Below are 114,593 nucleotides of genomic sequence, written 5' to 3'. Positions count from 1 at the left end.
TATTGTAGGGATCGGCCTTGTACTTGACGTCGTCGAAGACGAAGAATTCAGCTTCCGGGCCGACGAAGATCGTGTCGCCGATGCCGGAGGCCTTCAGATAGGCTTCGGCCTTCTTGGCGGTGCCGCGCGGATCGCGGTTATAGGCTTCGCCGGAAACCGGGTCGAGGATGTCGCAGACGATGACCATTGTCGACTGGGCAAAGAACGGATCCATATGCACCGTTTCGGTGTCTGGCATCAGCACCATGTCGGACTCGTTGATGGCCTTCCAGCCGCCGATCGAGGAACCGTCGAACATGACGCCATCGGCGAACATGTCTTCATCGACGCAGACGACGTCCATCGTTACGTGCTGCAGCTTGCCCTTGGGGTCGGTAAAGCGCAGGTCGACGAACTTTACGTCGTTTTCCTTGATCTGCTTCAGGATTTCGCTAGCGGTCGCCATTAGATGCTTCCTCTGTTTTGTGATGACGTTACGTTATGTGCGATGAGGATGGGTGAGCTTCGTCGAAAGGCAAAGCTGATCAGATGGCATCGATACCGGTTTCACCGGTACGGATGCGGATGACCTCTTCGACGTTGGAAACGAAAATCTTTCCGTCGCCGATGCGCCCCGTCTGCGCGGCCTTGCGGATCGCGTCGATGACGGCTTCCGCGTTTTCATCTGCGAGCACGACCTCAACCTTCACCTTCGGCAGGAAATCGACGACATATTCGGCGCCGCGGTAGAGTTCGGTATGGCCCTTCTGGCGACCGAAGCCCTTCGCTTCCGTGACGGTGATACCCTGCAGTCCGACTTCCTGAAGGGCTTCCTTCACTTCGTCCAACTTGAAAGGCTTAATGATCGCTTCGATCTTTTTCATGAGAAAATGTCTCTCCGCTTCTCCCGTTAAAGCAGGAACTGTCCCGCTCGCGGGATATGATGCAGATATCGTGCCAGTTTGAAATCCGTCTTGCTCAAAAAATCGCGGAATTTTATGCGTGCAGCCCTGTTTGCCTGAGTTTCCGTGTCGTTTTAATGAAAAACCAAGTGAACAAGACCGCATTTATGATAAAAATCCCGCGAAATTCAAAAAAATCCTGCTGTCCTCGATTTTGTAAGGTGCAATTCGAGTCGATGAAAAAACAGGCAAATGCTCAAAATTCGTTCTTTTGTTTTGGCAATGATGCGGTTGTTTTTTAGGCGCTTTTTCAATTGAATGGGGGCATGAGCAAACATCTTTCCGATCTCCTCCTGGCGCCTGTCGAAATGGCTGCAGCCGATAAGGCCGCCGCCGAATCCGGAATCGATTCCTATGGCCTGATGGAGAAGGCGGGGGCCGCGGTCGCGGCTGCGGCTTTGCGCCTTTATCCGGGCGCCTCGCGCTTTGCCGTCCTCTGCGGTCCCGGCAACAATGGTGGCGACGGCTATGTCGTCGCCCGGCTCATGCTGGAGAGCGGTGCGCGGACGGAGATCTTCCATCTCGGCGATCCGGCCAGGCTGAAGGGTAACGCAGCTCGGGCGAGGGCTGCCTGTACGCGGAAGGGACTGGATATCGGCGACTATGATCCGCAACTAGGCGATATTGTTATCGATGGTCTCTTCGGGGCCGGCCTCGCGCGCGATGTTCCGGCCGATGTGGCTCATCTGATTGGCAAGATCGACGCTGCCAAAATTCCCGTCATCGCCATTGACCTGCCATCCGGTCTCGACGGGCGCACCGGCAGCGTGCTCGGCGCTGCCTTCCGCGCGGCACATACCGTGACTTTCATGACTCGCAAACCCGGCCATCTGCTGATGCCGGGCAGGGAGCTCTGCGGAGAGCTGGAAGTCTTCGATATCGGTATTCCAGGACGTATCATCAGGGCGCAGACGAGCGGCCTCGTAGCCGAGAACACGCCCGCTGCCTGGCGCGCCGCCATGCCTGCCGAACGGCTGGAGACACACAAATACAAGCGCGGCCATCTCGTCGTGTTTTCAGGAGAGGCGAGCAAGACAGGGGCAGCCCGCATGTCGGCCATGGCGGGCCTGAAGGCTGGGGCAGGGCTGGTGACCATAGCGGCGCCGACTGAAGCTCTTGCCGCCAACGGCGCTCACCTGACTGCCATCATGCTGCACGCCATCGACGATGCGGCTGCATTGGAGGATTGGCTCGGGGATGCGCGCCTCCAGACCTTCGTTCTCGGCCCCGGTTTCGGTATCGGAAAGAAGGCCCGCGATTTTGTGTCCCTGTTGTGCGACCGCCATCTCATTCTCGATGCCGACGGCATCAGTTCCTTCAAGGATGATCCGAAGGTGCTTTTCGAGCTGTTCGCAGGAGAACCGCGCCTTGTACTGACGCCGCATGACGGCGAGTTCGCCCGCCTCTTTCCCGATATCGCCGCCGACAAGAAGGCAGGCAAGGTGGACAAGGCGCTTGCCGCTGCTCGTCGCGCCAACGCAGCAGTCATCTACAAGGGCGCCGATACCGTCATCGCCTCGCCGGACGGCCGGGCGCTGATCAATACCAATGCACCGGCCTGGCTCGCGACCGCCGGCTCGGGCGATGTACTTGCGGGCATCATCGGCGGCCTGCTCGCCCAGGGCCTGCCGGCCTTCGAGGCAGCAGCTGCCGGCGTCTGGCTGCACGGAGAGGCGGGGCAGCGCGCCGGCAAGGGGCTGACGGCCGAAGATCTCGCCGCGCACGCGCTGCCYTTTTGAGCGATCAGCCGTCAGCGTGTTTCTGCAGGGCGATTGCCCCATGCGGCGCATTGACCTTGCCCTCATGGATCATGAAGGCAAAGACGTCGCGCGGTTCGACCTTGACCTTCCTGTCCTTGTCGATCAGCGGCAGATCGTCGGGAACCTTGCCTTCGGCCCATATCTGAAGCCGCTTGGTCCAGTCCTCCAGCTCTTTTTCCGGATAGCAGGTCGGAATATCGTCCGATCCCTTCTGCAGCCGGGTATAGACGAAATCCGCCGTCACGTCGGCAATCATCGGATAGTCGAAATGCTCGGCGCAGACGGGCGCCACGCCGTATTTCTCAAGAAGTGCCACGAATTCCGGCACCTTGAAGGAGTCGTGGCGGACCTCCACGACATGGCGCAGCTTCAGCCCGTCCTGCTTTTCCGGCAGCAGCTTCAGGAAGGCTTCGAAATCATCGGGCTCGAATTTCTTCGTCGGTGCGAACTGCCAGAGCAGAGGGCCGAGATGATCGCCGAGTTCGCTGATACCCGACGACAGGAATTTCTCCATCGACTCCCAGGCTTCGGCAAGCACCCTCCGGTTTGTGGTGTAACGCGTTGCCTTCAGCGAAAAGATGAAACCGTCAGGCACGTCGGCGGCCCATTTAGCGAAGACTGCCGGCTTCTGCGTGCTGTAATAGGTGCCGTTGACCTCGATAACCTTAAGCTGGCGGCTGGCATAGTTCAGCTCGTCCTTCTGCTTGAGGTCGGCCGGAAAGAAATGGCCGCGCCACGGTTCGAAAGTCCAGCCGCCGATACCCACGCGGATCGTGCCCGATTTGCTCATCTGTTCCTCCTCGCTTTTGATCCCCTAGATCACGCCAACCTTCTTTGACCCGTCGACCGTCTTTGCCATGTCGACGATGGTCCATCCTGGCCGATAGGGATTGGGCCGGCGACCCGTTTCCTGAAAACCGAAGGCGCAATAGAGCGCAATGTTCCGCTCCATGCGCGCATTTGTATAAAGCCGGATCTCCGTCACGGCCCATTCCCGCGACTTGTCTTCCAGCCAGCGCAGCATGGCCACGCCATGTCCCGCCTTCTGAGCGTCAGGCGATACCGCGATACTGAAAAGCATCACGTGGTCGGCGTGGCGCTCGATGACGGAAAGTCCCACCACCGCGCGGTCCGCCTCCCGCAGCCAGACCTCGCCTCGCTCGATGCGCGGCACATAATCTTCCGTCACCGGGATCGGCGGATAGCCGAAAAGATCGGTGTAGGGCTGATAGGCAGCCGATGTCAGCGCCACGACCGCAGGCAGTTCCGCAATCGTGGCGAGCCGCATCGTCATTCCGCTGCTGCGACCGTCTTCTTGACCGGCCGCCGCTCCAGCAACTCCTTGAGGAAATGGCCGGTATAGGAGCGCTTCTCCTTGACGATCGTCTCGGGTGTGCCGACGGCCACGATCTCGCCACCACCGTCGCCGCCCTCAGGACCGAAATCGAKGATCCAGTCGGCCGTCTTGATGACCTCGAGATTGTGCTCGATGACCACGACAGAATTGCCTTGATTGACCAATTCGTGCAGCATCTCCAGAAGCTTGGCGACGTCATGGAAGTGCAGGCCGGTGGTCGGCTCGTCGAGAATATAAAGTGTGCGGCCCGTCGAACGCTTCGACAATTCCTTGGCGAGCTTGACGCGCTGCGCCTCGCCGCCCGACAGCGTATTGGCCTGCTGGCCGACCTTGATGTAACCGAGGCCGACATCGAAAAGTGACTGCAGCTTGTCACGTACCGCCGGGACCGCGGTGAAGAATTCGACGCCTTCTTCCACCGTCATATCCAGCACGTCGGAAATCGACTTGCCCTTGAAGGTGACGTCGAGCGTTTCGCGGTTGTAACGCTTGCCGTGGCAGACGTCGCAGGTGACGTAGACATCAGGCAGGAAATGCATCTCGATCTTGATGACGCCGTCGCCCTGGCATGCCTCGCAGCGGCCGCCCTTGACGTTGAAGGAGAAGCGGCCCGGCTGATAACCGCGCGCTTTCGCCTCCGGCAGACCGGCAAACCAGTCGCGGATCGGTGTGAAGGCGMCGGTATAGGTCGCCGGGTTCGAACGCGGCGTGCGACCGATCGGCGACTGATCGATGTCGATCACCTTGTCGATATGCTCAAAGCCATCGATGCGATCGTGATCGGCAGGGATTTCACGCGCACCCATGACGCGACGCGCCGCCGACTTGTAAAGCGTCTCGATCAGGAAGGTGGACTTGCCGCCGCCCGAAACACCCGTCACCGCCGTAAAGACGCCGAGCGGAATTGCCGCCGTGACATTCTTCAGATTGTTGCCGCGGGCGCCGACGACCTTGATCTCCTTGCCCTTCTTCGGCTTGCGGCGTTCGTCGGGCAGGGTCACGCCAAGTTCGCCGGAGAGATATTTCCCGGTCAGCGACTTCGGATTGGCCATGATTTCTTGCGGCGTGCCATGCGCCACTACCTGGCCGCCATGCACGCCGGCTGCCGGGCCGATATCGACCACATCGTCGGCCGTCAGGATCGCGTCCTCGTCATGCTCTACGACGATGACCGTGTTGCCGATGTCGCGCAGGTGCTTCAGCGTGTCGAGAAGCCGTGCATTGTCGCGCTGGTGCAGGCCGATCGACGGCTCGTCGAGTACATAGAGAACGCCGGTCAAGCCGGAGCCGATCTGCGAGGCAAGCCGGATACGCTGGCTTTCACCGCCTGACAGCGTACCGGAATTGCGTGACAGGCTGAGATATTCGAGGCCTACATCGTTCAGGAACCGCAAGCGGTCGCGGATTTCCTTGAGAATCCGCACGGCAATCTCATTCTGCTTGGCGTTGAAGGTCGCCGGCAGCGTCTCGAACCAGTCGCGAGCGATGCGGATCGACATCTGGGTGACTTCGCCGATATGCAGCTTGTTGATTTTCACGGCGAGCGCCTCAGGCTTCAGGCGATAGCCGTTGCAGGACGGGCAGGGGGCTGCCGACATGAAGCGCTCAATATCCTCGCGCGCCCAGGCGGAATCMGTTTCCTTCCAGCGCCGTTCGAGATTGGGCACGATGCCCTCGAAATTCTTCGAGGTCGTGTAAGTGCGTGCGCCGTCGGCATAATGGAATTCGATCTTCTCCTCGGTGCCGTTCAGGATGACATCCCTGGCCTTTTCGGGGAGATCGTTCCAGCGGCTGCCGAGCTTGAAGCCGAAATGCTTGCCGAGCGCTTCGAGCGTCTGGTTGTAGTAGGGCGAGGTCGACTTGGCCCAGGGCGCGATGGCGCCGTCGCGCAGCGTGCGCTCAGGCTCAGGCACGATCAGATCAGGGTCGATCTTCTGCTGTGAGCCGAGACCGTCGCAGGTCGGGCAGGCGCCGAAGGGATTGTTGAACGAAAAGAGCCGTGGCTCGATCTCCGGAATGGTGAAGCCGGAAACCGGGCAGGCAAACTTTTCCGAAAACAGCACACGCTCATGCGTCTCGTTGAGCGACTTGTTGGCCGAGCCGCCGGCCGAGGTTTCTTCGGGCGGAAGCGGCTTGTCGGCGAATTCGGCAACGGCAAGGCCGTCGGCGAGCTTCAGCGCCGTCTCGAAACTGTCGGCAAGGCGCGATGCCATATCCGGCCGTACGACAATACGGTCGATGACAATGTCGATATCGTGCTTGTACTTCTTGTCGAGAACAGGCGCATCGGCGATCTCGTAGAACTGGCCGTCCACCTTGACGCGCTGGAAGCCCTTTTTCATGAGCTCCGCCAGCTCTTTCTTGTACTCGCCCTTACGTCCGCGGATCATCGGCGCCAATATATAAAGACGCGTGCCTTCCTCGAAAGCCAGCACCCGATCGACCATCTGGCTGACCGTCTGGCTTTCGATCGGCAGGCCCGTCGCAGGCGAGTAGGGAACGCCGACGCGCGCAAACAAGAGGCGCATATAGTCGTAGATTTCCGTAACCGTGCCGACCGTCGAGCGTGGATTGCGCGAGGTCGTCTTCTGCTCGATCGAGATCGCCGGCGACAGCCCGTCGATCTGGTCGACATCGGGCTTCTGCATCATTTCCAGGAACTGGCGCGCATAGGCCGAAAGGCTTTCGACATAGCGGCGCTGTCCCTCGGCATAGATCGTGTCGAAGGCAAGCGAGGACTTGCCGGATCCGGAGAGGCCGGTCATGACGATGAGCTTGTTGCGCGGCAGATCGAGGTCGATGCCCTTCAGATTATGCTCACGCGCGCCACGGATGGAGATCGTCTTCAGTTCGCTCATCGTCTCTGCTTCAAGTCGTTTGGGGGAATAACAGCCCTTATGTAGTGATGCCGGTGGGCGAGTCGAGGCTGAATGTCCGGAACAACAAAGGTTTTCGATTCTGTTGACAGGATCATAGCGAATAAATAGAACAAATAAAGAACAAAATTCCTTGTGGATTAAGCGGGGCTGGATGCGCACCGCTTGTCCTCTATGGTTTAGAGTATGTCGATGGTTTTGAACGCCGCCGGTCAGGGCGGCAGTAAGGTGAAATGATATGGCTGGCAGTGTGAACAAGGTAATTCTGATCGGAAACGTGGGCGCCGACCCCGAAATCCGCCGCACGCAGGATGGCCGGCCGATCGCCAACCTCCGCATCGCGACGTCTGAAACATGGCGCGACCGCAATTCCGGCGAGCGCCGCGAAAAGACAGAATGGCACACCGTAGTGGTCTTCAACGAAGGCCTCTGCAAGGTCGTCGAGCAATATGTGAAGAAGGGCGCCAAGCTATATATCGAAGGCGCGCTGCAGACCCGCAAGTGGCAGGACCAGACTGGCGCCGACCGCTACTCGACGGAAGTCGTGCTGCAGGGCTTCAATTCGACGCTGACGATGCTCGACGGGCGCGGAGGTGAGGGCGGCGGTGCTGGCTCCGGCTTCGGCGGCGGCCGTGGCGGCGACGATTTCGGTGGCGGCGGTTATGGCGACGATTACGGTGCGCCGGCGCAGTCATCCGGCGGTGGCCGTAGCGGTAGCGGTGGTGGACGTAGTGGCGGAAGCAGCGGCGGCGGTAGTAGTGCCGGCGGCGGCAACTTCTCGCGTGATCTCGACGACGACATTCCGTTTTGATCGGTCTTGTTCAGTAGTCTTGCAAACGGCGCCCAAGGGCGCCGTTTTCATGTCGGTGTGGCGCTGATCAGGTTGAGCGCCGATTTTGCCCCATCGATAACGAACTGGGCGGCAAGCGCTGCCAGGATGACTCCGAGAAGGCGGGTCAGGATTGCCCGGCCCGTGACGCCGAGGAAGCGGTCTAGCCGGTCGGCGAGGAAAAGCACCACCAACGTGATCAGCAAGCAGGCCGCGATAACGCCGATCAGTTGCGCCCGCTCGACGGTGGAGGGAAGGGTGCCTCCCAGCAGGATCGTCGCGGAAATGGCGCCCGGCCCGGCAATCAGCGGCAGTGCCAGCGGGAAGACGGCAATATTCTCGATATGATCCTTGGTAATCGCCACTTCCGTGGTCTTTTCCTTACGGTCCTGGCGCTTCTCGAACACCATTTCGAAAGCGATCCAGAACAGCAGCAGGCCGCCCGCCAGCCGGAAGGCACCGATGGAAATGCCGAGCACGCCGAGCACGCTGGAGCCGAACAGTGCGAAGACGGCTAGGATGATGAAGGCGATGGTCGAGCCGCGCAACGCCACCTGCTTGCGCTCCTGGCGGGTCATGCCGACAGTGAGACCGAGAAAGAGCGGGGCGAGCCCCGGCKGATCGATGGTGACGAGCAGCGTCGTAAACGCGTTGATCAGTTGGTCGGCGCTTGCCATCGCTTCTCCAAAACCCCATATAGATGCTTGTTTTTGATGATTGTGATGTGCGGCTTCCGATTTGGCAAATGCATGGTCGCTGATTGTCTCCTACCCACGGGCAAATGGCGCGATTTGCCCTCTTTCGACCGCAAAAGCCTGTTCAAAACCCCTGGCTAAATTGGCGCGGGAACAGGCTTTCCGCTATAAATCTTCAAGTGATTCTAGAAGAGAACGTGAACCGTTTTGACTGAGCAAACACCCCCCGGCGGCGGGAAGCTCCCGCCAGGCATCGAGCCCATCTCCATTATAGAGGAAATGCAGAGGTCGTACCTCGATTACGCGATGAGCGTAATCGTGTCCCGCGCGCTTCCCGACGTGCGTGACGGCCTCAAGCCCGTGCACCGGCGCATTCTCTACGGCATGTCCGAACTCGGCATCGACTGGAACAAGAAATACGTCAAGTGCGCCCGCGTCACCGGTGACGTGATGGGTAAATACCATCCGCACGGCAACGCTGCGATCTATGACGCGCTCGCCCGCATGGCGCAGCATTGGTCGCTGCGCCTGCCGCTGATCGATGGCCAGGGCAATTTCGGCTCCGTCGACGGTGACCCGCCGGCGGCCGAACGTTACACCGAATGCCGCCTGCAGAAGGCCGCCCATTCGTTGCTCGACGACCTCGACAAGGAAACGGTCGATTTCCGCGACAACTATGACGGCACGCTCTCCGAGCCGATGGTCGTGCCCGCGAAGTTCCCGAACTTGCTGGTCAACGGCGCTGGCGGCATCGCCGTCGGCATGGCGACCAATATTCCGCCGCATAACCTGTCTGAGGTCATCGACGGCTGCATTGCGCTGATCAACGATCCGGCGATCGAGCTGCCGGACCTGATGCAGATCATTCCAGGTCCGGATTTCCCGACCGGCGCCAAGATCCTCGGCCGCGCCGGCATCCGTTCGGCCTATGAAACCGGCCGCGGTTCCGTCATCATGCGCGGCGTTGCCGCCATCGAGCCGATGCGCGGCGATCGCGAACAGATCATCATCACCGAAATTCCCTATCAGGTGAACAAGGCGACGATGATCGAGAAGATGGCCGAGCTGGTGCGCGAGAAGCGCATCGAAGGCATTTCCGATCTGCGCGACGAGTCCGACCGTCAGGGCTACCGCGTTGTCGTCGAGCTGAAGCGCGATGCCAATGCCGACGTCATCCTGAATCAGCTTTACCGCTACACGCCGCTGCAGACCTCCTTCGGCTGCAACATGGTGGCGCTGAACGGCGGCAAGCCGGAACAGCTGACGTTGCTCGACATGCTCCGCGCCTTCGTCTCCTTCCGCGAGGAAGTCGTTAGCCGGAGAACCAAATTCCTGCTTCGCAAGGCGCGTGAACGCGCGCACGTCTTGGTCGGTCTGGCAATTGCCGTCGCCAATATCGATKAGGTCATCCGCGTCATCCGTCAGGCGCCCGACCCGCAGTCGGCCCGCGAAGAACTGATGACCCGCCGCTGGCCGGCGGAAGATGTCGAAAGTCTGATCCGCCTGATCGATGACCCGCGTCATCGCATCAACGAGGACCTGACCTACAATCTCTCCGAAGAGCAGGCCCGCGCGATCCTCGAGCTCCGCCTTGCCCGCCTGACGGCCCTCGGCCGCGACGAAATCGGTGATGAACTCAATAAGATAGGCGAGGAAATCAAAGACTATCTCGATATCCTGTCGTCGCGCGTCCGCATCCAGACGATCGTCAAGGACGAGCTGACCGCGGTCCGCGACGAGTTCGGCACGCCGCGTCGCACCGAGATCATCGATGGTGGTCTCGAGATGGATGATGAGGACCTCATCGCCCGCGAAGACATGGTCGTGACCGTCTCGCACCTCGGTTACATCAAGCGCGTGCCGCTCGCGACCTACCGCGCACAGCGCCGCGGCGGCAAGGGCCGCTCGGGCATGACCACCCGTGACGAGGATTTCGTTAGCCGGCTATTCGTGGTCAATACCCATACGCCGGTTCTGTTCTTCTCCTCGCGTGGCATCGTCTATAAGGAGAAGGTCTGGCGTCTGCCGATCGGCACGCCGACTTCTCGCGGCAAGGCGTTGATCAACATGCTGCCGCTGGCGTCAGGCGAACGCATCACCACCATCCTGCCGCTGCCTGAGGACGAAGACAGCTGGGACAACCTCGACGTCATGTTCTCGACGACGCGTGGTACGGTCCGCCGCAACAAGCTGTCGGACTTCGTCCAGGTGAACCGCAACGGCAAGATCGCCATGAAGCTGGACGAGGAGGGGGATGAAATCCTCTCCGTCGAGACCTGCACCGATCAGGACGACGTCCTGCTGACGACCGCGCTCGGCCAGTGCATCCGCTTCTCCGTCGATGATGTCCGCGTCTTTGCCGGCCGCAACTCCATCGGTGTGCGCGGTATCAATCTCGGGGATGGCGACCGCATCATCTCGATGACGATCGTCGGCCATGTCGACGCCGAGCCGTGGGAGCGCGCTGCCTATCTGAAGCGCTCTGCCGTCGAACGTCGTGCAACGGGTGTGGATGAAGAAGATATTGCTTTGGTCGGTGAAGAAGTCACCGAAGAGGGACAGCTTTCCGACGAGCGTTATGAAGAGCTGAAGGCACGCGAGCAGTTCGTGCTGACGGTTTCGGAAAAGGGCTTCGGCAAGCGGTCGTCTTCTTATGACTTCCGTATCTCCGGCCGCGGCGGCAAGGGCATTCGCGCTACCGATACGTCGAAGACAGGTGAAATCGGCGAACTCGTCGCCGCATTCCCGATCGACGACGGCGATCAGATAATGCTCGTCTCCGATGGCGGCCAGTTGATCCGCGTGCCTGTTGGCGGCATCCGCATCGCCAGCCGCGCGACCAAGGGCGTCACGATCTTCTCGACCGCCAAGGATGAGAAGGTCGTTTCCGTCGAGCGTATCAGCGAGCCGGAAGAGGAAGAGACGGCGGAAAACGGTGACGAAGCTGCCGCTTCCGAAGGCGAAGCTCCTGCTGCGGGCGAAGCAGACGAAACCCCATCGGCTGAATAATTCAGCACTTTCTCATTGCAGACCGGGCGGCCCCTGCCGCCCGGTTTTTTATTGCGCTATGAAGGACTTGCCGATTCGTCCGGAGGGGGAATGTTATGGGCAAGTGGACAAGGCGCGGGGTGCTCGCCGGTATTTCGGCCGCAGCCGGTGTTGCGGCGGGGCGTTTCCTGCTTCAGCCGCAAAGCGATCCGGGACCGGCCTTTCCAGCGGAACCTCCCCTCGAAGACCCAACGACCATTCTTAATGATGCGGGAGAGCTGACGCCGACGCGGGTCGCCGCACATCTGACGGTGAAGGAGCCGCCGCAGGAGGCGATGATCGGCCAATTGCGCGCGGCACTTGCCGAGGCGGTCAAGGCCAACAGGCCCTTCATCGCCAGCGCCGCACGCCATTCGATGGGCGGCCAGAGCCTCGCCGAAAACGGTACGGCTCTGACGCTGGATCAGGATTGGCTGGAGGCGGATACGGCCGCCAAGACTTATCGTGTCGCCGCCGGCACGCGCTGGTCGACGATCATCTCCAAGCTCGATGCGATAGGCTTTTCGCCCGCCGTCATGCAGTCCAACAATGACTTCGGCGTTGCCAGCACCTTTTCGGTCAACGCCCATGGCTGGCCGGTTCCCTTCAGCGCGTGCGGCAGCACAGTCCGCTCCATCAGTATGATGACGGCGGACGGCAATCTGCTGACCTGCTCGCGGAGTGAGAATGCCGAACTCTTCAATCACGCCATGGGCGGGTATGGCCTTTTCGGAGTCATTACCGAACTCGAGCTCGATATGGTGCCAAACGTGCTGTTGCAGCCGACCTTTGAACATCTGGCAGGAGAGGATCTCGGACGGCGTTTTGCCGAGCTGTTGGCGAGCGACGGCTCGATCAATATGGCTTACGGCCGTATGGATATTTCGCTCGACCGCTTTTTTGAAGATGCGCTGCTGATCACCTATCGCGCCGCTGCTGACCAGGCGAATATTCCTCCGGCCTCCGGCTCCGGTTTCATCAGCCACGTTTCGCGTGAAATCTTCCGAGCACAGCTCGGTTGGGATACGGCCAAACATCTTCGCTGGTGGACCGAGGCTGTCGTCAATCCGTCGATATCAGCGCAGTCGACACGCAACAGCTTGATGAACGAACCCGTCATCACGCTCGATGATCGCACTCCCTTCCGCACCGACATCCTGCACGAATATTTCGTTTCGCCATCGCGCTTTGCCGATTTCGTTGCGGCCTGCCGGGATGTCATTCCGGCGTCCTATCAGCAACTCCTCAACATCACGCTGCGCTACGTGAATACAGACCGCGACAGCGTACTGGCTTACGCTACGGAGCCTCGCATTGCCGCCGTCATGCTCTTCTCTCAGGAAAAGACCGTCAGAGGCGAGGCCGATATGCAGAGGATGACCGAAGCGCTGATCGAGCGCGTGCTTGATATTGGCGGCAGTTACTATCTGCCGTACCGGCCGCATGCCCGGCAGGATCAGTTTATCCGTGCTTATCCGCGCGCCCCGGAGTTTGCAGTGGCCAAGCGCCGGCTGGATCCCGGTCTAATTTTCCGCAATCATTTCTGGAATCGTTATCTCGGAAGCCTCTAGGAGGATTTGCATGTCCAGGCTTCGGCTTATTGCTGTGCTTTACACCGTGGCTCTGCTCTTTGCGGCGGCGTTGAATTACATCCCGGGACTGACGGATGCGGAAGGTCGAGCCTTCGGTATCTTCGCGCTGGATATCTACGACGACAGCCTGCACCTTGCCTCTGCCGCCTGGGCGGGCACAGCGGCGTTCCTGTCGGCCCGTGCGTCCCGAAACTTCCTTTTCTATTTCGGCCTGCTCTATTTCGGCGATGGTCTGCTTGGGCTGATCACCGGGTCGGGCTACCTCGACCTCGGTATCGTCAACTACGGCATTCAGAACCTACCCATCACGTTCAAGATTCTCGCCAACCTGCCGCATCTCTTTCTCGGCGGTGTCGCGATCGCGTCCAGCTATATCTTCCGCCGCGAGGCGCCATGATGCGGCGGTTTCTGAAAATCATCGGCTGGATGCTCGCGGTTCTCGTTGTCGCCATCCTTCTGCTGMTGAGCCCCGCTGCCTATGTCGAAACCTTCTGCCATGCCGATCCTGAAGCGGATAATTACCTGCCGCTGATATCGGATCCCGAATTCCGGCGGCAGGAGGCGAATACCTATCTAACCTATCCGGAATGGCATATCGTCTACGCTTATGACGGCCTGGCCGAGACCCTGAAGACGGGTGATGAACATGGCTTCGGCCATCTTTCCAGCGTGAAGGATTTCTGGGTGGCCGACTGTGCGCTGACGCGGATAGCCGACCGCCACGGTGGTGCCGACACAGAAACCCGGATGATGATCGCCACCATCGGCGTCAGCTTCACGCTCGAAATGGGCATGAAGGCCGCCTACGAGGAAACGATCGGTCACATTTTCGCGCTCTGGCGCGGCAGCGAAAAGACGCCGCAGGATCTTATCGCCCGCGATATGGCGATCGACTACGCTGCCTTTCTGCGCCAGACCCCGTGGTACAAATATCCTTTCCAACCCTGGATCGACCGGCTTTGGGCCGCACCCGTGGAAGCGCCGCTGCGAGGCTGGGAACGCCGGTTGGCGATTGGCGGCGAATGGCATGCCAAAATCGCTTATGCCGGGATGATCGCCGATGCTGTGGCCGCGACCGGTCAGGCTAAGCTGACGATCCGCTCCGTCGTATCGGGGCTGCCGACATCAGCGTTTGCTGCAATACCGGACGTATCGATCGTTTCGGAAAGCGCAGATGGTGTCGTGATCGAGACGCCCCGATATGACCGCTTCACTCATATCCTTTCGAATATCGCCAGGGCGGGCGGTTCAATCCGCGAGATTGCCGGCAATGACGACATCATGGTGTCTCTGACGGTACCCTCAGGTTCGCAACAGAACAATCTGCCCGGTGAGGTGATCACGCGCCTACCACGCACCGGTTTTGATAGTGACCGCCTGCTTCTGTCGGTCAAAATGGCAGATCTCGCGCCTCTGCTGCGGGAACGGCAGATTGCTGATCCCGGCCTTGAGCATATATTTGACTTCTGAGGCATGGGGCAGGCGATGGTATGATGGCACGTTTGGCACGCAGGACAGGCGTTGCGATAGCGGTCGTTGCCGCAGCCTTCGCGCTGTTTGCGCTCGTCTTTGCGGCAACGGGCGAGGCGCCGGCCGCCATGGTCTTCAGTGCCCGCGCTATAAAGCCCGGCGCGTTGCCGGAAGGTGTCTCCATCCTTCGATGGGGCAGGGGTTACGTCGTGGTGACGAGCCAGCGCTCCGACTACGTGCGCGCGCTCTACGGCAGAGGCGCCATTCTTGTGTTGCCGCTACGGAAGAGCGGCTGTCTGGCACTTCGCCCTACAGCTTCGACTTGACGAAAAAGCCGGACGCAGAACATCCGGCTTTGTATTCGCTGTTATTGCTCCGGGAGGAGAGCCTAGAAAGTGCTGTGCTTCTCGTTCAGCGACTTCACTTCCTCGCTCTCACGGCGCAGCGCGGAAATCGTCGAAGTCACGGACACTATGAACATGATGCTGATGAGTGCAGTAAGAACTGTCAGGATCGTGAACATGGTGGCGTTCCTTTCTGTGGGGAGTTGCGTTCACGCCCCTCAGTACTGGCCGAGAACGCTTGCGGCGCGAGCCGAAGCGAACGGACCATATACCTTGGAGGCATCGACCTTTTGATTGTCATAGAGAGCGATTGTGGCAGTCAGCATGCCCGTAATCATTACCATCCAGAGCATGTTAATCATGGTGATCTTGCCAGGCATCTTAATCCCCTTCCTGCCGCGCTTCCGCATCTCATATGTGTCGATCATTGAACGCATCCGTCTTAAATTGGTTCCCGCCGGATGTTGGCGGGGTGTTTAACAACCGTGATCTGAAGCGACCTTGAATACCGTGTTCATCTGCCGTTCAGAATTCAAACCGGTTGGCGCATATGGCCAAGCTGACGCATGATGGCCGCATGTTCGTTGACTTCCGGGCGCACCCAGCCGAGCTGATGCCGATCTGCGAGATAACCGTAGAAAAGCTCCGTAAGCAGCGAAAAAATAACGGCTATTGCAATAAGGACGATCAGCATGATCTCAGTCTTTCCGGGAGGACCGCCACCGGGACCGGCAGCGGCTGTGTTGATGGCCCGAGTAAAGCAGATCGTATCTGAAACGGTCTTGAACGTGCCGTTCATTCATCGTTCAGCAGCGCTGGCAGCTAGGCTAAATAACTTGCGGGAAGACGGCTTCCATGACAAAAGGCGTCAAACGAACGGCCGGGCCATATGACGACAGCTTTCTATCCGGGGTCCTTCGACCCGATCACCAATGGACACGTCGACGTGCTGGTGCAGGCGCTGAACGTCGCCGAGAAAGTGATCGTCGCGATCGGCATCCACCCCGGCAAGGCGCCGCTCTTCTCTTTTGAGGAAAAGGCAGAGCTGATCCGCGCCTCGCTGGCCGAAGTACTGCCGGAAAAGAGCGGGCATATTGACGTCGTCTCTTTTGATAACCTTGTGGTCGACGCCGCGCGCGAGCATGGCGCAAGCCTTCTGATCCGCGGCCTGCGCGATGGCACTGATCTCGACTACGAAATGCAGATGGCCGGCATGAATCGGCAGATGGCGCCCGATATCCAGACCATCTTTCTGCCGGCAGGCACGGCCTCGCGGCCTATTACCGCCACATTGGTGCGACAGATCGCAGCCATGGGTGGAGATGTCAGTGCCTTCGTGCCGGCCGCCGTCTTGCAAGCCCTGAAATCCAAGCGCAAAGCCTAAGGCGGCATCGCCTCAACGGAGCTCACATGAAACTCTTTTATCTTGCATTTGCCGGCGTGCTCTATCTCGCCTCCTTCGCGGGCGACGCTCTTGCGCAGGCTGCCGATCACTACGTCACCATCCAGCTGAAGAGTGGCCCGGTCGTTATTCAACTGATGCCTGATGTCGCGCCGAAACACGTGGCGCAGATCGAGGCGCTGGTGAAGAAGGGCGAGTACGACAATGTCGCCTTCCACCGCGTTATCCCCGGCTTCATGGCCCAGACCGGCGACGTGAAATACGGCAACATGGAAAAGAACTTTGATGCGAGCCAGGCCGGCACCGGCGGTTCCGATCTGCCCGACCTCCCGGCTGAATTTTCCAAGACGCCCTTCGTCCGCGGTACGGTCGGCATGGCGCGCTCGCAGGATCCGAATTCCGCCAACTCGCAGTTCTTCATCATGTTTGCAGACGGTTCCTTCCTGAACGGTCAGTACACGGTCGTCGGCAAGGTTGTCTCCGGTATGGAAAACGTCGACAAGATCAAGAAGGGCGAAGGCCAGAACGGCGAAGTCAGCAATCCTGACCGCATGATCAAGGTCACGATGGGCAAGAAGTAAGTTCAAGACGAGAAGGAGAACGACAATGGCCGAGATCAAGGATCCGGAAAACACCATCATTCTGGAAACCACCAAGGGCAAGGTTGTCATCCAGCTTCTGCCGCAGGTCGCGCCCGAGCATGTCAAGCGCATCAAGGAACTCGCGCGCGAGAAGGCCTATGACGGCGTGGTCTTCCACCGCGTCATCGCCGACTTCATGGCGCAGACGGGTGATGTGGAGTTCGGAAAGAAGGGCGGCGAGAATTTCAACCCGGGCCGCGCCGGTATGGGTGGTTCTTCGAAGGACGATCTCAAGGCTGAATTCTCCGCAACGCCGCATGTTCGCGGCACCTGCTCGATGGCCCGTTCGCAGAGCCCGAACTCGGCAAATTCCCAGTTCTTCATCTGCTTTACCGACGCTCCGTGGCTGAACAAGCAGTATTCCGTCTGGGGTCAGGTCATCGAAGGCATGGACAACATCGACAAGATCAAGAAGGGCGAACCCGTTTCCGATCCGGATTCGATCGTCTCCTTGCGGGTTGCCGCCGACGTCTGATTGTGATTTCTGCTGAAACCCGCCCAGGCGCGAGAGCGCGGGGCGGGTTTCGCTTTGCCTGAAAGTGCCTGGATGCGCGTAGACCTCTTCGATTTCGACCTGCCGGATGAACGCATTGCGCTGCGGCCCGCCGAGCCGCGCGATAGCGCGCGCCTGCTCGTCGTCGATCCGAATGCGCAGATAGTGTTTTCCGATCACCAGGTCTCCGATCTGCCGTCCTTCCTGCGGGCAGGCGATGCGCTGGTCTTCAACGATACCAAAGTCATTCCAGCCCAGCTTGAAGGCATTCGCCATCGCGAGGGCGCCGGCGGCCAGCAGGTTTCTGCCACACTCCACATGCGTATCGGCGCCAACAAATGGAAGGCCTTCGCCAAGCCCGGAAAACGCATCAAGGAAGGCGACCGTATCGCCTTCGGCCATGGCGGCGAAAGCTGCATGCTCGGCTCGCTCGATGCTACCGTCGAGGAAAAGGGCGAAGCGGGTGAGGTGACGCTCTCCTTCGATCTCTCCGGCCCGACGCTCGATGAGGCGATTGCCAGCGTCGGCCATATTCCGCTGCCACCCTATATCGCCGCCAAGCGTCCGGAGGACGAACGCGACCGCGCCGACTACCAGACCATTTATGCGCGGGAGGAGGGCGCTGTCGCTGCACCCACCGCCGGCCTGCATTTCACGCCTGATCTGTTCGAGGCACTCGACGAGGCCGGTATCGAACGGCATTTCGTGACGCTGCATGTCGGTGCCGGCACCTTTCTGCCGGTCAAGGCCGACGATACCGACGATCACAAGATGCATCTCGAAAGCGGCTATGTCAGCGCCGAGATCGCTGCGAGGCTGAATGCCGTACGGGAGAGGGGCGGACGCATCATCTGCGTCGGCACGACATCGCTGCGGCTGATCGAGAGCGCTGCCGAAGAGGGTGGTGAGATCAAGCCTTGGGCTGGCGCGACCGGCATCTTCATCACGCCCGGCTACCGCTTCAAGGCGGTCGATATCCTCATGACGAACTTCCACCTGCCGCGCTCGACGCTCTTCATGCTGGTCTCGGCCTTCGCCGGTTTCGACACCATGCACGCGGCCTATGAACATGCCATTTCGACAGGCTACCGCTTCTATTCCTACGGCGACGCCAGCCTTCTTTTCCGGAAAGACAAATGACCGAGAACTTCCAGTTCACCCTCAAGAAGACCGATGGCGGTGCGCGCCTCGGTGAAGTTTCCATGCCGCGCGGTACGATCCGCACGCCGGCCTTCATGCCGGTCGGCACTGTTGGCACGGTCAAGGCAATGTATCTCGATCAGGTCCGCGAGACGGGTGCCGACATCATCCTCGGCAATACCTATCACCTGATGCTGCGCCCGACGGCCGAACGCGTCGCCCGCCTCGGCGGCCTGCACAAGCTCATCCGCTGGGAACACCCGATCCTGACGGATTCCGGCGGTTTCCAGGTCATGTCTTTGTCAGGCCTGCGCAAGCTCGACGAGCAGGGCGTGACCTTCAAGTCGCATGTCGACGGCAGCCTGCATCACATGTCGCCGGAACGCTCCATAGAAATCMAGGGCTTGCTCGGCTCCGATATCCAGATGCAGCTCGATGAGTGCGTCGCGCTGCCGGCTGAACCGAAGGAAATCGAGCGCGCCATGGAAATGTCGCTGCGCTGGGCCGAGCGCTGCAAGGTCGCTTTCGGCAACCAGCCGGGCAAGGCGATGTTCGGCATCGTGCAAGGCGGCGATATACCGGCCCTGCGTGTCCGCTCGGCTGAAAAGCTCGCCGAGCTCGACCTGAAGGGCTATGCCGTCGGTGGTCTTGCCGTCGGTGAGCCGCAGGATGTCATGTTGAGAATGCTGGAAACGACACTTCCCGTCCTGCCAAGTGAAAAGCCGCGTTACCTGATGGGCGTCGGTACGCCTGACGATATGCTGAAATCAGTGGCACGCGGTATCGACATGTTCGATTGCGTAATGCCGACCCGTTCGGGCCGCCACGGGCTCGCCTTCACCCGCCGCGGCAAGGTCAATATCCGCAATGCCCGGCATGCGGAAGACATGCGCCCGCTCGACGATCAGTCGAACTGCCCGGCAACGCGTGATTATTCCCGCGCCTATCTCCACCATCTGGTTCGTGCCAACGAGGCGCTGGGCGGCATGCTGCTCTCCTGGCACAATCTGAACTATTACCAGGAACTGATGCAGGGCATCCGGAAGGCGATCGCCGAAGGCCGCTTCGCCGATTTCATGGCCGAGACAACAGAGGAATGGGCGAGGGGCGATCTCGAACCCGTCTGATCAGATGCCCTTGCTGTCGGCATTTGGGACGATCTGCACGCCGTTGATCTTGTAGCTTCCATCCGGCTGGCGGGCGACCTGATAGATTGCCGTCCAATCCTTGCCATCGCGGCCTGAGATCAACACTTCCTGATAGACCATCGCGCCGTCGTCGATCGATCTGTTGCGGCCGAAGGCATAGTTGCCGGGATGATAGACCGGTTCGTAGCTCTTCTTCACCATGGCGAAGAAGACGTTCTTGTCCGGATACATTGCCTTGATGCCAGGTGCCGCGAAGGAATAGGCCGTGTCGGCGTCATCCTTCAGGAACGCCCTGATCTGTTCCTCGATCATCGACTGCGTCGTCTGCACCGGATCTTCGGCATGGGCAGCCATGCCTGACATCGCGGATACGGCACACAGAACGAGCACTGCAAGGAAAGCGCGCATGGGACATCTCCGGCTATGTCAGCCGAAGTGTAGGCTATTTTGCGCGCAAGGAAAGAGGCCGATAAAACCCAGGGGCTCAGGACCAGCGGCGGAAGAGGGCACTGGCATTGACGCCTCCGAAACCGAAGCCGTTGGTGATCGCATATTCCATCGCCACCTTACGGGCCACCTTGCCGACGAGATCGATGCCTTCGGCAGCCGGGTCTGCCGTATCCAGATTGCGCGTCGGCGGGGCGATCTGGTTGCGCAGCGCAAGGATGGTGAAGATCGCCTCGAGACCGCCGGCTGCACCCAGAAGATGACCGGTCGCCGATTTGGTGGCACTGACAGCAATGCCGCCATCGCGGCCGAAAATMGTGCCGATCGCGGCAATCTCGCCTCTGTCGCCGACCGGTGTCGAGGTCGCATGGGCGTTGAGATGTTTGACCTCGGAAGCCGGAATTCTCGCTTGCCGCAATGCTGCCTCCATCGCCCGGCGGGCGCCATCGCCATCCTCCGGTCCGGCTGTCATATGATAGGCATCGGCAGCTGTGCCGTAGCCGACGAGCTCGGCAAGCGGTGTCGCGCCACGTGCCAGCGCATGCTCCAGAGTTTCGATGACCAGAATGCCGGCGCCTTCGCCCATCACGAAACCATCCCGCGCCGTATCGAACGGACGGGAGGCCAGTTCAGGCCTGTCGTTGAAACCGCTCGAGAGTGCGCGTGCCGCGGCAAAGCCGCCAAGGCTCACCTTGTCGATGCAGGCTTCCGAGCCACCGCAGATCGCGACGTCAGCTTCGCCGGATCGGATCAGGCGAGCTGCATCGCCGATGGCCTGAACGCTTGCCGCGCAAGCCGTCACCGGTGCGCCGAGCGGCCCTTTGAAGCCGTAGCGGATGCTGACCTGACCGGCCGCGAGATTGACGAGGAAGGAAGGCACGGTGAAGGGCGAGAGTCGCCGCACACCGCGCGTTTCAGCTGTGCGCACGGCATCCGCGATGGCCGGAAAGCCGCCGACGCCGGAGCCGATGATCGTTGCCGTCCGCTCGCGCTCATCCACGCCCTCGGGCATCCAGCCGGCCTGGCGCACCGCTTCGTCTGTCGCCATCATCGCGAACTGGATGAAGCGGTCCATCTTCTTCTGGTCCTTGGGCGGAACGGCGCGGTCGGGATCAAAACCGGCTTCGGTGTCCTCCTCGATGGAGGGCACGACCCCACCGACCTTGGCAGCGAGATCGCCGACCACGTCTTCAGGCAGTACGCGCAGGCCGGAACCACCAGCGACGAGCCGATTCCAAGCCGTCTCGACGCCAACGCCGAGCGGCGAAACAAGTCCCATACCGGTGACAACAATGCGTTCCATGGATTTGTCCTTTCTGAAGCAATTCTAGCAAAAATGCGCAGTAGTTTTGCGTTCGGAATTGCGTAAAAACAAAGAGATAGGGCATTCCCGTTGCTCKAAGAAAAACGGAAATGCCCTAGGCGTCGAGGCCGAGGTAGTAAGCGCGCATGCGGGCGATCCGTTCGCGGTCGCCATCGTTAGCGGCCGGTCCCGGCAGCAGGCAGGTGTTTTCGGGTTTCAGTTCTTCGCCGCTCTTTGCATCCACCAGGATGGGCCGGCGTTCCTCGCCGGAGGCGGCATTACCGAGCAGGAAGGCGAGATCGTCTTCGGGTGCATGTCGGCGCCCCCAGGAAAACAGGGCCATCAGAACGGGAAAGAAATCGCGTCCCTTGTCGGTCAGCACATATTCATAGCGAGCAGGGCGCTCACTATAGAGGCGCTTCTCGAACAGTCCTTCATCGATCAGATGCGCGAGCCGTCGTGTCAGGATGTTCGGCGCAATGCCGAGGCTCTTTTGGAATTCGTCGAAACGCATCAGCCCATGAAAGGCGTCGCGAAGGATCATCATGCTCCACCAGTCGCCGACACTGTCAAGCGCGCGAGCTGCCGGGCATTTGAAGTTGGCGAAGCTTGTTCGTTGCATCATGCAAGTCACTACAGAAGTCACTTGCATGATGCAAGTAACTTGTCGGGGGTTGTCTCGTTTGAAGATCCGCGTCAGCAGAAACACCGGATGTAAGAACGCCCGCTGCAACAAAGATCGTATCGCCGGGCGTGCCGCTATAAAGCAGCCCGATATTGGCTAAGAGCACGGGAGGGCGACGAGCAAATTGAACCGGCCCGGACGACATTGGTCGCCGGCGAACAGAGCTTCGCTCGCTGTAGCCAGACGAAAATATCCTGATGAACGGGAGCCGCTGACGCCCTGACGAAATGCGCACGCCGTTGGTCAGGAAGGCGGCCGCGATGATAGACGGTCCAGGGCAGTGGTCTCTCCGCCTGGCCGGTGGGGCGCATCGACAATGTGTCCATGCCCGGTATGCGACAAGCAGAAAAAGGGGCTCCGGAAAGGAGCCCCATGCAGGTCCGCCGCTTGAGGTAGTTTGACTTTAGAGGAACAGGAAATCGTCGTGATGAAGCGTCGCCAGATTGGAGAGCGTTGCGACCTGCACGGCAGCGCCGCGCCCGCTTCCGTCCGCGTCGTAGAAAAGCTTTCCGGCCGTTTGGTCATAGATCAGTCGATCATTCGTGTCCAAAGCCTTGGTGCCGAGCACGAAGTTTCCGGCGGAAAAATTCGCCGTATCGATCGCCGTGAAGATGTTGTGGTCAAGCACGATCTTGTCGCCGGCGCTTTCCGAAAAGTCCTCGATCCTGTCAATGTTACCGTAGGCGTTGGGCTTGACATTAAAAACGAAGTGGTCGGCTCCAGCTCCGCCATTCAGGATATCGTTGCCGTTGCCGCCGATGAGTTGGTCGCTTCCGGCGCCGCCTGAAAGCACGTTATCTCCGGTATTTCCAGTCAGAATGTTGTTTCCGGCATTGCCTGTGGCATTGATTGMCGACGAGCCCGTGAGCTTCAGATTTTCGACCGTGCCGAGCGTATTTGCCAGATTGAAGGATATGGACGCGTTGACGGTGTCAGTGCCGTTGCCACCTGTTTCGTCGACGATGTCGCCTGTCGAATCCACTTTGTAGGTGTCGTTGCCAAGACCACCGAGCATCCGGTMGTCACCCTTGCCGCCGTCGATGTCGTTGTTCCCGGCATTGCCGGTGAGGATATTGTTCGAAGCGTTGCCGGTCGCATCGACATTCGCCGACCCGATCAAGGTCAGGTTCTCGACGGTTCCGGTCACATCGTCCTTGTTCGCGAGGTTGAGGGAAACGTAGGATTTGATGATATCCTTGCCGGACCCGCCAGCTTCGATCACYACATCATAGGCGTTGTCGACGATATAGGTGTCGTCGCCAGCCCCGCCTTGCATGCGGTCCGCGCCTGCGCCGCCATCCAGCACGTTGGCTGCAGAATTGCCGACGAGAATATTGTCGAGCTCATTGCCCGTGGCGTTGATACTGKAATTTCCGGTCAGCGTCAGGTTCTCGATGGCCCCGATCGCATGCGCCTTGTCCGCCAGGCTGAAGGTGATCGACGACATGACGGTATCGGTCCCGCCGCCGCGGCTTTCGTCGGCAATATCGGTCGGGGCGGTGATAGTGAAGACGTCGTCTCCTGTGCCGCCATAGATGTGGCCGGKCTCCTGCGGCGCACCGGATCCCGCTGCTATGTTGATAATGATCGGATGGTCGACCACATCCACATTCAGGGAGGATATGTTGCTGAAGCTCTTGATCGGTGTGTTGCCCGTCAGCGGATCGTAGACCTGTACCGCCCCGAAAGCCCCGCCGAGGTTGACGTTGACGCTGTTCGTCGCCGCCTGGATTGCGGTGTCGGTCGTTTGGTTCCAGATATCGGGCTCGTTCCAGATGATGATCTGGTAGCTGCCATCAGATTTTTCCGTCAGGTAGCTGCGCGCCGTCGATGGCAGCCCGCTGATTGAATAATTGAGCGCCCCCGGATTGAAGCTTGCCTGGGTTGCGCCGTTATCATCAAGAATTTCCGTTAGATTGTGGATCGCGATTGCGGCCGGTTTGGGGGAGTAATCCAGGCGAAACAGCCCGAAATGTTTTTCCTGGTCGGAGCCCTGCGGATCTGAATAGGCGTCGAGAAGCTGGTAGATGAAGGTCCCCTTCGATCCGAGAAAGGCGCCGTCCATCAGCGTGTTGAGAAGCAGCTTTGCCTGCGTCGCCTCGTCGACGCCTTCCCATCCGCCATTGGTATCGGCCGAAAGCGACGTGTGATAGCCGATCTCGGTGACGGTGAGCGGTTTGCCGGAATCGGCTTGCATCTGGTCGCCCGATTCGCGCTGGAGCCAGGAGAAGGGCTGGTCGCCCTCCTTCGCATAGGTGTGGATCGTCGTGTAATCGTTGGATGAGGCCACCGTGTAACCGGTAAAGCCGAGCACCGGAATGTCCTTCAACAGCGGATCGGCGTTCACAGCGTTGAACAGGTCCTTTTGATAGGCAAGCGCCGCTGCCTCTCCCGACAATCCCTTATAGGAGACCGGCCAGTTATTGACCTCGTTCGGGCCTTCGATGCCGACGATCGAACCGGGATGCGCCTCCACGAAGGCATGCAGCCGCTGGACGACGGTGGCGGGAGTGTCATCGCGCCCCGAGACGAAAACGAATTTCACGCCGGCGTCCGCCGCATCCCCGAGATGGCCTTGACCATAGGGATCGGAGGCGGGGGTGGGAGCATGATCGCGAACCGTGTCGAGGCCGAGGTACCCCAAGGCTTTAACAACTTCTGCGATATTAGAGTATTTCCCATCCGTATAATCGATGTGTGTATCAATTCCGAAAGAGTCGATAACATCATTAATTCTAATAGCTTGGGCCATTATTGTAATCCTCGCCTGAAAGTAGAATTTATTGCTTTGATGGTATAGTGATTCCCTTCAAAAGCAATTTGACTTTATACAGTGGAATCCGCCAAAGTTATGATGTATTAACCATTCATTAACCATATTGTATTGCTCACAATATGTTTGTGAAGCCATGGCTGATTTGCCTGTACAATCAGTCCAAGCGTTCCACGGAGATCTGATATTGAACGGACTTAGCATCTCGCCAGCTCAGAAAGGCGGGAAGGACCTCGCTGCAGAAGCGATGCGACGCAGCCGCGGCGGCTTGATCGCCGTCGGCGTCGCAAGCGCACTGGTCAATCTGCTCTATCTCACCAGCTCTTTCTTCATGCTGCAGGTCTATGACCGCGTCATACCGAGCCGCAGCATCCCGTCGCTGATTGCGCTCGCCCTTCTGGCGCTGCTGCTGTATGCCTTTCACGGTGCCTTCGATCTCGTGCGCGGACGCATTCTCGTCCGGATATCGGGTGTCTTCGATGAGGTGATGAGCCGCCGTGTTTTCAAGACGACGCTCAAAGCGCCGCTCAAGGGCAGGGTGGCCGGTGACGGCCTTTCCCCGCTGCGCGACTTCGATCAGGTTCGCAGCTTCCTGTCCAGTTCAGGCCCGGCAGCCTTTTTCGATTTGCCCTGGGTGCCGCTCTATGTCGGCATCTGTTTCCTGTTCCATCCGATTATCGGCATCATCGCCATCTGCGGTGCGCTGGTTCTGTTGGTACTGACCTATCTGACGAACCGCAGCTCGCAGGCTTCAGCCAAGAAAGTCTATGAACTCGCGACCGAGAGGAATGCGCTCGCAAGTGCTGCGCAGCGCAATGCAGAAGTGGTCCAGGCCATGGGCATGGCCGACGAGCTCGCCGATAGTTGGTCGGCGCGCAATGATGCTTACCGCGATGTTCAATGCAGCAATTCCGATACGGTCAACGGCTACGCGATCGTCTCGAAGATCTTCCGCATGACGCTGCAGTCGGCGGTGCTTGCCGCCGGCGCCGTGCTCGTCATCGAAAACATGGCCTCGGGCGGCATCATCATCGCCGCTTCGATCCTGACATCGCGGGCGTTGGCACCCGTCGAGCAGGCGATTGCCAACTGGAAGGGCTTTGTTGCGGCCCAGCAGTCCTGGGACCGGCTGCGCCAGATGCTGGCACTGCTGCCCGAGACGGTTTCGCCGCTTGCCCTGCCGACGCCTTCCAGTGAGGTTGCCGTCGAGGCAGTTTCGAGCGGCCCGCCCGGCAAGCAAGAACTCGTCGTCCAGGGTGTCAGTTTCACGCTGCGGGCAGGGAGCGCACTCGGCATCATTGGCCCGAGCGCTTCGGGCAAATCTTCGCTGGTGCGCGCACTCGTGGGCCTCTGGCCCGTGCATCGCGGGTCGGTGCGCCTCGATGGCGCAGCACTCGACCAGTGGGATGACGCCTCGCTCGGACGTCATGTCGGCTACCTGCCGCAGGATGTGGAACTCTTTGCCGGCACCATCGCTCAGAACATTGCGCGCTTTCGCAAGGATGCACAGGCGCAGGAGATTATCGCAGCAGCGCGCAACGCCGGCGTTCACGAACTGATCCTGCGGCTGTCGAAGGGCTACGAAACGGAAATAGGGCCGGGCGGCTCCATGCTCTCGGCTGGCCAGCGTCAGCGCATTGCGCTCGCCCGTGCACTCTACCGCGATCCTTTCCTCGTCGTGCTCGACGAACCGAATTCCAATCTGGACATTGACGGCGAGATAGCACTGGCCGGCGCGATATCAGGCGTTCGCCGGCGCGGCGGCATCGTCATCGTCGTCGCCCACCGGCCGAGCACGCTCTCGAGCGTCGATCTGGTTCTGGCCATGCGCGACGGCCAGGCGCTGGCCTTCGGGCCGAAGGATCTGGTGCTCGCCAAGGTGATCAGCACCGAAAATCAGACCGAGCAGCCAAGACAGGCGTCTCTGAAGGTCGTTGGAGACAGTCCGGAGCGAAGCCGATGAGGATGAAATCGCAACACTCACTGAACCGCCATATCCTGTCCGTGTGGGCCTTGTCCGTCGCCCTTGTCGGTGGCATGGGCGGCTGGGCTGCATCGACGGCGCTTTCGAATGCCGTGGTCGGGCAGGGCACTGTCATTATCGACCAGAACGTGAAGAAGGTTCAGCATCTGACCGGCGGCATCGTCTCGGAGCTGATGGCTAAGGAAGGGGCTCATGTCGAGGCTGGGGATGTTCTCCTGCGTCTCGACAGCGCCTCGGTGAAGGCCAATCTTGCTATCATCGACAGCAATCTTGCCCAGCTCTATGTCCGCCGCGCCCGCTTGCAGGCTGAAGGCGTCGGCGCAACGGAATTCTCCGCGGATGATATTGTCGCAAAGGACATCKATATCGCGGCCAACAGGAACCTCGTAGACGGCGAAGTCCAGCTCTTCAATGCCCGCCGGTCGTCGCTCGTCGGCATGCGCAAGCAGCTGGAAGAGCGCAAGGCGCAGCTCGCCGAGGAGATAAAGGGTGATACGGTGCAGCTCGCGTCGATCGACGAGGCCACCCGGCTCATCGACCAGGAATATGATGCCGCCGCCAAGCTCTACGATCAGAAGATCGTCACCATGCAGAAGATCAACGGCCTCAAGCGCCAGCGTGTCGAACTCGACGGCAATCGCGGCGAGCGCCTGTCGTCGCGGGCGCAGGCCGAAGGCAAGATCGCCGAGATCAATCTGCAGATCCTGCAGCTCGACGAGGATCGCCGGACGGAGAATTCCAAGGACCTGACGGATGTCGAGGGCAAGATTTCAGAAACGCAGGAGCGTCGCATCGCCGCCGTCGATCAGTTGAACCGGCTGGAACTGCGCGCGCCGATGAATGGCCGCATCTATCAGCTCACGGTTCATACCGTCGGCGGYGTCATCAATCCCGGTGAAGTGCTGATGTTGCTGGCACCCGATCAGCGTGATCTGACCATTGAGGCGAAGATCGCCACGCGCGATATCGATCAGCTCACGCTCGGCCAGAAAGTCGATATCCGCTTCAGCGCCTTCGACCAGCGGACGACGCCGGAAGTGAAGGGCGATGTCATATCGATTTCTCCCGATGTCGTTACCGAGCAGCGCAGCGGCGCCGACTATTATCCCGTGCGCATCAAGCCGGAGCCAGCGAGCCTCGGGAAGCTCACCAACATGAAGCTCTATCCCGGCATGCCGGCGGAAGTCTTCATCAAGGTCGCGGATCGCTCCGTCATCTCATACATGACGAAGCCGCTGATGGATCAGATCAGCCATACATTCCGCGAGCAGTGACCTTCCTGCAAGGGTGCAGGGAAGGCACATCGGTTTTCGTGGGTGGAAGACAAGAAGAATATGCCGGGACACTACCGTCCCGGCATATCATTTCAGTCAGGCCGCCTTGGCGATGGCACCATGCGGGTCGAGAACGAATTTCGTGGCTGCTCCCTGGTCAAAGCTTTCATAGCCCTGGGCAGCATCTTCAAGTGAAATCACCTTCGCATTGACGATATCGGCGATCGGCAGGCGGTCGTGCAGGATGGCCTGCATGAGCTGGCGGTTGTATTTGATAACCGGCGTCTGGCCGGTGTGGAACGACTGCGCCTTTGCCCAGCCAAGGCCGAAGCGCAGCGACAGGCTTCCCTGCTTGGCCGCATTGTCCACCGCGCCCGGATCTTCCGTGACATAGAGGCCGGGAATGCCGATGGAACCGGCAGCGCGGGTGATTTCCATCATCTGGTTCAGCACGATCGCCGGCTGCTCGCCGCCTGAATGTCCACGCGCTTCGAAGCCGACGGCATCGATGGCGCTATCCACTTCATTGGTGCCGACCACCTGCGCGATCATGTCTCCGAGACGGTCGCTCTTCGAGAGATCAATGGCCTCGAATCCGACCCGGCTGGCATGGGCGAGGCGGTCCTTGTTGAAGTCGCCGATCATGACGACAGCCGCACCAAGGATGCGAGCCGATGCAGCAGCGGCAAGACCAACCGGGCCGGCGCCTGCGACATAGACCGTCGATCCGACGCCGACCCCGGCTCTGACAGCGCCGTGGAAGCCGGTCGGAAGGATGTCGGAGAGCATGGTGAGATCACGGATCTTGGCCATCGCCTTGTCGCGATCAGGGAGTTTCAAGAGGTTGAAATCGGCGTAGGGGATCGTGACATAACGCGCCTGGCCGCCGATCCAGCCGCCCATGTCGACATAACCATAAGCGCCGCCGGYCCGCGACGGATTGACTGTCAGGCAGACCCCGGTGTCCTGCGACTTGCAGCAGCGGCAGCGTCCGCAGGCAACATTAAAGGGCACGGACACGATGTCGCCGACATCGAGCATTTCCACGTCGATGCCCTTTTCGATGATCTCGCCGGTGATCTCGTGCCCGAGCACGAGGCCCGGCATCGCTGTGGTGCGGCCACGGACCATGTGCTGGTCCGAACCGCATATATTGGTGGAGATGACTTTCAGGATGACGCCATGTTCGATACGGCGGCCATCCGGCGCTTCGAGTTTCGGATCGTCGATGTCGCGGACTTCCACTTTTCCGGGCCGCAAATAGACGACGCCACGGTTCTTGCTCATTTCCGTCTCCTCCGTTGAAATCAGGGCAGCGCGCCAGCAGCTCCTCCCGCAGCCGTTGCCTATGACAGAGTAGACCAGAAAGATCCGAGTGCCGTCCCGAAAGCGACGCCTCGCGGGCGAAAATCGCAAAACCGAGCCAAAGGGTAGGGCGCATCGATGCGGTCCGGCCACCCGCCTTGGCGGACCCGGAGGCAGGTGGCCTTTCCCCGGCAGGTGGGGTGTCTCCTGCCGAGGCGCCGCGTTAGCATCGCCCCGACGTATACGATATCAAAACAGCCTCTCCCTTTTGACGCGGCTTCCGCTATAGTTGCAGGAACAGAGCCTGGGGGCGATCATGATGCAACGCGGCCGTGCCTTCGCAGACATCGTCTACACGATCCTCATTGTGGAGAGAGCCTACCCGGTGGATGTTGTCGCCGCCGCGCTGGGGATGAACTACGCGGCCTTTCACTCGCGCTTGATCAGCCGAACCTGTTTTTCCGCTGACGAAATCCAGAATTTGCTGGAAGTCGTGCCCGATCCACGCCTCGCATCCTATCTCCTCGAGGGAAGCATCTTTGTTGCCGCGGAGCGCTCTTCCGGTGTGGAACACGCAGAGCCTGTCGCGTCGTTGCAGAGAGGTGCGACGCGCGTGGTCGTCGAAGCGACTGATGTGCTCGAACTGGTGGATGCCGCACTCGCTGGTGGCGGAATGGATCATCGCAAGCAGCGCCTGGTGCTCAAGGAGATCGAGGAGGCGGAGAGGGCGCTCGCATCCCTTCGCCTCGGCCTGAAGGGAACCTACGCCGAGCCGTCCTTGCGCATCAGCAAGAGATAGCCGTCGCCCTCTTCCTCAAGCGCAAGCATCGCTTCGATGATCGACAGGCGCGTCTCCTCCAGATAGGATTTCCAGGCGCCGCCGGCCGTGGCAAGCTGCCGGTCGACCGAAAGAAGACGAAGCTTCAAAAGATTTTTCTCGCGCACGACGCGCGCATATTCCTGGATGGGATGAGAATGATCGGATGCCATGCGAAGACCGGTAAAATTCGTTTGGGCATCTAGCCAGCTGAGCGCAGCTTCGCCATCAAAACGATCTCGACGTTTTTACACAGACAATCCCGCTCGTCATTGTCAGGCATCAACCGGTATGATGAAGCAAATTGGAAAGGATCCCGAAGCGCGTGTCCGAGATCCTGCTCTGAAGCACGCTGTGCCTATMGTACCGCTGCCGGCAGCACCTCGAATTTCCAGAATTTATCCGGCTGGAAATAGGTCGCGGCAAATTGGCGGATACTCTCGGCAGTCACGTTGTCGTAGCCGCTGAGATTGTCTCGTATTCGCTCCAGACGCCGAGGGTCCGTTTGAGCGCCGTTCAGATATTGCACCCAATATTCGTTACTCTGCTGCTGGTGCTTCAATGTCTCGATAATCGGCGCTCGGGCGCGGACAAGTTCGTCTGGCGAGACATCTTTTGATCGCAGATCGGCAGCGATCTTGTCCACGAGCGCATAGAAATTTTCGACCTTGGCCGGCGTCGTCTCGACATAGAGATAGGCGTAGCCATAGCCGGGAATGTCCCATGACAGGTCCATGGCGCCTCGCGGACTGTAGGTCGCGCCTTCGGCAATACGAAACTGGTCGATCAGCCTGTTCTCGAAGATCTGGCCAGCGACGTTGGCCACAAAACCCCGCTGCATATCCGAAAGCATGTCGCCGACAGGAGCAGCGACGATGGCCGCGGCATTATCGGCTCTGCCGCTATGGGTCCGCATGACCGGTTTTCCAGTGGGCGCGGGGAAATTCACCTCGTTTGCCGCATTGCCCAGTGTCGTGTCTGCGCGGGCCGGCAGGGTGCCGAAGGTTTCTGCGGTCCGACGGATTGCCTCGTCCGCCGTTATATCGCCGACGATGGTGATATCGATCGGTCCAGTGGAGATATGGGGCCGAAACAGCGCTTCGAAATCTTCCAGCTTCGTGGCCKACAATTGCGCCCGATCAGGAAAACTCCAGCGCGGATCGCCGGAATGCACGAGGCCGGCAAAATCGCGACTGATGACGGCGCCAGGCGTTGCCTCATACTGATCGAGGTTGTTCAAATAGGCTTGCTGGACGCGCTTGAAAACTTCCGGCCGGTAAGCCGGGTCGGACGTGTAGGCGGTCATGATCTGCAATTGCGTCGCAAGATCCTCCGTCTGCGTCTGACCGGTGAACTGGAAGGTGYTGTCGCCCACGGAAAAGTCGATACCCGCGATCTTCGCTGCCAGTGCTTTCTGCAGATCCGGATAATCCATGGCCTTGGTGCCAGAGAGCACGACGGCCGGCGATGTCCAGATGGGCAGGGGATGGTCTTTCGGCAGGTCCAGCCGGCCGTGGCCGATATCCTCGCGGACAAGCACTTCGTTGGCGCGCAGCTTGGTCGGTTTGACGGTGAGCCGCACGCCGTTGGCAAAGCGCACCATAGTCAGACCGAGATCTTCGACGACGCGTCGTTCGACGACCGTGCCGGGATCGCCAAAATGCGCGTAGGGCCAGACGACGGCTGCCGCACTTGACGGCGCCGTAACCGGAACGGCGAGGGAGGTGTCATAGACCCGCTTGATGTCGCCGGCACCACCCTGCGGCGCTTGCGCCGTCTGCAGCACGAGCTGCGGACCGTTGCCGGAGAAGACATGCGCGAGGGTCTGGTTGACCTCGGCCGCTGTGAGGTCTTTCGTCATGGTTTCGAACATCGACAGATCTTCCGCGGGTGAGGTGAAGACCTGCTTGTCATCGACGCTACTCGCCAGCATGGAAGCGATGTCGGGACTCGTGCGTGTCGCAGCACCGGCCGCAGCGGCCTGCAGAAGCGAGCGGTATTCGATGATTTCGCGATCGAGCTCTGACTGCTCGGCGCCGAATTGCTGGAAACGGCGCTGCTCCTGGTCGATGGCCGCAAGTGCCGGCTGCCATTTGTCCGTCTCGGAATTCGCCATGATGACGACGATGCGGGCGGAGTCGAAAAGATCCTGGGAACCGACGGCGGCGCTGATGAAGGGCGCGTTGGCCCTGTTGGCCATGGCGCTCAGCCGGCGTTTGAGCACGAGAAGACCGAGATCCTCGACCAATTCTGCCCGGCGTTTGGCGAACGTGTCGGGTGAGGCGTCATAGGGACGCGTCCAGGCGATTTGCACATTCGTTGTGCCGCCGGGGACCGGAATGACCTCGGCGCTTTCGCCTTTCGCTTTCAGCATGCCGAGATCGGGCTTCTGCGGGGCCGGAGCGGCGACCTTCCAGTCGCCAAAACGCTGCCTGATCTGGGTCTCGATTGCGGCTGGGTCGACATCGCCGACCACGATCAGCGTTGCGCGCTCTGGCCGGTAGTTGGTGTGGTAGTAATCGCGAAGCAGATCGACGGGCGCATTGCTGATGATGTCGACTTTGCCGATCGGTGAGCGCATCGTAACGCGCTGGCCGGCGAGCAGGGAGTTCGTGACGCCGATTGCGGCACGATATTGCGGCGTGTCGCGCAGCCGCTCTTCCGACAGGATGACACCGCGCTCCCGGTCGAAGGCGCCGGCATCCAGCGTCAGCTCGCTCGCCGTCTCGCGCATCAGCATCAGGCCGGTTGAAAGCGTGTCTGCGTCGACTTCTGGAAGATCGAGCGCATAGACGGTCTCGTCATAGGAGGTGTTGGCATTGGTATCTGGCCCGAAGGCCAGGCCCTTACGCTGCAGGATCCGGATCATCTCGTCCTGGGCGACATGCGTCGAGCCCTTGAAGGCCATATGTTCGAGGAAATGCGCCAGACCTTGTTGATCTTCGTTCTCGTCCAGCGAGCCGGATCCTATACGGAAGCGGATCGCGGCCTGTCCAGGCGGCGTGGCGTTGCGCATGATCGCAAACCGCATGCCGTTTTCGAGCGTGCCGAATCGGATGCCGGATTCCGCCGGCAGGTCGCTCAGCGTCTGTGGCCAGGGTGCGGACGGGTTTTCCGCATAGGCTGGCTGCCCTGACGTGAAGATTGCGGCGAGCGCTATCGCTGCCAGGAACCGCGAAAAAATAGGGGATCTCATATGTTTAAAGCATTCCGCTCAGATGATGGCATGGAGAGGTGTGTGATGTTGATCAAACTATCAGACAAGTTGCATCTCACATCAATGTCTATTTTCCGTGATTGACGCTTCGCCATAAATCATCGCCATGCCGTGCGTCGATCACTTTCAGCGCTCGATCCGCTGTAGGTCGCACTCACTCATCGCCATCAATTCCATCCACGATCGCTTAGCCGTTCAAACATGGGAGTGGGGAGATTTTAAAAGTTCAGAGCAAGCCGTTGATATCATTGGCATGTCGCGCTTAAAAATAGAATGTGCCCGTGGCTGCACGAAAATCGCATAAGATAGATTATGGAACTAAACCTGTGCCGGATAGCTATTCGGCCGCTTGCATCTCCGGCTGCGGCCAGCGCTGCAGCGCTTCCCGTCCGGCGTTCGTCAAGCCATAGATGCCTCTGTCGAGCCGTTCGAACCAGCCGTAGACATTGGACTGCAGTATCTTGCCTGCCTCCGGCACACTGGCCCTGATGTCGCGCACGCGAAGCGGTCCTGACGCCAGCGCTGCCGCACAGCCGAGCGCCTGCTGGCGATATGCCGTCATGAGCGGCGTGCGCGTACTGCCGCCGAGCGCCGGGTCGCCGCGCCGTTTCTGATGCTCGCGCATGAGCCTCGAGCGTCGCTTCGGATTGGTCCGTGGCATTGGCGATACGGAGCCGACGATGATGCTGACGTCACCCGCATCCGAAATGCCGAGCATGCCGATGCCGAGCCTGCGGCAGAGGTCGCGGTAGCGCTTGTCGGCCTCCCGCCCTTTGCCTTTGGCGGAAATCCGCGCCGCGATCCAGACTTCGTCGGAGACGGCAGCGCGATCGACCGCCTGAAGGATGAGCTCGAGATTGAAGCTGAGCTTCAGCTCGCAAACCACCACCACAGGCGGATCGTCATCGCTCAAGCCGACGAGATCACAGCCGCCGACTTCACCCTTGACGACGTAACCTGCCTTTTCGAGGAAGCCTTTGACGGGGAGATAAAGCAAAGTTTCCATGGGCCTGCGGATCGAAGAAAAGAATCGTTCCATAATCTACATCGATCCGTTCGCGCGGGACACCACATCGAGCGCAACCGACCGAATTACACGGCTCAGATTGCAATGGGCATATCCGTGGACGCGGCCGACAACGCATCCCTTCGCCGGTTGACGGAAAACCCTCAAGACGCTAGCACGCTCGAAGCATATCCTGGGGGTACTTCAATATGGATATTTTCACAGCGGCCGGTTTGACGGCTCTGCTGCAGGTCATTGCTATCGACCTCGTTCTCGCCGGCGACAACGCCGTCGTCATCGGCCTTGCTGCTGCCGGCCTGGAAGCTACGCAGCGCCGCAAGGCGATCATTGTCGGCATTCTGGCGGCAACGGTGCTCCGCATCCTGTTTGCTTCCGTCGCCGTCTATCTTCTGGCAATCGTCGGATTGCTGCTCGCTGGCGGCCTGCTGCTTCTCTGGGTCTGCTGGAAGATGTGGCGTGAGCTGCGCGCCGGTCATGGTGAGGAACATGCGGCTGAAGCCGGCGCAGCTGCGCCGAGGAAGACATTTCTCCAGGCTGCGACGCAGATCGTCATCGCCGATGTTTCCATGTCGCTCGACAACGTGCTGGCGGTTGCGGGTGCCGCTCGCGAGCACCCGAGCGTGCTCGTCCTCGGTCTCTGCCTTTCGATCGCGCTGATGGGCATTGCAGCGAACCTCATCGCCCGCCTGCTCAACAAACATCGCTGGATCGCCTACGTCGGCCTGCTGATCATCCTCTATGTCTCGCTGGACATGATCCATCGCGGATACCTCGAGGTTGCGCCTTACATCGGCAGCTAAATCTCGACMTCGAAGCTCATCTGGTCGAACGCCGGTACCACATGGTCCGGCGTTTGCGCCATGACCACATCATAGTCGAGCGGCGTATGCATGTGCGTGAGGATCGCCCGCTTCGGTCCTAGCCGCTCTATCCAGTCGAGCGACTGTTCCAGCGAGAGATGGCTGGGATGATAGGCATATTGCAGAGCGTCGATGATGAGAATGTCGAGGTTCTGCAGCTTCTCTACCGTTTGCGGCGGAAAATCGCTGACATCGCTGCAATAGGCAACATTCCCGATCCGGAAGCCGAGCGAATGGATGTCGCCGTGCTGCTGCAGATGCGGCATGAAGGCGATCGTTCCGCCTGGCCCATGGATCTCAACGGGCTTTTCCATGTCCTCGATCACGTTCGGCAGCGCGATCGGCGGATAATTGCTGCCCGGCGGCGTCTCCAGGCAGTAGCCGAAGKCCTCCTGCAGCCTGCCCATGGTGAACGGTTCGGCAAAGATCGGTACGCGCCGGCGGGTATTGTGGAAATAACCACGCAGATCGTCGATGCCGTGAATATGGTCGGCATGCGGATGGGTGTAGAGAACCGCATCCACGTGGTCGACCCCTGCCCTGATCATCTGTTCGCGAAAATCCGGGCCGGTATCGACCACGACGGTCGTCGCAGCCCCATCTGCCGAAAACTGCTGCACCATAAAGGCCGCGCGCGTTCTTTTGTTCTTTGGATTGTCCGGATTGCAGGCGCCCCAGTCACCGGTGATGCGCGGCACGCCCGGTGACGACGAACAGCCGAGAATGGTGAACCGCTGCCGCCGTGACACGCCGCTAGATCCTCGGCATCTTCGAAAACAGGCGGAAGGCGTTATCGGTGGTGATCCGCGCGACCTCCTCGTAAGGAAGGCCGATCGTATCGGCCAGCACCTCGGCCGTGTTCACCACATAGGACGGCTCATTGCGCTTGCCGCGCCAGCGCTTCGGCGCCAGATACGGGGCATCCGTTTCGACGAGCAGCCGGTCGTGCGGGATCGACTTGGCGATCTCGCGCAGTTCCTCCGATTTCGGAAAGGTCAGGATGCCGGAAAAGGAGATATAGCCGCCGAGCTCGACACCGGTCTTCGCCAGCTCCGGACCGGCAGAAAAGCAATGCAAAATGAAGGGGAAGGCCCCCTTCCCTGTCTCTTCGGTCAGGATTGCAGCCATGTCGGCATCTGCGCTGCGGCTGTGGATGACGAGCGGAAGCTGCGTTTCGCGCGCTGCAGCGATATGGCGACGAAAGCCGGTCTGCTGGTCCTCGGGCTTCTGCGTGTCGTAGAAATAGTCGAGACCCGCTTCGCCGATCGCGACAACCTTCTGATGAGCATTGGCGAGCCGCACCAGATCTTCCGTCTGGATATCCAGTTMGTCACCCGCATTGTTGGGATGCGTTCCGACCGAACAGAAGACGGAGGGATATTTCTCGGTGATGGCAAGCAGCCCGTCGAGCTTGCGCACGCGGGTGCAGATCGTCACCATCTGCGCAACTCCGACCTGATGGGCGCGTGCAACGATCTCGTCGCGCTCCGCCTCGAACTCGGCGAAGTCCAGATGGCAATGCGTATCGACCAGCACGGCCTTAAGCCTCCGGAGCTACATAGCGCGGGAAGACCGGCGTCGGTGCTTCGAGCGGCGTTCCCGGCACCAGGCGGCCCGCTTCGCCAAGCGCTGCGAAATCGCGCTTGTCTGCAGGGGCGGCCACGCGGTCGAGCAGCTTGTCGGCGGAGTCCGGTACGAACGGCTGCAGCAGGATGGCGATCTGACGGACGACCTCTGCTGTCACATAAAGCACCGTGCCCATGCGCGCCGGATCGGTCTTCTTCAGCGCCCACGGCTGCTGGCCGGCGAAATAGCGGTCGGTCTCGGAGACGACGGCGATGATGGAGGCGAGCGCGCGGTGGATCAGCTGCTTGCCCATGTCCTCGCGTGTCGAGGCGTACAGAGCATCGGCCTGCGCCAGCAGGGCCTTGTCCTCGTCGGTCAGCGGGCCGCATTCCGGAATCTGGCCATCGCAATTCTTCACGATCATCGACAGCGAACGGCTGGCAAGGTTGCCGATGCCGTTGGCGAGGTCGGAATTGATGCGCGTGCCGATCGCCTCTTCGCTATAGCTGCCGTCCTGTCCGAAGGAGACTTCGCGCAGGAAGAAATAGCGTACCTGGTCGAGGCCGAAATGGTTCACCAGATTGACCGGATCGACGACGTTGCCGAGCGATTTCGACATCTTCTCGCCCTTGTTGAGCAGGAAGCCGTGGGCAAAGACGCGCTTCGGCAGCGGCAGCTTGGCCGACATCAGGAAGGCCGGCCAGTAGACGGCGTGGAAGCGGATGATGTCCTTGCCGATGATGTGCACATCAGCCGGCCAATATTTCGCCCGCGGTCCGTTGCGGTCTTCGATATAGCCGGTCGCCGTGATGTAGTTCGTCAGCGCATCGACCCACACATACATGACATGCGAGGGATCGTTCGGCACCTGGATGCCCCAGTCGAAGGTCGTGCGCGAGATCGACAAATCCTTCAGGCCCGACTTGACGAAGGAGATCACCTCGTTGCGGCGTTCGGCCGGACCGATGAAATCGGGGTTCTCCTCGTAATGCTTCAGCAGCCGGTCCTGGTATTCGGAGAGCTTGAAGAAGTAGCTTGCCTCTTCCACCCATTCGACAGGGGTGCCCTGCGGCCCATAGCGCACGCCGTCGGCGCGCAGCTCCGTCTCATTTTCCTGGTAATAGGCTTCGTCTCGCACCGAGTACCAGCCGGCATAGGAATCCTTGTAGATATCGCCGTTGTCGGCCATCAGGTTCCAGATGTTCCGCGAGGTCTCGTGGTGACGCTCCTGTGTGGTGCGGATGAAGTCGTCGTTCGAAGCATTGAGCAGCTTCGCCATTGCCTGGAATTCGCCGGAGTTGCGGTCAGCAAGCGCCTGCGCCGTGATGCCCTCCGCCCGCGCCGTCTGCTGCATCTTCTGGCCGTGTTCGTCGGTCCCCGTCAGAAAGAAKACATCCTTGCCGTCGAGGCGCTGGTAGCGCGCCATCGCGTCGGTCGCAATCAGCTCGTAGGCATGGCCGATATGGGGCTTGCCGTTGGGGTAGGAAATCGCGGTCGTGATGTAGAACGGGGTCTTGTCTGTCATGGCGGCCAATTCCGGCTTACTCTATAAAAATCGTCAGCCGCTATTAGCGCATGTCTCGCACGAGCGAAACATCAAGTTTGGCAGCCGCCTACGATTTCGGAGACGCGCGGCGGTGAACTTGACTCACGTTCTGGCGCAATCTACCCCTTCTCTCACAAGAGGGCGGGACGGAAGCGAAGTGCTATTTTTCATCGATCGGAATGGTCATGGCCGCACGCCGTCGGAGGCGCGTATTTGACGTTCGAGCCTCTCTATTCCCTGTCCGGTCTCGTAGTGGGAGCGCTTGTCGGCATTACCGGCGTGGGCGGCGGTTCGCTGATGACGCCCCTGCTCGTTCTCCTCTTCGGCGTCCATCCGGCGACGGCAGTCGGGACCGATCTTCTCTATGCGGCGATCACCAAGACGGCCGGGACCGCCGTTCACGGCATGCATGGGCGCGTCAACTGGAAGATCGTCGGCAGTCTTGCAGCCGGCAGCGTTCCGGCCGCGCTGCTAATGCTCTGGCTGATGGCCGGCGTCGACCGCAAGAGCATCGGCGTGACCAACACCATCACCACGGCGCTCGGCTGGCTTCTGGCCATGACCGCGATCATGCTCGTTTTCCGCAGCCAGATCCTCGAATTTGCCCGCCGCGCCATCGGTGATCGGATGCCGCCGCAGCCGGCGACCATCGCGGTCTTCACGGTCGTTCTCGGTTTTGTGCTTGGCGTGCTCGTCACCCTGACATCGGTCGGCGCCGGCGCTCTCGGCGTCACGATCCTGCTCGTCCTCTACCCACGGCTCGATGTGCGTGAGATCGTCGGCTCCGACATCGTCCATGCGGTGCCCCTGACGCTGATCGGCGGCACGGGTTACTGGCTCATTGGAGAGATCGATTGGTCGATGCTGCTTGCCCTGCTCGTCGGCTCCATTCCCGGCATCATCGTCGGCAGCCTTCTCGCACCGAAACTGCACGAGCGGACAATCCGTATCGTGCTGGCCGTTACGCTTGCCATCGTCGCCTGGAAATTGCTGGCCGGCTGACCAGAACAATTCCAGCAAAAGTGTGCAGCGGTTTTGCGTCCGGGACCGAATAAAAATAAAGAGGTAGAGTATCCTTGGTGCGTCGGAATGAACGCAGGACGTTCTAAGCACCCGGCTGTTTGATGTCGGAAAGCACTTCCATGATCGTCTGCTTGCGGTCGAGATTATAGGCGTCGGAAATGGTCAGCTTCTCGGTGATCGCGGAATAGAGCCGCGCCAGGCGCTCCGCCGTCGCAATCTGCCCCTCGCCTGCCGCGTTGCGCGCGCGGTTCATCACATCATCACCCACATGACTAACGAAGAAATCGAAGATCGTGTCGCTTTCCTTGCCCGAAAGCGCATCGGCAAGCCGGTGCATGGCCTTGCGCGCCGCAGGCCCTTCTGAGGACAGAACCGCGTTATAGGCTTCGATAATATCCCCGCCGCCATAGTTCAGCAATTTCAGCGCCTCGCCCACGCTGCCCTTGGCGGTGGAAAGCAGGGCCTGTCCCTCTCCCTGAATACCGAGATGAGTTAGTGCCGCAACCAGCGCTTGATCGTCGAGCGGCGCAAGCTTCAACGGCAGGCAGCGCGACCGGATCGTCGGCAGCAGCTTTCCCGGCGCATGCGATAGGACGAGGAACATCGCCCGCTTCGGCGGCTCTTCGAGGATCTTCAGGATGGCGTTTGCAGCGTTCCGATTCATGTCGTCCGCAGGATCGATGATGACGATCCGCCAATTGCCGGTGCCCGAGGTCTGCGAGAAGAATTTGCCGGCCCGGCGCACCTCGTCGACGGTGATCGCCGATTTCACTTTCCCGGTCTTTTCATCTACAGGCCGCGCAAGATGCAGCAGATTGTGCGAGGCACCAGAGACGATCTGGCGGCTGACCGCGGAGTTGAGGTCCGGATCGCCAATTCGTTCGGGTGCGCCAGTCGGGTCGGGATGCGACAGCACATGATTGGCGAAGCGGAAGGCAAGCGTCGCCTTGCCGACGCCTTCGGGGCCTTCGATCAGGATCGCATGATGGCCCTTGCCTGAGCGGTAGAACTGCGCCAGGAAATCCTCAGCCTCTTCATGACCGAAGAGCTTCGTATTCTCGGCCGGCCAGATGGCGCCGTCGAGCAGTCCGGGCCTGTCCTCACTCATGATGCGCCGCTTCCGGCATCCGCTCTTCGACTGATGGTTTCAGCAACTGCCTGATGATGGTGAGGATCTCTGCGGCGATCGCCTCTTCGGGCTGCGTGGCATTGACGACGTGGCAGCGCTCCGGCTCGCGCGCGGCGATATCMAGATAGGCTTCGCGACGTTTCTCGTGGGTTTCGAGCGTTTCCTTCTCGAAACGGTCAGGGCCGCCGGCGTTTCGCTGGCTGACGCGCTGCAGTCCCAGCTTGGCAGGAATATCAAGGATCAGTGTGCAATCAGGCATCACACCGTTGATGGCGATGCGCTGCAGCGTCTCGATGAACTCCGCTTCCAGATTGCCGGTGACACCCTGATAGACGCGCGAGGAATCCATGAAGCGGTCGCAGAGCACGATCTTGCCCTTGGCGAGTGCTGGCCGGATGACCTCTTCAACGTGATCGTTGCGGGCGGCGGCAAAGAGGATCGCCTCCATGCGGGTGCCGTAAGCTTCTGCCGCACCGGAAAGCAGCACATGGCGCACCGCTTCGGCTCCCGGCGAGCCTCCCGGCTCCCGGGTCAACAACACGTCATGGCCGTCGACCTTCAGGGCCTCGGCAAGGCGGCGGATCTGCGTGGACTTCCCAGCGCCCTCTCCGCCTTCAAACGTAACGAACAATCCTGTACCGGACGACAATGATACTTTCCCGCATTCTGAGCGCCGCGCTCTTCCTCTATCTATCCGAAGATAGTGCGGAACGAAACCTTTTGCCGCGGCGACATATTCACCTTCCCCGGCTAATCGCCGGAAAATTCGCTCGCAAAAACGGTCTCAGCTCTGCTCGGACGTGTCCCACAGCCAGGAGAAGAACAGCGATTCGCCAAGCTCCAGCAGCGCATCGACCGCCCGGCTGGTGAGCGACCCCACCTCGACGGATTGCACCGTATAGAGCGGCACTTCGCGCAGCATCCTGTTGCCGGAAACGATGCGCAATGTACCGACCTCCGTATCAGCCTTCACGGGCGCCGTCAGCGGCCAGCGATAGACGATGCGGGCTGCGAGCCGGTCGGGATTATTGATCGGAACATAGACGCTGACCGGCGCCTTGGCGACGAGATCGACGGTTCGCGCCGTGCCGCCATAGACGCTTGCAGCGCCGATGACTTCCGTGTCTGCAAAGACCTGATGGCTTTCGAAGGCCGTCAGCCCCCATTCCAGTACGCGTTTGGCTTCTTCCGTACGCTCCTTGTCGGAGGCAATGCCGGCAAGTGCCACGAAGAGCCGCCGTCCGTCGCGCTGCACCGAGGCGACGATCGAATAGCCCTCGCCTTCCGTAAAGCCCGTCGCCAGCCCGTCGGCGCCAAGATCCATGCCGAGCAGCGKATTGCGGTTACGCTGGAAGATCTTGTTCCACTCGAAATCCGCTTGGGCAAAATAGGGATAGAGATTGGGGTAAGAAGCCTGCAGATCGACGGCGAGCGTCACCAATTCCTTTGCCGTCACCTTGCTCTTGCCATCGGGAATCCCGGTTGAATTGCCGAAGACAGCCTTTTCCATACCGAGCTCGCGAGCACGCCGGGTCATCGATGCCGCAAACTGGTCCTCGCTGCCGGCCATGCCCTCGGCAAGGATGATGCAGCCGTCATTAGCGCCCTGGATCGCAACGCCCTTGATCAGATCCTCGACGCGGACCTTCGATTTCAGTGCTGCAAACATCGTGGCCGCACGCGAAGGCGCGCCGCCGGTGCGCCAGGCATATTCGGAGACGGGATATTCCGTATCGAGCGAAATCTGACCCTTGCTGACGGCACTGAAAACGAGATCCATCGTCATCAGCTTGGCAAGCGAAGCAGGGGCAAAGACCTGATTTTCGTTCTTGGAGAGAAGCACCGTTCCCGTCGAAGCTTCAATCATATAGGMTTGCGTGGCCTTGGTGACAAAGCCGGCATCGGTGCCTTCTGCGGCAAGGGCTGCAGAAGCAGGTAAAAGCAGACATGCAAAGAGGCGAAGCAGCGGCTTCAACATCGCTAATCCCATTGATCGTGCGGGCTGATTCAAGAGGGTAAAGCGAGCCGGAAGCCGATGCAATTACACTTTATCGTGGGTTTTTATCGCGCCTGTGCAGCGCCGCCATTCTGCCGCTTGAAGGAAGCGAGGATCGAGTCCTGCGTCAGCCCGTCATTATGCACCATCACGGCGTCGAAGGCGATCGGAACGTTGACGACGACTGCTTCCTGGTAGTTCATGGCAAGCGACGTGCCCTTCGACCAGCCATTCGGGCGCTCATAGGGAATGGGACCGATTTCCGGCAGAACCACCATCTGCTCCATCGCCTGTCCGCCATTGGCGAAGGCGGGCGGCGGGGCCAGGAAATGACCGCCTGCCGGCGCCTGCATCGGCACGGGTGCCATCTGTGCAGCCGGAGCCGCAGTATACCTGGCGCTCTGCGTAGAGCCCTGATACTTGGCGCCGGGATACTTGGCATTCGGCGTCGAGCCCGCATAGGCTGTCGAGGAGAATGGTACCGGTACGTTGGCAGGCGAAGGACTGGAATAGTCGTCAAGGCTCTGCAGTTGGTCGCCGGTGATCTTCTTGCTGTTGGAGGCAACCATCACGCCGGTCGCGATCTGGCCCCCGCCCGGATAGGCGCCCGGAATACGGCTGCCCTTCGGAACATAGGATGCCATCAGATACGGCATGTCGTGGCCGTCAAGCGGCGCCTTCCCGACATATTGAACGCGAACATTGCCCGTGCCGCTGTGCTGCAGGTCGAGCATGGAGGCCGTCTTGTTGGAAAGGTCGATGATGCGGCCTTCATGGTACGGCCCACGGTCGTTGACCCGCACGATCACAKACGAACCGTTCTCCGTATTGGTTACGCGCGCATAGCTCGGCAGCGGAAAGGTCGGATGCGCAGCGGAAAGGTGCATCTGGTCGTAGACTTCGCCATTTGCCGTCAACCGGCCATGGAAGGCGGAACCGTACCAGGAAGCGATGCCTACCTTGTTATAGGAGTAATCTTCCCGAGGGTAATACATCTTGCCCTTCACCACATAGGGATCGCCGACGATGTAGCGGCCGCCGCCCTTCGGGATGTTGTTGCCGTTGGCAACGCGCGGGCTGGCTTTGACGCCGTATTCGCTCTCGGAGAAATATTCCTTGCCGTGGGATTTCTTCTTGGGAACGGCTTGTGTCGTGCCGCAGGCCGCCACTGTTACGCACATGGCCGACAATGCCAGCCATCGAGCTGTCGTTGCGAAAGACGCCGCCCCGTAATTCAGTTTCATATGCCCCACGCCACTCAAGACCGTTATGGTTAAGAAACTCACTCGTGAATGAGTTGGAGTTGCCTTATTACCTGCCTGCCTAACGAGACTTTAATCTTGTGAATATCGTGGCAAATTTGCGAACGATTTCCCGACGATAGCTCGAATTCTAATGACTATGGTTAATGTCTGGTTGATTTTAACCTGTCCGGGAATGGAATAGGGGCATTATCCCCGCATCGGACGGTTTCGCTTCGTGACAGGACTATTCGGTTGGAAGCCGTCGCGATGCCCCACAATGGGGCATTTCTTCCCGATGTTATAAACAGTTGAGTAGATTGGGTAACGCCTGGGGGAGCCGGACGATCGAAGCAGTTTATCTGCGCAATTGCCGCTCGATATGTGAGAGAGCAAGTTGACGCTGAAGTCCGAACCGCTATAAAGCCTGCCAAACCGCGATTTGGTTGTCGACGGAAGCAGTCTTCGTCAAAAACGAATTCTTCCGGCAAAGATCAGCCAGATCAACTGGATGGAAGAGTGTCCGAGTGGTTTAAGGAACCGGTCTTGAAAACCGGCGTGCGGGAAACCGTACCGTGGGTTCGAATCCCACCTCTTCCGCCATAAATATCTGAAAAAACGGTATTTTCGCCTTGTCGGGCTAGCATCGTTCCCTCTCTGGGGTGACGGCTCAGATCTCGCCCGCGGAATCGTATTTCCCCATCGTCATGATTTTGGGATAGGTTCGACAGATGATACTTGGCGCTGAATTGCGTTGTCAGGGGCTCCCAAAATTCGACCGGAGAGGCCCCTCCCCGCAGTTGGAGGATGGAGCTGCATGACGGAGGTACTGGACCTCGACTGCGTCGTCGTGGGTGGAGGGGTCGTGGGGTTGGCGGTAGCGCGCGAACTTGCCATGTCCGGCCGCGAGGTGGTGCTTCTCGAAGCGGAGCCAATGACCGGCAGCATTACGTCTGCCCGCAACAGCGAGGTCATCCACGCCGGGCTCTACTATGCAACTGGCAGTTTGAAGGCAGAGCTCTGCGTTGCGGGAAAACACAAGCTCTACGAATATTGCCGTGAGCGGAGCGTCCCTCACAAGGCTTGCGGCAAGCTCGTCGTTGCGTCGAGCGAGGAGGAACTCGGTTACCTCGAAAAGCTGTCCAGGCAGGCTGAAGCAAATGGAGTGGAGGACTGCTACCTGATCGACGCAGCGGAGCTTACCCGCAGACAACCCCGGATCAGGGGCTTCGCGGCGCTTGTCTCCCCGTCAACAGGCATCATCGACAGTCACAGTCTCATGCAGGCATATATCACGGATATCGAGGCAAACGGGGGAGCGATCGTCTGCAATTCTCCTGTCATCGAAGGCGAGTTGGCTGCGAACAAGATTCATCTATCAGTCGGCGGCCGCGATCCGGTCAAAATTGAAGCAGGCCTCGTGGTGAATGCTGCAGGCTTGAATGCCTGGGCGCTGTCCGAAAAACTGTTGGGCCTGGACGTCAGCACGATCCCGCCACGTCACTATGCCAAGGGATGCTACTTCGCACTGACCGGCCGCGCGCCGGCGACGCAGCTGATCTACCCGGTCCCCGAACCCGGTGGTCTCGGTGTGCACCTGACGCTCGACCTTGCAGGCCAGGCGCGCTTCGGTCCTGATGTCGAGTGGGTTGAGACGATCGACTATGATGTCGACCCGCGTCGCGCGGATAAATTTTATTCCGCAATCCGCCGCTATTGGCCCGATCTGGAGAATGGTGCCCTGCAGCCCGCCTATTCAGGCATACGTCCAAAAATCGCTGGTCCGGTTTCGGGCGGTGGTGGCGACTTCGTGCTTCAAGGGCCGGAGAAAACGGGACACCCCGCCTATATAGCGCTGTATGGGATCGAAAGCCCCGGCCTGACTGCCTCACTGGCTATCGGGCAGAGCGTGGCGCGGCTTGCCGGCAAGGCGTTCGTTGGAAATCCTCACTGACGTCAGCCATTCCGATACGTTTCTCTCAGCAAGCCGCGCGCTTCTTCCGGCCGGGCTCGCCATGGCGCTCCCAGGCAATCAATACCAGGCTCGAGGCGACGATGATGAGCGCGCCTACGAAGACGTTTACCGCCGGGATTTCCGCCCAGATGAGATAGCCGTAAACGAAGGCCCACAAGAGCCCGCTATATTCGACGGGCGCGAGCGCCGAGGCCGGCGCGTATCGGAACCCTTCATAGAGAAGGAATTGCCCGAGTGTGGCGACGAGGCCGAGACCCAGCATCAAAGCCCAGCCTGTGGCATMGGGCGTTTTCCAGATCCAGGGGAACGACAGGGCGCAGGCAATCGCGAACAGCAAGCTTGTCGCGAACATCTGAGTGAGTGTCGTCTCGCTGCGGCTGACGAGCCGGATGAGGATCGTGCTCCAGGCCCAGCAGAAACCCGCGGTGAGGCACATGGCGGCCGGCAGCAGGTTCGGCGAATGCGTGGGGTTTGCGGCGATGGTGACGCCGATGAAGCCGCCGACGCAGGCGATCCAGCGCCCCGGTCCGATTGTTTCCTTGAGAACCAGGATCGACAGGAACATGACGATGATCGGCGCCGAGAAATAGAGCGTCGTCAGCTCGGCAAGTCCCAGATACCGGGCGGCATTGTAAAACAGCAGCCAGGCGATCAGCATCAGCGCCGAGCGAAGCACGACCGTGCCTCTATAGGGGCTCTTGAAGATCGAAGGATGGCGGCGATAGCGCACGAGAACGCCGGTGATGATCACGATGACCATGCTGCGCATGAACAGGATTTCCGGAACCTCGTAGTCGGCCACGAGCCATTTGACCAAGGCATCCTGCAGGGCAAAGCAAGCGTAACCGGCGCAAGCAAGCGCGATGCCTGCCAGCGGCCGTACTTCTACTGTTTCGGACTTCATGCAAACCTCGCCGCACCCGACTTTGCGATAGGAGTCTCCGTCGCGAGGCTCGCCGCAGAATGTCTCTTATCCGCTGGYAGGCAGCAAAGCTACTGCCATCGATGCGAGGTCGTGACGCACCCCGATGAGGCATTTCGGCGTCCATTGCGGGGCATCTTACTGGAAGAGCTGGAGCACGTTTTGCGGTGCGCTGTTGGCGATCCAGAGAGATTGCAGGGCGAGTTGCTGCTGGCTCTGCAGGGCCGTCAGCCGTGAGGATTCTTCCTCCATATTGGCATCGATGAGCCGCCCGATGCCGCTTGCGACGGAATCCTGCAACGTATTGACGAAATTGTCCTGCATATTGAGCCGCTTGCTGACATCGCCCAGATAGCTTGCAGCCTGAATAACTTTCTGCTCCATCATGTTGATACCGCCGATATAGTTTTGCAGGTCATTGGCGGGATTCGTGATGTCGATATCGGTAATATCGAAATTGGGCGCATAGCCGATATTGTCGGTAACGCCGAAAAGCCGGATGGTTGATCGCGTCGCGCCCGCTTGCGGATGCATGGCCGAATCCGCCTGAAGCAATATATTCGAGCCTGCCGCAGTGGCCTGCATTCCGCTTCCGGCCAGCACGGCACCAAGGATGCGCGCATAATCGCCGGCAGTATTGATCTTTCCGTCATTCGTGCCGAGAACGCTGTCGACAAGGCTGCGGTTGATGGTCACGGTTTTCGTGGCGCCATTGTTGACATTCACGCTGAAAGAAAACGCGACATCACGCTGCACGGCGAATGGACCTGCAAATCCGAACTGATAGCTCGCGACGGTGCCGTCCTGCCGTTGTAATGCAGGTACATTGAGCGCAAAAGCATAACCGCCGGCAAGCGTCGAGGTCACGTTTGAAATGACCATGCTCGATGCACTGCTACCCGGAATTTCGCCGCTGGTAAAATAAAGCAGGCCTCCCGGGGATGTGACGCTGCCAGGTGACCAGCCCATGTTGGACATTGCCAGGCGTATAACGGTGGCAAAATCATTGGCGTTGGCGATATAACCATTGGTCGTTCCCAATGCAGCGTCGATCGTATTCCTGTCGATCGTCACCGTGCGCGTTTCCGCGCCGTCGACGGTGAGGTCGAAGGTCATCTTGTCCGTTGCGGTGAAGACGCCGGTGCTTGGATTGGGAAGAGTGGCGGGGCCGAAGAACCAGTAGACACTGTAACCCCTTTGCCCGACGCCGGTAAAATCKGCATTCCGCAATCCGCCGATCAGCCCAAGCGATTTTTCMTCCGCTTGCAGCAGCCCTCCGCCGCTCGAATTGAAAAGCGCCAACCGTGTGAGATCGACATCGGTCGTGTCGACGCTGACACTGCCGTCGCCTCCGCGAATGAAGGCCGAAACGATACTCTTGTTATATTGCGTCATAAGGTCGAGGCCGGGAATGTCGGTATTTAGCCAGTTCTCGCCGGAAAAGGAGGCAGAACTGGCGGTCGCCACCAGTCTGCCGTTCAGCGCATCGAGCTCATCCTGGATTTTTGCCTTGTCGACACTCTTCTCGGTCGCCGCTATCAGCTTGGCTTTCATGTCGCCGATGATATCGACGATCGAGGCAAGCGCGGAAGAACTGGTATCCGTCATCGCTTCGCCGAGGCCCAAGGCATCGGAAACCGCTGAAAGCGCCCTGTTGTCCGTGCGCATCGTCGTTGCAACGGACCAGTAGGCTGCATTGTCGGATGCCTTCTCGACCCGCAGGCCGGTCGAAACTCTATTCTGCGTCGCATAGAGATCTGCCGTCACAGACCGGAGGGTTTGTAACGCCGCCATGCTGGAATAATTTGTATTAATAGAAGACATACGCGGCCTGAAATACGAGAAACAGCAGGGTCGATGAATCGATCTTCTTGAGATTCTGTTAGCTATGAATTGACGTCAGGTTGGGTTAATCCTGCGTAAAAGGAAGCGTGAAATCTCGAATTGTTTTTACTCTTGCTGTACCTTTATTGGGTCTTTCTCGGGCCGGCTTACTTCAATTGAGATACAATCTTGCCGTGCTGCCTAAAGGACAGTATTCCGCGCGATTTTGGCCATCCGGCGCCAGTCTCGCGGGCTGTTCCTCATTCTCGATGAAAAGGGAGGGACGCATATCGATCTCCTCCAGGTGGCGTTGAACGACTGCTTACTCATGAAAATTGAGAAGCGCCTGTTCCAGATAATGTAATATCCTGATAATTTAATATTAGTCGTAGCGCATGTAATGTCGTGACGATTTTACTTAAATTTCATGCTTAACTACTTATTAATAAGCGGCTTGCGCAGTTGAGGCGATGAACTATGCTTGCTCCCGATAAAGGGGGATTTGATGTTCACCAAGAGTTTGCTGATGCCGGCCGGCTTTGCCGCACTGGCGTTTTCAGGCCTGATGTTTCAGATTGCGGTTCACGCGCTTTCTGCGCCGGTGACGTTGCTTCATCCCTGACAGTGCTAAGCCGCTGCCCCAGCGGAACTTTTTTCGATTGTGCGCGTTGTATCTCACGTTTTGCCAGGAGGGAGATTGCCATGGAAAACGAAAGTGTAGGTTGGATTGCAGCTATCATTATCGGCGGCTTCGCCGGATGGCTGGCGGAAAAGTTCATGAACAGCAATATGGGCGTGTTCATGAACATATTGCTTGGCATCATAGGCGCGATTGTCGCCAATTGGATTCTCGGTATCCTTCACATCCAGCCACTCAGCGGCTGGCTAGGCTACCTGGTCACTGGCTTTGTCGGCGCATGCATACTGATCGCGATCGGACGCCTCATCCGCCGCTGAGCTGACAGGAAAAAGATCGCCAGAAAGATTAAAGGCCGGACGTCATGCGTCCGGCTTTTTTTATTTAGCGACGGCTGAGGAGACCGAAGAGATAGGCAACACCGGCCGTAATGGCGATTGCTGTCAGTGGCTCTTCACGCACCTTGTCGCGGACGCGCTCGGTCATGACGGAGGCTTCGTCGGCCACTGCGGTCCTCGCGCCCTGCCCCAGCGCGATCACACTGTCCGAAAGGCGACTCAGATCCTCACGCAACGCAGCAACCTGCGCGGACAGATCTTCGGCGGCAACTTCGGCCTTGACGCGCGCAGCGGTGGATTCGACGGAAGCGGTTTTCAATTCGGCCATGGTCTGCTCCTGTTTAGTGGAATGCCGCTTCAACGAAATGAAGACTGGAAAGGTTCCGCAACCAGGCATCTTTTGTCGCTCAAGGCACCTCAAGAAGCGTGCATGCATTCGGATGCATAAGGGATGCTCTAACGCTTTTGAATCTGCGCATCAGGCTTTCCGAAAATCGATTCCGATTTTCGGGCGGGTGCCGTGGCGAGAGCGTGTGCACGCCCCGCAAGCTTTTCGTGTGACAAGCCTTCATTTCCTCGCAGCTTTGTTTTATGGAACGACGAATGTCTGCCCTTTTGGGCCAATGATAATGCGAGGTTTGCGTTTCCATGTTCCATATTCTGAGAAGAGCTGCTCAGACCTGGGTTGCCAAGCTGCTCCTGCTCCTGCTCGTCGCCTCCTTCGGCATCTGGGGCGTGTCGCGTGAGCTGATAAGCGGCGGCAACAGCACGACGGTGGTCACTGTCGGCGACCAGCATGTGGACGTCAATGAATTCCGTCTCGCCTATCAGCGTCAGGTCGCAGCGCTCGGTCAGCAATACGGTGTGCGCCTGACGCCGGAGCAGGCCCGTGCTTTCGGCGTCGAGCAGCAGGTGCTTGCCCAGCTTCTGGCCGGTGCCTCGCTGGACCAGCTTGCCGATGACATGGGCCTCGGCCTTTCCGAAGACCGGCTCGCCCAGTTGATCGGCGAGGATCCGGCCTTCAAGGCGGTCAACGGCCAGTTCGACCGCTCGCTCTTCACCTCTCGTCTGCGCAATGCCGGCATCCGGGAAGACGACTATATCAAGGATCGCAGCAAGCAGGCTGTGCGCAGCCAGATCATCGAAGCCGTCTCCAACGGCTTCCAGGCGCCTGCGACCCTCGTCAACGCGCTGAAACTCTATGGCAATGAGAGCCGCAGCGTCGATTACCTGCTGCTCACCAACGCCAATATCGAGCCGATCAAGGCGCCCGCCGATGATGTTCTGTCCAAGTGGTTCGAAGACGCCAAGCAGCGCTACCGTGCGCCGGAGTACCGCAAGATCGGCTATCTGAAGCTTCAGCCTGGCGATATCGCCGATCCCACGACGGTCACCGACGACCAGATCAAGGAAGCCTTCGACAAGGCCAAGGCGGCCTACACGACGCCGGAAAGCCGCACGCTGGAGCAGCTGACCTTCGCCAGCAAGGATCTCGCCAACGCGGCTGAAACCGCGCTGAAGAGCGGCACGAGCTTCGATCAGCTCGTCACCGATCAGGGCAAGACCGCAAGCGATGTGCTGCTCGGCGAATTCACCAAGGACAAGGTTCCGGACCAGGCCGTTGCCGAAGCTGCCTTTGGGGTGAAGACGGATGGTGGAACCACGGCTGTCGTCGACGGCAGCTTCGGTCCGGTGATCCTGCGCGTGACCAATATCAAGCCGGAGACCACCAAGAGCTTCGACGAGGTCAAGGAAGAGATCCGCAAGCAGCTTTCGGTCGCCAATGCCTCGCAGGAAGTCATCAACGTTCACGACCGCATCGAGGAAATGCGCGCCGGCGGCACGTCCCTCGAAGAGATCGCCAATCAGCTGAAGCTGAAGGCCGTCACCATCGACGCCATCGACATGACGGGTGCGGACAAGGACGGAAATCCGGTCAAGGATATTCCGGCCCAGCAGCAGTTGCTGCCGGAAGCCTTCAAGACCGATGTCGGCGCCGATGCCTCCGCCATTGCCGTCGGCAATGACGGTTATGTCTGGTTCGACGTGCGCGACGTCATGCCTGATCGCGATCGTCCGCTTGCTGAAGTGCGTGACAGGGCGGTTCAGGACTGGACCGCCGAGCAGCAGAAGGCCGAGCTCGCCAAAAAGGCCGATGAGCTGAAGGCCGAGGCGCAGAAGGGCACCTCGCTGGCCGACATCGCCACGCCGCTCGGCATCGCCGTCGAAAGCAAGAGCGGCTTTACCCGCTCGACCGACGATCCGGTTCTCGGCCGTGTCGGCATCAACGCCGCCTTCTCCGGTCCTGCGGATACCGTGGCAACGGCTGTCGGCGCCGATCCGAGCACGCAGATCCTGCTCAAGGTGACCGAGGTCAACGACGAGCCGACGACCGATGCGCTTGATAACCGCGATCAGCAGATCGCCGCCATCGCAAATGGCGCCGGTGACGACATTCTCGATCAGATGGTCAATCTGCTGCAGACCCAGTACGGTGCACAGGTCAACCAGAACCTCGCCGAACAGGCGACCGTCCGCTAAGGGGAAGCGCCGCATGTCCGATCTGAAGCCGCTTCTGGCCAAGGCAGCAAGCCGTGAGCCCCTGACCCGCGACGAGGCCCGCCAGGCCTTCGATATCCTGATGTCCGGCCAGGCAACGCCTTCGCAGATCGGCGGCTTCCTGATGGCGCTCCGTGTTCGCGGCGAGACGGTCGATGAGATCGTCGGCGCCGTTACCACGATGCGCTCCAAGATGCTGCGGGTGGAAGCGCCGGCCGACGCGATCGATATTGTCGGCACCGGCGGCGATGCCAGCGGCACCTATAACATCTCGACGTTGGCGGCGCTGATCGTTGCCGGCGCCGGCGTTCCGGTCGCCAAGCACGGCAATCGCGCGCTGAGCTCGAAATCAGGCGCTGCCGATAGCCTTGCTGCGCTCGGCGTTAATCTCGAGGTCACCCCCGAAATGATCTCGCGCTGCATTGCCGAGGCCGGTGTCGGCTTCATGTTCGCGCAACAGCATCACTCGGCCATGCGCCACGTTGGCGCTTCCYGCGTCGAACTCGGTACGCGCACCATCTTCAACCTGCTCGGCCCGCTTTCCAATCCGGCCGGCGTCAAGCGCCAGCTTCTCGGCGTCTTCGCGCCGCAATGGGTCGTGCCGCTTGCCGAAGTCATGCGCGATCTCGGCTCCGAAAGCGTCTGGGTCGTCCATGGCGATGGCCTCGATGAAATCACCACGACCGGCAAGACCAGCGTTGCCGCGCTCGAAAACGGTCAGATCCGAACCTTTGAGCTTTCGCCTGATGATTTCGGCATAGCGCCCTGCGTGCTCGCCGACATCAAGGGCGGGGACGGCGCCGTCAATGCTGCAGCCCTGCGTGATGTGCTTGCGGGCGCAAAGAACGCCTATCGCGATATCGCGCTCGCCAATGCCGCCGCCTCGCTCGTCATCGCAGGCAAGGTCGGGACGATCCGCGACGGTATGAAGCTCGCAACGGAATCGCTCGATAGCGGCGCCACGGCGTCTGCGCTCGACAAACTGATCGCCGTGTCCAACGATATCGACTAGGATTGCCGCATGACCGATATCCTGAAGAAGATCGAAGCCTACAAGCGTGAGGAAATCGCTGCCGCCAAGGCGAAGACCTCGCTTGCTGATCTGAAGGCCATGCAGGCCGGCCAGTCCGCGCCGCGCGGCTTCCACAAGGCGCTGGTCGCCAAGCGTGATGCGGGAGAGATCGGCCTGATTGCCGAGATCAAGAAGGCAAGCCCGTCCAAAGGCCTGATCCGTCCGGATTTTGATCCGCCTGCACTTGCCAAGGCGTACGAAGCCGGTGGCGCCGCCTGCCTTTCGGTATTGACGGATACGCCGAGCTTCCAGGGCGCGCCGGAATTCCTGACGGCAGCACGTGCCGCCTGCGCCCTGCCCGCGCTGCGCAAGGATTTCATGTTTGAGACCTATCAGGTCCATGAAGCCCGCGCCTGGGGTGGCGACTGCATCCTGCTCATCATGGCTTCGCTGACGGATGACGATGCCGAGCGTCTGCAGGACGAAGCCTTCTCGCTTGGCATGGATGTGCTGGTCGAAGTTCATGATATCGAGGAAATGGAGCGAGCGCTGAAGCTTTCCTCGCCGCTCGTCGGCATCAACAACCGCAACCTGCGCACCTTCGAAGTCAGCCTCACCGTCAGCGAGACGCTGGCAACAATGGTTCCTGATGACAGGCTCCTCGTCGGCGAGAGCGGCATCTTCACCAATGCAGATTGCAAGCGCCTTCAGGCCGTCGACATCAACACCTTCCTCGTCGGCGAAAGCCTGATGCGCAAAGACGACGTGACGGCCGCCACGCGCGCACTGCTGTTTGGTGAAGCCGCCATCGCGGCTGAATGATATGAGCGGCGGAAAGCCCAGCCTCACTCATATCGGCGCCTCCGGCGAGGCGCATATGGTCGATGTTTCCGACAAGGCCGAGACCGTGCGCATCGCCACCGCCGAGGGCCATGTGAAGATGGCGCCGGAAACGCTTGCTCTTATCCGCGAAGGCAATGCAAGGAAGGGCGATGTCATCGGCACCGCGCGCCTTGCCGGTATCATGGCCGCCAAGCGGACTGCCGATCTCATCCCGCTCTGCCATCCGCTGATGCTGACGAAGGTCACGGTCGAAATCGAGGAAGATGCTTCCCTGCCCGGCTTGCGCGTCACGGCGAGTGCCAAACTCACCGGCAAGACCGGTGTGGAGATGGAGGCGCTGACCGCCGTTTCGGTCGCCTGCCTGACGATCTACGACATGGCCAAGGCCGCCGACAAGGCCATGGAAATCGGTGGCGTCAGGCTGCTGGAAAAATCCGGCGGCAAATCCGGCGATTTCCGTCATCCGGAGGCGAGATGAACCTTCTACCGGTCGCTGAAGCCCTGAGCCGCCTGCTCTCCAGCGCAAATCCCGTCACTACGTCCGAAACGCTGCCGCTTGCCGAGGCCGAAGGCCGCGTCCTTGCCGTTGATCTGACGGCTGGCCTGACACAGCCGCCCTTCAATTCCTCCGCCATGGATGGTTATGCGCTGCGCCGTGAAGATGCGCCGGAGCCCGGTGCCGTTCTGACGGTCGTCGGCACGTCTGCGGCTGGCCACGGCTTCGAGGGAAGCGTCGGTCGGGGAGAGGCTATCAGGATCTTCACCGGTGCGCCGGTGCCGTCTTGGGCCGATAGCGTCCTGCTGCAGGAGGATGCGGAGAAGATCGAAAGCGGCATCAGAACCAAATTCCCGGTAAGGCAGGGTCAGCATGTGCGCCCGCGAGGCCAGGATTTTGCCGAGGGCGAAGTGGTGTTGGCCGCCGGCACTGTGCTCGATTTCTCTCGGTTGACGGCTGCTGCCGGCATGAACCGGCCATCAGTCGAGGTCCTGCGCCGTCCGCTGATCGCGATCCTTGCAACCGGCGACGAGCTTCTGCCCCCCGGAAGCACGCCCGGTCCTTCGCAGATCATCGCATCCAACACCTTTGGCGTAGCAGCCCTTGCCCGCAGGGCCGGCGCTGATGTGCTCGATCTTGGCATCGTGCCCGATGACAGGGCTGAGATCACTGCGGCGATCGACAAGGCGCGCAATGCCAAGGTCGATGTCATCGTCACGCTTGGGGGTGCCTCGGTCGGCGACCACGATCTGGTGCAGGCTACGCTGATTGAGGCCGGCATGCAGCTCGATTTCTGGCGCATCGCCATGCGCCCCGGGAAGCCGCTGATGGTCGGCAGTTTTGGCGAGACGCATGTGCTCGGCCTGCCAGGCAATCCGGTCTCTAGCCTCGTCTGTTCTCTGCTTTTCCTTGAGCCGCTGATCCGCAAGCTCGCCTCGCTGCCGTCGGTCCGGCGCGAGACAACGGTTGAAGCAGCCGTCACGCTGCGGGCCAATGATCACCGACAGGATTATATGCGCGCGAAGCTTTCGAAATCGGCCGACGGCAACTGGCTGGTCGAACCCTTCGACAAGCAGGATTCGTCTATGATGAAGACCTTTGCCCATTCGGACTGCCTGATCATCCGCCCGCCGCATGCGCCGGAACTGCCGGCCGGTGCCACCTGCCCGGTCATGCTTCTGCGGCCAGATCTTCTCGCCTGACATTTCCCGAAGCGACAGCAACCCAGAAGCAGAGCTGCGCCAGCACGCTGGCGCCGAGAATGACGGTCGCCGCTGCAAGCCCCGGATCGCCACCGATGCCGGAAAGAGCGCTGCAGACGGCCCCGACTGCCATCTGTGTCGAGCCGTAGAGACCGGAGGCAGAACCGGTGACCTTTGGGTTGACGCTGACTGCGAGCGTCAGCGCATTGGGCGAGGCCACGCCGGCGCCGATCGTATAGACCATGATGGAGGCCATCATGGGCAAGAGCGTCAGATGGTCGGTCACCGCAAAGCTGAAGAAGACGATCGCGGCTGCGATGCTGACGAGGTTGGACATCACCATCAGTCGCTTCATCGCAAACCGGCCGATCAGCCGCGTGGCGATCATGCTGCCGATCCAGTAGCCGAAGATCAGCAGCGCCAGGCAGATGCCGACTTCTGTTGCCGGACGGCCGAGTTCGTTGATGACGATGAAGGGCGCGGATGCGGTGAAAGCATACATGGAGGTCGTCGCACAGCCGCCGCCGATGGCATAACCGACAAAGGAGCGCGAGGAAAGCAGGCCGAGATAGTCGCGGCCAAGCGCCTTCATCGAAGTCTCGACATTGCGGGTGCCTGTTTCCGGCACCTTGCGCCAGGTCAGCAGCAGGTTGACGATGCCAAGCCCGCAGAGTGCCACGAAGATCGAGCGCCAGCCCAGCGTGGCTGCAAGCGCACCCCCGACAACAGGTGCGAGCCCCGGTCCTACCGTCACCATGAGGTTCATGATGGCGAGCCGCTTGGCTGTTTCATCGGGGCTGGACGTATCGCGGACGATGGCGCGGGCAATGACGAGGCCGGCACAACCGCCGAAAGCCTGAAAGAGCCTTGCTGCGATCAGTGCATGCACGCCGGGTGAGACCAGCGCTGCCACGCCGGCGATCGTATAGAGCACAAGCCCGCTCATCAGCACCGGCCGGCGGCCATAGCGGTCCGAAAGCGGCCCATAGATGAGCTGGCCGACGGCAAGACCGAAGATGTAGAGGCTGACGGTCAGTTGCATCTCGCCGATCGACGCGCCGAGATCGCTCGCCGCCGCCGGCAGGGCCGGCACGAAAATATGCATGGCAAGCGTACCGCTGAAGGTGATGAGCCCGAGCAGCCAGACTGGTATGTGAAGCTTTACACCAAGCGGTCTGGCTTCGGTCATCGGGCCGGGATGCGAATTCACTGTTCGGGCTCCTCGAGCTGTCGGGCAAGTACGTCGCTGATGTGGTCKAGCACACGCCATGTGGTTTCGATGTCCTCACGCGGGAGAAGACCAAGCGCCTCCTCACGAATGCCCTGCGCCACGCGTTCGACCTCCTCCACGGTCTTCCTGCCCTCCTCCGTCAGCAGGATTTCCTTGGCCCGCCTGTCCTCGCCTTCCCRCCGCTCGACCAGCCCGGCTTTCTCCAGATTGTCGATCAGGCGCACGACGGAGGAATTGTCGAGCGAGAGCGAGGCTGCAAGCTCCTTCTGGTGCATCGGCGCCGGCGAGCGGGCGATGCGCAGCAGCGGCAGCCATGTCGCTTCCGTCAGTCCAAAAGGCTGCAGGCGCAGGTTGGCGACCCGGCGCCAGTAGCGCGCGGTCTGGGAGACGAGGCTCCCGAATGAGGTTGTGATCTTGTCTTCGGTCATGAGAATATCGATGAGATAACAATAGATGACATATCATCTAATTTAACGCAAGGCGAAGTGACGCGCCACCCGCGCAATCCTCCTTCACTCACCTTAAGCGGAAAACCGCACTATTGGCGKCCGTACCCTGAGCAGGCCCGCCGAAATCCGGCACCGGATATTCCGCAATTTTCTCCAGGGACGTAGCGGGCAGAGGCGCCCTCCCCGGATCGCCGATGAGCACGTCGAGCCCGGCTGCACGGCAGCGTTCAAGGAAAGCCAGAACACGCTCCGCCAGCGCCTCGTCATAGAAGACATCGCCTGCCAGGATCATATCGGCTTCAGGCGGCTCGTCTTCGATAATGTCGCCGAGCCGCGTCTCGATCTTGACATCGTTGGCATGAGCATTCAGCCGCGCTGCAGCGATCGCCTTCGCATCGATATCGATAGCGAGCACTTGGGCTGCACCGCATTTCATCGCTGCGATGGCGACGAGGCCGGAGCCGGTGCCGAGATCGACGACACGTTTGCCGGCCACCTCTTCGGGATGGTCGAAAAGATAGTGGGCAAGCACCGCCCCGCCCGCCCAGGGATAAGCCCAATAGGGCGGCATCAAATCGGAATCGTCAGCCATTGCAAGGCGATAGAGGCCGCTCCTCGGTGTCGCCACATGCAGCCTTACCTTGGGTATGGAAGGTACGCTGGCAAGCGGCAAGTTTGCCTCGATGAAGGCCGCCAGGTCGAGACGATCATCTGCGGAAGCCGGTYTCATCTGATATCGGTTGCCCCTCGTTACGACAGGCCATCTGGCCGTGCTGGACGGCATAATACCTCGCTGGACCTTTGTATAGTTATCCAAGCCCGAGTCTCGGCGTAACGTTTCCGCAGCGATCCAAAGGGTATCGCCCCAAATTTCCTACAAGCCGGAGGACTCCATTATGCAACCGATGACCAGACGTTCATTCTCGGCCGCGCTCGCTGCAGGGGCCGCACTCAGCATGTTTCCGGCCGCCGGCCGGGCCGCCGATATCGCCAAGGCAAAGAATGTCGTTCTCGTTCACGGCGCCTATGCCGATGCTTCCTGCTGGCTGGATGTCATCCCCCATCTCCAGGCTGCCGGCCTGAATGTGATGGCCGTGCAGAACCCTCTCACCTCCTTCGCCGATGATGTCGAGGCGACCAAGCGCATCCTGGCGCTCATGGATGGCCCGACAGTGCTCGTCGGCCATTCCTATTCCGGCATGCTCGTTACCGAAGCCGGTGTCGACCCGAAGGTGACCGCGCTCGTCTATATCGCCGCCCGCGCGCCGGATGCTGGTGAGGATTATACCGCGCTTGCCAAGCAATATCCGACGCCACCGGCCAGCGCCGGCCTTGTTCAGGCCGGCGGTTACGCCCAGTTGAGCGAAGAAGCCTTCGTCCGGGATTTTGCCGGCGACCTGCCGGTTGCCCGCGCCAAGGCGCTTTACGCCGTGCAGGGCCGCATTTCCGACACGCTGTTCACTGCCAGGACGACGGTCGCCGCCTGGCGTTCCAAACCGTCATGGTACGCGGTTTCGAAGAATGACCGGACCATTAATCCGGATCTCGAACGCTTCATGGCAAAGCGCATGAACGCGACAACGATCGAACTCGACGCCAGCCATGTCTCGCTGATCTCTCAGCCGCAGGCTGTCGCCAATCTCATCCTCGCAGCAGCCGGCCTCAGCAACAAGGGCTGAAGCCGCTGTAGGATGCCAGCCGCGTCACCTTACCGGCGCGGCCGGCGACCGCCTCAGCGGTCTTTCTTCTTGCTGAACTTGCCCTTGCCGCCCTCGAACTTGGCGCCTTCGAATTTCGGCTTCGGGTCTTTCTTCGTCCAGGGCTTGTCGTCCTGACGTCCAGCGCCAGCGGGCCTGTCCTTCCCGAACTTGCCCTTTGGCTTGTCGCTGCGGAAACGATCCTCGCCGCGGTCTTCGAACGGCTTCTTGGCGTAGGCGGGMTTGGCCGGCTTGCTGAAGTCGGGCGTGCCGTTCAGCCTGGCCACGCGGATGCCGCGTTCCATCGTCTTGTTCGGGCCAAGTGCACCGAGGAAGCTGTCGGCGCTGTCGGCGGCGATTTCCACGAATGTCTCGTCCGGCTGCATCTTGATCGCGCCGATCTCGCGCTTGGTCACGTTGCCGGCGCGGCAGAGCATCGGGATCAGCCAGCGCGGTTCGGCATTCTGCTTGCGGCCGACGGAGACCGAGAACCAGACGCTCGGGCCGAAATCATCGCGCGGTCCCTTTTGCGCCGGTGCGAATTCGCGTGGCTCGCCTTCGCGGCGCTTGCGGGCGCGATCGTCCTGCACCGAAACTTCGATCAGGTCTTCCGGCGCCGACTGGTTGGAGCGGTAAAGACGCACGAAGGCGGCGGCAAGCGTCTCGGCGCCGTGGCTGGCGATGAGCTTCTGCACCAGCCCCAGCTCTTCCTCCAGCGGCTTGTCGGCGAAGATCGGGTCGGCCAGCAGCCGCTCGTCATCACGCTCCGTCACTTCCTCCACCGAGGGCGGCCGCGCCCAGGTGGCGGCGATGCCGGCATTTTCAAGAAGTCGCTCGGCCTTGCGGCGTGCATTGAGCGGCACGATGATCGCGCTGACACCCTTGCGCCCGGCGCGGCCCGTACGGCCGCTGCGATGCAGAAGCGTGTCTGGATTGGTCGGCAGATCGGCATGCACGACGAGATCGAGACCTGGCAGGTCGATGCCGCGTGCGGCAACGTCGGTTGCAATGCAAACCCGCGCACGCCCGTCGCGCATCGCCTGCAGCGCATGGCTGCGCTCGTTCTGCGTCAGTTCGCCCGAGAGCGCCACGACGTGGAAATTGCGGTTGTGGAACCGCGCGGTCAGGTGATTGACGGCTGCGCGCGTCGAACAGAAGACGATCGCATTGCGCGCTTCGTAATAGCGCAGAACGTTGATGATCGCGTTTTCGCGGTCGCTCGGCGACACGGCGAGCGCGCGATATTCGATATCGATATGCTGCTTTTCTTCCGCCTGCGTGCTGATGCGCACTGCGTCGCGCTGATAGCTTTTCGCCAGCTTGGCGATGGCTGCGGGAACCGTGGCGGAAAACATCAGCGTCCGGCGTTCGGCCGGTGCGGCGTCAAGGATGAATTCCAGATCTTCGCGGAAGCCGAGATCGAGCATCTCGTCCGCTTCGTCCAGCACCGCTGCCTTGAGCTCKCTCATGTCAAGCGCGTTGCGACGGATGTGGTCGCAGAGGCGTCCTGGCGTGCCGACGACAATATGGGCGCCACGCTCCAGCGCACGGCGCTCGCTGCGAATGTCCATGCCGCCAACGCAGCTGACGATGACAGCACCGGTTATTTCATAAAGCCATTCCAGCTCGCGCTTCACCTGCAGCGCCAGTTCGCGCGTCGGCGCGATCACGAGGGCAACGGGAGCAGCGGCAGGGCCGAACCGTTCGGCGCTTTCGAGAAGCGTCGGCGCGAGTGCAAGCCCGAATGCGACGGTCTTGCCTGAGCCGGTCTGCGCGGAGACGAGTGCATCCGATGCAGCGAGCGCCGGATCGAGCATCGCCTTCTGGACAGGGGTGAGCTCGGTATAGCCGCGCTTCTGCAACGCCTTGGCGATCGCCGGAGAGACGCCGTTATAGTCAGTCATGTGTTCGATCTTTCGGAGCTGTCAGACGCATAACGCGCCGTAGCCGGAATCGTCCGGCCGAAGAGTTGGGCCGTTCCTACTCGCTCCGGGTGCGAATGTCAAAGTGTCTCGCCACGCCATGTGTAGATGGCGATGCTGCCCGAGCGGCCACGAAGCTTCGTCTCGAACGGTCCAGTCAGCCGTCCTGCCTGCGACGGAACAGCCTCCGGACCGGCCGCGTCGAGCAGGTCGGCGCTCAGCGCAAGTTCAGCGCCGCGGCTCGCCGCCACCTCCATGAGCCGCTGTGCGACATTGACGGTATCACCCGTCGCAGTGATCTGCTGCCGGTCGCCGCTGCCGAGCCGTGAGGCGACGATCGTGCCGCAATGAGCGCCGAGCTTGAAACCGATCTTCCTGCGACGAAGCTCCAGATGGCCTGCARGGAAGCTGCGCGTGCGGTCGGCAAGCCGCACGGCGCAGGCTGCTGCCCGGGCTGCATCGTCCGCCGTCGGTTCCGGCAGCCCGAAGAGGATCATGGCGCCGTCGCCCATGAAGCTGGTGATCGCCCCGCCAAGCAGCCGCACTTCCTCGTCGATGAGTTCGAAGAAACTGCTGAGGATCTCCCGCACCGCCGCCGGCCCGACCGCTTCGCTGAGGCCGGTGAAGCCCGAGAGGTCGATGAAGACGACGGAAGCATTCTGCCGAACCGGCTCGGCCAGGAAGGCCGGGTCGCGCGCCAGCCACTCGCCCAGGCCCGGCGCCTCGATGCGCTGCAGCCGCTCGGACTGATCGGCGAAGTGCCGCGCACGGCTGCGGTCGCGCCAGAGTTCAGTGGCGCCGAAAATAACTGCGGGTGGGAGGGCGGCCGCAATCGGCAATGCAGCACTCAGCCAGTAGCCGTTTGCGAAAGCGGCAAGGTTGAGCATCGCCCAGACAATGACCGTCAGGCCGATGATGACGAAGCCGAGGGCACCGCGGCGCCATGCGATCAGTGCGACCAGGAGAACAGGCAAGGCCGTCGCAATGCCGGCATCCGCCTGTCGTGTCCTGCTGTCGCGCACCATGCCGTCGCCTGCGATCAGATGGGTAATTGCCGTCGACATGACTTCGACACCTGGCAGGATGGGATCGAACGGGGTGGGAAAGACATCGCCGCCGCCGGTCACGGTCGCACCGATCACCACCACCTTGCCGGTGATGGCATCCGCCGGCAGCTTGCCATCGAGCGCATCGGCAGCGCTGAAAGTGCGGATGCTGCCTGCAGGTCCGTAGAACGTCAGCGGCAGGCGCTGGCCCGTATCCGTTGGAATGCGGCGGGCGCCAAGCCGGATGCCGTCCGCCTCGATCAATGGTTCGGCGCCGAGCGCAATCGATGCGACCCTTAGTGGAAAGGCTGCATCCAGACGGTCGGCAGCGCGAGAAAACAGCGGAATGAATCTCGGCACACCGCTCTGGTCCGTCGCCACATTGACGATGCCTAGCGCCGCAGCCTCTGCGAAGCGAGGCTGCGGCAGCAGGAGCTGCTGCGCCTCGGGAACCGCCGCAAGCGGATCCTCCGCGTTTACCGTCACCGATTGGAGACTTTGCGGGAAGGTCGCAGCACCGGCGATGATGCTGGGCGCCGCTTTGATAGCTGTTGCGAGCGCCGCATCCCCCTCCTCCGTGTCGGGATCGACGAGCAATATATCGAGAGCCAAAGCCTTTGGTTTCAACGCTCCGATCGACGTGACGAGTTGCGCAAGCGTCTCCCGCTTGAGCGGATAGCCATGTGTTGCGGCGGTACTGTCATCKATCGCGATAATGGAAACGATATCGGGCGGCGCGCGGACGCCGACGATCGTGCTGCGCAGATCGGCCAGCGTGGCCTCCATGCGCTCCATGAGGCCGGAGTCCGACTGCAGATGGAAATAGCCGAGTACCGCGCCCCACAGACCGGCGAGCAGCAGCGCGATAACGGTCTGACGCCGATGGTTCATGAGACCACTTATTGACCGAGGCGTGCAAGAAGGGCCGCGACGCGCGGCGCCGGCCACGTGCGGACGGTGAGCGCAGCGGTTCCGCGTGTTACATCCACACCCTCGCCAGGTCCGAGCACGACGGCTGCGCCTGTCGGACGGCGTACGCCGACGCGACCACGGGTTACCAGTACGGAGGTCGTGCCGCCTTTGACATCGACGGCCCATTGCGTGCCTCGAACGGCGGCGATCGCCTGCGGCGTCACCACCTGGAAGCCGCCGCGGTGCTGGCTGCTATCGACGTCGACAAGGGCAGCCTTGCTGCGCAATGCAAGCGAATCCGGGCTGCCGTCGCGATTGCGGTCGGTGAGCGTGAAGGATGCGCCACGCTCAGCTGTGATGTTGACGCCACCGGGGCAACGGAAAATCTGGTTGCCGTTCGCCGCACGCGAAATCGCGCAGCCGGCAGACTGGGCATAAGCTGGGCCATCAGGCAGCAGGCTGATGATCAGCACCGCGGAAAACAGGCTGCGGGAGATTGCTGACATGGCTTTCATGATCCGCCCCTCGTGACCCGCCGGTACATCCTCGAATGGCGCCGGCCGGCTCATACTAGCTGAATTCGCCGGTTTCCCTATGCAAAAACGTGAGACTGCGCAAGCCATTCGGAGCGCGCGTCGCCCAACTCAGGTCTCGGCTGGCGAAGGCCCGACATAGCGGGCACGCGGGCGGATCAGATGGCCGCTTTCGATCTGCTCCATCGCATGCGCCAGCCAGCCGGCCGTGCGCGCCAGCGCAAAGATGATGATCGGTGCCTCCTCGGGCAGATCGAAGGCTGCTGTCATGGCGGCAAGCGCGAAATCGACGTTCACCTTCTCGCCCACTATTTCCTCGCCGGCTTGCCGAACATCGCGAAAAACCGGCGGCGCTTCGAAGGATGACAGCAGCACGCTCGCTCGCACATCGCCGTCGGGGTAAAGTGGATGTCCGAAGGCCACTAACCTGTTTCCCCGCAACAACAGGCCGCGGATCGCCTGTTCTGCCCCGAAGGTGGATGCAGCCTCGGCGAGGGCATCGACGCTCCGCCATGCCGAACCGTGCAGCGGTCCTGTCAGCGTCGCGAGGCCCGAAAGCACGGCAGCAGAAAGTGCTGCCCCCGTCGAAACAGTGACGCGGACCGCGAAGGTGGAGGCGTTGAGCTCATGATCAGCCAGCACGACAAGCGCCCGCMGCAGGCATTCGGCCGCTTCCGGCCTGCCCCAGCATGCGGAGAGACGGTCATGTAGGGGATGGTCCGCCGGTCCCGGCGCCAGCGCATCGGCAACGGTGGACAGCACGCTACATGCTTCCATCTGCAAGGCCGGGCGTGCGCGCCCGAGGGACGGCAGATCGGCGCTCACTCGTCCAGCCAGCGCCAGAAGTGCCGCCCGGATGGAGGGAGATGCCGGCTCCAAGGCCGATGCCGGTACGCAAGCGAAACTCTCCGCATTCCAGAGAAGCAGCGCCGTATCCTCCAGCGTCGCATGAGCTGAAAGCTCCGCCGCATCCTGCCCCCGATAAAGCAATCGTCCGGCGGCGATGGTCGAGATCGAGGATGTCAGCACCGGATCGCCCCAGCGGATCGCTTCGGCGGCAACCGTCTCGCTTTTGCGCCGGCCCGTATGCCGCTCGGCAAGCCGCTTGACGTCGCTTTCCTGATAGAGGCTGCGGCGTGGATCAGACGGATCTGCCTTGGAGTGGATCCGTCCGCGGCTGACATTGGCATAGAGCGTTTGCGGCTTGGTGCCGAGTTCGGCCAGTGCTTCCTCAGCCGTCAACCAGGTCATGTCAGCCTCATATTGATTAATTACATCAAGATTGACGTCAACCAAATTAGGGCGGATCTTTCATCCGGTAAAGGAGAAAGACCCATGAAAAACGGTTTGGAAGATGTCATTGCCGCTGAAACCCAGCTCTCGGATGTCGACGGTGAAGCCGGACGACTGATTATCCGCGGCGTGTCGCTGGATCATCTGGCGGGACGCAGCACCTATGAGGACGTTGCGGCCCTGCTGCTGGACGGCCTGATCGAACCGCATCTCGATGCTGGCGAATTACGCCGCCGGCTCGGTAAGGCACGAACGGAGGTATTCGCCGAAGTCAAGGCCGCCGATTCCCGCCTGCTGGCGCTGCCGCCGGTTGATGCCATGCGCGCGCTCGTCGCTCGTCTGCCCGATGGCGAGGAAATCGATACCGCGCTTCGCCTTCTTGCCGCACCCGCTGTCTTCCTGCCGGCGGTCCTGCGACTGCAACGCGGCGAAAAGCCGGTGAAGCCGAATGCAGGCCTCTCGCAGTCCGCCGATATCCTGCGAATGCTCACAGGTGCCGCGCCGAGTGCCGAGCAGACCGCCGCCCTCGACACCTATCTCGTGACGATTTCGGATCACGGCCTGAATGCCTCGACCTTCGCGTCGCGCATCATCGCCTCCACCCGCGCCGGCCTCACCTCGTCGGTGCTGGCGGCCATCAGTGCGCTTAAGGGACCTCTGCATGGCGGCGCGCCGGGACCGGTGCTTGATATGCTGGACGGTATCGGCAGCGAGGCCAATGCCGGCTCCTGGCTGCGTTMAGCGCTCGATCGCGGTGAGCGGCTGATGGGTTTCGGCCACCGCGTCTATCGGGTACGCGACCCGCGGGCCGATGCCCTGAAAAATGCGCTGAAGCCGATCGTTGCCGCAGGCCAGGTCAATGCAGGGCGTATCGCTCTTGCCGAAGCCGTGGAGCAAGCAGCACTTGCGGTTCTCAGGGAGCGCAAGCCGGACCGGCCGCTGGATGTAAATGTGGAATTCTATACCGCTCTGCTGTTGGAAAGCCTTGGCTTTCCACGCGACGCCTTTACCGGCGTTTTCGCGATCGGTCGCACCGTCGGCTGGATCGCCCATGCCCGTGAGCAGGCGCTGGAAGGCCGCCTCATCCGTCCGCGTTCGGTCTATGTCGGACCATTGCCGGAAGCCGCATGACCTGAAGAAAAAAGCCGCTCCCTTTTTAAGGGAKCGGCTGAACTTTAAACCAGCCGGCTCTGCTCGGTTGCCGCTTCGATGAAGCTGGCAAAGAGCGGATGCGGGTCAAGCGGCCGGGACTTCAGTTCCGGATGGTACTGAACGCCGATGAACCACGGATGGTCAGGATATTCGATCGTCTCAGGCAGCACACCGTCCGGCGACATGCCGGAGAAGACGAGGCCGCAATCTTCCAGCCGGTCCTTGTAGTCGATATTGACTTCGTAGCGGTGGCGGTGACGCTCGGAAATATCGGTCGAGCCGTAGATATCCGAAATCTTCGTGCCCTTCTTCAGCGCTGCCTTGTAAGCGCCGAGACGCATCGTGCCGCCGAGATTGCCGGAAGCGGCACGCTTCTCCAAAGCATTGCCCTTGACCCACTCGGTCATCAGACCGACGACCGGTTCCGGCGTCGGGCCGAATTCGGTCGACGAGGCGTTTGGAACATCGGCGAGATTGCGGGCAGCCTCGATGACGGCCATCTGCATGCCGAAGCAGATGCCGAAATACGGCACCTTGCGCTCGCGGGCAAAACGCGCCGCATGGATCTTGCCTTCCGAACCGCGTTCGCCGAAGCCGCCGGGCACCAGGATGCCGTGGACCTTCTCGAGGTAGGGTGCCGGATCTTCCTTTTCGAAGACTTCCGACTCGATCCACTCGAGCTTGACCTTGACGCGATTGGCGATACCGCCGTGATGCAGCGCTTCGATCAGCGACTTGTAGGCATCCTTGAGGCCGGTATATTTGCCGACGATCGCAATCGTCACCTCGCCTTCCGGCGTGCGGATGCGGTTGCAGACCTCTTCCCACTGGTCGAGACGCGGCTTGGGAGCCGGCTCGATGCCGAAGGCGGCCAGAACTTCGTCGTCGAGGCCTTCCTTGTGATAAGCCATCGGCACGTCGTAGATATTGGCAACGTCGAGCGCCTGGATGACGGCGGACGGACGCACGTTACAGAACAGCGAAAGCTTGCGGCGTTCGGCTTCCGGGATTTCCCGATCGGCGCGCACCAGCAGGATATCGGGATGAATGCCGAGCGCCTGCAGTTCCTTCACGGAATGCTGCGTCGGCTTGGTCTTCAATTCGCCGGCTGCCGGAATATAGGGCATCAGCGTCAGGTGGACGTAAACAGCCGTGCCGCGCGGCAAGTCGTTGCCGAGCTGGCGGATCGCCTCCATGAAGGGCATGGCCTCGATATCGCCGACCGTTCCGCCGATCTCGCAGATGACGAAGTCGTAATCGTCATTGCCCTCGATAACGAAATCCTTGATCTCGTTGGTGACATGCGGAATGACCTGAACGGTCGCGCCGAGATAATCGCCGCGGCGTTCCTTGTCGATGATGTTCTTGTAGATGCGGCCGGTGGTGATGTTGTCGGTCTTGGTCGCCGAGCGTCCGGTAAAACGCTCGTAGTGGCCGAGATCGAGATCGGTTTCGGCACCGTCATCGGTGACGAAGACTTCGCCGTGCTGGGTCGGGCTCATAGTGCCCGGATCCACGTTCAGATAGGGGTCAAGTTTGCGAAGCCGCACCCGATAACCACGGGCCTGCAACAACGCTCCGAGAGCCGCGGCCGCAATTCCTTTTCCKAGGGAAGAAACCACGCCGCCAGTGATGAATACGTATCGCGCCATGGGAGTCACCGGATACCTTTTCAAAAACGATTCCACCAGCCCAAAAATTCTTTTCCAGAACTTTTGGTGCATGGCGCAGGAATCAGAACAAAAGAAAACCGGCAGACCCGAGGGCCTGCCGGCGGTTTATTTTCTGGACCGGCTTATTGTCCCGTGGGGACGCCGGAAGGCTGTGCCGGCACGGTGGCGGCCGGTGCCTCAGGCTGAGCCGGAGCCGTCGTCGGAGCTGCCGGAGCAGTCGCCGCAGGGGCGCTTGCAGCCGGAGCCGGAGTTGCTGGTGTCTGCGTTGCCGGAGCAGTCGTCGCCGGCGCCGCTGCACCGCTATTCGGAATGCCGCTGTTATCCGCAGGCTGGGCCGGAGCCGGTGCGTTGGCACCGCCGAGCGAATCGAGAATGCCGTTGCCCTGTCCGCTCGTTGCCGGAATGCGGTTGAGAATATCGGTCGGGCGACCTTCGTAACGGGTCAGGATACCGAGACCAAGCGAGGTCAGGAAAAATAGCGTCGCCAAAATCGCTGTCGTACGCGTCAGCGCATTGGCCGTGCCGCGGGCCGACATGAAGCCCGATCCGCCGCCGATTCCGAGGCCACCGCCTTCGGAGCGCTGGATAAGCACGACGCCGACGAGCGCGAGCACGATCATGAGATGGATGACAATCAATACGGTCTGCATGGGTCCAGTCCTGCCCGTCTGAGGACGGACATAAAGTAAAATCTGGCGGCTCTTTACATGAGGTCTTCAGCTATTCCAAGCCCTTCGGCCAGGAATATGCAATCGCTTCAGGCAAGCAGCGTTTCATATGCGCCGTAGATGGCGAGGAAATCAGTGGCTTTCAAGCTCGCCCCGCCAATGAGAGCGCCGTCAACATTGTCGACGGCCAAGAGCTCGAGGGCATTTCCGGGCTTGACCGAACCGCCATAGAGAATGCGCATGCCCCTGCCCTCTTTGCCGAAGCGCAGGACGAGCTCGTCGCGGATGAAGGCGTGGACGATCTCCACATCCTGTGCGGTCGGCGTCAGGCCGGTGCCGATCGCCCAGACAGGTTCGTAGGCGATAACGGTATTCTCCGCCGTTGCCTCCTCGGGCAACGAACCCGAAAGCTGGCGCTTGAGGATGTCGAGTGTCTGGTAAGCGTCGCGCTCGTCTCCGGTTTCGCCAACGCAGACGATCGCGGTCAGATCGGCCTGATAGGCGGCCTGTGCCTTGGCACGCACCAGATGATCGGTCTCGGCATGATTGGTGCGGCGCTCCGAATGGCCGACGATCACATAGGTGCCGAAGCAGTCGGCGATCATGTCAGCCGAAATATCGCCCGTATGCGCGCCGCATTCGGCCTGGTGGCAGTCCTGGCCGCCGATCGCAAGCGGGCTGTCGGTGGCGAGCGCCGTCGCCACGTAGAGCAGCGTCGCCGGCGGGCAGATCAAGGCTTCGACTTTTTCGGACAAGGGGGTGCTGACGCCTTGGGCTATCGCCTTGATCTGGTCCAATGAGGCGCGCGTGCCATTCATCTTCCAGTTCCCCGCCACCAGCGGGCGTACGTCAGGTGTCATGCTGCTCTCCCAAAATCTGCATATCCGGGCGGCCTTAGCAAAAGCCTGCAATAAAGGAAAGCGCCCCGCTTAACCTTGGGGGAATATGATCGTTTGAAAGCTCTGCGCGGCGTTAAATCCGCCCCTTCAGGACGCCAATATCCAGTTCAATACTTTCCGCCAGTCAATCATGCGGATCGGCGTGCCGTGATTGCCGTTCTGGAACAGGGTGAAATGCGTCGGGTACTTCGCCTTGTAGAGCTTCTCGAACAGCGCCTGCTGGTTGGCTGCGGCATAGACCGGGTCTCGGCTGCCATGCGCAAACCAGAGCGGCAGCTTCGCCTTGTAAAACGGGCTCTTGGTGAAATCCGGGTCCGAGACGCCGCTCATGATCAGCATGCCCTTCAGCCGCTTGACGCTGTCAGCATCGCGCGTGATGCCCCAGCAGATCTGGCTGCCCATGGAGGCGCAGCTGAGGATGACAGTCCGGCCGGGAGATTGGGCGCTCGCGTAGCGGATAAGCCCCGCAATGGCCGCAACGCCATTGGCATCGAAGGTCTTGACGGTCGGCGAATAATAGACGCCGCCATTGCCGGCCGTAAGGTTCTTCAGCCGGTTGAAATTGCCGCCGAAGGAATAGTCGTTGGCGCCGAGCCGCCGGTCGCCGTCGCGGCCGTGGATGAAGATGACCGTGAAGGCGGCGTTCTCAGTCGGTCCCACCCTGGTGACATCGAGCCTGATGCCGTCGAGCGACAGCGTCTCATCAGCCTGCAGCTTCTTCACGCCGAGCGAGACATATTTCTGCTGCACCCGCTTTTGCGGGATCTGATCGCGCCCGTTGATGTCGCGCATCTCGTCGTAATCGATCATGTCGAAGGCGCCGTCATCGCCCGTCCGCAGCACGGTCTGCTTCGAAAACAGATCGTCCTTGTAGGGCGGCAGGGCATCGGCCTCGGCGGTCGTGACAGCCGCGGACAGGAAAAAGGCCGCAATTGCGGTGATAATGGTGCAATGACTTGTKGACATCGGCATGCGTATGGTTCCCAGAGAGCTGCCGCGACTTGCCATTCGCCGCCCGGCAACGCAAATCACATCTTGAAAAGCTCCGCAAATCCGGGGCGCGTCGCGTATCGGGGCGCTTTCTGTCAGAATTCCCCTGATTCGCAAACGCGATGCCGAATGCAGATATTGTGGGCCAGCGGCGGCCCTTCACGAGAATGAAGATCTGAACGGTTCCATGGAAGACAGCAACGACCTCTTTTCCGGAGTGCCCCTGACACAGAAGCAGGAGGCCGCAAAGCCTGCTGCGCCGGCCGAAAAGCCTGCAGTGGCCGCCGCACCCGCCGCCCCCCGCCCCGCCCCGGCGACATCGAACGGCGATGATTACGGCGCCTCCTCAATCCGCGTTCTGGAAGGCCTGGAACCGGTGCGCATGCGCCCCGGCATGTATATCGGCGGCACCGACGAGAAGGCGCTGCACCACCTTTTTGCCGAAGTCATCGACAACTCGATGGACGAAGCGGTGGCCGGCCATGCCGATTTCATCGATGTTCATCTCGATACCCAGGGCTATCTGACGGTCACCGACAACGGCCGCGGCATTCCGGTCGAGAACCATCCGCAGGTTCCCGGCAAATCGACGCTCGAAGTCATCATGACCAAGCTGCATGCCGGCGGTAAATTCGACGGCAAGGCCTATGAGACCTCGGGCGGTCTGCACGGCGTCGGCGTCTCTGTCGTCAACGCTCTGTCGGATCATCTCGAAGTCGAGGTCGCCCGTAACCGCAAGCTCTATCGCCAGCGCTTCTCGCGCGGCGTGCCGCAGGGCGGGCTCGAAGAGCTGGGCGATGTGCATAACCGTCGCGGCACCAAGGTTCGCTTTCATCCCGACCCGCAGATTTTCGGTGATCATGCGAAGTTCGATGCGGCGCGTGTGTTCCGCATGGCCCGCTCCAAGGCCTATCTCTTCGGCGGCGTCGAAATCCGCTGGAGCTGCGATCCGGGCGTGCTGCCGGAAGGATCGGACCTGCCCGACAAGGCCGTCTTCCACTTCCCCGGCGGCCTGAAGGATTACCTGCAGGCAACGATGGGCAAGGAATTCACCGTCACCCGCGAGATCTTCGCCGGCAAGACCGAGAAGGTAGCCGGCCACGGTGCACTGGAATGGGCGATCACCTGGTATGGCRGCGATCCGCAGGTCCATTCCTACTGCAACACCATCCCGACGCCCGAAGGCGGCACGCATGAGGCCGGTCTTCGCATTGCGATGACCAAGGGCCTGAAGAGCTATGCCGAGCTGACGCAGAACAAGCGTGCCGCACAGATCACCACCGATGATGTGATGATCTCGGCCGTCGGCATGCTCTCGGTCTTCATCCGCGAGCCGGAATTCGTCGGCCAGACCAAGGATCGACTGGCGAGCGTCGAAGCCCAGCGCCTCGTCGAAAATGCGCTGCGCGACCCCTTCGACCATTATCTTGCCGACAATCCGAACGAGGCCGAGAAGCTTCTCGACTGGGTGATCGAGCGCGCCGAAGAGCGCCTGCGCCGCCGCAAGGAGAAGGAAGTCAACCGCAAGACGGCCGTGCGCRAGCTGCGCCTGCCCGGCAAGCTTGCTGACTGCTCGCAGAACACCGCCGTAGGTGCTGAACTTTTCCTGGTCGAGGGTGACTCGGCAGGTGGCTCGGCCAAGCAGGCGCGCAACCGCGCCAACCAGGCGATCCTGCCGCTGCGCGGCAAGATCCTCAACGTTGCCAGCGCCGGCCGCGAAAAGCTCGGCGCCAACCAGCAAATCTCCGATCTCGTCCAGGCGCTCGGCTGCGGCACCCGCTCGAAATACCGTGAAGAAGATCTGCGTTACGAACGCGTCATCGTCATGACCGATGCCGACGTCGATGGTGCGCATATCGCTTCGCTGCTCATCACCTTCTTCTATCAGGAGATGCCGGAGCTCGTCCGCGGCGGTCATCTCTTCCTTGCCGTGCCGCCGCTCTACAAGATCACGCAAGGGGCAAAGTCCGCCTATGCCCGCGACGACGATCACCGCGCCGAGCTGATGGAGACCGAATTCAAGGGCAAGGCCAAGATCGAGATCAGCCGCTTCAAAGGTCTCGGCGAAATGCTGCCCGCCCAGCTCAAGGAAACCACCATGGATCCGTCCAAGCGCACGCTTCTGCGGGTGCTGATCGACGAGGTGGATTTCGAGGGAACGCGCAATGCCGTCGACGACCTGATGGGAACCAAGGCCGAAGCCCGTTTCCGCTTCATCCAGGAGCGTGCGGCCTTTGCCGAGGACCTCGATATTTAAGGCACTGCGAATTCATCGAACTGACGAAGAACCGTTACGAGTCCGTCAAATTACCGGCGCAATAGAACGGCCGGCGCTCTGTCCTCCCTCGAGGTTTCCGCAGCGCCGGCCGTTTTGTTTCAACCTTTTGCCGGATGTTTGTCATGACCAAGCGTTTTCTCGCGACTGCCGCTTTCGTTCTCCTGTCCAGAACCGCTTCCGTTTACGCGACCGATATTGGCGCGACGGTCGAGACCGCCTGCCCCTTCGGCGATTGTGCGGCAGCGATCTCTCTTTCCTATCTCGGTGAATTCGTTATCCCGACCGGCCAGATGGAAAACGGCGTCGAATTCGGCGGCATTTCCGGCCTCGATTTCGATGTTGCTACCGGCCACTACATCGCCATCAGCGATGACCGCTCCGAAAAGGCCCCCGCCCGCTTCTTCGATCTCGATATCGATGTCAGTGCTGAAGGCCTGGAGGGCGTGACCGTGGCCAAGCACGTCACCCTGCAGGACAAGAACGGCCAGCCTTTCGCCATCCGCACCGTCGATCCGGAATCCATCCGCTTCGGCAAGGACGGCATCTATTGGGGCAGCGAAGGTGATGCGAAGGCGCTCATCTCGCCTTTCGTCCGCGTCGCTTCTCCTGATGGAGCCTTCGTGCGCGAGTTCAAGCTGCCTGACGGTTTTGCGCCGACCGCCGACAAGTCCACCGGCATCCGCGACAACCTCGCTTTCGAAAATCTGGCGGTGTCTCCGTCCGGTGACGTTTTCGTCGGCGTCGAAGCAGCTCTCTATCAGGATGGCCCGAACCCCAATCTGACGACCGGCAGCCTCTCGCGCATCATCCGTTATGACGGCGCAACGGGCGAGCCGAAGGCTCAATACGTCTATCCGGTCTCGCCGATCCCGCAGGCCGCCGTTAAACCCGACGGTGGCAACGACAACGGCATGTCGGAAATGGTCGCCCTTGACGATCATCGCCTGCTCGCCGTTGAACGCAGCTATGCGCAGGGCTTCGGCAACAACATCAAGCTCTTCATGATGGATCTCGACGGCGCGACCGACGTTTCCAGTATCGCCTCGCTCGCCAAGAACGACCAGCGCGTGGTGCCAGCCCGCAAGAGCCAGGTGCTCGACCTGCGCGCCATCGGCCTGACGCCTGACAATATCGAGGCTATGGCGATCGGCAAGGCGAAGGATGGAACCGATATTTTGATCCTCGGCTCGGACAATAATTTCTCGACCGGCCAGAAGAGTCAGTTCTACGCCTTCAAGATCAACCGTCGCCCGCAATAATATCTCAAGGATTTACCGACCAGATAACCACGCTTTGTATACCCTTTATCCGGGCGGACCTTGAAACCGCCCGGTTCATAGCCCATAAAATAGGGCAACAATAAAAAGAGGCGCGCGTGGGTGTGTTTGATCGTCAGAAAAGCAATACGGAGCCGCGATGGCTAGGGCCGTCGGCGACGACGCGTACGCCGCTGATACCCTCCATTTCAGCAGCCCGCTGGTTGCTCATACTGGTCGCCGCAGCCGGCGTTTATTTCTTCTATGGCTTCGTCGTGCCGGTGCTGGCCGCTCTCGTAATCGGCTTTGCGAGCTGGCCGCTCTACCGCAAGCTCCTGGCGCGTGTGGGCGGCAATACGACCGTTGCCGCAACGATCGCGATCATCCTCATCGTCACCTTCCTCGTCATTCCGATCGGCCTCGCGGGCACCTATACGACCGGTGAAGTGCGCACCTGGGTTGCCTGGGCGATCCACGCCAACCGCTTTGGTGCGGAAACGCCGCAATGGATCGTCGCCCTGCCTCTGGCCGGTTCCTACCTCGACGAGCTCTGGACGAAATATATCGGCAGCCCCGGCGCCATGGGTGAGCTCATCCAGGCTGTCAGCGGCGCCAATATCGGCAATATCTACCGTGCGGTTCTGGCGGCTGGCGGCGGTGCCTTCCACCTGTTCCTGACGCTGCTCTTCATGCTGATCGCGCTCTTCTTCGTCTATCGCGACGGTTTCTCCTTTTCCAAGCAGATCGACATGCTCGGCGAGCGCATCCTGCCGAACMGCTGGGAGCGTATTTCCCGTGTCGTACCTGCTACCATCAGCTCCACCGTCATGGGCATGACCCTGATCGCGATCGGCGAAGGCATCGTACTCGGTGTGGCCTACTGGATCGCCGGCGTTCCCTCGCCCGTCACGCTTGGCGTGCTGACCGGCGTCATGGCGCTGATCCCCGGCGGCGCCCCGCTCTCCTTCACGCTGGTATCCGTCTATCTGCTGGCCAGCGGCTCGCATGTCGCCGGCATCGGCCTGTTCGTCTGGGGTACCGTCGAACTCTTCATCGTCGACAAGACGCTGCGGCCGAAACTTGTCGGCGGACCGATCAAGCTGCCTTTCCTGCCCACCTTCTTCGGCCTCGTCGGCGGCGTGAAGACGATGGGTTTTCTCGGCCTTTTCATTGGTCCGGTACTGATGGCTCTGCTGGTCGCAATCTGGCGCGAATGGATACACGAAGTCCGCACCGCCGATGTGGGTCCGCAGATCATTCTCGACGAGCACGCGCCGCCCGTGCCGCGGGCTGCCGAGGGTTAAGTCAGATAAACCGCTTTTCCATGAAAAGGCTGAGCGGATCCGGCAGATAGGAGCCGAACGGCTCGATATCCCCGTATCCATATTTCCTGTAAAGGCCGATCGCCTCCGGCTGGTAAATGCCGGTCTCCAGACGGATTACATGAAGACCCTTCTCCCTGCCGATCTCCTCCAGCCGGTCCATGAGCCGGCTCGCGACCCTCAAGCCGCGGGCCTGCGGATCGACGAACATGCGCTTGATCTCGGCCGTCCCGTCGCCCGCCTCGACCAGCGCGCAGCAGCCGACGATCTCGCTGTCGTTGCGCGCCACAAGGAAACTGACGGAGGGCTTTTCCAGCGTCGAAATATCGACGAGGTGGTTGCTCTCTGGCGGATAGAGTGACTGCGCATAGGCATCCGAAAGATTGAGAAGGCGGATCACGCCATCCTGACGCGGCGGCTCCAGGGCAATGGTGACGGACATTCTCACTCCTTTTGCGGTAATGGGCGCGATTTTTCGCCGGTATGACGAAAAGTTAATGTCGCTGCCTTCATTCCGTTGGAATTGCGCTTTCGAAGATGGGGACATGCTCAATAGCCATGGAAGCAGAATATGCAAGCCGTCCTCATCGCCATGACGATCCTCGGTTGCGACGATTCCGTCAGCCAGTGCAATTACGTCGCCACGGTAGATAAACGCTGGGAAACCGTCGTCGCCTGCGATGCCGAGGCCGAACAACGGTTGAGGATTTATGCGAATGCCAACTATCCGACTGTCATTGCTGTCTGCGAGGCGCCGAAGGCGCTTGCCGCTGCCGAACCGGCCAAGCCGGCGCCTGCTGCTCCGGCAGTGGCCGAGGTAGCCGAAGAACGGGATGGCGTTGGTGGTTTTGTGGATACGATTGCCGGGCGTGTGCGTGCCAATCTGCCTTCCGGCCAGGACGTGAAAAACACCCTGGCGAAGCCGTTGCATTTCGTCTCTTCGAGCTATTCCTGGGCTGCGGCCCGGTTTACCGACTAGGCAGCTGCAAGCGAAGCATATACGCGGGCCGACCGGCGCTGGTCGGCCACGTGCAGTTTCTCGACCATGTCGAGCAACTCGCCGACGGCGTCATGCTGCCCTATCCGGCTATGGAATTTCTGAAGCAGGCGTCCGCAAATGCTGCCGAGCAACGAGCCTGACGTCTTGCGGGAAGCCTCGCGCCAGAGAAAGGTCGCTTCCACGAAAATGATGCTGATGTCGCGCGGCAGACCGGCCGATTCATAAAGCGCGCGCACGGCATGCATCCGTCCGGTAGCAAGGATTGCCCGCACGCGCCGGTCGCTGCAGCCCGACAGATTGACAATGGCGCAGGCGAAGAATTCCACCTTGCCGCAGCAGAGGGCATGCATGAGAAAGGACGGCGTCAGCCGTTCGTTCAGGCGAAGATGCTCGACGAGGTCGGGCACTTCGATCGGCGCGATATCGCCGGCGATGGAAACGATCGCCGCTTCCGTCGCCTCGCGACTGATGCGTTGCAGCCTTTGCAGGCCGATTGCCGCCTGGGCCAGAGGCAGGCCGACAAGCGCATTGCTGACATGCTGGGTCAGGAGCTGGCGGGCATCGGCCGGCAGGTCGATGCGGTCGAGAAGCAGGTTTCTGACGTCGCTGATATCACCGAGCCGTTCCGCAATCCGTTTCAGGGACTGGGCGGAAATCGACGCACCGTCATTTTCGAGCAGGCAGAGTACTTCGTCCTCGTCGCCGACTTCGGCGAGTGCCGCCGAAACGGGACGCGTCACATGGGCGCGTGCTGCAATCAGCATCCGCGTTGCGCCGCTGCCGCGCGCGGCGAGGTCGACGAGATCGGCATCGGTCAGGATCGGCGAGCAGGTCACTGCATGACAGGCGATTTCCGGCTGGTCCTCGGCGAGCAAAAGAATGATATTGCGCGGCGCATGTGGTGACCAGGCGATCGCTTCGGCCAGTGCAAGACGCACACGTGGTGACGGATCGTCGAGCAGATAGGTCATCGCCTTTTCAGCGGCGTCGCGCCGCTCGTCCGACATTTCGGATTTGAGATAGACGCGTCCCAGAGCACTTGCAGCGGCCGCCCTGTCAGCGGCCTTGGCCGTTTCGGCCCAACGAAGAAATGCCTCAATGATCACGACCACGCCCCAGCACTGAACGCGATTCCTTCGCGCCTCATTCAATACGAGGACGGTAGCCGGAAAAAGTTTATGATTGGTTCACCATGTTTATTAGGGTCTGGCCGAACCCGCGCGGCGACTGTCAGATCTTCGGCCTGAACATTTCGAAGACGTCGCTGCCCTCGCAATAATCCATATAGCCCATGCGTGCGACCGGCCGCGCCAGCGCCATGTCGAGCCGCCCGTTGCTGACAACAGCCTCATCGATATGGATGCCGACGACCTGTCCGAAAACGAAGACATTCTCGGTCGGTTCACCGGACAGCGTCTTCGGCTCGATGATCTCGGTCACCTTGCATTCGAGCACGGCAAAAGCCTCGGCCACACAGGGCGCATCGATCAGCTCGGCCCGCCTCGGCGTCAATCCTGCGAATTCGAATTCGCTCGTGCCGTAGGGCAAGGCAGCGGAGGTAAGGTTCATTTTGTCAGCCAGATTGCGGCTGACGAAATTGCAGGTGAAAACACCAGTCTCCCTGGCGTTTTGCTGGCTATGCTTGTGTCCGCTCGACGAAAACATCACCAGCTTTGGCGTGTCGGCAACCGCGTTGAAGAAGGAATAGGGTGCGAGATTGAGCGACCCATCCCTGCCCTTGCTGCCGATCCAGCCGATCGGGCGTGGTGAGACGATCGCCTTGAAGGGATCGTGCGCCAGACCGTGCCGGTTGGTATCCGTCGTATAGAACATCAGCCTTCCCCGCCGACCCACGTGACCGTCTCGGTCAGTTCGGGGCGCGGACGCTCGACGGGCGGGAAGGTAGTGGAGCCGATATGGATGAAGCCGGCGACCTTCTCGCCCGGCTGGACGCCGAGCAGCGGATAGGCACGCTCGTCGAAGGCGAACCATTCCGTCAGCCAGTTGGCGACATAGCCATGCGCATTGGCAGCCAGGATGACGTTGAGGCACAGCGCGCCCGCCGACATGATCTGTTCCCATTCAGGGATCTTGAAATGCGGGCCGGCCTTGCTGACGATCCCGACGACGACGGGTGCACGGGTAAAGCGCGTGCGCTCCACCTGGATCATTTCCTCCGAGAGGTCGGGTTTTGCTTCGAGCGCGAGCTTCAGCAGCTCTTCGCCCAGCCGCACGCGTTCCTCGCCGCGATAGACGATGAAGCGCCAGGGCGCGAGCTTGCCGTGATCGGGAACGCGCGATGAAAGGCGCAGGATTTCCTCGATCTCGTCCTTTTCCGGTCCCGGTTCGCACATCTGGAACGCAGGGATGGAACGGCGCACGGAGAGGTAATCGATCAGCTTGATGTCGGATTTCATACGGAAGAAACTCTCATTTGTATGCAGAGGATGGCCAGAGGTCTTGAATTTGCCATGGCATTGGTCTTGAAGTGGACTCTGCCATTTCAGAAGTCAATCGGTTCACGAACAGGATGTTTGGCATTTTGCCTTTTGCACGGATCGGCCTTGCTATTGCCCTGATGATGCTGACGCCGTTTGGCGCTGCTGCCCAGGACGCTTTCAAGGAATTCAAGCAGCTCGAATCGACGCCGAAAATGCCGAAGCTCAACGCGTTTATCGCGCCAGGCACGGCACAGGGGGGCGCGCATCTGCGCGACGTCTCTCTGGAGGCCAAACTCACGGCTGATGGCGCGCCTGTCGAAGACGGGCTTTCCTGGTATGTATTCAGCCCGGTCGCCGGAACCGATGGCAAGCTGCCGCTTATCGCCAGCTCCCGGGGCGGCACCGCTGCTTTCCAGCTCGCTGCCGGCGACTATTTCGTCAACGTCTCTTTCGGCCGCGCCGGCGTCACCAAGAAGCTGACGGTGCCGGATGAAGGTGAAGTCGATAGACAGGTGATGGTACTCGATGCCGGCGGCCTGCTGTTGAATGCCGTTTCCGGTTCTGATGTCCGCATCCGTCCCAACCAGCTGAGCTTCTCGATCTATTCCGCTGAGATCCGCGACGATGGCGAGCGCGGCCTCGTGATGGCCGATGTGCCGCCGAATACGGTCGTGCGCCTTAATGCCGGCACCTATCACGTCGTTTCCGAGTATGGCAGTGTCAACGCCACGATCCGCGCCGACATCCAGGTGGAAGCTGGCAAACTGACCGAAGCAACGATCCAGCACAGGGCAGCGCAGATCAATTTCAAGCTGGTCTCGGATACCGGCGGCGAAGCGATCGCCGATACCGCATGGTCGATCCTGACGGCGGCCGGCGACAGTGTCGGTGAAAGTGTGAGCGCCTTCCCGGCCATGGTCCTGTCTGAAGGTGAATACACCGCCGTTGCCCGCAACAAGGACAAGATCTACCAGCGCGACTTCACCGTCGCTGCCGGCGTCAATACCGATGTCGAAGTGCTCATGAAGGACCAGCAGGCCCAGCAGCCGATTGCCCCGGCTGCAACGGCCGTGCCGCCTGGACAGACCGCGGCCGGGCCGAAGGGCGTGCCCCAGCCGGGCGGTGAGATCCCGCCGCAGCCGCCCTTGCCGTCCTATGAAGATCTTCAAAGCGACGGCGGCGCCAGCCTCGACTGACGCCGTATCCCGGATATCAGGAGTTTTGAGTTTTCAGCTTGCGCGCTTGAGGAAGGCCTTCTTCTTCGGCGCCATAGAGAAGACAGCGTCAAAGAGACGGGCGAGCAAATCCTTGCGGTCGCTGCCGCTGCTCAATTCTTCGAAGGACAGTACCCTGCCCACATGTGCGGTGATCGTGCTGCCTGAAAGACGGCGGAACTCGCGGATGAGCAGCGACAGGCGCAGCGTCATCGAAACCCTGCTGGCGAGATGGAAGAGCCGGCCATTCTGGCCCTCGAAATAGATCGGCAATACGCTGGCGCGGGTCGCCTGGATGAGCTTGGCCGGGAACATCTTCCACGGCAGGTCCTCGGCGCGGCCGAAGCCCTTCTTGGCGGTGGCCACGCCGCCGGCCGGGAAAATCACGATCGTCGTGCCTTCCTTCAGCAGGCGAACCGCCTCGTGACGGCTCTTCATGTTCATCGCCATCGCTTCCTTGGTCTCCTCGAAGGAGATCGGCAGCGAATAGGGCGCCATTTCCGGCACCTTCAGGAGATCGTTGTGGATCAGCACCCGGAACGGACGTCCGAGCTGTTCAGCAAGCGCCAGCACCGCAATTCCGTCGCCGATGCCGAAGGGATGGTTGGCGACGATGACGATCGGCTCGTCCGGTACCGGCGCGAGCGGCCAGCTGCCCTTCACATTGATCTCGACATCGATGAGATCGAGCATCTTGCCGAAGACGCGCTCGCTCTTGCCGACGATATCGCTGCGCCACATGTCATAGAGCCGCACATAGCGATCGCGGCCCGAAAGCCCCTCGATGGAGCGGATGAGCCAGCGCTTGAAACGCGGATCTCTTTCGTTCGCGTAGGAAAGCTCTTTGAAGCGCACTGGAATGCCTGGCGGGATGAACCCGTCCCCTGTTTTATGGCGGCTATATTACTGTTGCATGTCAGATTTCTGACAGCGCCGAGCAGATCAATGCCGGGCGCTGCCATCATCCAATAGGCAATTTCAGGCGGCTTTAGCCTTCTTTGCCTCGATCTTACGACGGATATCGGGCGCAGTCGCCTCCAGGGCAAGGCTTTCGATCGCCGAATCCAGCGACATCGACGTCTGTTCCTGGCTGCCGAGGCGGCGGATATTGACCGTGCGCTCTTCCGCTTCCTTCTTGCCGCAGACGATGATGACGGGAACTTTCGTAACGGAATGTTCGCGGATCTTGTAATTGATCTTCTCGTTACGGAAGTCGGTCTGGACATGCAGCCCGGCGTCGCGCAGCGCGTCAGCCACTTCCTGGCCGTAGCCATCGGCCTCCGAGGTGATCGTCGCAACGACGACCTGCAGCGGCGAGACCCACAGCGGCAGATGGCCGGCGAAGTTCTCGATCAGGATGCCGAGGAAGCGCTCCATCGAGCCGCAGATGGCGCGATGGATCATGACCGGCTGCGTCTTCTCCGAATTGCTGTCGATGTAGAAGGCGCCGAAACGTTCCGGCAGGTTGAAGTCCACCTGCGTCGTGCCGCACTGCCATTCGCGGCCGATCGCGTCCTTCAGCGTATATTCGAACTTCGGCCCGTAGAAGGCGCCCTCGCCCGGCAGGATGCCGGTCTTGATGCGTCCTTCGGATTGAGCCTCGATCGTATTCAGCACATCGGTCATGACGGCTTCCGCACGATCCCAGAGCGCATCGGAGCCGACACGCTTGTCCGGACGGGTGGAGAGCTTGACGACGATTTCCTTGAAGCCGAAGTCTTCATAGACCGACAGGATCAGGTCGTTGATCTTCAGGCATTCGGCCGCCATCTGCTCGTCGGTGCAGAAGATGTGCGCGTCGTCCTGCGTGAAGCCGCGCACACGCATCAGCCCGTGCAGCGCGCCCGAAGGCTCGTAGCGATGCACCAGGMCGAATTCGGCGAAGCGGATCGGCAGTTCGCGATAGGACTTCAAGCCATGCTTGAAGATCTGCACGTGACCAGGGCAGTTCATCGGCTTCAGCGCAAAGACGCGGTTGTCCGCTTCCTTGTCTTCCGGATGCGTCATCGCATGCGCTGATTTCACGGCAAACATGTTCTCCTGGTACCAGCCCCAGTGCCCCGAGGTTTMCCAGAGCGAGGTGTCGAGCACCTGAGGTGCATTGACTTCTTCATAATCGACGGCCAGCCGGCGCCGCATGTAGGAGACGAGCGACTGGAAGATGCGCCAGCCCTTGCCATGCCAGAAAACGACGCCCGGGCCTTCTTCCTGGAAATGGAACAGGTCCATTTCACGGCCGAGCTTGCGGTGGTCGCGCTTTTCGGCTTCCGCCAGCATGTGCAGATAGTTGTCGAGATCGGCCTGGTCGGCCCATGCCGTGCCGTAGATGCGCGACAGCATGGCGTTGTTGCTGTCGCCGCGCCAATAGGCGCCGGCAACCTTCATCAGCTTGAAGGCGCTGCCGATCTGGCCGGTGGAGGCCATGTGCGGGCCGCGGCAAAGGTCGAACCATTCGCCCTGATTGTAGATCTTCAGATCCTGTCCTTCAGGGATCGCGTCGACGAGCTCGACCTTGTACTGTTCGCCCTTGGCGGCAAACACTTCCTTGGCCTTTTCGCGCGACCAGATCTGCTTTGTGAAGGGCGCATTGCGGGCAATGATCTCCTTCATCTTCTTTTCGATCTTCGGCAGATCGTCGGGCGTGAAGGGCTCGTTCTTGGCGAAGTCGTAGTAGAAACCGTTCTCGATCACGGGACCGATGGTCACCTGGGTGCCGGGCCACAGTTCCTGCACGGCTTCTGCCATCACGTGCGCGGCGTCATGCCGGATAAGCTCCAGCGCGCGCGGGTCCTTGCGCGTGACGATCTCGATCTTGCCGTCGGTGACAGTGTCGGAAAGGTCTTGCACGGTACCGTCGATCGCAATGGCGACGGCGCTCTTGGCAAGCGACTTGGAAATGGATTCGGCGACATCCTTGCCGGTTGYGCCAGCCGGGAAACTGCGCACCGAACCATCGGGAAATGTCAGGGAAATAGATTGGGACATTTAAATTCTCCTTGTCCAGTCCCGCCAACGAATGCGGGTGGTTGAAACGGAAGCGTCATCCGGCCGCGGATGCGCTGCCGCCTGATAATGATATTTACGGTGGTAGTAAAGGAAAAGCCTGCTTAGGCGACCATTTCGAAGAGGCCGCGCACGGTGTTCCAATTGCGCATCGTTCCCACGCCCATGCGTTTGGTCGTAAGCGCCGAGAGCAGTTTCGACTCGCTCGGCTTACCGTGAAAATCGATCCAGAGATCGCAGCCAACCAGCTTCATTCGCTGCCCATCCGAAAGGAGCGGCTTCAGTGCCTCCACCTTTTCCGGATCGATCGGCAACCGGCTGACGCGCACGATCACCTGATCGCCTATGCCGTCCTTGAAGGGATTGGCGCTGCAGAGCGCCATCCAGGTGCAGTCGCTGCGCACGATGATATCGACATGCTTGCCGAACTTTTCTTCAAAGGCCTCTTCCAGCTGCTCTTCGACTTCATGCGGCCGCATCCCGTCCGCCTCGAAGACGAGGTTGCCGGTGGAAACCAGCGTGCGCGGTTCACGATAACCCAGCTCTTCAGCAAGCTTTCGCAGATCCTCCATGATCACACGCCGCTCGGAGGTCAGGACGATGCTATGCAGCAGTGCGATGAAGGTACACACCTTATGCCTCCTTTCGCCCAAGCACGAAGTAGCGCCAGGGCGTAAACCAGCGGAAACGGGATTCGAGGTTGTCAGGCACGAGGTCGAGTCCGCTCGTGCCGCCCGGACCGCATCGGCCGACGCGGAAAAGCGTCATCCACCCGCCGGCCCAAAGCCCGTGGCGGGCGACGGCCTCATAACCATATTCGGAACAGGTCGGAATGTGCCGGCAGGCATTGCCGACGAAGCCGGAGAGTGTCAGCTGATAGAGCCGGATCAGCCCCATGCCGAAAAGTCGGTCCGGCGTCTTGCGGAACGGCCCCCGGTAATTGCGCGAAAATTTCTGCTGCGGCTGAGCGCGAGGCTGCGGCGCAGCCGCACCGCCCTCGTCTTCCTCCTCGCGCAGCAGGCAGAATTCGCACATAACTTAGGCCTCGACGACTTCAGCACGCTTGGCCTCGACCTGGCCGATCGCGTCGACGACGGCATCGAAGGTCAGCATGGTGGAGGCGTGGCGCGCTTTGTATTCTCTCACGGGGAGAAGATAGCGCATGTCGGCAAATCGTCCATCCGGCCCCTCGCCATCCGCCTTCAGCATGGCGAGCATGTCCTCGCGCGCCTTGCGTACTTCGCCTGATGTCGCGCCGATGACGTGACGGGCCATGATCGAGGAGGAAGCCTGGCCGAGCGCGCAGGCCTTGACGTCATGCGAAAAGGCGCTGATCGTATCGCCGTCCATTTTCAGCCAGATGCGCACTTTCGAACCGCAGAGCCTGGAATGCGCCTGGGCGCTCGCATCCGCATCGTCAAGCATACCGGTCAGGGAAATATTGCCGGCAAATTCGAGGATTTTGCTGTTATAGATGTCGTCCATGACGGATTTGGCTCCAAAAACGCCTAAAATCGACGCTAATTCCTATGTGATTGTCGTGTAAACAAAAAACACACAGTCAAACGACAACGTACTTACATAGCCGGGTCGTCTTACTATATGTATGTCGTTCGAGGGCCATCGAAATGCAATGGCCTCGAATGAGTTTGATTGGGAAACCGTGCCGGAAGGGTTCGAGAAAGCGAGCCTGGAAAGCCCCGGAGCCTGCCAAAGGTGCAAGAATTCCCGCTTGGGATACCAGTGGCTAGTCCGATTGCGGTCCGCGTTGCGGACCAGGAGACCATTGAATATGGACGCCATCGTCAAGAATTTTCCGCATACCACCCGTGAATCCGATCGCCCCTCCCAGCAGGAGGCCGAGGACGCCGTTCGTGTCCTGTTGCGCTGGGCTGGTGACGATCCGGCACGTGAGGGCCTGCTGGATACGCCTGCCCGCGTCGCCAAGTCCTATCGCGAGCTCTTCGCGGGTTACGAGATGAGCCCGGAAGACGTGCTCGGCCGTACCTTCGAGGAGGTCGCAGGTTATGACGACATGGTGCTGGTGAAGGACATTCCCTTCTTCTCTCACTGCGAACACCACATGGTGCCGATCATCGGCAAGGCGCATGTCGCCTATATGCCGGACGGACGGGTTCTGGGCCTCTCCAAGATTGCCCGTGTCGTTGAAATCTATGGTCGCCGCCTGCAGACGCAGGAAACGATGACCTCACAGATCGCCAAGGCCATCGACGAAACGCTGCGTCCGCGCGGTGTCGCCGTCATGATCGAGGCCGAACATATGTGCATGGCCATGCGCGGCGTTCAGAAGCAGGGCTCGACCACATTGACGACAACCTTTACAGGAACGTTCAAGACTGAACCGGCCGATCAGGTTCGATTCATGACAATGGTGCGGGGCCGCTGATACCGGCTCCCTCAGGAGGGCCGCGATGAGTGAACTGATTTTCAATCAGCCGTCGGAAGACAAATCCGAGCTGGAGGATGCTGGCGATTTCACGCCACGCTTCGACGATCGCGGCCTGATCACGGCCATCGTCACCGATGCCGGTGACGGCGAACTCCTGATGGTCGCTCATATGAATGCGCAGGCCCTGGCGCTGACCATCCAGACCGGCTTCGCCCACTATTTCAGCCGCTCGCGCGGCAAACTCTGGAAGAAGGGCGAGACCTCGGGCAATCTCCAGACCGTCAGGGAAATCCGCACAGACTGCGATCAGGACGCCATCTGGCTGAAGGTCGAGGTCGCCGGCCACGACGCCACTTGCCATACCGGCCGCCGCTCCTGCTTCTACCGCACCGTCACCCTGGAAGATGGAAAGCCTGTTCTGACCATCGTCGATGACGATCTGCATTTCGATCCGAAGGATGTTTACGCAAAATAGGCTAGATCCCGGCCACCTGCCCCTTATTGCGACGCAAGTCGCCTCTATATACAATTTGGAAAGGGTTCGGGGCGGCTAATAGAAACCCGAGTGTTCTGCCTGGAGGGAGGGACGCCATGCTGGGCTGGAATATGCATCGTCAAAGCGCCGAGGGCGGAAGTTCCGGCACGGTAGCGCTTCAGGATACGACAATTCCCCCAGTTCAATCCTTATCCGAAAAGAAAGCAAAGCTCGCTTTGGCGCTTGGCGKCGGTGCCGCCCGTGGCTGGGCGCATATCGGCGTGCTCCGTGCGCTCGACGAGGCCGGCATCGAGATCGGCATGATCGCCGGCACATCGATCGGCKCGCTCGTCGGCGGCTGCTATCTCGCCGGGAAGCTAGACGAACTGGAGAACTTCGCTCGTTCGCTCACCATGCGCCGCATTGCAAGCCTGCTCGATCTGACGATCGGCGGCTCCGGCCTCTTCGGCGGCATGCGGCTGACCAAGCGCATGCAGGAGCATCTGGAAGGCCTGACGATCGAGGATCTCGACCGGCCCTTTGTCGCAGTCGCAGCCGAGGTCAATACCGGCCACGAAGTCTGGATCGCCAATGGCTCGCTGATCACGGCGATCCGCGCCTCCTATGCCCTGCCCGGCATTTTCGAGCCGGTGCGCAGCAATAACCGCACATTGGTCGATGGCGCGCTCGTCAATCCCGTGCCGGTTTCCGTCTGCCGCAGCTACGAGCAGCCGCTCGTCGTCGCCGTCAACCTCAACTACGATCTCTACGGCCGCTCCGCCGTCGTCCGCCACAATGCCAGCCTCTCGCCTGCCGAAGTGCAGCAGCAGAGGAATGCGCCCTACGCCGCAAGGATGGGCATGACCGGCGTCATGGTGCAGGCTTTCAACATCATTCAGGATCGCATCGCCCGCGCCCGCCTTGCCGGCGATCCGCCTGACATTTCGCTACAGCCGCGCCTGTCGGACATCGGTCTGTCGGAGTTCCATCGTGCAGGGGAAGCCATCGAACGTGGCTATGAGGAAGCCCGGGTAAGGCTACCCGAGTTGCAGCGGATGCAGGAACTCTACGCCAGGCACCCCTGATGCAGAGCGTTATCCGAAGAAATTCCAGCAAAAGTGTGCCGCGGTTTTGCGTCGGGAATTGCTCGAAAAAAGAGCCTAGCTTGCAATATAGGCCTTGATCTCTTCGGCCTCGCGCTCGACCTCAGCGATGCGCGACTTCACTACGTCACCGATCGAGATGATGCCGGCGAGCTTGCCGTTAGCCTCGACCGGAATATGGCGGAAGCGCTTGCTGGTCATCAACTCCATGAGCTCGTTAACCGAGGTCTGCTCGTTGCAGCGGAAGACCTTCGAGGTCATGACGGAAGAAAGCGTCTGGTCGAGCCCGTCCTTGCCGGCCTTTGCGATGACATGCACGAGATCGCGCTCGGTGAACATGCCGGAAATCTTGTTCTCCATGCCGACGACGACGATCGCGCCGATCTTCTTCTTGCTGAGAATCTGAGCCGCTTCCGAAACCGTGGTATTCGGCMCGGTTGTGACGACGTCCCGACCCTTCAGATCGAGTATTGCTTTGACGGAACTGGCCATTTGGACCTCCTATGGCGAAAGTGAAACACTTGTCGGGAACACAGGCTCCGCGGTGGTCTCTCCTCCCATCGCGGATTGGTCAATGGTGCACTGCTTGGCTCAGGATTGCAACTCGTCGTCAGGAGTCGGCACGGGTTCCTGCGGCAGTTTTCGGTCGAACAGAGCAAAGAGGAAAAAGCCGAAGACGAAACCGCCGATATGCGCATCCCAGGCGATTTCCTGGCTGCCGTCGCCGACAAGCGGAATGCCGACGGCGATCAGCGCGTTGCCGACCAGCCAGAAAAGCATGAACATGACCACGGTGCGGCTCCGAACCGCCTGCACTATAGACAGGCGCGGATTGAGATGCGCCGGGCCGAACATCTGCCGCCCGGAGGGGAAGGCAAAGCGGCAGGCAGCGCCCATCAGACCGGAGACAACGCCGGATGCGCCGATAAGCAGCGCTTCGCTGCCCCAGTTCAGCGCCGTGTGCAGCGCAGCCGAGGCGACAGAAGAAAGAATCCAGAAGATGATGTATCGGGCCGTGCCGATGCGGCGCACGACCGGCGCGCCGAAGGCCATCAGCCATAGCCCGTTGAAGACGATATGCTCGACGCTTCCATGCAGCAGCGAATAGGTGACGGGCGTCCAATAGAGCTGCGGCCCCTGCTCTGCGAGTGAAACGGCATAACGCAGCGGAATGAAGCCGAAGCTGAACAGAAACCAGTTGAACCAATCGACCGGCAGAAGTGATTGCACGGCATAGATCAGGATCAGAAGCAGCAGCGTAGCGAGCAATGCCGGCGGAAGATTGAAAACCGGCTGACGCGGCGGGCGGGCCGGCGGTTCGGGCTGTGAAGGCTGGAATGCCTGGTCGGGCCCGGACGTCTGTTCATTCATGCTTTTGTCGCCTCGTTTTGAGGTCTCAGCCATACAGGAGCCGGCTTCAAAAAAAAAGCCGTCCGGTATGGCCGGACGGCTTGCCTGAGCATTCCCAACCATCGGCCCGAAAATCGAAATCGATTTTCGGAAAGCCTGATGCGTACTCAAAGAGTAGAGCGTCCTTTGTTCGCCCGCATGGGCGAACGACGCTCTATGGATGACCCCTGCCCTGGCAGTCTTGTGCAGAACTTCACTGTTCGAAGTGATGGAGAGACGGTCTCATGACAGGGCTCCGCGCTCAAGCGAAACCCTTCCTTAACCTTAACTCCCCGGATTTGGCATGAAATCCGCAAGGTAGAAGGTGAAGGGGCGAAAATCGCCCGCCAATGAACCGAAATGAGACAGCGTCATGCGCCTTCAAACCACGATCGACATCTTCGACTACTGGAATGCTCTGCGTGTTGGAGAGGATGCTCCGCTGAAATCGCAGATCGAGCCCGGCGCGATCCCTCACCTCCTGTCGAGGCTCTTCATTTTGGAGACAGAAGCGGACCGGCATATTCGTTTCCGCCTGGCCGGCACCAAGATCTGCGATCTTTTCGGCCGCGATCTTCGCTGCGAGCGTTTCTCCGCCCTCTGGGCCAACGGCCAGCACGAGGATATCGAAAGGACGGCCAAAGGCGTCATGGATCACGCCATCCCGACGCTTTTCAACGCAACGGGCTACAGCACCGCCGGCCACCATGCTGCCTTCGAGATCATCATGATGCCGCTGCGTTCGCCGCAAGGCGGCTGCGACCGGCTGCTCGGCGCCATCGCACCTGCCGTTGTTGCAAGCTGGCTGGAAATCGTGCCGCTGGAGCTTCTCGCCCTCGACCGCAGCCGCCTGCTGCACGGCAAGTTTGGCCGCGCGGTACAAATGGAGCCCCGTCGCCCCGTCGAAGTCACGACCGAAAAACAACCCACTTTCGGCCGGGCCATGCTGCGCGCCATGTCGCATTTCCTGCACGGGGCAACCGCCCGGTGACTGCCCCATTTTGGGTCGCCGCCCATAGTACTTTAGGGTTATATGACAGCTAGTTCCTACAACCTTCTGTTAATGGATTGGGGGTAAGGATTGGGCCTAGCAATTTCATGAAGAAGCCCTTTGATGCACTCGTTCCAGTCCGCTCAGACGCACAGACCTGCGCCGCGCCCTGAACAGGGAGTGTTCCAGCGCGTCCCCATCAATATGCAGGGCCGCCTGATGCTTGCGAATTACGAAGAATTCGAGTGCACGGTGATCGATATGTCGCCCGGCGACATGTATGTCACCTGTGCCGGTCGCCCGCGGGCCAATGAGCGTGTCGTTGCCTATATCGATCATCTCGGCCGCGTCGAAGGCCATGTGCAGACGGTCGATATGCGTGGTTTCACCATGTCGATCAACGCCACCGAGCGTAAGCGCGAGAAGCTCGCGGCTCAGCTCACCTGGCTCGCCAACAAACACGAGCTCGGCCTGCCGGAAGATCGCCGTCATGATCGTCTGACCCCGCGCGAAACCAAGACCGATCTCACCCTCGATGACGGCACGCGCTATACCTGCCGTATCATGGACCTTTCACTTTCGGGCGCTGCCGTCGATTGCGAAGTGCGCCCGCCGCTCGGCACGCCTGCTCGTCTGGGCAACATGCGCGGCCGCGTCGTTCGCCACTTCTCGGAAGGTGTTGCGATCGAGTTCCTTTCGGTCCAGTCGCGCGAAACACTGCGCGAATTTCTCTAAAGCAATTCCAGCAAAAGTGATCAGCGGTTTTGCGTCCGGAATTGCGCAAAGCAAGAAGCACTTCCAGCAAAAGTGATCGGTGGTTTGCGTCTTTGCGTCCGGTTTTCGGGCCTATGCAGCTTCGTCATCTATCCGTCACAGAATTGAAGGATACAGCGCGCCTCAACGAGTGGCGCGGTCATGTCAATCCTGTTTCCCGAAATCGAACCTTATGAACACGGCTTGCTCGACACGGGCGACGGCAACCTCGTCTATTGGGAGGCCTGCGGCAATCCGGCGGGCAAGACAGCACTCGTCCTGCATGGCGGACCGGGTTCCGGCTGCTCCACCGCTGCACGGCGCTATTTCGATCCGTCCGCCTACCGCATCATCCTCTTCGATCAGCGCAATTGCGGGCGCAGCCTGCCGAATGCCGCTGACGCAGCAACCGACCTCTCCCGCAATACGACCGCCCACCTCATCGGGGATATCGAGAGGCTGCGCAGCCTCTTCGGCGTAGACCGGTGGATCATCTTCGGAAATTCCTGGGGCTCGACGCTGGCGCTCGCCTATGCGCAATCCCATCCCGACCATGTCGGTGGCATCGTCATTGCAGGCGTCACCACGACACGGCGTTCCGAGATCGACTGGCTTTATCGCGGCATGGCGCCGCTCTTTCCGGAGGAATGGCACCGGTTCGGTGAGGCGCTGCCGCCGGCACTCCGCAGCATCGACCGGGTGAGCGCCTATCACAGACTGCTCAACGCTTCCGAAGAGCAGGTGCGGCTGAAGGCGGCGCGCGACTGGCACGAATGGGAAGCGGCGACGATTCTGCTTGCCGATCCCGCCGGCCTGCCCCGGCGCTGGTCCGATCCGCGCTATCTTCTGACGCGCGCCCGCATCATCACCCACTATTTCCGTGAGGGTGCGTGGTTGGAAGACGGCACACTCCTGGAAAATGCCGGTCGCCTCGCGGGCATTCCCGGGCTCCTCATCCACGGACGTTTCGATATAGAAGCACCGCTTGTCACCGCCTGGGAACTTGCCCGCGCATGGCCCGGCGCCGAGCTCATCGTGCTGCCGAAAGCGGCCCATTCCACTGCAAATGCCGATATTGCCGCCGCGATCGTCGCTGCGACGAACAGATTTCGCGATCTCTGACGAAATTATTTTTTCGGTTGAAGATTGGGAAATGAGGCGGAATCGCGTTTTAGGGCGGCCATGACGCCTGTTTGTGCGCTTCAACAGGATTGCCGCCAGCCGCAGTTTTCGGTGCAACTCGTCGCAGAAATTTACCCAGCATGTCGAAAATCGTTAACACCCTGTCCGGTTTCCGGCCATTTTCGGTTCGAAAGCGTTTTTCCCAATCCTTCAATTTTAATCGAATTCGAGACGAATGCGTCTTTAATTTTAGGCGTATTCGAGCTGAATTTGAATCAAGTTCGACGCGCATTTGATTCAAGTAAGCCTTTAATTCTATTGCGTAATTTTGCGTGAGATAAAAACGTCCGTGTCATTGTCATCCTCATAACGGRGAGACGATAATGTCAATTCGAAATCTACTGAAACGCGGCCTTCTGGCCGTTGGCATGACAGTGGCAATGGCGGGCGCAGGACAGGCATCACCCGCCAGCATGACACTTGCAGGCAATGCGAGCCCGCCGATCGGGCACTATGAATTCTGTCAGGCCAATCCGAGCGAATGCGCCTATGCCGGCGGCGATGCCGGCCCGGCAATCCTGACCGAGGATCGCTGGAAGGAGATTCTCAAGGTCAACTACACGGTCAACTCCACCATCCAGCCGATGACGGACAAAGAGATCTACGGTGTCGAAGAGCGCTGGGCCTATCCGCGCACCGTCGGCGACTGTGAGGATTTCGCGTTGCTGAAGCGCAAGATGCTGATCGATGCCGGCTTCTCTCCATCAGACACGCTGATGACTGTCGTGCTGCAGCCAAATGGCGAAGGCCATGCGGTGCTTACGGTTCGCACCGATCACGGCGACTTTGTTCTCGACAACATGCGCAACAAGGTGCTGCTGTGGTCGGATACCGAATACACCTACCTGAAGCGCCAGTCCGCCGACGATCCGGCCCGCTGGACGAAGCTGCAGGATGGCCGCGCCGTCGCGGTCGGCAGCGTGAAGTAACAGGCATACCGGCCCCGGTCAGTCCCCGCATCCCCGTCCCGACCGGCGCCCAGAGCCGTTCCCGCTGTCCCGGGAACGGCTCGCTTCTTTTGTGGCTGTTCTGCTCGATAGGGTTAACGCCTCGTTAACCCCGTCATCTCATCATCATGGAGAGATTCACAACCGGCACCCGACGACTCGCGTCCTTCCTGCGGCGGCCCGATATCCGAGGACGATGATGAGCCATTCCGCCGCGGGCCATCCTGGTGAGCAACCCCTTCTTTCGACCCGCTTCCTGGTCCGTGTCACCGCGACGATTGCGGTTCTGGCGCTGCTGACGGTTGCCATCAGCGTTGCCGGCCGCTGGTTCGGCCGTCACATCTCTCTTGCCGGCAATACGGAAGGCACCACAGGCATTACCCTGACAATCGGCCGCGATACGATCGGCCTGCCCGCCAATACGATTCGCTTCCCCAGTGAACGTCATGACGGCGCGGCCGAACGGGCTGATCTCTACCTTACCTGGCCGGAAATGCAGGGCTACAGCAAGGAAACGCGCCAGCGTTTCGATGATGTCGTCCAATCCTCGGGCCTGATTTTCCTGCAGATCACCCAAGGAACGATGTCGCGGGACATGTCGGGCCGGCTGGAGCCGATCTATTCGCATCTAATGGACGGCGCGCCGGAAGCCTTTGCGCATGGCCTGACACTGCACCGCCTGCGTGCCGATGCCGGTTACAACGGCGAAGTGCTGTTGGCTGCGCCGCGCGAAGGCGCCGCCGATTATGTCGTTCGCTGCGTCCTGCCCTCGTCTGCGGAAACGGCGACCAGCGGAGATTGCCAGCGCGATATCAAGGTCKGCAAGGATTTAAGTGTGCTTTACCGGTTCTCGAGCCGTCATTTGGCTGACTGGGACCACATTGATGCCGCGATCAGGAGTTTTGTCGAGGCTCGTCTGGTGAGCCGGACTGCAACAGCTCACTAAAATCCCCTCCAATGTCTGAAGAAACGATTCATCATAAACGGATTGGTAACGCTGAACCGGTAGTCTTCGAAGACGGCCGGTTGCGCAGCAGGGGGTGCGTGGCCCGCCAAACATCAGAAATGCAAGCGAAGAGTGGAATAGTGTCAAGGTCAATCTCCTCCGTATCATCGCCGCGGTCTGCCGGTTTCCTMGCAAAGGTGYTGACGATCCTTTCGATGGCTATCGCGATCGTCGCGGTCGACTCGGTCAATGCCGAAGCGGAAGCTGCAAATCCTAAATATGCCGGTATCGTCGTCGACGCCCGGACGGGAAATGTTCTCTACAGCGAGAATGCCGACCGTCTTCAGTACCCGGCATCGCTCACGAAGATGATGACGCTCTACATGACCTTCGAGGCCCTTGAGCAGGGCCGCATCCGCCTCGACACGCCTGTCCCCTTCTCCGCTCACGCCGCAGCCCAGGCGCCGACCAAGCTTGGCGTGCGCGCCGGCAGTACGATTACCGTTGAGCAGGGTATCCTCGGCCTTGTGACGTTGTCTGCCAATGACGCCGCGACCGCGCTCGGCGAAATGCTCGGCGGCACGGAAGACCGTTTCGGCCAGATGATGACGGCCAAGGCCCATGCGCTCGGCATGACGCGCACGACGTATCGCAACGCCAACGGCCTTCCGAATACCGCGCAGATGACGACGGCGCGCGACCAGGCCCGCCTGGGCATCGCCCTTCGCCAGCATTTCCCCCAATATTACGGCTATTTCTMTGCGCGCGCCTTCAAGTTCGGCAATCGCGTGATCCGCAGCCATAACCGCCTCGTCGGCTCCGTCCGCGGCGTCGATGGCATCAAGACCGGTTACACCCGCGCTGCCGGCTTCAATCTGGTCAGTTCGCTGCAGGTCGACGGCAAGTCGATCGTCGGCGTGGTTCTCGGCGGTGCATCCACTCCTGCCCGCGACTCGCAGATGCGCAAGCTGCTCGCCACCTACATGCCGAAGGCTTCCATGAGCGGCGCGCTTGTCGCCCAGTCGAAGCCGGTACCCGAGATGATTGAGACGCCTGCTCCGGTTTCCCCGGCCAAGGTTGCCCAGGTGGCGCAGAAGAAGACGATTACCGCAGATCAGGTGCCGGTGACGGCGGCCGCAGCCGACCTCGGCCTGCCGCATAAGGGACCGCTTCCGGACAGCCGCTATCAGCAGGCAAGCACCGAGGTTGCCTATGCGGAAACCGCAGCACCTAAGACCGATAATCCATTGCTGACGCAACCGATGCCGTCCCCGACCAAGGTCAAGACGGTCGCGATCAAGACGGCCACGGTCAAGCAGCAGGAACAGGCATCGGTCGCCGTGCCGACACCGGCTCCCGCCTACATCCCGCCGGAACAGGGCGATACTTCCGTCGACGATCTGACGACTGCTTCCACCAAGGCGACGCCGGCCAAGGAGGTTGCCGCGAAGGAAGTGCCGCAGCCGTCGGGATGGGTTGTCCAGATTGGCGTCTCGTCAAGCCGTGAATTGGCGATGGACCTTCTGGCAAACGCCAAGGCCAAGGGCGGCAGGGCACTGAACTCCGCCAAGCCCTTCGCTGTTGCCTATGCCAATGACGGCGATCAGATCTATCGCGCCCGCTTTGGCGGTTTCGATGGCCAGCGTGATGCAGTCAATGCCTGCAAGGCTCTCAAGAAGGCCGGTGTGAAGTGCTGGGCGGCTGCCCAATGAGATATCCAGCGCTGCCTATGACTGATTTGGCGGCGTACCTGCCTGCCGGCTGCGGTGTTCGCGCTGCCGGCAGTCGATTCTAGTTCGATTTGTATTGCGTACGAGGAAGATGATGTCGATCAACGAGAATGTTCCAAATGCGCCTGCGGGGCGCCGGGCGGTTAACAAGGGGCGCTCCGGCCTGCATCCGCTGCACGAAGCAGCGCTCCGGCTTGCCGAAATCGGCCTGCAGCGCCCGAGGGCGAAGTCGCCGAAAACCCGTGATCTGATCAACCTGTTGCTGTGCCATGGTGCGCGCGCCTGGCGCTATTCGCAGCCTGAGGCGTATATCCATCTGCACATCACTTCGCCTGACGGCCATTCGCCGGTCGTGCTGCGCCTGCGCTGAAGTATTTTAGAGTAGGCCGAGTTCCGAAAGCTCACGGCGAAGATCCGCGGGCAGTTCTGCAATGCCGACGCCGAGGCTGTCGAGATCGCGCGGCACATCTTCGGTCGGATAGTAGCGCCAGCCCTGGAAGGCCCGCTTCGGCTGAACCGAGGTTTCGATCACCTCCGGACCGAGTATCAGATGGCAGCGGCCGATCCCTTCTCCATCGGTAAACGTCTGGATGTCGAGGATCTTCTGGCGAGCCTGGACCTGACCCTTGATCACCCAATAGAGCGAACCACCGTCGATMAGTTCTTCCACGCGCTTCGGCACCATGCGGGTCGTGTGGACTGAGTGTGGTTCCAGTCCGGCAGCCATGGCGCGCAACGAGCGCTCGGCCACCCATTCACGCAGGTCTTCGATCGAGTCGCAGCCGACGCAGAGCTTGATGAGATTTAGTGCCATGCTGCCGTTGAAATCCTTTTGACCGGCAGCGTCAAGCGGCTAAAGCATGTCTCGCAAAACTGTGCAGCGGTTTTGCGATAACGACATGAGGCAAAGAGCTAAAGCGCGAAATCTGAAAGATCGCGACGCGCTTTAACATCAGCCGTCCGCAAACTCAGCATTCGACGACGTTGACGGCCAGACCTCCGGTCGAGGTTTCCTTATATTTCTCACTCATGTCGTAGCCGGTCTGGCGCATGGTCTCGATGCAGGCGTCGAGCGGGACGAAATGCTGGCCGTCGCCCTTCACTGCGAGCGATGCGGCCGTGACCGCCTTTACCGCACCCAGCGCATTGCGTTCGATGCAGGGAACCTGCACCAGACCGGCGATCGGATCGCAGGTCATGCCGAGATGGTGTTCGAGCGCGATTTCCGCGGCATTTTCGATCTGAGCCGGCGTGCCGCCCATGACGGCTGCGAGGCCGGCGGCTGCCATGGCGGCGGCCGAGCCGACCTCGCCCTGACAGCCGACCTCCGCGCCCGAGATCGACGCATTGTGCTTGATGATGCCGCCGATCGCCGCTGCGGTCAGCAGATAGTCGTGGATGCCCTTCTGGTCCCAGTCTTCGTGGAAATGCTCGTAATAGCGGATCGTGGCGGGAATGACGCCTGCCGCGCCATTGGTCGGCGCCGTCACGACACGCCCGCCGGCAGCATTCTCCTCGTTGACCGCCATCGCGTAGACGCTCAGCCAGTCATTGGCGAGCAGCGGGTTGACGCGGTTGCTGCGCCACTCCTCCTGCAGCTTGTCGTGAATATGCTTTGCGCGGCGCCTGACGTTCAGACCGCCGGGCATGATGCCTTCTACCTTCAGTCCGCGCTCGATACAGGAGCGCATCGCTTCCCAGATACGGTCGAGGCCGGAATCCAGCTCCTCGCGGCTGCGCTGGCTTTCCTCATTGGCGCGTTTCATCTGTGCGATTGACAGGCCGGAACGTTCGGCCATTTCCAGCATCTGCTTGGCGCTGGCGAAGGGATAGGGCACCTTGTAATTGCCCTGCGATGCTTTCTTGCGCGCCCGCATCTGCTCCAGCTCYGTATCGGTGACGACGAAGCCACCGCCGACGGAATAATAGATGCGCTTGACGAGAAGCCGTCCGTCCTTGTCATAGGCGGAAAAGGTCATGCCATTCGCATGGCCCGGCAGCGGCTGCTTCTTGTCGAAGATCAGGTCCGTCTTCGGCTGGAACTGATAGGCCGGATGCCCCTCCGGCGTGATCCGGCCGCTCTTTTCAACCTCATCGATGATGGCGTCCATTTGATCGGGATCGACCTTGTCGGGCKCTTCGCCCATCAGACCGAGGATGACCGCCCTGCCCGTTCCGTGGCCGATCCCCGTATGGGCGAGCGAACCGTGCAGGCTGACCTTGATGGCAGTCACCTGCGCGCCGATGGAAGGACGCGGCCATTCGTTGGACAGGATGAGGTCAAGGAACCGATTGGCAGCCGTCATCGGCCCCATCGTGTGCGAACTCGACGGCCCCACCCCGATCTTGAATACATCGAATACCGAAAGAAACATGAGGGCGCCTTCTAAAATTCACGATGCAGACTATGCGAGCCAGGCTCGGTATCCGCGTGACGGACCGACATCGCCTTGAACCGGTGCGACATCCGGCCGGACACTAGTTAAAAGCAGACCATCTTGCCAGCAATTCTCATCTTGCCGGTCATTGCAGCATTCGAATGCATCTATAGAGTGGCCGCATTTATATGGGAACTGACTCGCTGATGATGACGACGGCGGACTATATCGCGCTTGCCTTCTTTATCTTTATCTGGATGGGCTATTCCTGGCTGCTGCACGGTCAGACCTTCTTCGGGCGCACCAGCCTGACCCACGCCATGGCGGAGCGGCGGCGTGAATGGATATATAACTCCCTGCGTCGCGATTTGAAGATGATCGACACCCAGATCATGGCAGGGCTGCAGAACGGCACGGCCTTTTTCGCCTCGACATCCATCTTCGCGGTCGGCAGCTGCTTTGCGCTGCTCGGCGCCACGGAAAAGGTGGATGCCGTCTTCGCCGACCTGCCCTTCGTCTTCCACAGCGGACATGCCGTCTTTGAAATGAAGGTCGGCGGCCTTGCTGCCCTCTTCGGCTACGCCTTCTTCAAGTTCGGCTGGTCCTATCGCCTCTTCAACTATTGCACCATTCTCTTCGGCGGCATTCCGATGGTGCATGACTCGGAGAAGGACATGATCGCCGCCGAGCGCGCCGCGGAGCGTGTCATCCGCATGAATGTCATCGCCGGCGGCCATTTCAACGAAGGGCTCAGGGCAATCTTCCTGTCGATCGGCTATCTCGGCTGGTTCATCAACCCCTATGTTTTTATGGGTACGACGGCCATGGTCATTGTGGTCCTGACCCGACGGCAGTTCTTTTCGGAAGCGCGCCTCGCCATCATGGACGCAAACCCGCCACCAAATCTCCACCTTTCTCCTGTTCAGCGCAACAAGCCGTCAGCGAGTGACGGTGATGAGCTGTCCGAGGGATTGTGAATGATAGTGTCGGCAACGGAAGCGACGGCCCCGCAGAGGCCACCGCGCATCGGCCTTGTGGATACGGCGCGCGGCGCCGCGCTTATTGCCATGGCCACCTACCATTTCAGCTGGGATCTGGAATTCATGGGCTATCTGCAGCCCGGGACCGCCGAAACCGGCTGGCTGAAGATCTATGCCCGCGCGATCGCCACCACCTTCCTCTTCATCGTCGGCATCAGCCTGGTGCTATCAAGCCGGCCCGAAATCCGCTGGCCTTCCTTCTGGAAGCGTTTCGCTATGGTCGCCGGCGCAGCCGTGGTCATATCCGCCGCGACACGCTACTTCGTGCCCGGCGAATGGATCTATTTCGGCATCCTGCATTCCATTGCGGCTCTGAGCCTCATCGGCGTGGTTTTTCTGCGCCTGCCATTGCCCGTGACGCTGCTCGTCACGCTGGCGCTGTTCGTCGCCTGGATTGTCGACGCCTTCGTCATGCCCGGCGTGCTGGATACGCACCTTTTCGACCCGAAATATCTGGCCTGGCTCGGCTTTGCGGCCACCCCAGACCGGTCGAACGATTTTGTGCCGCTCTTTCCCTGGGCGACGCCCTTCTTTCTGGGCATGAGCCTCGCCCGTCTTTCCTTCCGCACGAAGCTGCCCCAGAGACTGGCATCATTGGGCACGGGTGGAACATGGCTTGCGCGCCTCGGCCGCCACAGCCTCGCCTTCTACCTCATTCATCAGCCGGTATTGATCGCCATCGCTTATGGCCTGACCTTCATCATCGCGCCGCCGAAACCCGATCCGGCAGCGACATATCTGCGCCAGTGCAATACGTCCTGCACGGTCGAACAGGGCGAAGCGCTCTGCCGCAGCTTTTGCCAGTGCACGCTCGACCAGTTGCAGGCACAACAGCTCTTGACGCCGTTCCAGACAGGCGCGGTCAAGGCGGATGATGAGAGAATTATGGTGCTTGCCACCCAGTGCAGCGCCGAAATAGAACCCGCGCCGCAGTCGCAGCCCGAGCCCCAACAGTGATCAGGTCGTGACGCCGATCTCGGCGAGGCGGCCAAGGCAGGACTCCTCGATATTGTCGAGCTCGGTGATCGTTTCGTCGATATCCTTGCGCTTCTGGCGCAGGTCTTCGCGCTTCTCGTCCACACGCTTCATCAACAGTTTGAGCTGGCCGAGCTCGCCCGGCGGCTCCTTGTAGACCTGAATGATCTCGCGGATTTCGGCAATGGTGAAGCCGATGCGCCGGCCGCGCAGGATTTCCTGAATGAGCCGCCGGTCGGCAGGACGGAACAGCCGCGTGCGTCCGCGGCGTTCCGGTTGGATCAAACCTTCGTCTTCATAGAAGCGAAGCGTGCGCGTCGATACTCCGAATTCGCGCGTCAGCTCCGTTATGGTATAGTACTTGTTCACCAGCATGGCATCCCCGTCATCCGCCTGACATAATATTGACTTTTACGTAATAGTCAATTTAGGCATCTGTTCAGATGCCGAACCACCATGTCGCTAAGCCGAGGAAGGCGAAAAAGCCGGTACAGTCGGTGACGGTCGTGACGAAGACGGACGAGGCGATCGCAGGGTCCGCTCCCATCTTGTCGAGCAGCAGCGGCAGCAGGATGCCGGCAAGGGCTGCTGCAATCAGATTGATGATCATCGCCGCCCMGATGACGGCGCCAAGCTGGTAATTGTGGAACCAAGTGCCGGCGATCAAGCCCAGCAGCAAGGCGAAGAGCATTCCGTTCAGGATGCCGACGCCCGCCTCTCTGCGGATGATGCGGCCGGCATTGTAGATATCGAGGTCACGGGTTGCGAGTGCACGCACGGTCACGGTCATGGTCTGCGTGCCGGCGTTGCCGCCCATGGAGGCAACGATAGGCATCAGCACTGCAAGCGCAATCATCTTCTCGATCGAGCCGTCGAAGAGGCCGATGACGCTTGCAGACAGCATCGCCGTGCCCAAGTTGATCAACAGCCAGAGGAAGCGCGAGCGCACGGTCGAGATCACGTTGTCGGACAGTTCTTCGTCGCCCACACCGCCGAGACGCTTGATGTCCTCGTCCGCCTCTTCGTGGATGACGTCGACCACGTCGTCGATGGTGAGCACGCCGACGAGCCGTTCGTTCTCATCGACGACAGCTGCAGACAGGAGGTCGTACTGTTCGAAGAGCTGGGCGGCCTCTTCCTGGTCCATCTCGGCGGGGATCGGATGGTTCGTTTCCCGCATGATGGCTTCGATCTTGTTCTGCCGCTTGGTGCGCAGGATCTGATCGAGATCGACGGCCCCGAGCAACTTGAAGGTCGGGTCGATGACGAAGATCTGCGAGAAGGAATAGGGCAGATCCTCCTCGTCGCGCATGTAGTCGATCGTCTGTCCGACCGTCCAGAACGGCGGCACGGCGACGAATTCCGTCTGCATGCGGCGGCCGGCCGAGCTTTCGGGATAATCGAGCGCGCGGCGAAGGCGCACCCGCTCCGTAAACGGCAGCTGCGCGAGGATCTCTTCCCGGTCTTCCTTGTCGAGGTCTTCGAGAATGTAGACCGCGTCGTCCGAATCCAGTTCGCCGATGGCCGCGGCGATCTGCTCGTTCGGCAGCTGGTCGACGATCTCGCGGCGGATCGTCTCGTCCACTTCGGTCAGCGCCGTCATGTCGAAATCGTCGCCGAGCAGGCGCACCAGCGCCAGGCGCTGATCCGGCTGGATCGATTCCAGGAGGTCGCCTATCTCCGATTCGTGCAGGCGCGCGACGTTCTGGCGAAGAAACAGCGTATCGCGATCGGCGATGGCTGCACCCAGGCGCGCCAGGAAATCGCTGCGCACATTGCCATCTTCATTATAGATATCGACTTCTTCGTCGGTCGGACGCTTGCGGCGGTCTTCGGTATCGGTCGTCGTCATATGCCGCCCTCGCATCTGATTTCAAAGACTATCGAGCCGCATTGGAAAATGTCGGCTGAAAATGCATTGTCAACAAGCGGATAAGCGAATTCCGCCCTGCCCTTGCGGCCGCGGGATTCCTTATCGACCTGCTAGCCCAAAGCATTTCTGCCGTAAAGCTCAAACACATGCTTTCTGATGACAATGCCTGTGGCCGGCTATAGTTTCCGCTGCCATTTGCCGAAAGGAAGCTTAGCTGTGCCGATCCGCCCCATTCTCCGCTATCCGCATCCCGGCCTGAAGACGGTCTGCGCCCCGGTAATGTCGTTCGATTCGGCCCTGTCAGGGCTTGCCGACGACCTGTTGCAGACGATGCGGGCGGCACCCGGTGTCGGCATCACCGCTGCCCATATCGGCGTCTTTGAGCGGCTGACGGTGCTGGAACTCGACAAGGCCGACGGCGTGCGCATCTATGTCAATCCCGACATCACCTGGTTTTCGGACGAGACGATGATCCATATGGAGGGCAGCGTCTCGATGCCGGGTGCGACGGACGAGGTCACACGCCCGAAGGCGATCCGCTTTCACTATCAGGATCTCCAGGGCCATCACCACGAAGAAGAGGCATCGGACTTCCTCGCCATCTGCGTCCAGCACGAGGTCGATCAGCTCGACGGCATTTTCTGGCTGCAGCGCCTGTCGCGGCTGAAGCGTGACCGGCTGGTCAAAAAGTGGGATAGAATGAAAAGCTGAGGGTAGCGCCGCAATCGGTCGAACCAACAGCGCCCTTCCTGCGTTTGCCTTGCAGAATGGAACCGGAAGGAGACGGAAATGCCAAAGATCACTGACAAGACCTCGCTTTCCCGCGAAGAGGATTATCGCGACTTCGAGGAGCGCAATCTGGACGACGGCTGGCCTTATGCCGACGGCAGCGGTGCGAAAGCCGCAGCAACCGAAAACCGTGCCTATGGCGAAACCTCGGCCAATTTCGACCGTGACCGCAACGGCGGCTTCCGCATCGACGGGACGGACGAGGACGGCAATGAAAATCGTCTGAAGGATTCGCTCGAGCCTGATACCATCGACCGCGGCGAGAGCGACGATCTCGAGGCCCGCGTGACCGAAAATCTGGAAAATATCCCCGAGGTAGATATCGACAGCGTCGAGGTTCACGCCGACGGGCATACCGTGACGCTGGACGGGTCGGTCGAAACGATCGGCATCGCCCGCAAGGTCGAGCTCGGCGCTCTGTCGGTGGACGGTGTCCACCATGTGCGTAACCGGTTGCAGATGACAGGTGTCGATGCCCACATCCCGAATGAAGACTAAGGCCGAAAACACGAAATCGCCACATTTCAGGACCGGAAAGCTCCCTGCTTTCCGGTTTTTCCGTCTCTAAAATTACAAATAGTTAATCAATTAAAGATTGCAAAATTGCCCTTCGGATGAAAGCGTTGACATCTCAGGCAATTAACTGTGCCGGCTAAGGTAACGTACCCCTCAAAAACATTGACAAATATGTGATTTCATTCGGACAAAACGTCGCAACATGGCCGTCATCTTTCTCACAAATTTGCCCGAATTGGGGAGCGAACTGAGCTTGCCGAGGGTTGGTTTTGTGTTGTTGCTTGCAACAAGAGATTGAGGAGATGACCCATGCGCATGAAAATCGCCGCCGCCGCCACCCTGTTTGCCGTCAGCCTGGCCAGTGCAGCCTTCGCTCAGACGAAGTACAATGACGACTATTCCAACGATGGCGACGGCCTCTACCAGACCCCGGTCGCACCGGCCAAGCCCATGCACTATCCGACCCATGCGGCCGCCCCTGCCTATTCCAGCGACTACACGAATGACAGCGATGGCTTCTCGCCGACAGCGATGACGAAGCCGGCGAAAGTCGACAACACCGCGACCGCCAGCATCAAGCCGCTGCCGGACTGCCACAGCATGGTCGGCCCGAAGGGCTCCCACCAGAAAGGCGCCGATAGCGGAGCAAGCCGCACCGAAGCATGCCGCGCAATGCACTGACATAATCCGAGAAAGGGCCGGTTTCCGGCCCTTTTCTTTTGTAATTTCAATGTCTCCTGCGGCGTAATCCACACCTCGGACAAGCTTTTAAAAAAAACTGTCACATCGCGCTTGTGTACCTCTGAGGCTTTTGCTACATGCTGCCTCGCCGACGCAAATCGGCCCTACCACGATGCGGTCGTGGCGGAATTGGTAGACGCGCAGCGTTGAGGTCGCTGTGGGGTAACCCGTGGAAGTTCGAGTCTTCTCGACCGCACCATTCCCCTCTCAGGGGTATTATTTTGATTATGTTTTTTTGGACGAGTGCGAATATTTCTCCGCGCGATTTTAGTTACGCCAGAACCATACTTTTATTGGTTCTGTTTGTGTGGTCGCGAAAAAAGCAACCCATTTGATCGATGTTCAACGTTCGCACCTCTCTTAAGCAGCTCCCGTGATMATCTCAGTTCAATCCCTCCAAGACTGAGTCCTCGGCGTGACGGTTTGCTTTTCAAACGCCCCTCGAATCTCCGATCTGACAAAGAGACTGTGCTGCCTCTTTGAGCATCACTGATACGCGACTCATCCCATATCGCCCTTCACCGGAATCGGCGCGGTCCTCCGGCACTTTATCTTCCCGCCTCTTCAACGTGACACCAGACCGCGAGAAGCGGAGTAGTGGTGCAACGCATGGCAAACGACTGTCCGGCTTCAGCAGCGAAGACACCGCCTATTCCGGTCGAAAACCAGTTCTCTCCGGCTATTGAAAGTTCGCATGGGGAAAGCAGCAGGAAGGCCCGTGAAAACCGTTGGACGTGATCCGGGAAACGGCTGTAGGGTTCCATATATGTAAGGCCAACCCGGATATCCGTCCGGTCCTCCAGGCCACCTGGCCCAACAATCACGCTATGTGCATGGGCCTTCTCAAAGTTGAGGCTGGCAAACGGTCCACTTCTGCCTCTGATCCACACGAGTGATTCGGCAAGGCGCCAAACGCACTGCGCTATCTCGGAGTATAAGTCGCCAGTCGCGATTGCGTTTTGAAGTGCCGCCTCGAGGCCTGAAGGGGTTCCGGTATCCTGGAGCCGCGTGTCGCGCAGCGTTCCTGTACGCTCGAGCTTTTGAAAGACCTTACCCGCGACAAAGCTCGCCATCGTCGAAGCCGAGGGATTCAGCATCGCCCGGACCAGCAAGTTCAGGAAGTTGTCGAGCATCGCTGGGCGCTGCGCAGCGCCGCGTTCGCGAAGCCTGCTTTTTACCGGCTCATTCTCATCGGTGATGAGCAGATCTGCTGCCCGCTTGATTATCCTGCCCATTACCTTCTCCGTGCAGAACCTTCCCTACAGTGCCGGGTCCAGCTCCTGCAAGGACTCTGATCGATTTGCCGCCAGACCATGATCGGCGGCATAGCGTTCCGTCTCCCGCTTCGTTCCGCATTTCATCATGGACTGATTGGCGCGCAGAAGCTCCGTGCTGAAAAGCCGCCTGCAGCAAAGAACAATTGAATCACTCTTCGCCCGAGTCCATATAGAAGCCCGCGCCGCGCCCCTCTTTGCGTGATGGCGCCAAGGACTGTCATGCTACGCACCGATCTCGATTTCTCTATGCTCCCGAAACTTGGTTCGCGCCCCGTTCGCTGGCGGATCTCGGATGAACTCGTGCCCTATGTGGAAGCGGTAGAGACGATGGAGCGGGAGGTAGCTGATATTGCCCAAGGCGGCGACGAGCTTGTCTGGCTGCTGGAGCATCCGTCGCTCTATACGGCCGGCACCAGTGCCGATGCCAAGGATCTCGTCGAGCCGGATCGCTTTCCGGTCTTCGCCACCGGCCGCGGCGGTGAATATACCTACCACGGTCCGGGCCAGCGTGTTGCCTATGTCATGCTTGATCTCAAGCGCCGCCGGCAGGATGTCCGCGCCTTCGTCGCAGCACTGGAAGAAGTCATCATCCGGACGCTCGATTCGATGAATGTGCGCGGTGAACGGCGCGAGGATCGTGTCGGTGTCTGGGTCCGCCGGCCGGAGAGGCCGCTCTTGCCTGACGGGACCATGGCGGAAGACAAGATCGCCGCACTTGGCATCCGCCTGCGCAAATGGGTGACGTTCCACGGCCTGTCGCTGAACGTCGATCCTGATCTCGATCATTTCACCGGCATCGTGCCATGTGGCATCTCGGCCTTCGGCGTTACCAGCCTCGTCGATCTCGGCCTGCCGGTGATGATGGCCGATGCCGATATCCGCCTGCGTGCTGCCTTCGAAGAGATCTTCGGCGAAACCGTCAACGATACGGGGCACTGTCCTTGATTGCCAGTGCTTGATTGCCGGTGCTTGATTGCCAGTCCTTGATTGAATGACCTTCCTGTGGTTGATGACGTCATCCGCAAGAAGCAGCCCTCATGTCCCAATCTCCCTCCGCACAGAATCCGCTCCAGGGCATGGCTATCATGGCTGGGGCCATGGCCATCCTGCCGACGATGGATGCGATCGCCAAATACATGGCGACCTTCGAGGGCATGTCGCCTGGACAGGTAACCTTCTACCGCTTCTTCTTCCAGCTGGTCTGCACTCTGCCGATCCTCTTTGCCATGTTCGGCATGCAGGCGCTGTCTGCCAAGCGCCCGTGGATGAACCTCCTGCGCGGTGCGCTGCATGGCGCAGCCAGCCTGCTTTTCTTCGTCGCGGTCAAATACATGCCGCTCGCCGATGTCTTCGCCATCTACTTCGTCGAGCCCTTCATGCTGACAGCGCTCTCGGCACTGTTTCYGGGAGACAAGGTCGGCTGGCGCCGCTGGATGGCAATCGTCGTCGGTTTCAGCGGCGCGATGATCGTCATCCAGCCAAGCTATGAGATCTTTGGCCTGAAGGCGCTGCTGCCGGTTTTCTGCGCCTTCCTCTTCTCGCTTTATCTCTTCCTCAACCGTGCGATCGGCGAGGCGGATTCGCCGCTGACGATGCAAACGATGTCGGGTATCGGCGGTACGATCTTCATGGCGGGCGCAATGTTTGTCGGAAGCAGCATCGGCAATGCCGACTTCATCCCCTCCCTGCCCGCCTCCTGGCTCGGCCTCGCGCTGCTGGTCATTCTCGGCACGATCTCGGGCTATGCGCACATGCTGGTTGTTAAGGCTTTCCGCCTGGCGCCGCTGTCGCTGCTTGCGCCGTTCCAATATTTCGAGATCATTTCGGCGACCGTGCTCGGTTACGCCCTCTTCGGCGATTTTCCGAATGTTTCCAAATGGATCGGCATCGCCATCATAGTTGCATCGGGTCTTTTTATCATCTGGCGCGAGCGTTTGCAGGCACGGTCGTTAAAATCCGAATGAAACGGCCAATCCAAGGTTAACCCTCCTTCTTGAGGGATCTTCAATTCGGCATCGATAAAACCACTTCCGGCTTCATGATGAAGTCTGGAGATAAAAGATGAGTGAGTTCCGTCTCGCTTTTCCGGCGTGTGTCATCGCCGGTAAGCATCGGCTGACGGCCGAGGACATTGTGCTGCTGCGCAAACATACCTTTCCGGAGGGAATCCGGACATCCGATGATGTCGTGGTGATGTTGGCGCTCAATAATTCCTGCCCCGAAAAATGCTCGGAATGKAACGCGTTCTTCGTGGAACAGCTGGCAGGCTTCATCGTCGATTATACCTATCCGCAGGGCTCACTGGACGAAATAAATGTCGCATGGATCATGCGCATGTTCACGACCGACGGCGTTGTCAATTCCGCGCTCGAGCTTGAGCTCGTCCTGCACGTCATGGAACTCAGCGCCCATGTGCCCGATGAGCTGCGGGCGCTCGCGCTCGATCAGCTCCGCTTGGCGCTATCAGAGGATATCGGCGGCTACAAACTGACCCGCGCTATCGACCGCAAGAGCATCGCACGCCAGGATGTCGACTACGTCATGCGCGTTTTGAGAAGCGTCAGCGAAGGCGGCGTCATCGGCGTTTCGCCGGTCGAATATGGCGTTCTGCAGCGCATCGAGGCGGCAACGCTACCAGGCGCGAATCATCAGCGCTGGGGCGAGATCATGGCTGCGGTCGAAATCAGAGATTATGCCGAGCCGAAACGCAGCCGTTGGCTGCGCATCATCGACGAAGAGCCGGTCGTCGCTGCTGCGGTTGCCTGATCGTCTGTAATATCTCAGCCCGCCCTGATTCTTCAGCCCAATTGTACGTTCCGGCTTTTTATGCGTAAAACTCCGGAACGCATTTCCTGGGTGGAGTCTCGATGTTCAAGAAAATCCTGATCGCGAATCGCGGCGAGATTGCCTGCCGCGTGATCAAAACCGCGCGCCGCATGGGCATTGCCACCGTTGCGGTCTATTCGGATGCGGATCGGGATGCCCTGCATGTCGAAATGGCCGATGAGGCCGTCCACATTGGCCCTGCCCCGGCTGCCGAAAGCTATCTCGTTGCCGAAAAGATAATCGCTGCCTGCAAAGAGACCGGTGCCGAAGCCGTGCACCCCGGCTATGGCTTCCTGTCGGAGCGCGCTTCCTTTTGCGAGGCGCTGGAGAAGGAAGGCATCATCTTCATCGGCCCGAAGCCCAGGGCGATCATGGCGATGGGCGACAAGATCGAATCGAAGAAATTCGCCAATGCCGCCAAGGTCTCGACCGTACCCGGTTATCTCGGGGTGATCGATGACGTGGCGCATGCCGAAAAGATCGCCGCTGAGATCGGCTATCCCGTGATGATCAAGGCATCAGCCGGCGGCGGCGGCAAGGGTATGCGCATTGCCTGGAATCAGGCGGAGGTGCGCGACGGCTTCGACCGCGCCCGCTCGGAAGCCAAGAGTTCCTTCGGCGACGACCGCGTCTTCATCGAGAAATATGTGGTCGATCCGCGCCATATCGAAATCCAGGTACTGGCCGATGCGCATGGCAATGTCGTCTATCTCGGCGAGCGCGAATGCTCCATCCAGCGCCGGAACCAGAAGGTCGCCGAAGAAGCGCCCTCGCCTTTCCTCGATGAGAAGACCCGTGCAGCCATGGGCGCGCAGTCGGTGGCGCTCGCAAAGGCTGTCGACTATCAGAGCGCCGGCACGGTGGAGTTCATTGTCGACCGCGACCGCAATTTCTATTTCCTCGAAATGAATACTCGCCTGCAGGTTGAGCATCCGGTGACGGAACTCGTGACCGGCATCGATCTCGTCGAGCAGATGATCCGCGTTGCATCAGGCGAGAAGCTGCCCTTCGCCCAGAAGGACATCAGGTTGAATGGCTGGGCGGTGGAAAGCCGTCTCTATGCCGAAGATCCCTACCGCAACTTCCTGCCCTCGATCGGCCGCCTGACGCGTTACCGACCACCGGCAGAGGGCCGGACTGGCGATCTGATCATCCGCAACGATACCGGTGTCTTCGAAGGCGCTGAAATCTCCATGTATTACGACCCGATGATCGCCAAGCTCTGCACCTGGGCGCCGAGCCGCCTGCAGGCGGTGGAAGCCATGGGCCAGGCGCTCGACGCGTTCGTGGTCGATGGCATTGAACACAATGTTCCCTTCCTCTCGGCGCTCATGAAGCATCCGCGCTGGCGCGAAGGCCGCCTTTCCACCGGCTTCATCGCTGAAGAATATCCTGAAGGCTTCGCCCCGATGGCGCCTGACGCGGCGGAAGAGGCAGCGCTTGCCGCCATCGCGCTTTCCGTTTCCTTGATCGAGTCCGGCCGCCGCGAGGACTTTGCCGACCGCTTGCGCCAGGCGAGCGGCTCCTTGCGTGACGAATGGGCCGTCAAGCTTGGCAGCACCTATGTGCCTGTCAAACTGATCGATGGCCTCGTCACGATTCCCTTCGAGATGGAAATGGAGGTCGGTGGCCGCACCGAAACCGTTGTCACCGATTGGAGACCGGGCGATCCGGTCTGGCATGGCAGGATTGCCAGCCGGCCGGTGACGGCGCAGATCCGTCCGATCCTGAATGGCCTGCGAATCGACTGGCAGGGTCTTTCGGTCAAGGCGCGTGTCTTTACGCCGCGTCATGCCGAGTTGGATCGCCTGATGCCCGTCAAGTTGCCGCCGGATACCTCCAAGCTCCTGCTCTGCCCCATKCCCGGCCTCGTCGTCTCGATCGCCGTCTCCGAAGGCCAGGAGGTCAAGGCAGGCGAAACGCTCGCTGTCGTCGAAGCGATGAAGATGGAAAACGTGCTGCGTGCCGAGCGCGATCTCGTCGTCGGCAAGATTACGGCCGCTCCTGGCGAAAGCCTCGCGGTCGATGCCGTCATCATGGAATTTGCCTGAGGCGAAGCCGATATGGAATTCACCTAGGCGAAGCCGATATGGAATTCACCTAGGCGAAGCCGATATGGAATTCACCTAGGCGAAGCCGATATGGAATTCACCTAGGCGAAGCCGATATGGAATTCACCTAGGCGAAGCCGATTTTCGAATGGCGTTCTAAGCCCTTTTTGTGCTTGAGCCATCCTCGCCGAGCGTGCAAGAGTCCGCCACGCAAATCAGAGGAGATCGAAGATGGATGTTCGCGCCGCCGTTGCCGTTCAGGCAGGAAAACCCCTTGAGGTCATGACCGTTCAGCTCGAAGGCCCGAAGGCAGGCGAAGTGCTGATCGAGGTCAAGGCGACCGGCATTTGCCACACTGATGATTTCACGCTTTCCGGTGCCGATCCGGAAGGTCTTTTCCCGGCGATCCTTGGCCATGAAGGCGCCGGCATCGTCGTCGATGTCGGYCCCGGCGTCACGTCCGTGAAAAAGGGCGATCACGTGATTCCGCTCTACACGCCGGAATGCCGCGAATGCTATTCCTGCACCTCGCGCAAGACCAATCTCTGCACCTCGATCCGCGCGACCCAGGGCCAGGGCGTGATGCCCGACGGCACCTCGCGCTTCTCGATCGGCAAGGACAAGATCCACCACTATATGGGCTGCTCGACCTTCGCGAACTTCACCGTTCTGCCGGAGATCGCGCTTGCCAAGATCAATCCCGACGCCCCCTTCGACAAGGTCTGCTATATCGGCTGCGGTGTCACGACGGGCATCGGCGCGGTCATCAACACCGCCAAGGTCGAGATCGGCTCGACGGCCATCGTCTTCGGTCTCGGCGGTATCGGTCTCAACGTTCTCCAGGGCTTGCGCCTTGCCGGTGCCGACATGATCATCGGTGTCGATATCAACCCTGACCGCAAGGCATGGGGCGAGAGGTTCGGCATGACGCATTTCGTCAACCCGAAGGAAGTCGGCGACGACATCGTGCCCTATCTCGTCAACATGACGAAGCGCCATGGCGACCTGATCGGCGGCGCCGATTACACCTTCGACTGCACCGGCAACACCAAGGTCATGCGCCAGGCGCTGGAAGCCAGCCACCGTGGCTGGGGCAAGTCCGTCATCATTGGCGTCGCCGGCGCCGGCCAGGAGATCTCGACGCGTCCCTTCCAGCTGGTCACTGGCCGCAACTGGATGGGCACGGCCTTCGGCGGTGCCCGCGGTCGCACCGACGTGCCGAAGATCGTCGACTGGTACATGGAGGGCAAGATCCAGATCGACCCGATGATCACCCACACAATGCCGCTCGAAGACATCAACAAGGGCTTCGATCTCATGCACAAGGGTGAAAGCATCCGCGGCGTCGTGGTCTATTGATGACTGCTATTGCCTACAGCGTCGATCTGAAGGGCCTCGATGAGCTCTCCGCGCGGGAGCTTTACGACCTCTTGAGAATGCGTGTGGATGTCTTCGTCGTCGAGCAGAATTGCCCCTATCCGGAACTCKACGGCAAGGATATCGATGCCCTGCACCTGCGGCTGCTGGAGGGCACTGAACTCATTGCCTCCACGCGGCTCCTGAAGCCCTATAATGCACAGGATCCCGCAAAGATCGGCCGCGTCGTTGTCTCACCCGCCCATCGCGGCAGGCGGCTCGGCGATGCGGTGATGAAGGAATCGATCATCGTCTGTGAAAGGCTCTTTCCCGAAAATCCCATCGCGCTTTCGGCGCAGGCCCATCTGCGTCGCTTCTACGAATCCTTCGGTTTCGTGAAGACCTCGGAGGAATATCTGGAAGACGGCATTCCCCATATCGATATGGTCCGCCAGCTGGCCGGAGAGCCGGCATGAGGGTTTTCCCATGATCTATGTCGATGCCGATGCCTGCCCGGTCAAACCCGAAATCCTGAAAGTGGCCGAACGCCTCGGCATGGAGGTGACCTTCGTCGCCAATTCCGGCCTGCGCCCATCCCGTGACCCGATGGTGCGCAACGTCATTGTCTCGAATGCCTTTGACGCCGCCGACAACTGGATCGCCGACAATACCGGCCCGACGGATGTCGTGGTGACTGCCGACGTGCCGCTTGCGGTTCGCTGCGTCGCCAAGGGCTCCTTCGTGACAGGCCCGACAGGACGTGTCTTTGATCAGACCAACATCGGCATGGCGAGCGCCATGCGCGATCTCGGCGCTCATCTGCGAGAGACCGGCGAAAGCAAGGGCTACAATGCCGCTTTCAGCCCCAAGGATCGTTCGCGTTTCCTCGAGACCTTCGATCGTCTCTGCCGCCGCGCGAAGAACGCCTGATTGCCAGGCCTGCCCGCTGGAATCGGGTGGCATGGCAGCTATGCCAATTCCTAACTTGAACTCAGCCGTTCCCTCGTCCATATCAAGCGTGACGCAGACGACTGCGGCGCTCGGGTCTGCCCGGGGCGCAAAAGTCGCGGGGACGGCCTCGCTCTTGACAAGGAGAGTATGATGGCCTGGTTCCTGCTTTTTCTCGCTGGCCTTTTTGAATGCGGTTGGGCAATCGGTCTGAAATATACCGACGGCTTCACCCGTCCGATGCCGACGATCCTCACAGTCATTTGCATGGTGGTGAGCGTCATCCTGCTCGGTCTTGCCGTCAAAACCCTGCCCATCGGCACGGCTTACGCGATCTGGACCGGTATAGGCACTGTTGGTACCGTCTTGCTCGGTATCTGGCTTCTGGGGGATGCGGCAAGCGCCTCGCGCCTGATCTGCATTGCGCTGATCGTCACCGGCATTGCCGGCCTCAAGCTGACGGCCTGAAAAAGAAATATCTGAAATGAAGAAGAGGCTGCGGCGATGAAGCACCCGCAGCCTCTTCTGTTAGGCAGCCGCGTTTCTGTTATCGACGGACCATGCACCGGCGCCGGCAAAGAACAGGTAGAGGAAGACGAAGCAGAACAGGATCGCGCCATCGCCCTGGTTGAGAGCCGGGAAGAAGCTGTGCGGCATATGCGCCATGAAATAGGCGATCGCCATTTCGCCCGCCAACAGGAAGGCAACCGGCCGTGTTGCGAAGCCGATGAGAATGAGGATACCGCCAAAGGTTTCCAGCAGTGCCGCAATCAGGAACAAAGTGGACAGCGGGCCGTCGCCCTGCGCTGCCGGGAAGCCGAAAAGCTTCATCGTTCCGTGCTCGATGAACAGAAGCGCGGTCATGATTCTGAGAGCGGCCAGACCATAGGGGCGGTAGGCGGATAGACGCTCGAAAGTTGACATAAAGACTCTCCTTAAGGGTGTACTGCCGAGCGTTACCGTGTCTCTAACAGGGATTGAAGACACAGTTTGCTGACAGGCGTTCACAACTTCGACAGTGGATAAACACCTGAAGAGGCTCCTTTATTCGTTCACAACGGGATGTTGTCGTGCTTCTTCCAGGGATTGCTGAGATCCTTGTTCCGCAGCATCTTCAGTCCGCGAGCCAGCCGGCGCCGTGTCGAATGCGGCATGATCACCTCGTCGACATAGCCCCGCTCGGCCGCCACGAAGGGTGACAGGAAGCGATCCTCATACATTTTCGTGTGCGCCGCAATCTTTTCGGGATCGGCGATATCCTTGCGGAAGATGATCTCGACGGCGCCCTTGGCGCCCATGACGGCGATCTGGGCCGTCGGCCAGGCATAGTTCAAATCGCCCCGCAGATGTTTCGACGCCATCACGTCATAGGCGCCGCCGAAGGCCTTGCGGGTAATGACCGTCAGCTTCGGCACCGTCGCTTCCGCATAGGCAAAGAGCAGCTTGGCGCCATGCTTGATGAGCCCGCCATATTCCTGCGCCGTGCCCGGCAGGAAACCCGGCACGTCGACGAAGGTGACGATCGGAATGTTGAAGCAGTCGCAGAAGCGCACGAAGCGCGCCGCCTTGCGTGAGGCGTCGCTGTCAAGCACGCCGGCAAGCACCATTGGCTGATTGGCGACGAAGCCGACAGTCGAGCCCTCGATGCGCCCGAAGCCGCAGACGATATTCTTGGCAAAGCTCGCCTGGATCTCGAAGAAATCCCCCTCGTCCGCCACCTTCTGGATCAATTCCTTGATGTCGTAGGGCTTGTTGGCATTGGCCGGGATCAACGTATCCAGCGAATTGTCGGCATCGGTCGCCGACTGATAAGATTCGATTTCCGGCACCGGCGACGTGTTCGACTGCGGCAGGAAATCGATGAGGCGGCGAACCTGCAAGAGCGTATCGACATCATTGTCATAGGCGCCATCGGCTATCGAGGAGCGCGTCGTATGCACGCTCGCGCCACCGAGTTCTTCCGATGTCACCGTCTCGTTGGTGACGGTCTTCACGACATCGGGACCGGTCACGAACATGTAGGACGTGTCGCGCACCATGAAGATGAAATCCGTCATGGCAGGCGAATAGACGTCGCCGCCGGCGCACGGCCCCATGATGACGGAGATCTGCGGAATGACGCCAGACGCCAGTACATTGCGCTGGAAGACTTCGGCATAACCGCCGAGTGCCGCGACACCTTCCTGAATGCGCGCGCCGCCTGCATCATAGATGCCGATGATAGGCGCGCGGTTCTTCAGCGCCATATCCTGCACCTTGATGATCTTCTCGGCATGGGCTTCCGAAAGCGAACCGCCGAAGACGGTGAAATCCTTGGCGAAGACGAAGACGGTGCGGCCGTTGACAGTGCCCCAGCCGGTCACCACGCCGTCGCCGGCGATGCGGCTCTTGTCCATGCCGAAATCGGTAGAGCGGTGCTCGACGAACATGTCGAACTCCTCGAAGGAGCCTTCGTCGAGGAAGAGGTCGATGCGCTCACGCGCCGTCAGCTTGCCGCGCTGATGCTGCGCGTCGATGCGCACCTGGCCGCCGCCGAGACGGGCAATTTTGCGGCGGCGTTCGAGCTCTTCCAGAATATCCTTCATGATCCCCCCTCGCCGCTTTCAGCGGTTATGCAGCATTTCAGCAAAGTATGCGCGGTTTTGTGTCCGGAGTTGCTTAGAAACAGAAATGCCCTAGCGTCCGCTCAGTGAAAAGGCGGAGCGCACGCGTGCAGCGATATCTTCCGCCAGAATGTCGTCGGCAAGGTCAGGATCGGCGGTCAGGCTTGTAACTTCGAAGGAGGTTAYGGCGATCACGGAGCCGTCTTCCACGGAGGCCGCATCGATCCTCACCTTCGCGACATTGCGGTCCTTCTGGAAACCGAGGCCCTTTGTGACGGAAACGATGCGGATCGTCAGCACCACGCGCGGCAATTCGCTCGTGCGGACCGTCGCGCGGATGGCGGAGTTGACGCGGTCGCTGATGCCGGAAAGCAGTTCCGCCGACAGGGTCGTGCTCGAAAGCACGACGGCGCTTCGCACGTCGTAGACGGGCTTTTCCTCCTTCTTCGGCATGAGGCTGGCGCAGGCCGTCAGCGCGATGCAAACAAGCGCTATCAGGCAAAATTTCCACGTCTGCCAATTCATTCCAAATTCCCGCATATCCCCGTCTGGAGTCGCAGATTTGGTCATAAAGCCCGTCAAGGCAATATGATTCAGGC

At 60.3% G+C, this 114,593-nt stretch carries 111 protein-coding genes, 2 tRNA genes and 1 pseudogene (1 of these 114 running past the window's edge); 56 read left to right on the top strand and 58 right to left on the bottom strand.

Annotated elements, in window-relative coordinates:
• Positions 1-445, bottom strand: partial view of a type I glutamate--ammonia ligase gene (glnA, locus tag AC1DNW_RS15070; RefSeq protein ID WP_003559365.1) — the 5' end (the start) only. The gene continues 965 nt to the left of window position 1, outside the view; only the first 445 of its 1,410 coding nucleotides appear in the window; its start codon is at positions 443-445; its stop codon lies off the left edge, out of view.
• Between the two features lie 79 nt (positions 446-524).
• Positions 525-863 (bottom strand): P-II family nitrogen regulator, encoded by a 339-nt coding sequence (locus AC1DNW_RS15065; RefSeq protein WP_003539626.1) that lies wholly within the window; start codon positions 861-863, stop codon positions 525-527.
• A 344-nt stretch (positions 864-1,207) separates the two neighbouring features.
• Between AC1DNW_RS15065 and AC1DNW_RS15060 the strand changes: the two genes are divergently transcribed.
• Complete coding sequence (locus tag AC1DNW_RS15060) at positions 1,208-2,680, top strand: NAD(P)H-hydrate dehydratase (RefSeq protein ID WP_113310102.1); 1,473 nt, start codon at positions 1,208-1,210, stop codon at positions 2,678-2,680.
• A gap of 4 nt (positions 2,681-2,684) precedes the next feature.
• Here the strand turns inward: AC1DNW_RS15060 and AC1DNW_RS15055 are convergent, their stop codons facing one another.
• The 3 genes from AC1DNW_RS15055 to uvrA are packed head-to-tail and all read right to left on the bottom strand — an operon-like array spanning position 2,685 to position 6,916.
• Positions 2,685-3,491, bottom strand: coding sequence for a DUF72 domain-containing protein (locus tag AC1DNW_RS15055; RefSeq protein ID WP_113310101.1), 807 nt, complete (start codon positions 3,489-3,491; stop codon positions 2,685-2,687).
• A gap of 24 nt (positions 3,492-3,515) precedes the next feature.
• Positions 3,516-3,995, bottom strand: coding sequence for a GNAT family N-acetyltransferase (locus AC1DNW_RS15050; protein ID WP_113310100.1), 480 nt, complete (start codon positions 3,993-3,995; stop codon positions 3,516-3,518).
• Positions 3,992-6,916 (bottom strand): excinuclease ABC subunit UvrA, encoded by a 2,925-nt coding sequence (uvrA, locus tag AC1DNW_RS15045; RefSeq protein WP_477853333.1) that lies wholly within the window; start codon positions 6,914-6,916, stop codon positions 3,992-3,994. The genes AC1DNW_RS15050 and uvrA overlap by 4 nt, the downstream gene beginning before the upstream one ends.
• A 256-nt stretch (positions 6,917-7,172) precedes the next feature.
• Between uvrA and AC1DNW_RS15040 the strand changes: the two genes are divergently transcribed.
• Entirely contained in the window at positions 7,173-7,745 is a 573-nt protein-coding gene (locus tag AC1DNW_RS15040) for a single-stranded DNA-binding protein (RefSeq protein WP_113295551.1), read from the top strand.
• 47 nt (positions 7,746-7,792) lie between these two features.
• Here the strand turns inward: AC1DNW_RS15040 and AC1DNW_RS15035 are convergent, their stop codons facing one another.
• Positions 7,793-8,440, bottom strand: coding sequence for a MarC family protein (locus AC1DNW_RS15035; protein ID WP_477853331.1), 648 nt, complete (start codon positions 8,438-8,440; stop codon positions 7,793-7,795).
• Positions 8,441-8,665: 225 nt separating this feature from the next.
• Between AC1DNW_RS15035 and gyrA the strand changes: the two genes are divergently transcribed.
• The 5 genes from gyrA to AC1DNW_RS15010 all read left to right on the top strand — a co-directional run bounded on the left by gyrA (position 8,666) and on the right by AC1DNW_RS15010 (position 14,873).
• On the top strand, positions 8,666-11,467 hold the full coding sequence (gene gyrA / locus AC1DNW_RS15030) for a DNA gyrase subunit A (protein WP_477853330.1): 2,802 nt from the start codon (positions 8,666-8,668) through the stop codon (positions 11,465-11,467).
• Between the two features lie 95 nt (positions 11,468-11,562).
• Positions 11,563-13,056 (top strand): FAD-binding oxidoreductase, encoded by a 1,494-nt coding sequence (locus AC1DNW_RS15025; protein ID WP_113310097.1) that lies wholly within the window; start codon positions 11,563-11,565, stop codon positions 13,054-13,056.
• Positions 13,057-13,066: 10 nt separating this feature from the next.
• On the top strand, positions 13,067-13,474 hold the full coding sequence (locus AC1DNW_RS15020; RefSeq protein ID WP_113310096.1) for a hypothetical protein: 408 nt from the start codon (positions 13,067-13,069) through the stop codon (positions 13,472-13,474).
• Positions 13,471-14,547: a hypothetical protein gene (locus AC1DNW_RS15015; protein ID WP_477853327.1), complete on the top strand. Its 1,077-nt coding sequence runs from the start codon at positions 13,471-13,473 to the stop codon at positions 14,545-14,547. The genes AC1DNW_RS15020 and AC1DNW_RS15015 overlap by 4 nt, the downstream gene beginning before the upstream one ends.
• A 20-nt stretch (positions 14,548-14,567) precedes the next feature.
• Positions 14,568-14,873 carry a hypothetical protein gene (locus tag AC1DNW_RS15010; RefSeq protein ID WP_477853325.1) on the top strand — a complete coding sequence of 102 codons (306 nt, stop codon included), beginning with the start codon at positions 14,568-14,570 and terminating at the stop codon, positions 14,871-14,873.
• Positions 14,874-14,935: 62 nt separating this feature from the next.
• On the opposite strand, the gene AC1DNW_RS15005 is transcribed toward AC1DNW_RS15010, so the two are convergent.
• From AC1DNW_RS15005 to AC1DNW_RS14995, 3 genes are all read right to left on the bottom strand, one after another.
• On the bottom strand, positions 14,936-15,070 hold the full coding sequence (locus tag AC1DNW_RS15005; protein ID WP_477836226.1) for a hypothetical protein: 135 nt from the start codon (positions 15,068-15,070) through the stop codon (positions 14,936-14,938).
• 39 nt (positions 15,071-15,109) lie between these two features.
• A complete protein-coding gene (locus tag AC1DNW_RS15000) occupies positions 15,110-15,319 on the bottom strand; it encodes a hypothetical protein (protein WP_113295545.1) in 210 nt (69 codons plus the stop codon).
• A 104-nt stretch (positions 15,320-15,423) separates the two neighbouring features.
• The gene (locus AC1DNW_RS14995) at positions 15,424-15,690 is read right to left on the bottom strand and encodes a hypothetical protein (RefSeq protein WP_113310094.1); all 267 of its coding nucleotides are present in this window, start codon (positions 15,688-15,690) and stop codon (positions 15,424-15,426) included.
• Positions 15,691-15,780: 90 nt separating this feature from the next.
• Here AC1DNW_RS14995 and coaD point away from each other — a divergent pair, with 90 nt between their 5' ends.
• From coaD to tgt, 5 genes are all read left to right on the top strand, one after another.
• Positions 15,781-16,275, top strand: a complete 495-nt coding sequence (coaD, locus tag AC1DNW_RS14990) for a pantetheine-phosphate adenylyltransferase (RefSeq protein ID WP_113310093.1) — start codon at positions 15,781-15,783, stop codon at positions 16,273-16,275.
• Positions 16,276-16,301: 26 nt separating this feature from the next.
• Entirely contained in the window at positions 16,302-16,874 is a 573-nt protein-coding gene (locus AC1DNW_RS14985; RefSeq protein WP_113295542.1) for a peptidylprolyl isomerase, read from the top strand.
• Between the two features lie 25 nt (positions 16,875-16,899).
• The gene (locus AC1DNW_RS14980) at positions 16,900-17,409 is read left to right on the top strand and encodes a peptidylprolyl isomerase (protein ID WP_113295541.1); all 510 of its coding nucleotides are present in this window, start codon (positions 16,900-16,902) and stop codon (positions 17,407-17,409) included.
• A gap of 72 nt (positions 17,410-17,481) precedes the next feature.
• Positions 17,482-18,567: a tRNA preQ1(34) S-adenosylmethionine ribosyltransferase-isomerase QueA gene (queA, locus tag AC1DNW_RS14975; RefSeq protein WP_113310092.1), complete on the top strand. Its 1,086-nt coding sequence runs from the start codon at positions 17,482-17,484 to the stop codon at positions 18,565-18,567.
• A complete protein-coding gene (gene tgt / locus AC1DNW_RS14970; protein WP_477853323.1) occupies positions 18,564-19,694 on the top strand; it encodes a tRNA guanosine(34) transglycosylase Tgt in 1,131 nt (376 codons plus the stop codon). Before queA ends, tgt begins: the two co-directional genes overlap by 4 nt.
• Here the strand turns inward: tgt and AC1DNW_RS14965 are convergent, their stop codons facing one another.
• From AC1DNW_RS14965 to AC1DNW_RS14945, 5 genes and pseudogenes are all read right to left on the bottom strand, one after another.
• Positions 19,695-20,123, bottom strand: a complete 429-nt coding sequence (locus AC1DNW_RS14965) for a DUF4864 domain-containing protein (RefSeq protein WP_113295538.1) — start codon at positions 20,121-20,123, stop codon at positions 19,695-19,697.
• Positions 20,124-20,199: 76 nt separating this feature from the next.
• Complete coding sequence (fabF, locus tag AC1DNW_RS14960; RefSeq protein ID WP_113310090.1) at positions 20,200-21,465, bottom strand: beta-ketoacyl-ACP synthase II; 1,266 nt, start codon at positions 21,463-21,465, stop codon at positions 20,200-20,202.
• Between the two features lie 115 nt (positions 21,466-21,580).
• Complete coding sequence (locus tag AC1DNW_RS14955) at positions 21,581-22,087, bottom strand: winged helix-turn-helix transcriptional regulator (protein ID WP_113310193.1); 507 nt, start codon at positions 22,085-22,087, stop codon at positions 21,581-21,583.
• Positions 22,088-22,141: 54 nt separating this feature from the next.
• Positions 22,142-22,415: pseudogene (locus AC1DNW_RS14950) on the bottom strand (hypothetical protein); the annotation flags it as partial.
• Between the two features lie 138 nt (positions 22,416-22,553).
• Positions 22,554-24,902, bottom strand: a complete 2,349-nt coding sequence (locus AC1DNW_RS14945) for a calcium-binding protein (RefSeq protein ID WP_477853321.1) — start codon at positions 24,900-24,902, stop codon at positions 22,554-22,556.
• Between the two features lie 268 nt (positions 24,903-25,170).
• Between AC1DNW_RS14945 and AC1DNW_RS14940 the strand changes: the two genes are divergently transcribed.
• Positions 25,171-26,886: a type I secretion system permease/ATPase gene (locus AC1DNW_RS14940; protein ID WP_113295732.1), complete on the top strand. Its 1,716-nt coding sequence runs from the start codon at positions 25,171-25,173 to the stop codon at positions 26,884-26,886.
• Positions 26,883-28,181, top strand: coding sequence for an HlyD family type I secretion periplasmic adaptor subunit (locus AC1DNW_RS14935; protein ID WP_477853319.1), 1,299 nt, complete (start codon positions 26,883-26,885; stop codon positions 28,179-28,181). Before AC1DNW_RS14940 ends, AC1DNW_RS14935 begins: the two co-directional genes overlap by 4 nt.
• A gap of 96 nt (positions 28,182-28,277) precedes the next feature.
• Here AC1DNW_RS14935 and fdhA read toward each other — a convergent pair whose 3' ends face one another.
• Complete coding sequence (gene fdhA, locus AC1DNW_RS14930) at positions 28,278-29,468, bottom strand: formaldehyde dehydrogenase, glutathione-independent (RefSeq protein ID WP_477853317.1); 1,191 nt, start codon at positions 29,466-29,468, stop codon at positions 28,278-28,280.
• A 334-nt stretch (positions 29,469-29,802) separates the two neighbouring features.
• Between fdhA and AC1DNW_RS14925 the strand changes: the two genes are divergently transcribed.
• Positions 29,803-30,285, top strand: coding sequence for a phage regulatory CII family protein (locus AC1DNW_RS14925; protein ID WP_113295531.1), 483 nt, complete (start codon positions 29,803-29,805; stop codon positions 30,283-30,285).
• On the opposite strand, the gene AC1DNW_RS14920 is transcribed toward AC1DNW_RS14925, so the two are convergent.
• From AC1DNW_RS14920 to AC1DNW_RS14910, 3 genes are all read right to left on the bottom strand, one after another.
• Positions 30,249-30,476, bottom strand: coding sequence for a hypothetical protein (locus AC1DNW_RS14920; RefSeq protein ID WP_113310088.1), 228 nt, complete (start codon positions 30,474-30,476; stop codon positions 30,249-30,251). The two genes, AC1DNW_RS14925 and AC1DNW_RS14920, sit on opposite strands and share 37 nt — an antisense overlap.
• Positions 30,477-30,661: 185 nt before the next feature.
• Positions 30,662-33,499: a M16 family metallopeptidase gene (locus AC1DNW_RS14915; protein WP_477853315.1), complete on the bottom strand. Its 2,838-nt coding sequence runs from the start codon at positions 33,497-33,499 to the stop codon at positions 30,662-30,664.
• A 358-nt stretch (positions 33,500-33,857) separates the two neighbouring features.
• A complete protein-coding gene (locus AC1DNW_RS14910; protein ID WP_113295731.1) occupies positions 33,858-34,526 on the bottom strand; it encodes a DUF2161 domain-containing phosphodiesterase in 669 nt (222 codons plus the stop codon).
• A gap of 209 nt (positions 34,527-34,735) precedes the next feature.
• On the opposite strand from AC1DNW_RS14910, the gene AC1DNW_RS14905 reads away from it, so the two are divergent.
• Positions 34,736-35,347: a TerC family protein gene (locus AC1DNW_RS14905; protein ID WP_113310086.1), complete on the top strand. Its 612-nt coding sequence runs from the start codon at positions 34,736-34,738 to the stop codon at positions 35,345-35,347.
• Here the strand turns inward: AC1DNW_RS14905 and AC1DNW_RS14900 are convergent.
• The 3 genes from AC1DNW_RS14900 to metG are packed head-to-tail and all read right to left on the bottom strand — an operon-like array spanning position 35,344 to position 38,498.
• Complete coding sequence (locus AC1DNW_RS14900; RefSeq protein ID WP_477853312.1) at positions 35,344-36,156, bottom strand: MBL fold metallo-hydrolase; 813 nt, start codon at positions 36,154-36,156, stop codon at positions 35,344-35,346. The genes AC1DNW_RS14905 and AC1DNW_RS14900 overlap by 4 nt on opposite strands.
• A 4-nt stretch (positions 36,157-36,160) precedes the next feature.
• Entirely contained in the window at positions 36,161-36,943 is a 783-nt protein-coding gene (locus AC1DNW_RS14895; protein WP_477853311.1) for a TatD family hydrolase, read from the bottom strand.
• Between the two features lie 4 nt (positions 36,944-36,947).
• Positions 36,948-38,498, bottom strand: coding sequence for a methionine--tRNA ligase (metG, locus tag AC1DNW_RS14890; RefSeq protein WP_113310084.1), 1,551 nt, complete (start codon positions 38,496-38,498; stop codon positions 36,948-36,950).
• A 234-nt stretch (positions 38,499-38,732) separates the two neighbouring features.
• Between metG and AC1DNW_RS14885 the strand changes: the two genes are divergently transcribed.
• The gene (locus AC1DNW_RS14885) at positions 38,733-39,521 is read left to right on the top strand and encodes a sulfite exporter TauE/SafE family protein (protein WP_113310083.1); all 789 of its coding nucleotides are present in this window, start codon (positions 38,733-38,735) and stop codon (positions 39,519-39,521) included.
• Positions 39,522-39,624: 103 nt separating this feature from the next.
• Here AC1DNW_RS14885 and AC1DNW_RS14880 read toward each other — a convergent pair whose 3' ends face one another.
• The 4 genes from AC1DNW_RS14880 to AC1DNW_RS14865 form a co-directional block, all read right to left on the bottom strand.
• Positions 39,625-40,650 carry a DNA polymerase III subunit delta' gene (locus tag AC1DNW_RS14880; RefSeq protein WP_477853308.1) on the bottom strand — a complete coding sequence of 342 codons (1,026 nt, stop codon included), beginning with the start codon at positions 40,648-40,650 and terminating at the stop codon, positions 39,625-39,627.
• A complete protein-coding gene (gene tmk / locus AC1DNW_RS14875; RefSeq protein ID WP_113309083.1) occupies positions 40,643-41,320 on the bottom strand; it encodes a dTMP kinase in 678 nt (225 codons plus the stop codon). The genes AC1DNW_RS14880 and tmk overlap by 8 nt, the downstream gene beginning before the upstream one ends.
• Before the next feature lie 135 nt (positions 41,321-41,455).
• Positions 41,456-42,649, bottom strand: coding sequence for a D-alanyl-D-alanine carboxypeptidase family protein (locus AC1DNW_RS14870; protein ID WP_477853307.1), 1,194 nt, complete (start codon positions 42,647-42,649; stop codon positions 41,456-41,458).
• 83 nt (positions 42,650-42,732) lie between these two features.
• Positions 42,733-43,911: a septal ring lytic transglycosylase RlpA family protein gene (locus tag AC1DNW_RS14865; RefSeq protein WP_477853305.1), complete on the bottom strand. Its 1,179-nt coding sequence runs from the start codon at positions 43,909-43,911 to the stop codon at positions 42,733-42,735.
• Between the two features lie 510 nt (positions 43,912-44,421).
• On the opposite strand from AC1DNW_RS14865, the gene AC1DNW_RS14860 reads away from it, so the two are divergent.
• Positions 44,422-44,511 (top strand) — tRNA-Ser (locus AC1DNW_RS14860).
• A gap of 214 nt (positions 44,512-44,725) precedes the next feature.
• Positions 44,726-45,862 carry an NAD(P)/FAD-dependent oxidoreductase gene (locus AC1DNW_RS14855; RefSeq protein ID WP_113309085.1) on the top strand — a complete coding sequence of 379 codons (1,137 nt, stop codon included), beginning with the start codon at positions 44,726-44,728 and terminating at the stop codon, positions 45,860-45,862.
• A 25-nt stretch (positions 45,863-45,887) separates the two neighbouring features.
• Here AC1DNW_RS14855 and AC1DNW_RS14850 read toward each other — a convergent pair whose 3' ends face one another.
• Both AC1DNW_RS14850 and AC1DNW_RS14845 read right to left on the bottom strand, forming a co-directional pair.
• The gene (locus tag AC1DNW_RS14850) at positions 45,888-46,787 is read right to left on the bottom strand and encodes a DMT family transporter (protein ID WP_477853304.1); all 900 of its coding nucleotides are present in this window, start codon (positions 46,785-46,787) and stop codon (positions 45,888-45,890) included.
• A gap of 156 nt (positions 46,788-46,943) precedes the next feature.
• Entirely contained in the window at positions 46,944-48,629 is a 1,686-nt protein-coding gene (locus tag AC1DNW_RS14845) for a flagellin N-terminal helical domain-containing protein (RefSeq protein ID WP_477853302.1), read from the bottom strand.
• Between the two features lie 702 nt (positions 48,630-49,331).
• Here AC1DNW_RS14845 and AC1DNW_RS14840 point away from each other — a divergent pair.
• Positions 49,332-49,586, top strand: coding sequence for a GlsB/YeaQ/YmgE family stress response membrane protein (locus tag AC1DNW_RS14840; protein WP_113309087.1), 255 nt, complete (start codon positions 49,332-49,334; stop codon positions 49,584-49,586).
• Between the two features lie 64 nt (positions 49,587-49,650).
• Here the strand turns inward: AC1DNW_RS14840 and AC1DNW_RS14835 are convergent, their stop codons facing one another.
• A complete protein-coding gene (locus AC1DNW_RS14835) occupies positions 49,651-49,932 on the bottom strand; it encodes a hypothetical protein (RefSeq protein WP_113309088.1) in 282 nt (93 codons plus the stop codon).
• A 320-nt stretch (positions 49,933-50,252) separates the two neighbouring features.
• Between AC1DNW_RS14835 and AC1DNW_RS14830 the strand changes: the two genes are divergently transcribed.
• The 5 genes from AC1DNW_RS14830 to AC1DNW_RS14810 are packed head-to-tail and all read left to right on the top strand — an operon-like array spanning position 50,253 to position 55,716.
• Positions 50,253-52,145 carry a SurA N-terminal domain-containing protein gene (locus tag AC1DNW_RS14830; RefSeq protein WP_113309089.1) on the top strand — a complete coding sequence of 631 codons (1,893 nt, stop codon included), beginning with the start codon at positions 50,253-50,255 and terminating at the stop codon, positions 52,143-52,145.
• 13 nt (positions 52,146-52,158) lie between these two features.
• Positions 52,159-53,175, top strand: a complete 1,017-nt coding sequence (trpD, locus tag AC1DNW_RS14825) for an anthranilate phosphoribosyltransferase (protein WP_477853300.1) — start codon at positions 52,159-52,161, stop codon at positions 53,173-53,175.
• 9 nt (positions 53,176-53,184) lie between these two features.
• Positions 53,185-53,997, top strand: coding sequence for an indole-3-glycerol phosphate synthase TrpC (gene trpC, locus AC1DNW_RS14820; RefSeq protein WP_113309091.1), 813 nt, complete (start codon positions 53,185-53,187; stop codon positions 53,995-53,997).
• Position 53,998: 1 nt separating this feature from the next.
• Positions 53,999-54,496: a cyclic pyranopterin monophosphate synthase MoaC gene (moaC, locus tag AC1DNW_RS14815; RefSeq protein WP_113309092.1), complete on the top strand. Its 498-nt coding sequence runs from the start codon at positions 53,999-54,001 to the stop codon at positions 54,494-54,496.
• Entirely contained in the window at positions 54,493-55,716 is a 1,224-nt protein-coding gene (locus AC1DNW_RS14810) for a molybdopterin molybdotransferase MoeA (protein ID WP_113309093.1), read from the top strand. The genes moaC and AC1DNW_RS14810 overlap by 4 nt, the downstream gene beginning before the upstream one ends.
• Here AC1DNW_RS14810 and AC1DNW_RS14805 read toward each other — a convergent pair.
• The 3 genes from AC1DNW_RS14805 to AC1DNW_RS14795 form a co-directional block, all read right to left on the bottom strand.
• On the bottom strand, positions 55,685-56,926 hold the full coding sequence (locus AC1DNW_RS14805) for a multidrug effflux MFS transporter (protein WP_477853297.1): 1,242 nt from the start codon (positions 56,924-56,926) through the stop codon (positions 55,685-55,687). The genes AC1DNW_RS14810 and AC1DNW_RS14805 overlap by 32 nt on opposite strands.
• The gene (locus AC1DNW_RS14800) at positions 56,923-57,375 is read right to left on the bottom strand and encodes a MarR family winged helix-turn-helix transcriptional regulator (protein ID WP_477853295.1); all 453 of its coding nucleotides are present in this window, start codon (positions 57,373-57,375) and stop codon (positions 56,923-56,925) included. The genes AC1DNW_RS14805 and AC1DNW_RS14800 overlap by 4 nt, the downstream gene beginning before the upstream one ends.
• 88 nt (positions 57,376-57,463) lie before the next feature.
• Complete coding sequence (locus AC1DNW_RS14795; protein WP_477853293.1) at positions 57,464-58,126, bottom strand: class I SAM-dependent methyltransferase; 663 nt, start codon at positions 58,124-58,126, stop codon at positions 57,464-57,466.
• 166 nt (positions 58,127-58,292) lie between these two features.
• On the opposite strand from AC1DNW_RS14795, the gene AC1DNW_RS14790 reads away from it, so the two are divergent.
• On the top strand, positions 58,293-59,075 hold the full coding sequence (locus tag AC1DNW_RS14790; RefSeq protein WP_113309096.1) for an alpha/beta hydrolase: 783 nt from the start codon (positions 58,293-58,295) through the stop codon (positions 59,073-59,075).
• 53 nt (positions 59,076-59,128) lie between these two features.
• On the opposite strand, the gene AC1DNW_RS14785 is transcribed toward AC1DNW_RS14790, so the two are convergent.
• The 4 genes from AC1DNW_RS14785 to AC1DNW_RS14770 all read right to left on the bottom strand — a co-directional run bounded on the left by AC1DNW_RS14785 (position 59,129) and on the right by AC1DNW_RS14770 (position 64,757).
• Positions 59,129-60,997: a DEAD/DEAH box helicase gene (locus tag AC1DNW_RS14785; protein ID WP_477853291.1), complete on the bottom strand. Its 1,869-nt coding sequence runs from the start codon at positions 60,995-60,997 to the stop codon at positions 59,129-59,131.
• 98 nt (positions 60,998-61,095) lie between these two features.
• Positions 61,096-62,952, bottom strand: coding sequence for a CHASE2 domain-containing protein (locus AC1DNW_RS14780; protein WP_477853289.1), 1,857 nt, complete (start codon positions 62,950-62,952; stop codon positions 61,096-61,098).
• Between the two features lie 8 nt (positions 62,953-62,960).
• Positions 62,961-63,479 (bottom strand): FecR domain-containing protein, encoded by a 519-nt coding sequence (locus tag AC1DNW_RS14775; protein WP_113295730.1) that lies wholly within the window; start codon positions 63,477-63,479, stop codon positions 62,961-62,963.
• 138 nt (positions 63,480-63,617) lie between these two features.
• Positions 63,618-64,757 carry a citrate synthase gene (locus AC1DNW_RS14770; RefSeq protein ID WP_477853287.1) on the bottom strand — a complete coding sequence of 380 codons (1,140 nt, stop codon included), beginning with the start codon at positions 64,755-64,757 and terminating at the stop codon, positions 63,618-63,620.
• 84 nt (positions 64,758-64,841) lie between these two features.
• On the opposite strand from AC1DNW_RS14770, the gene AC1DNW_RS14765 reads away from it, so the two are divergent.
• Positions 64,842-65,930, top strand: a complete 1,089-nt coding sequence (locus AC1DNW_RS14765) for a citrate synthase/methylcitrate synthase (RefSeq protein ID WP_477853285.1) — start codon at positions 64,842-64,844, stop codon at positions 65,928-65,930.
• Positions 65,931-65,974: 44 nt separating this feature from the next.
• Here AC1DNW_RS14765 and AC1DNW_RS14760 read toward each other — a convergent pair whose 3' ends face one another.
• The 4 genes from AC1DNW_RS14760 to AC1DNW_RS14745 form a co-directional block, all read right to left on the bottom strand.
• Entirely contained in the window at positions 65,975-67,603 is a 1,629-nt protein-coding gene (locus AC1DNW_RS14760; RefSeq protein WP_477853283.1) for a CTP synthase, read from the bottom strand.
• 143 nt (positions 67,604-67,746) lie between these two features.
• Positions 67,747-68,274, bottom strand: coding sequence for a preprotein translocase subunit SecG (secG, locus tag AC1DNW_RS14755; protein ID WP_477853282.1), 528 nt, complete (start codon positions 68,272-68,274; stop codon positions 67,747-67,749).
• Positions 68,275-68,381: 107 nt separating this feature from the next.
• Entirely contained in the window at positions 68,382-69,152 is a 771-nt protein-coding gene (gene tpiA, locus AC1DNW_RS14750) for a triose-phosphate isomerase (RefSeq protein WP_113309102.1), read from the bottom strand.
• 126 nt (positions 69,153-69,278) lie between these two features.
• Entirely contained in the window at positions 69,279-70,163 is an 885-nt protein-coding gene (locus AC1DNW_RS14745) for an alpha/beta hydrolase (RefSeq protein WP_477853280.1), read from the bottom strand.
• A gap of 205 nt (positions 70,164-70,368) precedes the next feature.
• Here AC1DNW_RS14745 and parE point away from each other — a divergent pair, with 205 nt between their 5' ends.
• The 3 genes from parE (at position 70,369) to AC1DNW_RS14730 (ending at position 75,019) form a co-directional block, all read left to right on the top strand.
• A complete protein-coding gene (gene parE, locus AC1DNW_RS14740) occupies positions 70,369-72,438 on the top strand; it encodes a DNA topoisomerase IV subunit B (protein WP_477853278.1) in 2,070 nt (689 codons plus the stop codon).
• A 143-nt stretch (positions 72,439-72,581) separates the two neighbouring features.
• Positions 72,582-73,718 (top strand): esterase-like activity of phytase family protein, encoded by a 1,137-nt coding sequence (locus AC1DNW_RS14735; protein WP_477853276.1) that lies wholly within the window; start codon positions 72,582-72,584, stop codon positions 73,716-73,718.
• Positions 73,719-73,834: 116 nt separating this feature from the next.
• Entirely contained in the window at positions 73,835-75,019 is a 1,185-nt protein-coding gene (locus tag AC1DNW_RS14730) for an AI-2E family transporter (RefSeq protein ID WP_477853275.1), read from the top strand.
• 1 nt (position 75,020) lies between these two features.
• On the opposite strand, the gene AC1DNW_RS14725 is transcribed toward AC1DNW_RS14730, so the two are convergent.
• Positions 75,021-75,479, bottom strand: coding sequence for a GNAT family N-acetyltransferase (locus tag AC1DNW_RS14725; protein WP_477853273.1), 459 nt, complete (start codon positions 75,477-75,479; stop codon positions 75,021-75,023).
• A 129-nt stretch (positions 75,480-75,608) separates the two neighbouring features.
• Here AC1DNW_RS14725 and AC1DNW_RS14720 point away from each other — a divergent pair, with 129 nt between their 5' ends.
• Positions 75,609-76,016, top strand: coding sequence for a hypothetical protein (locus AC1DNW_RS14720; protein WP_477853271.1), 408 nt, complete (start codon positions 75,609-75,611; stop codon positions 76,014-76,016).
• On the opposite strand, the gene AC1DNW_RS14715 is transcribed toward AC1DNW_RS14720, so the two are convergent.
• The 3 genes from AC1DNW_RS14715 to AC1DNW_RS14705 all read right to left on the bottom strand — a co-directional run bounded on the left by AC1DNW_RS14715 (position 76,013) and on the right by AC1DNW_RS14705 (position 78,454).
• Positions 76,013-77,143 (bottom strand): DUF2336 domain-containing protein, encoded by a 1,131-nt coding sequence (locus AC1DNW_RS14715; RefSeq protein WP_113509302.1) that lies wholly within the window; start codon positions 77,141-77,143, stop codon positions 76,013-76,015. The two genes, AC1DNW_RS14720 and AC1DNW_RS14715, sit on opposite strands and share 4 nt — an antisense overlap.
• A gap of 124 nt (positions 77,144-77,267) precedes the next feature.
• Positions 77,268-77,870: a flavin reductase family protein gene (locus AC1DNW_RS14710; protein ID WP_113509250.1), complete on the bottom strand. Its 603-nt coding sequence runs from the start codon at positions 77,868-77,870 to the stop codon at positions 77,268-77,270.
• On the bottom strand, positions 77,870-78,454 hold the full coding sequence (locus AC1DNW_RS14705) for a nitroreductase family protein (protein WP_113295490.1): 585 nt from the start codon (positions 78,452-78,454) through the stop codon (positions 77,870-77,872). Before AC1DNW_RS14705 ends, AC1DNW_RS14710 begins: the two co-directional genes overlap by 1 nt.
• A gap of 113 nt (positions 78,455-78,567) precedes the next feature.
• On the opposite strand from AC1DNW_RS14705, the gene AC1DNW_RS14700 reads away from it, so the two are divergent.
• A complete protein-coding gene (locus tag AC1DNW_RS14700; protein WP_477853269.1) occupies positions 78,568-79,674 on the top strand; it encodes a hypothetical protein in 1,107 nt (368 codons plus the stop codon).
• 33 nt (positions 79,675-79,707) lie between these two features.
• Here the strand turns inward: AC1DNW_RS14700 and AC1DNW_RS14695 are convergent, their stop codons facing one another.
• The 5 genes from AC1DNW_RS14695 to AC1DNW_RS14675 all read right to left on the bottom strand — a co-directional run bounded on the left by AC1DNW_RS14695 (position 79,708) and on the right by AC1DNW_RS14675 (position 84,180).
• Positions 79,708-80,547 (bottom strand): lysophospholipid acyltransferase family protein, encoded by an 840-nt coding sequence (locus tag AC1DNW_RS14695; protein ID WP_113295488.1) that lies wholly within the window; start codon positions 80,545-80,547, stop codon positions 79,708-79,710.
• Positions 80,548-80,670: 123 nt separating this feature from the next.
• Positions 80,671-82,677: a threonine--tRNA ligase gene (gene thrS, locus AC1DNW_RS14690; protein WP_477853267.1), complete on the bottom strand. Its 2,007-nt coding sequence runs from the start codon at positions 82,675-82,677 to the stop codon at positions 80,671-80,673.
• Between the two features lie 122 nt (positions 82,678-82,799).
• A complete protein-coding gene (locus AC1DNW_RS14685; RefSeq protein WP_113509253.1) occupies positions 82,800-83,327 on the bottom strand; it encodes a DUF1697 domain-containing protein in 528 nt (175 codons plus the stop codon).
• Position 83,328: 1 nt separating this feature from the next.
• Positions 83,329-83,730, bottom strand: coding sequence for a membrane protein insertion efficiency factor YidD (gene yidD / locus AC1DNW_RS14680; RefSeq protein WP_113309113.1), 402 nt, complete (start codon positions 83,728-83,730; stop codon positions 83,329-83,331).
• Between the two features lie 3 nt (positions 83,731-83,733).
• A complete protein-coding gene (locus tag AC1DNW_RS14675) occupies positions 83,734-84,180 on the bottom strand; it encodes an iron-sulfur cluster assembly scaffold protein (RefSeq protein ID WP_113295484.1) in 447 nt (148 codons plus the stop codon).
• 307 nt (positions 84,181-84,487) lie between these two features.
• On the opposite strand from AC1DNW_RS14675, the gene folE reads away from it, so the two are divergent.
• The 3 genes from folE to AC1DNW_RS14660 all read left to right on the top strand — a co-directional run bounded on the left by folE (position 84,488) and on the right by AC1DNW_RS14660 (position 86,665).
• Entirely contained in the window at positions 84,488-85,102 is a 615-nt protein-coding gene (folE, locus tag AC1DNW_RS14670) for a GTP cyclohydrolase I FolE (RefSeq protein ID WP_113309114.1), read from the top strand.
• Positions 85,103-85,127: 25 nt separating this feature from the next.
• Positions 85,128-85,580, top strand: coding sequence for a phosphoribosyl-AMP cyclohydrolase (gene hisI / locus AC1DNW_RS14665; RefSeq protein WP_113295482.1), 453 nt, complete (start codon positions 85,128-85,130; stop codon positions 85,578-85,580).
• A 116-nt stretch (positions 85,581-85,696) separates the two neighbouring features.
• Complete coding sequence (locus AC1DNW_RS14660; RefSeq protein ID WP_477853264.1) at positions 85,697-86,665, top strand: patatin-like phospholipase family protein; 969 nt, start codon at positions 85,697-85,699, stop codon at positions 86,663-86,665.
• Positions 86,666-86,740: 75 nt separating this feature from the next.
• On the opposite strand, the gene AC1DNW_RS14655 is transcribed toward AC1DNW_RS14660, so the two are convergent.
• Together AC1DNW_RS14655 and AC1DNW_RS14650 are read right to left on the bottom strand one after the other, a co-directional pair.
• On the bottom strand, positions 86,741-87,175 hold the full coding sequence (locus tag AC1DNW_RS14655; RefSeq protein ID WP_477853262.1) for a CBS domain-containing protein: 435 nt from the start codon (positions 87,173-87,175) through the stop codon (positions 86,741-86,743).
• Between the two features lie 99 nt (positions 87,176-87,274).
• Positions 87,275-88,054, bottom strand: coding sequence for a rhomboid family intramembrane serine protease (locus AC1DNW_RS14650; protein WP_113309118.1), 780 nt, complete (start codon positions 88,052-88,054; stop codon positions 87,275-87,277).
• A 391-nt stretch (positions 88,055-88,445) separates the two neighbouring features.
• On the opposite strand from AC1DNW_RS14650, the gene AC1DNW_RS14645 reads away from it, so the two are divergent.
• From AC1DNW_RS14645 to AC1DNW_RS14615, 7 genes are all read left to right on the top strand, one after another.
• Positions 88,446-89,063 (top strand): PAS domain-containing protein, encoded by a 618-nt coding sequence (locus tag AC1DNW_RS14645; protein ID WP_113309115.1) that lies wholly within the window; start codon positions 88,446-88,448, stop codon positions 89,061-89,063.
• Positions 89,064-89,186: 123 nt separating this feature from the next.
• On the top strand, positions 89,187-89,798 hold the full coding sequence (locus AC1DNW_RS14640) for a PilZ domain-containing protein (RefSeq protein ID WP_113295478.1): 612 nt from the start codon (positions 89,187-89,189) through the stop codon (positions 89,796-89,798).
• A gap of 180 nt (positions 89,799-89,978) precedes the next feature.
• Complete coding sequence (gene pip, locus AC1DNW_RS14635; protein ID WP_113309116.1) at positions 89,979-90,938, top strand: prolyl aminopeptidase; 960 nt, start codon at positions 89,979-89,981, stop codon at positions 90,936-90,938.
• 383 nt (positions 90,939-91,321) lie between these two features.
• On the top strand, positions 91,322-91,927 hold the full coding sequence (locus AC1DNW_RS14630; RefSeq protein ID WP_113295476.1) for a transglutaminase-like cysteine peptidase: 606 nt from the start codon (positions 91,322-91,324) through the stop codon (positions 91,925-91,927).
• A gap of 217 nt (positions 91,928-92,144) precedes the next feature.
• Positions 92,145-92,891 (top strand): hypothetical protein, encoded by a 747-nt coding sequence (locus tag AC1DNW_RS14625; RefSeq protein WP_477853385.1) that lies wholly within the window; start codon positions 92,145-92,147, stop codon positions 92,889-92,891.
• Positions 92,892-93,010: 119 nt separating this feature from the next.
• Positions 93,011-94,603, top strand: a complete 1,593-nt coding sequence (locus AC1DNW_RS14620; protein ID WP_477853260.1) for a serine hydrolase — start codon at positions 93,011-93,013, stop codon at positions 94,601-94,603.
• 112 nt (positions 94,604-94,715) lie between these two features.
• Entirely contained in the window at positions 94,716-94,991 is a 276-nt protein-coding gene (locus AC1DNW_RS14615) for a hypothetical protein (protein WP_113310619.1), read from the top strand.
• A gap of 6 nt (positions 94,992-94,997) precedes the next feature.
• Here the strand turns inward: AC1DNW_RS14615 and AC1DNW_RS14610 are convergent, their stop codons facing one another.
• Both AC1DNW_RS14610 and AC1DNW_RS14605 read right to left on the bottom strand, forming a co-directional pair.
• On the bottom strand, positions 94,998-95,435 hold the full coding sequence (locus tag AC1DNW_RS14610) for a DUF1489 family protein (protein WP_113310620.1): 438 nt from the start codon (positions 95,433-95,435) through the stop codon (positions 94,998-95,000).
• Between the two features lie 154 nt (positions 95,436-95,589).
• Positions 95,590-96,996, bottom strand: a complete 1,407-nt coding sequence (locus tag AC1DNW_RS14605) for an L-serine ammonia-lyase (protein WP_477853258.1) — start codon at positions 96,994-96,996, stop codon at positions 95,590-95,592.
• Positions 96,997-97,208: 212 nt separating this feature from the next.
• On the opposite strand from AC1DNW_RS14605, the gene AC1DNW_RS14600 reads away from it, so the two are divergent.
• Entirely contained in the window at positions 97,209-97,976 is a 768-nt protein-coding gene (locus AC1DNW_RS14600; protein ID WP_113295728.1) for a DUF599 domain-containing protein, read from the top strand.
• Positions 97,977-98,996, top strand: coding sequence for a heparan-alpha-glucosaminide N-acetyltransferase (locus AC1DNW_RS14595; RefSeq protein ID WP_113310622.1), 1,020 nt, complete (start codon positions 97,977-97,979; stop codon positions 98,994-98,996).
• On the opposite strand, the gene AC1DNW_RS14590 is transcribed toward AC1DNW_RS14595, so the two are convergent.
• Both AC1DNW_RS14590 and mgtE read right to left on the bottom strand, forming a co-directional pair.
• Complete coding sequence (locus AC1DNW_RS14590) at positions 98,997-99,389, bottom strand: MerR family transcriptional regulator (protein ID WP_113295469.1); 393 nt, start codon at positions 99,387-99,389, stop codon at positions 98,997-98,999. It abuts the gene before it with no gap.
• A 64-nt stretch (positions 99,390-99,453) separates the two neighbouring features.
• Positions 99,454-100,866 carry a magnesium transporter gene (gene mgtE / locus AC1DNW_RS14585; RefSeq protein ID WP_477853255.1) on the bottom strand — a complete coding sequence of 471 codons (1,413 nt, stop codon included), beginning with the start codon at positions 100,864-100,866 and terminating at the stop codon, positions 99,454-99,456.
• 237 nt (positions 100,867-101,103) lie between these two features.
• On the opposite strand from mgtE, the gene AC1DNW_RS14580 reads away from it, so the two are divergent.
• The 4 genes from AC1DNW_RS14580 to AC1DNW_RS14565 all read left to right on the top strand — a co-directional run bounded on the left by AC1DNW_RS14580 (position 101,104) and on the right by AC1DNW_RS14565 (position 103,132).
• The gene (locus AC1DNW_RS14580) at positions 101,104-101,598 is read left to right on the top strand and encodes a peptide deformylase (RefSeq protein ID WP_113310623.1); all 495 of its coding nucleotides are present in this window, start codon (positions 101,104-101,106) and stop codon (positions 101,596-101,598) included.
• Between the two features lie 78 nt (positions 101,599-101,676).
• Positions 101,677-102,174: a BON domain-containing protein gene (locus AC1DNW_RS14575; RefSeq protein ID WP_113310624.1), complete on the top strand. Its 498-nt coding sequence runs from the start codon at positions 101,677-101,679 to the stop codon at positions 102,172-102,174.
• A gap of 327 nt (positions 102,175-102,501) precedes the next feature.
• Positions 102,502-102,873, top strand: coding sequence for a hypothetical protein (locus AC1DNW_RS14570; protein WP_113295465.1), 372 nt, complete (start codon positions 102,502-102,504; stop codon positions 102,871-102,873).
• A 174-nt stretch (positions 102,874-103,047) separates the two neighbouring features.
• Positions 103,048-103,132: transfer RNA gene (locus AC1DNW_RS14565), tRNA-Leu, on the top strand.
• A 349-nt stretch (positions 103,133-103,481) separates the two neighbouring features.
• Here the strand turns inward: AC1DNW_RS14565 and AC1DNW_RS14560 are convergent.
• Positions 103,482-104,168 carry a dimethylsulfonioproprionate lyase family protein gene (locus AC1DNW_RS14560; RefSeq protein WP_113310625.1) on the bottom strand — a complete coding sequence of 229 codons (687 nt, stop codon included), beginning with the start codon at positions 104,166-104,168 and terminating at the stop codon, positions 103,482-103,484.
• Positions 104,169-104,429: 261 nt separating this feature from the next.
• On the opposite strand from AC1DNW_RS14560, the gene lipB reads away from it, so the two are divergent.
• The 8 genes from lipB (at position 104,430) to sugE (ending at position 111,859) form a co-directional block, all read left to right on the top strand.
• The gene (gene lipB / locus AC1DNW_RS14555) at positions 104,430-105,155 is read left to right on the top strand and encodes a lipoyl(octanoyl) transferase LipB (protein ID WP_113310626.1); all 726 of its coding nucleotides are present in this window, start codon (positions 104,430-104,432) and stop codon (positions 105,153-105,155) included.
• Between the two features lie 92 nt (positions 105,156-105,247).
• The gene (locus tag AC1DNW_RS14550; protein WP_477853248.1) at positions 105,248-106,174 is read left to right on the top strand and encodes a DMT family transporter; all 927 of its coding nucleotides are present in this window, start codon (positions 105,248-105,250) and stop codon (positions 106,172-106,174) included.
• Positions 106,175-106,271: 97 nt separating this feature from the next.
• Positions 106,272-106,976 (top strand): hypothetical protein, encoded by a 705-nt coding sequence (locus AC1DNW_RS14545; RefSeq protein ID WP_477853247.1) that lies wholly within the window; start codon positions 106,272-106,274, stop codon positions 106,974-106,976.
• 101 nt (positions 106,977-107,077) lie between these two features.
• On the top strand, positions 107,078-109,087 hold the full coding sequence (locus AC1DNW_RS14540; protein ID WP_477853245.1) for an acetyl-CoA carboxylase biotin carboxylase subunit: 2,010 nt from the start codon (positions 107,078-107,080) through the stop codon (positions 109,085-109,087).
• Positions 109,088-109,318: 231 nt separating this feature from the next.
• The gene (locus AC1DNW_RS14535; RefSeq protein ID WP_113310630.1) at positions 109,319-110,446 is read left to right on the top strand and encodes an S-(hydroxymethyl)glutathione dehydrogenase/class III alcohol dehydrogenase; all 1,128 of its coding nucleotides are present in this window, start codon (positions 109,319-109,321) and stop codon (positions 110,444-110,446) included.
• Positions 110,446-110,919 (top strand): GNAT family N-acetyltransferase, encoded by a 474-nt coding sequence (locus tag AC1DNW_RS14530; RefSeq protein ID WP_477853243.1) that lies wholly within the window; start codon positions 110,446-110,448, stop codon positions 110,917-110,919. The genes AC1DNW_RS14535 and AC1DNW_RS14530 overlap by 1 nt, the downstream gene beginning before the upstream one ends.
• A 10-nt stretch (positions 110,920-110,929) precedes the next feature.
• Positions 110,930-111,373 carry a YaiI/YqxD family protein gene (locus AC1DNW_RS14525; protein ID WP_113299390.1) on the top strand — a complete coding sequence of 148 codons (444 nt, stop codon included), beginning with the start codon at positions 110,930-110,932 and terminating at the stop codon, positions 111,371-111,373.
• A 171-nt stretch (positions 111,374-111,544) separates the two neighbouring features.
• On the top strand, positions 111,545-111,859 hold the full coding sequence (sugE, locus tag AC1DNW_RS14520; RefSeq protein WP_113310632.1) for a quaternary ammonium compound efflux SMR transporter SugE: 315 nt from the start codon (positions 111,545-111,547) through the stop codon (positions 111,857-111,859).
• Between the two features lie 60 nt (positions 111,860-111,919).
• Here the strand turns inward: sugE and AC1DNW_RS14515 are convergent, their stop codons facing one another.
• The 3 genes from AC1DNW_RS14515 to AC1DNW_RS14505 all read right to left on the bottom strand — a co-directional run bounded on the left by AC1DNW_RS14515 (position 111,920) and on the right by AC1DNW_RS14505 (position 114,519).
• The gene (locus tag AC1DNW_RS14515; RefSeq protein WP_113299392.1) at positions 111,920-112,315 is read right to left on the bottom strand and encodes a DoxX family protein; all 396 of its coding nucleotides are present in this window, start codon (positions 112,313-112,315) and stop codon (positions 111,920-111,922) included.
• Between the two features lie 128 nt (positions 112,316-112,443).
• Complete coding sequence (locus AC1DNW_RS14510; RefSeq protein ID WP_113310633.1) at positions 112,444-113,976, bottom strand: acyl-CoA carboxylase subunit beta; 1,533 nt, start codon at positions 113,974-113,976, stop codon at positions 112,444-112,446.
• A 90-nt stretch (positions 113,977-114,066) separates the two neighbouring features.
• On the bottom strand, positions 114,067-114,519 hold the full coding sequence (locus AC1DNW_RS14505; protein ID WP_477853241.1) for a hypothetical protein: 453 nt from the start codon (positions 114,517-114,519) through the stop codon (positions 114,067-114,069).
• Between the last annotated feature and the right edge of the window lie 74 nt (positions 114,520-114,593).

It is taken from the genome of Rhizobium sp. 05L429, from assembly GCF_056397645.1.
The sequence above is the reverse complement of the archived record's forward strand: the minus strand, read 5'-3'. Positions and strand labels throughout refer to the sequence as shown.

Excerpts from the sequence above, each read along its gene's own strand:
- AC1DNW_RS15065 (WP_003539626.1), bottom strand. The coding sequence starts at position 863 with ATGAAAAAGATCGAAGCGATCATTAAGCCTTTCAAGTTGGACGAAGTG.
- AC1DNW_RS15055 (WP_113310101.1), bottom strand. The coding sequence starts at position 3,491 with ATGAGCAAATCGGGCACGATCCGCGTGGGTATCGGCGGCTGGACTTTC.
- AC1DNW_RS15050 (WP_113310100.1), bottom strand. The coding sequence starts at position 3,995 with ATGACGATGCGGCTCGCCACGATTGCGGAACTGCCTGCGGTCGTGGCG.
- AC1DNW_RS15040 (WP_113295551.1), top strand. The coding sequence starts at position 7,173 with ATGGCTGGCAGTGTGAACAAGGTAATTCTGATCGGAAACGTGGGCGCC.
- AC1DNW_RS15025 (WP_113310097.1), top strand. The coding sequence starts at position 11,563 with ATGGGCAAGTGGACAAGGCGCGGGGTGCTCGCCGGTATTTCGGCCGCA.
- AC1DNW_RS15020 (WP_113310096.1), top strand. The coding sequence starts at position 13,067 with ATGTCCAGGCTTCGGCTTATTGCTGTGCTTTACACCGTGGCTCTGCTC.
- AC1DNW_RS15010 (WP_477853325.1), top strand. The coding sequence starts at position 14,568 with ATGATGGCACGTTTGGCACGCAGGACAGGCGTTGCGATAGCGGTCGTT.
- AC1DNW_RS15005 (WP_477836226.1), bottom strand. The coding sequence starts at position 15,070 with ATGTTCACGATCCTGACAGTTCTTACTGCACTCATCAGCATCATGTTC.
- AC1DNW_RS15000 (WP_113295545.1), bottom strand. The coding sequence starts at position 15,319 with ATGATCGACACATATGAGATGCGGAAGCGCGGCAGGAAGGGGATTAAG.
- AC1DNW_RS14995 (WP_113310094.1), bottom strand. The coding sequence starts at position 15,690 with ATGAACGGCACGTTCAAGACCGTTTCAGATACGATCTGCTTTACTCGG.
- coaD (WP_113310093.1), top strand. The coding sequence starts at position 15,781 with ATGACGACAGCTTTCTATCCGGGGTCCTTCGACCCGATCACCAATGGA.
- AC1DNW_RS14985 (WP_113295542.1), top strand. The coding sequence starts at position 16,302 with ATGAAACTCTTTTATCTTGCATTTGCCGGCGTGCTCTATCTCGCCTCC.
- AC1DNW_RS14980 (WP_113295541.1), top strand. The coding sequence starts at position 16,900 with ATGGCCGAGATCAAGGATCCGGAAAACACCATCATTCTGGAAACCACC.
- queA (WP_113310092.1), top strand. The coding sequence starts at position 17,482 with ATGCGCGTAGACCTCTTCGATTTCGACCTGCCGGATGAACGCATTGCG.
- AC1DNW_RS14965 (WP_113295538.1), bottom strand. The coding sequence starts at position 20,123 with ATGCGCGCTTTCCTTGCAGTGCTCGTTCTGTGTGCCGTATCCGCGATG.
- AC1DNW_RS14955 (WP_113310193.1), bottom strand. The coding sequence starts at position 22,087 with ATGCAACGAACAAGCTTCGCCAACTTCAAATGCCCGGCAGCTCGCGCG.
- AC1DNW_RS14940 (WP_113295732.1), top strand. The coding sequence starts at position 25,171 with ATGCGACGCAGCCGCGGCGGCTTGATCGCCGTCGGCGTCGCAAGCGCA.
- AC1DNW_RS14925 (WP_113295531.1), top strand. The coding sequence starts at position 29,803 with ATGATGCAACGCGGCCGTGCCTTCGCAGACATCGTCTACACGATCCTC.
- AC1DNW_RS14920 (WP_113310088.1), bottom strand. The coding sequence starts at position 30,476 with ATGGCATCCGATCATTCTCATCCCATCCAGGAATATGCGCGCGTCGTG.
- AC1DNW_RS14910 (WP_113295731.1), bottom strand. The coding sequence starts at position 34,526 with ATGGAAACTTTGCTTTATCTCCCCGTCAAAGGCTTCCTCGAAAAGGCA.
- AC1DNW_RS14905 (WP_113310086.1), top strand. The coding sequence starts at position 34,736 with ATGGATATTTTCACAGCGGCCGGTTTGACGGCTCTGCTGCAGGTCATT.
- AC1DNW_RS14880 (WP_477853308.1), bottom strand. The coding sequence starts at position 40,650 with ATGAGTGAGGACAGGCCCGGACTGCTCGACGGCGCCATCTGGCCGGCC.
- AC1DNW_RS14855 (WP_113309085.1), top strand. The coding sequence starts at position 44,726 with ATGACGGAGGTACTGGACCTCGACTGCGTCGTCGTGGGTGGAGGGGTC.
- AC1DNW_RS14840 (WP_113309087.1), top strand. The coding sequence starts at position 49,332 with ATGGAAAACGAAAGTGTAGGTTGGATTGCAGCTATCATTATCGGCGGC.
- AC1DNW_RS14835 (WP_113309088.1), bottom strand. The coding sequence starts at position 49,932 with ATGGCCGAATTGAAAACCGCTTCCGTCGAATCCACCGCTGCGCGCGTC.
- AC1DNW_RS14830 (WP_113309089.1), top strand. The coding sequence starts at position 50,253 with ATGTTCCATATTCTGAGAAGAGCTGCTCAGACCTGGGTTGCCAAGCTG.
- trpC (WP_113309091.1), top strand. The coding sequence starts at position 53,185 with ATGACCGATATCCTGAAGAAGATCGAAGCCTACAAGCGTGAGGAAATC.
- moaC (WP_113309092.1), top strand. The coding sequence starts at position 53,999 with ATGAGCGGCGGAAAGCCCAGCCTCACTCATATCGGCGCCTCCGGCGAG.
- AC1DNW_RS14810 (WP_113309093.1), top strand. The coding sequence starts at position 54,493 with ATGAACCTTCTACCGGTCGCTGAAGCCCTGAGCCGCCTGCTCTCCAGC.
- AC1DNW_RS14790 (WP_113309096.1), top strand. The coding sequence starts at position 58,293 with ATGCAACCGATGACCAGACGTTCATTCTCGGCCGCGCTCGCTGCAGGG.
- AC1DNW_RS14775 (WP_113295730.1), bottom strand. The coding sequence starts at position 63,479 with ATGTCAGCAATCTCCCGCAGCCTGTTTTCCGCGGTGCTGATCATCAGC.
- secG (WP_477853282.1), bottom strand. The coding sequence starts at position 68,274 with ATGCAGACCGTATTGATTGTCATCCATCTCATGATCGTGCTCGCGCTC.
- tpiA (WP_113309102.1), bottom strand. The coding sequence starts at position 69,152 with ATGACACCTGACGTACGCCCGCTGGTGGCGGGGAACTGGAAGATGAAT.
- AC1DNW_RS14735 (WP_477853276.1), top strand. The coding sequence starts at position 72,582 with ATGACCAAGCGTTTTCTCGCGACTGCCGCTTTCGTTCTCCTGTCCAGA.
- AC1DNW_RS14725 (WP_477853273.1), bottom strand. The coding sequence starts at position 75,479 with ATGTCCGTCACCATTGCCCTGGAGCCGCCGCGTCAGGATGGCGTGATC.
- AC1DNW_RS14720 (WP_477853271.1), top strand. The coding sequence starts at position 75,609 with ATGCAAGCCGTCCTCATCGCCATGACGATCCTCGGTTGCGACGATTCC.
- AC1DNW_RS14710 (WP_113509250.1), bottom strand. The coding sequence starts at position 77,870 with ATGTTCTATACGACGGATACCAACCGGCACGGTCTGGCGCACGATCCC.
- AC1DNW_RS14705 (WP_113295490.1), bottom strand. The coding sequence starts at position 78,454 with ATGAAATCCGACATCAAGCTGATCGATTACCTCTCCGTGCGCCGTTCC.
- AC1DNW_RS14700 (WP_477853269.1), top strand. The coding sequence starts at position 78,568 with ATGTTTGGCATTTTGCCTTTTGCACGGATCGGCCTTGCTATTGCCCTG.
- yidD (WP_113309113.1), bottom strand. The coding sequence starts at position 83,730 with ATGTGCGAATTCTGCCTGCTGCGCGAGGAGGAAGACGAGGGCGGTGCG.
- AC1DNW_RS14675 (WP_113295484.1), bottom strand. The coding sequence starts at position 84,180 with ATGGACGACATCTATAACAGCAAAATCCTCGAATTTGCCGGCAATATT.
- folE (WP_113309114.1), top strand. The coding sequence starts at position 84,488 with ATGGACGCCATCGTCAAGAATTTTCCGCATACCACCCGTGAATCCGAT.
- hisI (WP_113295482.1), top strand. The coding sequence starts at position 85,128 with ATGAGTGAACTGATTTTCAATCAGCCGTCGGAAGACAAATCCGAGCTG.
- AC1DNW_RS14650 (WP_113309118.1), bottom strand. The coding sequence starts at position 88,054 with ATGAATGAACAGACGTCCGGGCCCGACCAGGCATTCCAGCCTTCACAG.
- AC1DNW_RS14645 (WP_113309115.1), top strand. The coding sequence starts at position 88,446 with ATGCGCCTTCAAACCACGATCGACATCTTCGACTACTGGAATGCTCTG.
- AC1DNW_RS14640 (WP_113295478.1), top strand. The coding sequence starts at position 89,187 with ATGCACTCGTTCCAGTCCGCTCAGACGCACAGACCTGCGCCGCGCCCT.
- pip (WP_113309116.1), top strand. The coding sequence starts at position 89,979 with ATGTCAATCCTGTTTCCCGAAATCGAACCTTATGAACACGGCTTGCTC.
- AC1DNW_RS14630 (WP_113295476.1), top strand. The coding sequence starts at position 91,322 with ATGTCAATTCGAAATCTACTGAAACGCGGCCTTCTGGCCGTTGGCATG.
- AC1DNW_RS14615 (WP_113310619.1), top strand. The coding sequence starts at position 94,716 with ATGTCGATCAACGAGAATGTTCCAAATGCGCCTGCGGGGCGCCGGGCG.
- AC1DNW_RS14600 (WP_113295728.1), top strand. The coding sequence starts at position 97,209 with ATGACGACGGCGGACTATATCGCGCTTGCCTTCTTTATCTTTATCTGG.
- AC1DNW_RS14595 (WP_113310622.1), top strand. The coding sequence starts at position 97,977 with ATGATAGTGTCGGCAACGGAAGCGACGGCCCCGCAGAGGCCACCGCGC.
- AC1DNW_RS14590 (WP_113295469.1), bottom strand. The coding sequence starts at position 99,389 with ATGCTGGTGAACAAGTACTATACCATAACGGAGCTGACGCGCGAATTC.
- AC1DNW_RS14575 (WP_113310624.1), top strand. The coding sequence starts at position 101,677 with ATGCCAAAGATCACTGACAAGACCTCGCTTTCCCGCGAAGAGGATTAT.
- AC1DNW_RS14570 (WP_113295465.1), top strand. The coding sequence starts at position 102,502 with ATGCGCATGAAAATCGCCGCCGCCGCCACCCTGTTTGCCGTCAGCCTG.
- AC1DNW_RS14560 (WP_113310625.1), bottom strand. The coding sequence starts at position 104,168 with ATGGGCAGGATAATCAAGCGGGCAGCAGATCTGCTCATCACCGATGAG.
- lipB (WP_113310626.1), top strand. The coding sequence starts at position 104,430 with ATGCTACGCACCGATCTCGATTTCTCTATGCTCCCGAAACTTGGTTCG.
- AC1DNW_RS14525 (WP_113299390.1), top strand. The coding sequence starts at position 110,930 with ATGATCTATGTCGATGCCGATGCCTGCCCGGTCAAACCCGAAATCCTG.
- sugE (WP_113310632.1), top strand. The coding sequence starts at position 111,545 with ATGGCCTGGTTCCTGCTTTTTCTCGCTGGCCTTTTTGAATGCGGTTGG.
- AC1DNW_RS14515 (WP_113299392.1), bottom strand. The coding sequence starts at position 112,315 with ATGTCAACTTTCGAGCGTCTATCCGCCTACCGCCCCTATGGTCTGGCC.
- AC1DNW_RS14510 (WP_113310633.1), bottom strand. The coding sequence starts at position 113,976 with ATGAAGGATATTCTGGAAGAGCTCGAACGCCGCCGCAAAATTGCCCGT.